74 protein-coding genes, 3 tRNA genes, 1 pseudogene and 1 riboswitch (1 of these 79 only partly in view) are annotated in these 86,941 nt (G+C 71.7%); of the genes and pseudogenes, 38 read left to right on the top strand and 40 right to left on the bottom strand.

The window, feature by feature from the left end; translation table 11 throughout:
* The 9 genes from HNQ01_RS02240 to trpE form a co-directional block, all read right to left on the bottom strand.
* A partial coding sequence (locus HNQ01_RS02240) for a GTP-binding protein (protein ID WP_217427379.1) occupies positions 1 to 116 on the bottom strand: 116 nt, incomplete at its 3' end.
* A gap of 54 nt (positions 117 to 170) precedes the next feature.
* Positions 171 to 245 (bottom strand) — tRNA-Thr (locus tag HNQ01_RS02235).
* 88 nt (positions 246 to 333) lie between these two features.
* Positions 334 to 407: transfer RNA gene (locus tag HNQ01_RS02230), tRNA-Gly, on the bottom strand.
* Between the two features lie 55 nt (positions 408 to 462).
* Positions 463 to 548, bottom strand: a tRNA-Tyr gene (locus HNQ01_RS02225).
* Positions 549 to 565: 17 nt separating this feature from the next.
* Positions 566 to 1,348 carry a uracil-DNA glycosylase gene (locus HNQ01_RS02220; RefSeq protein WP_173803663.1) on the bottom strand — a complete coding sequence of 261 codons (783 nt, stop codon included), beginning with the start codon at positions 1,346 to 1,348 and terminating at the stop codon, positions 566 to 568.
* A complete protein-coding gene (gene trpC / locus HNQ01_RS02215) occupies positions 1,345 to 2,151 on the bottom strand; it encodes an indole-3-glycerol phosphate synthase TrpC (protein ID WP_173803662.1) in 807 nt (268 codons plus the stop codon). The genes HNQ01_RS02220 and trpC overlap by 4 nt, the downstream gene beginning before the upstream one ends.
* 3 nt (positions 2,152 to 2,154) lie before the next feature.
* On the bottom strand, positions 2,155 to 3,186 hold the full coding sequence (gene trpD, locus HNQ01_RS02210) for an anthranilate phosphoribosyltransferase (RefSeq protein ID WP_173803661.1): 1,032 nt from the start codon (positions 3,184 to 3,186) through the stop codon (positions 2,155 to 2,157).
* 26 nt (positions 3,187 to 3,212) lie between these two features.
* Entirely contained in the window at positions 3,213 to 3,785 is a 573-nt protein-coding gene (locus HNQ01_RS02205; protein WP_173803660.1) for an anthranilate synthase component II, read from the bottom strand.
* Between the two features lie 18 nt (positions 3,786 to 3,803).
* On the bottom strand, positions 3,804 to 5,291 hold the full coding sequence (gene trpE / locus HNQ01_RS02200; RefSeq protein ID WP_173803659.1) for an anthranilate synthase component I: 1,488 nt from the start codon (positions 5,289 to 5,291) through the stop codon (positions 3,804 to 3,806).
* A 421-nt stretch (positions 5,292 to 5,712) separates the two neighbouring features.
* Here trpE and HNQ01_RS02195 point away from each other — a divergent pair, with 421 nt between their 5' ends.
* Positions 5,713 to 6,993 carry a metallophosphoesterase gene (locus HNQ01_RS02195; protein ID WP_173803658.1) on the top strand — a complete coding sequence of 427 codons (1,281 nt, stop codon included), beginning with the start codon at positions 5,713 to 5,715 and terminating at the stop codon, positions 6,991 to 6,993.
* 90 nt (positions 6,994 to 7,083) lie between these two features.
* Here the strand turns inward: HNQ01_RS02195 and gph are convergent, their stop codons facing one another.
* Entirely contained in the window at positions 7,084 to 7,743 is a 660-nt protein-coding gene (gene gph / locus HNQ01_RS02190; protein WP_173803657.1) for a phosphoglycolate phosphatase, read from the bottom strand.
* A gap of 270 nt (positions 7,744 to 8,013) precedes the next feature.
* Here gph and HNQ01_RS02185 point away from each other — a divergent pair, with 270 nt between their 5' ends.
* From HNQ01_RS02185 to HNQ01_RS02145, 9 genes are all read left to right on the top strand, one after another.
* Positions 8,014 to 10,536 carry a DEAD/DEAH box helicase family protein gene (locus HNQ01_RS02185; protein ID WP_173803656.1) on the top strand — a complete coding sequence of 841 codons (2,523 nt, stop codon included), beginning with the start codon at positions 8,014 to 8,016 and terminating at the stop codon, positions 10,534 to 10,536.
* A gap of 20 nt (positions 10,537 to 10,556) precedes the next feature.
* Positions 10,557 to 11,795: a restriction endonuclease subunit S gene (locus HNQ01_RS02180; RefSeq protein ID WP_173803655.1), complete on the top strand. Its 1,239-nt coding sequence runs from the start codon at positions 10,557 to 10,559 to the stop codon at positions 11,793 to 11,795.
* Between the two features lie 43 nt (positions 11,796 to 11,838).
* On the top strand, positions 11,839 to 12,144 hold the full coding sequence (locus HNQ01_RS02175; protein WP_173803654.1) for a nucleotidyltransferase family protein: 306 nt from the start codon (positions 11,839 to 11,841) through the stop codon (positions 12,142 to 12,144).
* 22 nt (positions 12,145 to 12,166) lie between these two features.
* Positions 12,167 to 12,475 carry a HepT-like ribonuclease domain-containing protein gene (locus HNQ01_RS02170; protein WP_286180397.1) on the top strand — a complete coding sequence of 103 codons (309 nt, stop codon included), beginning with the start codon at positions 12,167 to 12,169 and terminating at the stop codon, positions 12,473 to 12,475.
* A gap of 16 nt (positions 12,476 to 12,491) precedes the next feature.
* A complete protein-coding gene (locus tag HNQ01_RS02165) occupies positions 12,492 to 14,465 on the top strand; it encodes a class I SAM-dependent DNA methyltransferase (protein WP_173803652.1) in 1,974 nt (657 codons plus the stop codon).
* A 330-nt stretch (positions 14,466 to 14,795) separates the two neighbouring features.
* Entirely contained in the window at positions 14,796 to 16,379 is a 1,584-nt protein-coding gene (locus tag HNQ01_RS02160) for a hypothetical protein (protein ID WP_173803651.1), read from the top strand.
* 45 nt (positions 16,380 to 16,424) lie between these two features.
* Entirely contained in the window at positions 16,425 to 18,113 is a 1,689-nt protein-coding gene (locus tag HNQ01_RS02155; RefSeq protein WP_173803650.1) for an NAD(P)/FAD-dependent oxidoreductase, read from the top strand.
* Positions 18,110 to 19,456: a type I glutamate--ammonia ligase gene (locus HNQ01_RS02150; RefSeq protein WP_173803649.1), complete on the top strand. Its 1,347-nt coding sequence runs from the start codon at positions 18,110 to 18,112 to the stop codon at positions 19,454 to 19,456. The genes HNQ01_RS02155 and HNQ01_RS02150 overlap by 4 nt, the downstream gene beginning before the upstream one ends.
* Positions 19,457 to 19,618: 162 nt before the next feature.
* Entirely contained in the window at positions 19,619 to 20,428 is an 810-nt protein-coding gene (locus tag HNQ01_RS02145; RefSeq protein WP_173803648.1) for a DUF481 domain-containing protein, read from the top strand.
* Here the strand turns inward: HNQ01_RS02145 and pncB are convergent.
* The gene (gene pncB, locus HNQ01_RS02140; protein ID WP_173803647.1) at positions 20,412 to 21,623 is read right to left on the bottom strand and encodes a nicotinate phosphoribosyltransferase; all 1,212 of its coding nucleotides are present in this window, start codon (positions 21,621 to 21,623) and stop codon (positions 20,412 to 20,414) included. The genes HNQ01_RS02145 and pncB overlap by 17 nt on opposite strands.
* Complete coding sequence (locus HNQ01_RS02135; protein WP_173803646.1) at positions 21,620 to 22,459, bottom strand: cysteine hydrolase family protein; 840 nt, start codon at positions 22,457 to 22,459, stop codon at positions 21,620 to 21,622. Before HNQ01_RS02135 ends, pncB begins: the two co-directional genes overlap by 4 nt.
* Positions 22,460 to 22,521: 62 nt before the next feature.
* Between HNQ01_RS02135 and HNQ01_RS02130 the strand changes: the two genes are divergently transcribed.
* Positions 22,522 to 23,241 carry an NUDIX hydrolase gene (locus HNQ01_RS02130; protein ID WP_173803645.1) on the top strand — a complete coding sequence of 240 codons (720 nt, stop codon included), beginning with the start codon at positions 22,522 to 22,524 and terminating at the stop codon, positions 23,239 to 23,241.
* 25 nt (positions 23,242 to 23,266) lie between these two features.
* Here the strand turns inward: HNQ01_RS02130 and HNQ01_RS02125 are convergent, their stop codons facing one another.
* The 5 genes from HNQ01_RS02125 to HNQ01_RS02105 form a co-directional block, all read right to left on the bottom strand.
* Positions 23,267 to 24,469 carry a VWA domain-containing protein gene (locus HNQ01_RS02125; RefSeq protein ID WP_173803644.1) on the bottom strand — a complete coding sequence of 401 codons (1,203 nt, stop codon included), beginning with the start codon at positions 24,467 to 24,469 and terminating at the stop codon, positions 23,267 to 23,269.
* Complete coding sequence (locus tag HNQ01_RS02120) at positions 24,459 to 26,747, bottom strand: DUF5682 family protein (RefSeq protein ID WP_173803643.1); 2,289 nt, start codon at positions 26,745 to 26,747, stop codon at positions 24,459 to 24,461. Before HNQ01_RS02120 ends, HNQ01_RS02125 begins: the two co-directional genes overlap by 11 nt.
* Positions 26,748 to 26,749: 2 nt before the next feature.
* On the bottom strand, positions 26,750 to 27,868 hold the full coding sequence (locus HNQ01_RS02115; RefSeq protein WP_173803642.1) for an ATP-binding protein: 1,119 nt from the start codon (positions 27,866 to 27,868) through the stop codon (positions 26,750 to 26,752).
* 66 nt (positions 27,869 to 27,934) lie between these two features.
* Positions 27,935 to 29,623, bottom strand: coding sequence for a DUF5691 domain-containing protein (locus HNQ01_RS02110; protein ID WP_173803641.1), 1,689 nt, complete (start codon positions 29,621 to 29,623; stop codon positions 27,935 to 27,937).
* Positions 29,620 to 30,978: an SWIM zinc finger family protein gene (locus tag HNQ01_RS02105; protein ID WP_217427365.1), complete on the bottom strand. Its 1,359-nt coding sequence runs from the start codon at positions 30,976 to 30,978 to the stop codon at positions 29,620 to 29,622. The genes HNQ01_RS02110 and HNQ01_RS02105 overlap by 4 nt, the downstream gene beginning before the upstream one ends.
* Before the next feature lie 428 nt (positions 30,979 to 31,406).
* Here HNQ01_RS02105 and HNQ01_RS02100 point away from each other — a divergent pair, with 428 nt between their 5' ends.
* Positions 31,407 to 32,987, top strand: coding sequence for a hypothetical protein (locus HNQ01_RS02100; RefSeq protein WP_173803639.1), 1,581 nt, complete (start codon positions 31,407 to 31,409; stop codon positions 32,985 to 32,987).
* A gap of 244 nt (positions 32,988 to 33,231) precedes the next feature.
* On the opposite strand, the gene HNQ01_RS02095 is transcribed toward HNQ01_RS02100, so the two are convergent.
* On the bottom strand, positions 33,232 to 34,383 hold the full coding sequence (locus HNQ01_RS02095) for a CaiB/BaiF CoA transferase family protein (protein ID WP_286180396.1): 1,152 nt from the start codon (positions 34,381 to 34,383) through the stop codon (positions 33,232 to 33,234).
* Positions 34,384 to 34,594: 211 nt separating this feature from the next.
* On the opposite strand from HNQ01_RS02095, the gene HNQ01_RS02090 reads away from it, so the two are divergent.
* A complete protein-coding gene (locus tag HNQ01_RS02090) occupies positions 34,595 to 34,834 on the top strand; it encodes a hypothetical protein (RefSeq protein WP_173803638.1) in 240 nt (79 codons plus the stop codon).
* A 12-nt stretch (positions 34,835 to 34,846) separates the two neighbouring features.
* Here the strand turns inward: HNQ01_RS02090 and rpe are convergent, their stop codons facing one another.
* From rpe to HNQ01_RS02070, 4 genes are all read right to left on the bottom strand, one after another.
* Positions 34,847 to 35,536 (bottom strand): ribulose-phosphate 3-epimerase, encoded by a 690-nt coding sequence (gene rpe, locus HNQ01_RS02085; protein ID WP_173803637.1) that lies wholly within the window; start codon positions 35,534 to 35,536, stop codon positions 34,847 to 34,849.
* Positions 35,537 to 35,614: 78 nt separating this feature from the next.
* Entirely contained in the window at positions 35,615 to 36,370 is a 756-nt protein-coding gene (locus tag HNQ01_RS02080) for an SDR family oxidoreductase (protein WP_173803636.1), read from the bottom strand.
* Positions 36,367 to 36,789, bottom strand: coding sequence for a dihydroneopterin aldolase (locus HNQ01_RS02075; protein ID WP_173803635.1), 423 nt, complete (start codon positions 36,787 to 36,789; stop codon positions 36,367 to 36,369). The genes HNQ01_RS02080 and HNQ01_RS02075 overlap by 4 nt, the downstream gene beginning before the upstream one ends.
* A 59-nt stretch (positions 36,790 to 36,848) precedes the next feature.
* The gene (locus tag HNQ01_RS02070; RefSeq protein WP_173803634.1) at positions 36,849 to 37,067 is read right to left on the bottom strand and encodes a heavy-metal-associated domain-containing protein; all 219 of its coding nucleotides are present in this window, start codon (positions 37,065 to 37,067) and stop codon (positions 36,849 to 36,851) included.
* A gap of 141 nt (positions 37,068 to 37,208) precedes the next feature.
* Between HNQ01_RS02070 and apaG the strand changes: the two genes are divergently transcribed.
* The 3 genes from apaG (at position 37,209) to mltA (ending at position 41,185) form a co-directional block, all read left to right on the top strand.
* On the top strand, positions 37,209 to 37,583 hold the full coding sequence (gene apaG, locus HNQ01_RS02065) for a Co2+/Mg2+ efflux protein ApaG (protein WP_173803633.1): 375 nt from the start codon (positions 37,209 to 37,211) through the stop codon (positions 37,581 to 37,583).
* Entirely contained in the window at positions 37,580 to 39,670 is a 2,091-nt protein-coding gene (locus HNQ01_RS02060) for a site-specific recombinase (protein ID WP_286180395.1), read from the top strand. Before apaG ends, HNQ01_RS02060 begins: the two co-directional genes overlap by 4 nt.
* 207 nt (positions 39,671 to 39,877) lie before the next feature.
* Positions 39,878 to 41,185, top strand: coding sequence for a murein transglycosylase A (gene mltA, locus HNQ01_RS02055; protein WP_286180394.1), 1,308 nt, complete (start codon positions 39,878 to 39,880; stop codon positions 41,183 to 41,185).
* 21 nt (positions 41,186 to 41,206) lie between these two features.
* Here the strand turns inward: mltA and HNQ01_RS02050 are convergent, their stop codons facing one another.
* The 3 genes from HNQ01_RS02050 to HNQ01_RS02040 all read right to left on the bottom strand — a co-directional run bounded on the left by HNQ01_RS02050 (position 41,207) and on the right by HNQ01_RS02040 (position 44,195).
* The gene (locus HNQ01_RS02050; RefSeq protein ID WP_173803631.1) at positions 41,207 to 42,373 is read right to left on the bottom strand and encodes a GGDEF domain-containing protein; all 1,167 of its coding nucleotides are present in this window, start codon (positions 42,371 to 42,373) and stop codon (positions 41,207 to 41,209) included.
* Between the two features lie 86 nt (positions 42,374 to 42,459).
* The gene (locus tag HNQ01_RS22530) at positions 42,460 to 43,587 is read right to left on the bottom strand and encodes a GGDEF domain-containing protein (RefSeq protein WP_173803630.1); all 1,128 of its coding nucleotides are present in this window, start codon (positions 43,585 to 43,587) and stop codon (positions 42,460 to 42,462) included.
* 65 nt (positions 43,588 to 43,652) lie between these two features.
* Positions 43,653 to 44,195 carry an Lrp/AsnC family transcriptional regulator gene (locus HNQ01_RS02040; RefSeq protein ID WP_173803629.1) on the bottom strand — a complete coding sequence of 181 codons (543 nt, stop codon included), beginning with the start codon at positions 44,193 to 44,195 and terminating at the stop codon, positions 43,653 to 43,655.
* 152 nt (positions 44,196 to 44,347) lie between these two features.
* Here HNQ01_RS02040 and HNQ01_RS02035 point away from each other — a divergent pair, with 152 nt between their 5' ends.
* Complete coding sequence (locus HNQ01_RS02035) at positions 44,348 to 47,887, top strand: indolepyruvate ferredoxin oxidoreductase family protein (protein ID WP_173803628.1); 3,540 nt, start codon at positions 44,348 to 44,350, stop codon at positions 47,885 to 47,887.
* Positions 47,888 to 47,983: 96 nt separating this feature from the next.
* Entirely contained in the window at positions 47,984 to 49,357 is a 1,374-nt protein-coding gene (locus HNQ01_RS02030) for an esterase-like activity of phytase family protein (RefSeq protein ID WP_173803627.1), read from the top strand.
* Between the two features lie 13 nt (positions 49,358 to 49,370).
* Here the strand turns inward: HNQ01_RS02030 and HNQ01_RS02025 are convergent, their stop codons facing one another.
* The gene (locus HNQ01_RS02025) at positions 49,371 to 49,871 is read right to left on the bottom strand and encodes a 6,7-dimethyl-8-ribityllumazine synthase (RefSeq protein WP_173803626.1); all 501 of its coding nucleotides are present in this window, start codon (positions 49,869 to 49,871) and stop codon (positions 49,371 to 49,373) included.
* Positions 49,872 to 49,965: 94 nt separating this feature from the next.
* Positions 49,966 to 50,143, bottom strand: a riboswitch (FMN riboswitch).
* A gap of 152 nt (positions 50,144 to 50,295) precedes the next feature.
* Between HNQ01_RS02025 and HNQ01_RS02020 the strand changes: the two genes are divergently transcribed.
* Both HNQ01_RS02020 and queE read left to right on the top strand, forming a co-directional pair.
* Complete coding sequence (locus tag HNQ01_RS02020) at positions 50,296 to 51,411, top strand: 6-carboxytetrahydropterin synthase (RefSeq protein WP_173803625.1); 1,116 nt, start codon at positions 50,296 to 50,298, stop codon at positions 51,409 to 51,411.
* Entirely contained in the window at positions 51,411 to 52,046 is a 636-nt protein-coding gene (gene queE / locus HNQ01_RS02015) for a 7-carboxy-7-deazaguanine synthase (RefSeq protein WP_173803624.1), read from the top strand. Before HNQ01_RS02020 ends, queE begins: the two co-directional genes overlap by 1 nt.
* Positions 52,047 to 52,089: 43 nt before the next feature.
* On the opposite strand, the gene HNQ01_RS02010 is transcribed toward queE, so the two are convergent.
* Positions 52,090 to 52,311: a SlyX family protein gene (locus tag HNQ01_RS02010; protein WP_173803623.1), complete on the bottom strand. Its 222-nt coding sequence runs from the start codon at positions 52,309 to 52,311 to the stop codon at positions 52,090 to 52,092.
* A gap of 86 nt (positions 52,312 to 52,397) precedes the next feature.
* Between HNQ01_RS02010 and HNQ01_RS02005 the strand changes: the two genes are divergently transcribed.
* The 4 genes from HNQ01_RS02005 (at position 52,398) to HNQ01_RS01990 (ending at position 55,471) form a co-directional block, all read left to right on the top strand.
* Positions 52,398 to 53,993, top strand: coding sequence for a L,D-transpeptidase family protein (locus HNQ01_RS02005; RefSeq protein ID WP_173803622.1), 1,596 nt, complete (start codon positions 52,398 to 52,400; stop codon positions 53,991 to 53,993).
* Positions 53,994 to 53,995: 2 nt separating this feature from the next.
* On the top strand, positions 53,996 to 54,559 hold the full coding sequence (locus tag HNQ01_RS02000; protein ID WP_173803621.1) for a YcbK family protein: 564 nt from the start codon (positions 53,996 to 53,998) through the stop codon (positions 54,557 to 54,559).
* A 157-nt stretch (positions 54,560 to 54,716) separates the two neighbouring features.
* On the top strand, positions 54,717 to 54,917 hold the full coding sequence (locus HNQ01_RS01995; protein WP_173803620.1) for a hypothetical protein: 201 nt from the start codon (positions 54,717 to 54,719) through the stop codon (positions 54,915 to 54,917).
* 146 nt (positions 54,918 to 55,063) lie between these two features.
* Positions 55,064 to 55,471, top strand: coding sequence for a hypothetical protein (locus HNQ01_RS01990; protein ID WP_173803619.1), 408 nt, complete (start codon positions 55,064 to 55,066; stop codon positions 55,469 to 55,471).
* Positions 55,472 to 55,481: 10 nt separating this feature from the next.
* On the opposite strand, the gene HNQ01_RS01985 is transcribed toward HNQ01_RS01990, so the two are convergent.
* Complete coding sequence (locus HNQ01_RS01985) at positions 55,482 to 56,918, bottom strand: DUF4382 domain-containing protein (RefSeq protein WP_217427364.1); 1,437 nt, start codon at positions 56,916 to 56,918, stop codon at positions 55,482 to 55,484.
* Between the two features lie 345 nt (positions 56,919 to 57,263).
* On the opposite strand from HNQ01_RS01985, the gene yfiR reads away from it, so the two are divergent.
* The 3 genes from yfiR to yfiB are packed head-to-tail and all read left to right on the top strand — an operon-like array spanning position 57,264 to position 59,607.
* The gene (yfiR, locus tag HNQ01_RS01980; RefSeq protein WP_173803617.1) at positions 57,264 to 57,821 is read left to right on the top strand and encodes a regulatory sequestration protein YfiR; all 558 of its coding nucleotides are present in this window, start codon (positions 57,264 to 57,266) and stop codon (positions 57,819 to 57,821) included.
* A complete protein-coding gene (gene dgcN, locus HNQ01_RS01975) occupies positions 57,818 to 59,062 on the top strand; it encodes a diguanylate cyclase DgcN/YfiN (protein WP_173803616.1) in 1,245 nt (414 codons plus the stop codon). The genes yfiR and dgcN overlap by 4 nt, the downstream gene beginning before the upstream one ends.
* 23 nt (positions 59,063 to 59,085) lie before the next feature.
* Positions 59,086 to 59,607: an outer membrane lipoprotein YfiB gene (yfiB, locus tag HNQ01_RS01970; protein ID WP_173803615.1), complete on the top strand. Its 522-nt coding sequence runs from the start codon at positions 59,086 to 59,088 to the stop codon at positions 59,605 to 59,607.
* A 19-nt stretch (positions 59,608 to 59,626) separates the two neighbouring features.
* On the opposite strand, the gene HNQ01_RS01965 is transcribed toward yfiB, so the two are convergent.
* Positions 59,627 to 61,360 (bottom strand): FMN-binding glutamate synthase family protein, encoded by a 1,734-nt coding sequence (locus HNQ01_RS01965; protein WP_173803614.1) that lies wholly within the window; start codon positions 61,358 to 61,360, stop codon positions 59,627 to 59,629.
* 220 nt (positions 61,361 to 61,580) lie between these two features.
* On the opposite strand from HNQ01_RS01965, the gene HNQ01_RS01960 reads away from it, so the two are divergent.
* Positions 61,581 to 63,317, top strand: a complete 1,737-nt coding sequence (locus HNQ01_RS01960; RefSeq protein WP_217427363.1) for a methyl-accepting chemotaxis protein — start codon at positions 61,581 to 61,583, stop codon at positions 63,315 to 63,317.
* A gap of 133 nt (positions 63,318 to 63,450) precedes the next feature.
* On the top strand, positions 63,451 to 64,734 hold the full coding sequence (locus tag HNQ01_RS01955) for a DUF4397 domain-containing protein (RefSeq protein WP_173803612.1): 1,284 nt from the start codon (positions 63,451 to 63,453) through the stop codon (positions 64,732 to 64,734).
* A gap of 78 nt (positions 64,735 to 64,812) precedes the next feature.
* On the opposite strand, the gene gshB is transcribed toward HNQ01_RS01955, so the two are convergent.
* The 3 genes from gshB to HNQ01_RS01940 form a co-directional block, all read right to left on the bottom strand.
* Positions 64,813 to 65,775: a glutathione synthase gene (gene gshB / locus HNQ01_RS01950; protein ID WP_173803611.1), complete on the bottom strand. Its 963-nt coding sequence runs from the start codon at positions 65,773 to 65,775 to the stop codon at positions 64,813 to 64,815.
* Between the two features lie 78 nt (positions 65,776 to 65,853).
* On the bottom strand, positions 65,854 to 67,023 hold the full coding sequence (locus HNQ01_RS01945) for a benzoate/H(+) symporter BenE family transporter (protein WP_173803708.1): 1,170 nt from the start codon (positions 67,021 to 67,023) through the stop codon (positions 65,854 to 65,856).
* Between the two features lie 28 nt (positions 67,024 to 67,051).
* Positions 67,052 to 68,173: an aminoglycoside phosphotransferase family protein gene (locus tag HNQ01_RS01940; protein ID WP_353621623.1), complete on the bottom strand. Its 1,122-nt coding sequence runs from the start codon at positions 68,171 to 68,173 to the stop codon at positions 67,052 to 67,054.
* A gap of 135 nt (positions 68,174 to 68,308) precedes the next feature.
* On the opposite strand from HNQ01_RS01940, the gene HNQ01_RS01935 reads away from it, so the two are divergent.
* Genes HNQ01_RS01935 through rsmA form a run of 3 tightly spaced genes read left to right on the top strand, consistent with a single transcriptional unit; the run spans position 68,309 to position 73,073 of the window.
* On the top strand, positions 68,309 to 70,711 hold the full coding sequence (locus tag HNQ01_RS01935) for an LPS-assembly protein LptD (protein ID WP_353621622.1): 2,403 nt from the start codon (positions 68,309 to 68,311) through the stop codon (positions 70,709 to 70,711).
* A gap of 6 nt (positions 70,712 to 70,717) precedes the next feature.
* Positions 70,718 to 72,208: a peptidylprolyl isomerase gene (locus tag HNQ01_RS01930; protein ID WP_173803610.1), complete on the top strand. Its 1,491-nt coding sequence runs from the start codon at positions 70,718 to 70,720 to the stop codon at positions 72,206 to 72,208.
* Between the two features lie 52 nt (positions 72,209 to 72,260).
* Positions 72,261 to 73,073, top strand: coding sequence for a 16S rRNA (adenine(1518)-N(6)/adenine(1519)-N(6))-dimethyltransferase RsmA (rsmA, locus tag HNQ01_RS01925; RefSeq protein ID WP_173803609.1), 813 nt, complete (start codon positions 72,261 to 72,263; stop codon positions 73,071 to 73,073).
* Between the two features lie 86 nt (positions 73,074 to 73,159).
* Here rsmA and HNQ01_RS01920 read toward each other — a convergent pair whose 3' ends face one another.
* The 4 genes from HNQ01_RS01920 to HNQ01_RS01905 form a co-directional block, all read right to left on the bottom strand.
* Positions 73,160 to 73,345 (bottom strand): hypothetical protein, encoded by a 186-nt coding sequence (locus tag HNQ01_RS01920; protein ID WP_173803608.1) that lies wholly within the window; start codon positions 73,343 to 73,345, stop codon positions 73,160 to 73,162.
* A complete protein-coding gene (locus HNQ01_RS01915) occupies positions 73,324 to 73,872 on the bottom strand; it encodes a barstar family protein (RefSeq protein ID WP_434801477.1) in 549 nt (182 codons plus the stop codon). Before HNQ01_RS01915 ends, HNQ01_RS01920 begins: the two co-directional genes overlap by 22 nt.
* A complete protein-coding gene (locus HNQ01_RS01910) occupies positions 73,758 to 74,141 on the bottom strand; it encodes a guanyl-specific ribonuclease (protein ID WP_173803606.1) in 384 nt (127 codons plus the stop codon). The genes HNQ01_RS01915 and HNQ01_RS01910 overlap by 115 nt, the downstream gene beginning before the upstream one ends.
* Before the next feature lie 249 nt (positions 74,142 to 74,390).
* Positions 74,391 to 76,685 carry an NADP-dependent malic enzyme gene (locus HNQ01_RS01905; protein ID WP_173803605.1) on the bottom strand — a complete coding sequence of 765 codons (2,295 nt, stop codon included), beginning with the start codon at positions 76,683 to 76,685 and terminating at the stop codon, positions 74,391 to 74,393.
* Between the two features lie 293 nt (positions 76,686 to 76,978).
* Here HNQ01_RS01905 and HNQ01_RS01900 point away from each other — a divergent pair, with 293 nt between their 5' ends.
* From HNQ01_RS01900 to HNQ01_RS01875, 6 genes are read left to right on the top strand one after another with little or no spacing between them, the layout of a single operon-like run.
* Complete coding sequence (locus HNQ01_RS01900) at positions 76,979 to 79,072, top strand: two-component system sensor histidine kinase NtrB (RefSeq protein ID WP_286180390.1); 2,094 nt, start codon at positions 76,979 to 76,981, stop codon at positions 79,070 to 79,072.
* Positions 79,073 to 79,074: 2 nt separating this feature from the next.
* Positions 79,075 to 79,728, top strand: coding sequence for a response regulator transcription factor (locus HNQ01_RS01895; RefSeq protein ID WP_173803705.1), 654 nt, complete (start codon positions 79,075 to 79,077; stop codon positions 79,726 to 79,728).
* A 29-nt stretch (positions 79,729 to 79,757) separates the two neighbouring features.
* Positions 79,758 to 80,756, top strand: a complete 999-nt coding sequence (gene thiL, locus HNQ01_RS01890; RefSeq protein ID WP_173803604.1) for a thiamine-phosphate kinase — start codon at positions 79,758 to 79,760, stop codon at positions 80,754 to 80,756.
* Entirely contained in the window at positions 80,753 to 81,370 is a 618-nt protein-coding gene (locus HNQ01_RS01885) for a phosphatidylglycerophosphatase A family protein (RefSeq protein ID WP_173803603.1), read from the top strand. The genes thiL and HNQ01_RS01885 overlap by 4 nt, the downstream gene beginning before the upstream one ends.
* Before the next feature lie 5 nt (positions 81,371 to 81,375).
* Complete coding sequence (locus HNQ01_RS01880; RefSeq protein ID WP_217427362.1) at positions 81,376 to 81,870, top strand: CinA family protein; 495 nt, start codon at positions 81,376 to 81,378, stop codon at positions 81,868 to 81,870.
* Complete coding sequence (locus HNQ01_RS01875; protein ID WP_173803601.1) at positions 81,867 to 82,775, top strand: 2-hydroxyacid dehydrogenase; 909 nt, start codon at positions 81,867 to 81,869, stop codon at positions 82,773 to 82,775. Before HNQ01_RS01880 ends, HNQ01_RS01875 begins: the two co-directional genes overlap by 4 nt.
* Before the next feature lie 36 nt (positions 82,776 to 82,811).
* Here HNQ01_RS01875 and HNQ01_RS22285 read toward each other — a convergent pair.
* From HNQ01_RS22285 to HNQ01_RS01850, 4 genes and pseudogenes are all read right to left on the bottom strand, one after another.
* Positions 82,812 to 83,603, bottom strand: a pseudogene (locus HNQ01_RS22285) (putative bifunctional diguanylate cyclase/phosphodiesterase).
* A 12-nt stretch (positions 83,604 to 83,615) separates the two neighbouring features.
* Positions 83,616 to 85,256: a diguanylate cyclase domain-containing protein gene (locus HNQ01_RS01860; RefSeq protein WP_173803599.1), complete on the bottom strand. Its 1,641-nt coding sequence runs from the start codon at positions 85,254 to 85,256 to the stop codon at positions 83,616 to 83,618.
* A 92-nt stretch (positions 85,257 to 85,348) separates the two neighbouring features.
* Entirely contained in the window at positions 85,349 to 86,467 is a 1,119-nt protein-coding gene (gene holA, locus HNQ01_RS01855) for a DNA polymerase III subunit delta (protein ID WP_173803598.1), read from the bottom strand.
* A 15-nt stretch (positions 86,468 to 86,482) separates the two neighbouring features.
* Positions 86,483 to 86,941, bottom strand: the 3' portion of a protein-coding gene (locus HNQ01_RS01850) for an LPS-assembly lipoprotein LptE (RefSeq protein ID WP_353621621.1). 42 nt of this gene lie beyond the right edge of the window; the window shows 459 of its 501 coding nt (coding positions 43-501); the start codon falls outside the window, past its right edge — the gene reads right to left on this strand; its stop codon occupies positions 86,483 to 86,485.

The raw sequence follows: 86,941 nt of genomic DNA, 5'->3' as shown, positions 1-86,941 counted from the left end.
TTCTTCGACAGAACGGTCGTGATCGCTGCCGTCAGGGTGGTCTTGCCATGGTCCACGTGACCGATGGTGCCGACGTTGACGTGCGGCTTGGTCCGTTCGAACTTTTCCTTAGCCATGATTTCGCGCTCCTGAGTGCGTTCAATACGACGAGTAAGACAGGCGGTATCGGGTGGTGCCCATGGCGCGGATCGAACGCGCGACCTCTCCCTTACCAAGGGAGTGCTCTACCACTGAGCCACATGGGCATCGACACAGGCTTGAGCGCATCACGCGCAAGCCCGTGTCGACACGATCGACACAACACCAAAGATGATTCGCCGCGACAACGACACCTGGAGCGGGAAACGGGAATCGAACCCGTGTCATCAGCTTGGAAGGCTGAGGTTCTACCATTGAACTACTCCCGCCCTGCCATGCGGATTCACTTCGAAGACCGAAGCAACCGCCTAGACGCGTTTCGCTTGGTGGAGGAGGCTGGATTCGAACCAGCGTAGGCGTAAGCCAACAGATTTACAGTCTGCCCCCTTTAGCCACTCGGGCACCCCTCCTGGGCGAGACATAAACTTTAGCAAAGGCTCATCTGCGACGCAAGCGTTTTGGGCAATTTTTTTGTTGAAGTCGCTTCGAGAGCCCAGTTCACCGCTTCGACGCCCTGCCCTTGCAGCCAGGCATTCGCCGCCGAGAACGGCCGGCTGCCGACGAAGGGCACCGGCGGACGCCGGGCCGACAACGGTGACGGATGGTTCGAGGCGATGACGTGGGTGTGGGTCCCGACGGCCTCGATCACCGGCAGGCGGGCCTGCGCATGCGCGCCCCACAGCAGGAAGACCTTGGGCTGCGGCGCCGCGGCCACCCGCGCGACGATCGCGTCCGTCAGCGCCTGCCAGCCCAGCTTCGCATGGCTGGCCGGACGGTCGCGCTCGACGGTCAGGCTGGTGTTGAGCAGCAGCACGCCCGCCTCGACCCAGGCGGAGAGACTGCCCGAGTCCGGCGCCGCCAGCCCCAGGTCGGTCTGCAGCTCCTGACGGATGTTGCGCAGGCTGGGCGGGATCTTCACCCCTTCGGCGACCGAGAAGGCCAGGCCCTCGGCCTCGCCGGGGCCGTGGTACGGGTCCTGGCCGAGAATGACGACCTTCACCTGCTGCGGCGCCAGACCCTGCAGCGCGCGCAGCGGCCGCGCCGGATAGACCTCCGTGCCGGCCGCGACGCGCGCATCGACCGCCTCGCACAGCCCTTGCCCGGCCGCGCCGGCCAGGAAGCCCTCGACGAGGCGACTCCAGCCTTCGGGCAGGCCTTGGCGCAGCGCCTCGGCCAGCGGAACGCGCAGGCGGTTGTCGGGCAGCGTCATGCCGCGAACAGCGCCGCCAGCGCCGCGCCAGGGTCGTCGGCGCGCATGAAGGCCTCGCCGACCAGGAAGGCGTTGACATCGGCGCCGCGCATGCGCACCACGTCCGCCGGCCCCAGGATGCCGGACTCGGTCACCAGCAGCCGGTCGGCCGGCACCTCGCCCAGCAGGCCCAGCGTGGTATCCAGCGTCACCGAGAAGCTGCGCAGGTCGCGGTTGTTGATGCCCAGCAGCGGCGTCTTCAGCTTCAGCGCGCGGTGCAGCTCGGCGCGGTCATGCACCTCGACCAGCACGCTCATGCCGTGCGCGAGCGCCACCGCCTCCAGGTCGGCCATCTGCGCGTCGTCCAGGCAGGCGGCGATCAGCAGGATGCAGTCCGCGCCCATCGCGCGCGCCTCGTGCACCTGGTACTCGTCGACCATGAAGTCCTTGCGCAGCACCGGCAGCGCACAGGCGGCGCGCGCCTGCTGCAGGTACTCGGTGCGGCCCTGGAAGTACTGCACGTCGGTCAGCACGCTCAGGCAGGCGGCGCCGTGGCGGGCGTAGCTGGCGGCGATCTCGGCCGGGCGGAAGTCGGCGCGGATCACGCCCTTGCTCGGGCTGGCCTTCTTGATCTCGGCGATCACCGCGGGCTGGCCGGCGGCGACCTTGGCGCGCAGCGCGGCCTCGAAGCCGCGCAGGTCGGCGGCGCGCGCCTCGGCCTCGGCGCGGACGGCGGCCAGGGATTTCGCGGCGCGGGCCGCGGCCACCTCCTCGTGCTTGGTGACGACGATGCGGGCGAGGATGTCGGGGGTGTTCGGGTTCATGGTTCAGGCAGCCAGTTGCTGGGCGCGGGAGACGAACTGCGTCAGGCGCTCGGCGGCGCGGCCGCTGGCCAGCGCCTCGCGGGCACGCTCGACGCCCTCGGCCATCGTCGCGGCGACGTTGGCGGCGTAGAGCGCCACGCCGGCGTTGAGCATGACGATGTCGCGCGCCGGGCCGGGCTGGTTGTCCAGCACCGCGCGCAGCAGCTCGCGCGACTGCTCGGGCGTGTCGACCTTCAGCGCGCGGTTGCTCGCCATCGTCAGGCCGAAGTCCTCGGGGTGGATCTCGTACTCGCGGATCTCGCCGTCGCGCAGCTCGCCGACCAGGGTGCCGGCGCCCAGCGAGACCTCGTCCATGCCGTCGCGGCCGTAGACCACCAGCGCGTGCTCGGCGCCCAGGCGCTGCAGCGCGCGCACCTGGATGCCGACCAGATCGGGGTGGAAGACGCCCATCAGGATGTTGGGCGCGTCGGCCGGGTTGGTCAGCGGCCCGAGGATGTTGAAGATCGTGCGCACGCCCAGCTCGCGGCGCACCGGCGCCACGTTCTTCATCGCCGGATGGTGGTTGGGCGCGAACATGAAGCCGATGCCGGTGTCCTGGATGCACTGCGCCACCGCCTGCGGCGAGAGCGTCATCGGCACGCCCAGCGCCTCGAGCACGTCGGCGCTGCCGGACTTGCTGGAGACGCTGCGCCCGCCGTGCTTGCTCACCCGCGCGCCGGCCGCCGCGGCCACGAACATCGTGCAGGTCGAGATGTTGAAGGTGTGCGAGCCGTCGCCGCCGGTGCCGACGATGTCGACCAGATGGGTGCGGTCGGCGACGTTGACCTTGACCGAGCATTCGCGCATGACCTGCGCGGCGGCCGTGATCTCGCCGATGGTCTCCTTCTTGACCCGCAGGCCGGTCAGCAGTGCGGCGGTCATGGTCGGCGACATCTCGCCGGCCATGATGCGCCGCATCAGCGTGAGCATCTCGTCGTGGAAGATCTCGCGGTGCTCGATGACGCGGGTCAGGGCTTCGGTGTTGGTGATGGACATGGCGCGGCTCCTGGCTCGGTGGGCGGTCAGCGGTTGGGCGTGTTGAGGAAGTTGCGCAGCATCGCGTGGCCGTGCTCGCTCAGGATGGACTCGGGGTGGAACTGCACGCCCTCCAGCGCGACCTCGCGGTGGCGCACGCCCATGATCTCGCCGTCGCCGCTGGTGGCGGTAACGACCAGCTCGGGCGGCAGCGTGGCGCGCTCGATCGCCAGCGAGTGGTAGCGGATCACGCGGAACTGCGCAGGCAGGTCGGCGAACACGCCCTGCTGATCGGTGGTGATGGTGTCGGCCTTGCCGTGCATCTGCACCTGCGCGCGGATGATGTTGCCGCCCAGCGCGGCGCCGATGCTCTGGTGCCCCAGGCACACGCCCAGGATCGGCAGCCGGCCCTTGAAGTGCCGGATCGCCTCGATGCAGATGCCGGCCTCCGCCGGCGAGCACGGGCCCGGCGACAGCACCAGGCGATCGGGCTTCATCGCCTCGATGTCGGCCAGGGAAATCTCGTCGTTGCGGTGCACCCGCACGTCCTCGCCCAGCTCGGCGAAGTACTGCACGAGGTTGAAGGTGAACGAGTCGTAGTTGTCGATCATCAGCAGCATGGCGTTCTCCTTCGTTCCTCAGAAACCTTCCTCGACCAGCTCGGCGGCGCGGATCACCGCGCGCATCTTCACCTCGGTCTCCTTCCACTCCATCTCGGGCACCGAGTCGGCGACCACGCCGGCACCGGCCTGCACGTAGAGCGTCTGGTCCTTGATGACGCCGGTGCGGATGGCGATGGCCACGTCCATGTCGCCGGCGAAGCTGAGATACCCGACCGCGCCGCCGTAGATGCCGCGCTCGCTGATCTCGAGCTGGTCGATGATCTCCATCGCGTGGATCTTGGGCGCGCCCGAGAGCGTGCCGGCGGGAAAGCTCGCGCGCAGCACGTCCAGGCTGCTCATGCCGTCCTTCAGCACGCCCTCGACGTTGCTGACGATGTGCATGACGTGCGAGTAGCGCTCGATGCCGAAGGCCTCGGTCACCTTGACGGTGCCGGTCTTGGCGATGCGGCCGATGTCGTTGCGCGCCAGGTCGATCAGCATCAGGTGCTCGGCGCGCTCCTTGGCGTCGGCGAGCAGGTCGCGCTCGTTCTGCTGGTCCTGCTCGGGCGTGGCGCCGCGCGGCTTGGTGCCGGCGATCGGGCGGATGGTGACGATCTTCTCCGCCCGGCCCTCCACCGTGCGCGCCTCCTGGCGCACCAGGATCTCGGGCGAGGAGCCGACGATGTGGAAGTCGCCCATGTCGTAGTAGTACATGTAGGGCGACGGGTTGAGCGAGCGCAGCGCGCGGTAGAGCGACAGCGGGTTCTCGGTGTAGCGCTTCTTCAGGCGCTGGCCGATGACGATCTGCATGCAGTCGCCGGCGGCGATGTATTCCTTGGCCTTGAGCACCGCGGCCTCGAAGTCGGCCTTGGCGTACTCGCGCTCGACCGGGTGCGAGGCGCCGCGCTTCACCTGCGGGGCGCTGACGCTGTAGCGCAGCTGGTCGGCCAGCTGCGACAGGCGCTTCTGGGCGCTGAAGTAGGCCTCGGGCGTGCGCGGGTCGGCGTAGACGATCAGGTACAGGCGCCCGGAGAGGTTGTCGATGACGGCCAGCTCCTCGGTCTGCAGCAGCTGGATCTCGGGCGTACCGATGCCGCCGGGCAGGCGGGTGTCGGCGAGCTTCTTCTCGATGTAGCGCACCGTGTCGTAGCCGAAGTAGCCCGCCAGCCCGCCGCAGAAGCGCGGCAGCCCGGGGCGCAGCGCCACCTTGAAGCGCTTCTGGTAGGCCTCGACGAAGTCGAGCGGGTTGCCCTCGTGGCGCTCGACGACCTTGCCGTCGGTGACGACCTCGGTGACGCCGTTCGATGCCCGCAGCAGCGTGCGCGCCGGCAGGCCGATGAAGGAATAGCGCCCGAAGCGCTCGCCGCCGACGACGGACTCCAGCAGGAAGCTGTAGGGCTTGCCGCCGGCCAGCTTCAGGTACAGGGACAGCGGTGTCTCGAGGTCGGCCAAGGCCTCGGACACGAGCGGGATGCGGTTGTAGCCCTGTTCGGCCAGGCTCTTGAATTCGAGTTCGGTGATCACGTGTGGCTCCGGCGGGGCCCGCCGGCATGCTCGCGTGTCAGGAACCAGTGCAGGACGCGCGTGCGTGCCGCGGGCCTGGTTGATGTCGATTCGCTGGTCGGGGGGCGCAGGCCGCACCGGGGGCGCGGCAGCAAGGTGTCAGCGGATCTGCTGCGGCCGACCCGTCACCGGGCGTGGGAGAGGCGGCCGCCTCCAGGCATCGCGGTCAGCGACGCCAGGGCCAGGCTCCCCGGTCTTGCGACCCGGCGGCGCGGCCGATGCTGTGTTTGCGCGTGGTGAACATGGTGGGGCGCAGTGTAGCAGCGCCGCCGGATGCGGTCAGCCTTCGCACGACGGGTTCCTGCCACACGCAGGTCACCGGGCATTCACATCATTTCAAGCGAAGCCCATCTTTCGACACACGATCACCGGATCCACCCACATGACCTGCCCGAAACTGCAGCCGCTCTGGCTGGCCCCGCTCACGCTCGCCCTGGCCGCCTGCGTCGGCGGCAGCGACGTCCCGCTCACCGACACCGCCCCCGCCAGCGCGCCGACCGCCACCGCGACCTCCGTCGCGGTGATCGGCGACCTGCCCTATGGCACCTCGCCGACCGACACGGCCGAGTTCAATGCCGCCCCGGCCTTCCTGAAGTCCATCGTGGCCGACACCAGCGTCTCGGCCCTGCTGCACGGCGGCGACATCCACTCGGGCAAGGAGTACTGCACCGAAAGCTACGACCGCTCGGTCGCGGCGATGCTCGACGCGCTGACGGTGCCGGTCGTCTACACGCCGGGCGACAACGAATGGACCGACTGCCACAAGAAGAAGGAAGGCGGCGGCACCTGGAACGCCACCAGCGGCAAGGTCGACTACGTGCTCGACAGCAGCGGCCGCCAGGTCAGCTACCAGGGCGGTGATCCGGCCGCCAACCTGGCGCTGGTGCGCTCCGTCTTCTTCCCGACCGCCGGGCGCACGCTCGGCAAGGCGATGACGGTGCACAGCCAGGCCAGCGAGCACGATGCGGCCTACCCGGACGATGCGGCCTTCGTCGAGAACGTCTGGTGGCTGCAGTCGAACGTGCTGTTCGTGACGCTGAACGTGCCCGGAGGCTCGAACAGCGACAACGACATCTGGTACGGCGCACCGACGATGAGCAGCGCGCAGGCGCGCGAGGTCAGCACGCGCACCGCCGCCACGCTGCGCTGGATCGACACCGCTTTCAGCCAGGCGCGCAGCGCCGGGGCCGCGGGCGTGGTGATCCTGCTGCAGGCCGACATGTGGGACCCGGACAACGCCGACCTGGCCGCCGGCCGCGCCCACATCGCGCAGTACAAGCCCTTCGTCGACGCGATCGCCGCGCGCACCGCCTCGTTCGGCAAGCCGGTGCTGCTGCTCAACGGCGACTCGCACACCTTCCGCTCCGACAACCCGCTGGCCCCGGGCGCGGGCTGCGTCAAGGAGCCGGTGGCGGCCGACGGCAGCACCTCGGGCGGCACCGCCGGCCCGTGCACCGACGTGGCCGGCCAGAACGCCTACGGCAGCGATGCCTACCTGAACCAGCCCGGCGGCTACAGCGTGCCGAACTTCCACCGCGTCGTCTTCCACGGCAGCACGATGCCGATGGAATGGCTCAAGCTGACGATCGACCCGAACGCCAGCGCGCCGAACGGCGCCTATGCCTTCGGACCGTTCAGCTGGCAGCGCGTCATCGTCAAGTGACGGCGGGACGGCTCGGGTCTTCTCCAGCCCCGACTTGACGCCGAAGGCGAAGACGCGCGAACAGGGCGTCGCCCGCCCGTCTTCAGCCTGTCAGCCGATCTCGTCGATCCGGTCGAACCAGCCGTCGGCCGGCACCTCGCGCACCGGCTCGCCGTGGTTGTAGCCGTAGCTCAGCAGCACCACCGGGCAGCCGGCGCCGCGCGCGGCCTCGGCATCGTTGCGCGAGTCGCCGATCATCAGCGTGCGCGCCGGGTCGGTGCCCAGCGCGCGGCAGGTCTCGACCAACGGCATCGGATCGGGCTTCTTGCGCGCGAAGCTGTCGCCGCCGAACGTCAGCTCGAAGAAGCCGTCCAGCCCCTTGGCCGCCAGCAGCGGCCGGGCGAAGCCAAGCGGCTTGTTCGTCAGGCAGGCCAGCCGCAGGCCGGCAGCGCGCAGCCGCGTCAGGCCCTCGACCACGCCCGCATAGACATCGGAATGCTGGCCGTTGATCGCCAGGTAATGGCGCTGGTAGGCCGTCCAGGCGGCGTCGTAGAGCGCCGCGTCGCCGCCGACCTGCGCCAGCGTCGAGCGCAGCAGGTGCTCGCTGCCCTTGCCGACGGTGCGCTCGACGAAGGCGCGGTCCACGCCAGGCAGCGCCAGCTCCGCCAGCGTCAGGTTCAGCGCGACGACGAAGTCGCCCTGGGTGTCGACCATCGTGCCGTCGAGATCGACGATGGCGGCCTGGAGATCGGAGAACGGCGGCAGGGGCATGGCGGGGCGGGCGGATGCAGAGCAGGTTGAACGGTCAGCCCCGGATTGTCGGGCCTGGCGCCCTGCCCGCTCGTGGGTGCCCGCCTGCGCGGGCATGACGGGAGAGAGGTTGCGCCCGCCTGCCGTCACCCTCCCCCCCTTCCGTCACCCTCACGCGCCCTTCCATCACCCTCGCGCCCCATGCCGTCACCCTCGCGCAGGCGAGGGCCCACGCAGGACCCGCGGGCAGAGTGGAAAATCCGAGCCTCAGGGGAAAAGAAGGACTCGACGATGACGACACAGTCGAACGAGGCGGAAACACGCCTGTGGCTGATTGATCCGGTTCTGCGCAGCAAGGGCTACGACGAGCGCTGGAAGATGCGCCTGGAGACACCCGCTCCGGTCGAGCTGGCGACCGACGACCTGAAGGGCCGGCGCCGCTCCGGCAAGGGCCGCACCGACTATCTGCTGTGCATCCACCCGCCCGGCCTGCCCGAGCCGCTGCCGGTGGGCGTGATCGAGGCCAAGGACGAGCACGCCGACCCGCTCAAGGGCATGCAGCAGGCCAAGGGCTACTACGCCGGCACGGCGCAGCGCCACGCGGTGCGCTATCTGTTCTCGACCAACGGGCACCGCTATGCCGAGTTCGACCGGGTGACGCAGCAGCCGGGCGACGCGGTACGGCCGCTGAGCGAGTTCCCGACCCATGCCGAGCTGACGGCGCGCTATGTGCGCGACAGCGGCGTGGACCTGAGCCGGCCGGCGGCGGCGATGCTGTTCCAGGCCGACAGCCGCGCCTATGACCGGCCGCGCTACTACCAGAGCGCCGCCATCAGGGCGGTCTTCGAGAAGGTCTTGCGCTGCCAGCAGGAGGGGCAGCCGCCGCGCGCCTTGCTGAGCCTGGCGACCGGCGCGGGCAAGACGGTGATTGCGGCGAACCTGCTGTGGCGGCTGCACGAGGCGGGGCAGCTCGCCAAGCCGGCGCTGTTCCTGTGCGACCGCGACGAGCTGCGCGAGCAGGCGCTGGACAAGATCGGCCGGGCGTTTCCGGGCGGCAGCGTGCGCGCGGTGCGCCCCGAGGCGGGCGGGCTCAACGCGGCGCGCAACGCCCGCGTCCACATCGCCACCTACCAGACGCTGGGCATCGACGGCGAGCCGGGCGAGGACGGTGCGCCCGGCGCCGACAGCTTCCTGAGCCGGCACTACGGCGAGAACGCCTTTTCGGTCATCGTCATCGACGAGTGCCACCGCTCGGCCTGGGGGCGCTGGTCGGCGGTGCTTCAGCGCAATCCGCAGGCGATCCAGATCGGCCTGACCGCCACGCCGCGCCAGTTGCGTGCGCCGCGCCGGCACGGGCCGCTGGCGCCGGACATCGAGGCGGCGGCCGCCGAGGACGAGCGCATCAGCGCCAACAACATCGCCTACTTCGGCGAGCCGGTCTATGCCTACACGCTGATCCAGGCGCAGGAGGACGGCTATCTGGCCGCCTGCGAGATCGTGCGGCTGAAACCCTCGATCGACGGGCGCACCTTCACCCGCGAAGAGATCGAGACGCTCGGCGCCATCGACGCGCGCACCGGCGCGGCGATTCCGGCCGAGGAGCTGAAGCCCGCATACGGCGCGCGCCAGTTCGACGACGACCTGATCCTGCCCGAGCGCATCGAGGCGATGTGCGCCGACCTGTTCGCGCGGCTGTGCGCCAGCGGCGGGCCGGAGCAGAAGGTCATCATCTTCTGTACCCGCGACCTGCACGCCGACCGGGTGGCCCTGCAGATGCAGCGGCTGTACGTCGACTGGTGCGCGCAGCAGGGGCGCCGGCCCAAGGACAGCTATGCCTTCAAGTGCACCGCCAGCGGCGGCGCGGAGCTGCTCGGGCCGATGCGCAGCTCGGGCGAGCGCTGCTTCATCGCCTGCACGGTCGATCTGCTGGCGACCGGCGTGGACATCGAGCGGCTCAACGCGGTGGTGTTCTTCCGCTCGCTGGCCTCGGGCATCCTGTTCTATCAGATGGTCGGGCGCGGCACGCGGCTGGACGAGCCGACGCGCAAGTTCAAGTTCTGGCTCTACGACTACACCGGGGTCACGGATCTGTTCGGGACCGAGTTCCTGACGGTGGATCGCAACGGGCGCAAGACGCTGGGCGGGGACGGTGGCGGCGACGGCGGCGGCGGCCCGGCGGGCGGTGGCGCGGGCGATGTGGGCACGGGTGATGGCGATCGGCGGCCGCCGCCGGTGGTGCCGGAGCTGGTGACGGGCGAGGCGGTGGGGGTCGAACTGGTCGGGCGCTTCATCCTGCAGTCGCGCGAGGTGGACGGCGTGCGGCGCGACGTGGCGGTGCCGCTGGAGGAGTACCGGCGCGGCATGGTGGCGCGGGTGCTGGAGGAGGCGGCGACGCTGGCCGATTTCCGTGGGCTGTGGGTGGAGGCGAAGCGGCGCCGGGCGCTGGTGGAGCACCTGCTCGGGGCACACTACTCGCCCGAGGCGGTGCGCGAGCTGGTGCAGATGGACGACTTCGACACCTTCGACCTGTTCGCCCGCTACGGCTACGAGGCCCCGGCGCTGCGCCGACGCGAGCGCGCCGACGCCTTCCTGGCGCAGCAGTCGCCGTGGCTGGCGGCGCAGCCGGACAAGACCGCCATCGTCCTGCGCGGCTTCGCGCACCAGTTCGCCGCCGGCGGCACCGAGGCGCTGGAGTCGCCCGAGTTCTGGCGCGTGCCCGAGATCGCCCGCGCGGGCGGGCTCAAGGCGCTGGCGGGGCTGGGCAAGGGGGTGGAGGTGGTGAAGGACGTGAAGATGAGGTTGTTTCGCGCCTGATGAATTCAGAAAGGTTATCTGTGCAAGAGATCGTGCCGGTGATGCTGCCGCCAAACCTTCCCGAGCCGCCGCAGGGCTGGCGCTGGGCCAAACTGACCGATCTGGCGCGGCTGGAAAGCGGCCACACGCCGAGCCGGTCGCGGCCCGACTGGTGGGGCGGCGACATCTCGTGGGTGTCGCTGACCGAGATCCGGGCGCTGGACGGCACCTGGGTCAAATCGACGCAGATCAAGACCAACGAGGCCGGCATTGCCAACTCGTCGGCGCGCATCCTGCCGCGTGGCACGGTCTGCTTCTCGCGCACCGCCTCGGTCGGCTTCGTCACCATCATGGCCCGCCCGATGGCGACCAGCCAGGACTTTGCCAACTGGGTCTGCGGCGACGAACTCGACCCCGAGTTCCTGATGTACGCGCTGATCTGCTCTCGCCGCGAACTGCGCGCACTCGCCACCGGCGCGACGCACAAGACGATCTACATGCCGATGCTGGAATCCTTCCACCTGTGTCTGCCCGACCGGCCGACCCAGGTCGCCATCGTGCAGGCGCTGAAGGCACAGCTCGCCGCAGCGGAAGCGGCGCGGCAGGCGGCGCAGGCGCAGGTAGATCACGCTGATCTGCTGGAAACAGCATTGCGCCAAGAGGCTTTCCTGGCAGTGCTTGATGTGTGGCCGCGCGAGAGTGCCTTCGTCGAGGTCTGTGACCTCTCTGCGGGCGGCACACCGAGTCGCGGCAAAGCCGACTACTTTCGCGGAGACATTCCCTGGGTCAAGACGCTCGACCTGAATTTCGGGACCGTGACCCACACCGAGGAGTCCATCTCGGCAGAGGCCATGCGCTCCATGCGAGGCAACTTGCTGCCCGCCGGCACGGTCATGGTCGCCATGTATGGCGGAGCAGGGACCATCGGCAAATCGGGCGTCCTGGGAATCTCGGCATGCACCAACCAAGCCATCTGTGCCCTGCAACCGCACCCACATCTGCTGACCCCCGACTTTCTGCATGAATGGGTACGCTTCATCAGGCCGGAGTGGATGAAGTACAGCGGAGGCAATCGCAAGGATCCGAACATCAACAAGGGCGTGGTTGAAGCCATGACCCTGCCGCTGCCGCCCGTCTCCGAACAGATGGCGTTCTGTCAAACCTTGTCGGGCAAGCTCGCACAGGCTCGACTGATCAAAGAGCACGCACGCAGCCAGCTTGCAGAACTGAAGCAACTGCCGGCGCGGCTGCTGGCGCAGGCGTTCGATCTGGCGCCGTGAGCCGCCTTGTCCGAAGATGGCGCCTCGTCGAAGGAGACCCGACATGTCCACGCCCTCGCTGACCCATCTGTCTTCCGGTGATCTGGCCCCGATCTGCCGGCGCCACGGCATCCGGCGCCTGGCGGTGTTCGGTTCTCGCCTGAAAGGCACCGCCCGCCCCGACAGCGATCTGGATCTTCTCGTCGAATTCGAGCCCGACCGGGTGCCCGGCCTGCTCGGCCTGAGCGGCATCGAGCTGGAGCTGACCGAGATGCTGGGCGTCAAGGTCGATCTGCGCACGGCGCAGGAGCTGAGCCCCTATTTCCGCGACGAGGTCATCAACCAGGCGCAGGTGGCCTATGTCGCCTGAGGATCGCAACCGGCTGCGCCACATGATCGACGCCGCGCGCACCGCGCAACGGTTTCTCCTCGGCCGTCAGCGCAGCGACCTCGACACCGACGACATGCTGCGCTTTGCCGTCGTGCGCGCCATCGAGATCATCGGCGAGGCCGCATCGCGCATCACCCCGGAAGGCCGCGCCCGCATCGCCGGCATCCCCTGGCCGGCCATCATCAGCATGCGCAATCGCATGGTGCATGCCTACTTCGACATCGACCACGATGTGGTCTGGCAGACGGTGCAGACCGAGCTGAACCCACTGTTGTCGGTGCTGGAGCACGCGCTCCGGCAGACCGACTGATCCAAGACAACGATCCATGCCCCGCCCCAAGAAGACCGCCCCCGAGACCACCGCGCCCGCCGACGCCAAGCCGAGCCCCAGCGCCGGCACCCCGCCCAGCCTGTCGGGCACCATCCGAACGGTCTGCGACATCCTGCGCCGCTCCAACTGCACCAGCGCGCTGCAGTACGTGCCCGAGCTGACCTGGATCCTGTTCCTGCGCATCCTCGACGCCCAGGAAACCCTCGCCCGCGAGGAAGCCGAGGCCGGCGGCAACGATTTCACGCCCTCGCTGCACGCCCCGTTCCGCTGGCAGGACTGGGCCGCGCCCACGCCGCCCAACGCCGAATCCGTCGGGCAGACGCCCGAAGGCCAGCCCGTCGGCTGGAAGCGCAAGGCCCTGGGCGAGCAGCGCATCGGCGCGCTGATCGAGTTCGTCAACAAGGAACTGCTGCCCCACCTGCACCGCCTGGCCACCCTGCCCGACGGCCGCCCCAACCCGGACGCCACACCGAAGCAGCGCGTCATCGGCCGGCTGATGACGGCCGTGGAGCGCGTGCGCGTCGACACGGAAGGCGACTTCACCGACATCCTCGACCGGCTGCACGCCATCGACGTCAGCCAGCTCGACGACACCCACACCTTCACGCTGTCGCAGGTCTACGAGGATCTGCTGCTGAAGATGGGCGAGAAGAACTCCGACGGCGGCCAGTTCTTCACGCCGCGCGAGGTGGTGCGCGCCGTCGTGGCGACGCTGAACCCGACCTTCGGCGAGACGGTCTACGACCCGTGCTGCGGCACCGGCGGCTTCCTGGCCCAGTCCTTCGAGTGGATGAAGGCGCGCATGGGCGACGAAGCCCTGAGCACCGACCTGGAGCGCCTGCGCCACGAGACCTTCTTCGGGCGCGAAAAGGAAAACCTCGTCTTCCCGATCGCGCTGGCCAATCTGGTGCTGCACGGCATCGACCAGCCCAACCTCTGGCACGGCAACACCCTGGCCGACCTGCCGACCTACGCCGGCCTGTTCGAGCAGGCCCCGGCCACCTTCGACGTGATCCTGACCAACCCGCCCTTCGGCGGCAAGGAAAGCGCACGCGTCCAGAAGCGCTACAAGTCCAGCAGCGGCGCCACGCAGTTGTTGTTCCTGCGCCAGATCCTCGACGAGCTGTCGGCCCCCGCGCCCGAGGAGGGCTTTGCCGGCGGCCGCTGCGGCGTGGTGTTCGACGAGGGCCTGCTGTTCCGCACCAACGAAAGCGCCTTCGTCGAGACCAAGCGCCGGCTGCTGGACGAATGTGACCTGTGGTGCATCGTCAGCCTGCCGGGCGGCGTGTTCTCGACGGCCGGCGCGGGCGTGAAGACCAACCTGCTGTTCTTCACCAAGGGCCGACCGACCGAGCGCACCTGGTACTACGACCTCTCGCATGTCAAGGTCGGCAAGAAGACCCCGATGACGCTGGCCCACTTCGGCTGGGCCGACGACTTCACGCTGCTCGACGACGCGGCCCTGCCGGCCACGCTGGTCGAGGACTGGCACGAGCGCCACGCCGACCAGCCCTTCCCGAGCTTCGCCCGCCTGCTGGCCCGGCGCGGCCAGCCCGAGGCGGACAGCGACTACTCGTGGACGGTGGACATCGCCGCCCGCCGCGCCCAGGCCCTGGCCGACAAGGCGCCCCACGACGCCGAGACGGCCCGCTGGCGCGAGCAGGCGGTGACGCTGAAGACCCGGCTCGCCACGCTGAAGAAGACGCGGCCGGTGCCGCAGGCCGACATCGAGGCGTGTCAGCAGGCCATCCAGGCGGCGGAGAAAGCCGCCCGCGAGGCCGACACCCGCGCGGCGGCGATCGACGCGGCCGCCTTCGACCTCAAGGCGGTCAACCCGAACGCGCGCACCACCCAGGACACCCGCACCCCGGCCGAGATCCTCGACACCATCGAGCGCCACGGGCGAACGGTCGGCGAGGCCCTGGCCCGGCTGCGCGGACTGATGGATGCCAACAGCATTGCGGGCTGAACTGAGCCAGGCTACCCGGTTCAACATCGCCCAAGCCCCAGCCCCCACTCTGCCGCAACCCTCCCGTCGCCCTCGCGCAGGCGAGGGCCCACGCCGTGCACGGTCCTCGCCCGCCCACGCGCCCGGCCAGCGGACACACCCCCGAAACACCTCTTGCGGCCCGGTACCGTTTCAAACGTGCCGTGCCTTGCCGGCAGCGCGGCGCTCGGGCATCTTGGGGGCCTCACGACAGGCATTCATCAGGGCTGGAGCAGGCAGGGCGAATGGTGGCGTGATCTCACGAAGAACACGCACATGCAGCAGGTCGAGGCTCCTTGCGGGAGAAATGCCATGTCCACCAGCACGCCTTTCACGCCGGCCAGAGCGCTGATCTCCGTGTCGCTGCTGTCCGCCACGCTGATGACGGCCGGCTGCGGCGGCGGGGGCGACGAGGGCAGCGTCGCCGAATCCCAGGTGACCGAGGCGCCGCGCGCCGGCGCGCTGGCCGCCAGCACGCTGGCCGGACGCACCTGGCGCGCCGGACAGCTGCTCGAGAACGGCGGCACCGAGGTCGTCGCCTACAAGGCGGGCATGGCCGACGCCAGCGGCGCGGTGACCGCGGTCTTCGTGCAGAAGATCGGCTCGCGCTATCAGCTCCAGGCGGTGCGCGGCACGCCAGGCAGCGCCGGCACCCCGCCGGCATGGACCGCGCCGGCCGTCATCAGCGGCGCCGCCGATCCGGCGATGCATCCGGGCAACGGCACCTGGGACCTCGGGCTGTCGGTCGCGCCGGGCGGACGCGCCTACGCGACCTGGTTCGTGCGCCGCGCCTGCACCGCGACCACCTACATCGCCAGCCCCGTCGCGACCTGCAACTACCTCTACGGCGCCGCCTTCGACGGCAGCAACTGGGGCGTGCCCGAGCTGATCGCCGACTCGCCGCGCAACTGGGGCGCGCCGATCCCGCGCATCAACGACAGCGGCGACATCGCGGTGCTGCACGAGGGCTGGGTCGCGCCGGGCAGCACCATCGGCACCCAGCGGGTCGCGGTGGCCGCGCGGCTGCAGGGCCAGAGCAGCTTCGCGCGCAGCGTCTTCGCCGACTGGACGCTGCAGGCCGCCATCGGGCTCGGCGGCGATGTCGACCTGCAGCTCGACGCCGCGCGCAACCTGACCGTGGCCGGGCGCAACCTGCGCGCCGGCACCGGCGACATCGTCGCGCGGCGCGGCACGGTCGGCGGCAGCTTCCGGGCGCAGGAGGTGATCGACGCCGGCAGCGCCGACGCCAGCTTCCTGGGTCTGGCCGCCGGCCCGGGCGGGCGCAGCTTCGTGCAGTGGCGCCAGGCGCCGACCGGCTCCAGCGTGCCGGTGATCTGGGGCGCGGCCAGCGCCTCGGCCACCGGGACCTGGGCGGCACGCAACCTCGGCACCAGCGCCAGCGCCTATTCCGGCTGGCTGCAGGCCCCGGGCAGCGGTGCCTGGGCCGGCAGCGGCCTGTTCCACGCCACGACCTGCCAGCGCACGCCCTGGAGCGCGGCGACGCAGGCCTGGGGCGCCGCGCAGACCCTGCCCGCCGGCTGCGACGCCTGGCGCAGCAGCGCCACCCAGCGCGCGCAGGCCGCCGACGGCAAGCTGCTGTGGATGGCCAACGACGGCCGCTGGTCGAGCTACGACCTGGCGCTGAACCAGATCACCCGGCCGCTGGCCGCCCCGGGATCGACGAGCGCGGCCGACACGCTGTTCGGCTTCCCGATCTCGACGCTGACCAGCGGCCGGCTGTTCGGCTTCAACCTCGGCAACGCGACGCTGATGGTCTCGAGCAGCGGTGTCGGCGCGCTGGTCACCAGCGGCACGCTGGCCTCGCTGCCCAGCGCCGGCACGCCCGGCGGCGTCAACGGCGCGGTCTACAACCTGTGGGGCTGGTTCCTGAAATGAGCGCCGGATGACCGCGCCGGCCACGGGCCGCGCGACAATTCCGTCATGCTCCGAATCACCGAACTCCGCCTGCCGCTGGACCACGCCGAGGACGCGCTGCGCTCGGCCATCGTGGCGCGGCTTCAGCTCGCCGACGCGGCCGAGCTGATCGACTTCCACGTCTTCCGCCGCGGCTACGACGCGCGCAAGAAGACCGCCATCGTCCTGACCTACACGATCGACTGCACGCTGCGCGACGAGGCGGCGGTCTTCGCGCGCTTTCCGAAGGACCACCAGATCCGCCCGACGCCGGACACCGGCTACCGCTTCGTCGGCCACGCGCCGGCCGACTTCCACGCCGACGGCGGCGGCGAGGTGCATCGCCGCCCGCTGATCGTCGGCTTCGGGCCGTGCGGGCTGTTCGCGGCGCTGATCCTGGCGCAGATGGGCCTGAAGCCCATCGTGCTGGAGCGCGGCAAGGACGTGCGCCAGCGCACCAAGGACACCTGGGGCCTGTGGCGGCGCAGCGAGCTCAACCCCGAGTCGAACGTGCAGTTCGGCGAGGGCGGCGCCGGCACCTTCTCCGACGGCAAGCTCTACAGCCAGATCAGCGACCCGCGCCACCTCACCCGCAAGGTGCTGACCGAGTTCGTCAAGGCCGGCGCCCCGGAGGAGATCCTGTTCGTCAGCAAGCCGCACATCGGCACCTTCCGGCTGGTGAGCATGATCGAGAAGATGCGCGCCGACATCGTCGCGCTCGGCGGCGAGATCCGCTTCGAGCAGAAGGTGAGCGACCTGCTGCTGGAGCCGGACGCCGACGGCGTGCGCCATGTGCGCGGCGTGACGCTGGCCTCGGGCGAGCAGATCCGCACCGACCATGTCGTGCTGGCACTGGGCCACAGCGCGCGCGACACCTTCGCGATGCTGCACGAGCGCGGCGTCCACATGGAGGCCAAGCCCTTCTCGATCGGCTACCGCATCGAGCATCCGCAGGGCGTGATCGACCGCGCCCGCTTCGGCCCGAACGCCGGTAACCCGATCCTGGGCGCGGCCGACTACAAGCTGGTGCACCACGCCAAGAATGGCCGCTCGGTCTACAGCTTCTGCATGTGCCCGGGCGGCACGGTGGTGGCGGCCACCTCCGAGCCGAACCGGGTGGTGACCAACGGCATGAGCCAGTACTCGCGCAACGAGCGCAACGCCAACGCCGGCATCGTCGTCGGCCTGACCCCTGAGGACTACCGCCAGGACCGCGGCGGCAGCGGCCCGGTCAACCCGCTCGACGGCATCGCCTTCCAGCGCTTCTGGGAAAGCCGCGCCTTCGAGCTGGGCGAGGGCGACTACCGCGCGCCGGGCCAGCTGGTCGGCGACTTCATCAAGCGCCAGCGCAGCCGCACGCTCGGCGACGTCGAGCCGTCCTACAAGCCGGGCGTGCACCTGACGGATCTCGCGCAGAAGGACCGCGGCTCGCTGCCGGTCTACGCGCTGGACGCGATCCGGGAGGCGCTACCGGCCTTCGAGCGCCAGATCAAGGGCTTCTCGATGCCCGGCGCGATGCTGACCGGCGTGGAGACGCGCACCTCCTCGCCGCTGCGCATCACCCGCGGCCGCGACTACCAGAGCCTGAACGTGCGCGGCCTCTACCCGGCCGGCGAAGGCGCGGGCTATGCCGGCGGCATCATGTCGGCCGGCGTCGACGGCATCGAGGTGGCCGAGGCGCTGGGCGCGGACCTCCTGGGCGTCGCCCAGCCATGAACGCGCCGCACGCCCTGCCCGACGGCGCACGCAGCGTCGAGTGCGCGGTGGCCGACTTCACGTCGGTCGCGCGCGGAAAGATCGTCGCGCGCGCCGACTTCGACGCGATGGGCGGCTGCCGGCTGCCCTCGGTCGTGCTGGGCGTGACGCTGACCGGCGGCGAGCCGGACGCGGTCTTCGGCCCGATCCTGCCCGAGGACTACCGCGACCTGCATCTCGTGCCCGATCTGGCCAGCGCCGTGCCGGTGCCCGGCCGCAGCGACCGCGTCAGCGTGATCTGCGAGCCGGCCGGCGCGCTGCCGCGGCCCGGGCGCGCGGCGCTGGATGCCAGCGCGCTGTCGCCGCGCGCCGCGCTGCGCCGGGTGCTGGCGCGGCTGGCGGCGGCCGGGCTGCGCGCCACCGTGGCGCCGGAGCTGGAGTTCTTCCTCGTCGAGCGCACGCCCGACGGCGGCCTGCGCCCGGCCGGCGTGCCCGGGGGTGCAGGCGCACGCGAGCACGCGCTGGAGATCGCCTCGCTGGAGCGCACCGCGATGTTCGCGCCCTACTTCGACGCGCTGTTCGACGCCTGCGCGGCGCAGCGCATTCCGGTCACCGGCCACGGCCACGAGTCGGCGCCGGGCCAGTACGAGGTCAACTTCGCGCCAGGCGAGCCGCTGGCGATGGCCGACGCGGTCTGGCGCTTCAAGCGCCTGGCGCGCGAGACGGCGGTGCGCCACGGCTTCCTGGCCAGCTTCATCGCCAAGCCCTTCGCCGACCAGCCCGGCACCGGCATGCACTGGCATGCCAGCCTGCAGCATGCCCGCGGTCCGCACGCCGGCCTGAACGCCTTCGTCGACGAGCAGGGCCGCGACCGGCCGCAGCTGGCGCATTTCATCGGCGGACTGCAGGCGCATGCGCCGGCGGCGATGGCGCTGCTGGCGCCGTGGGCGCATTCCTTCGAGCGGCTGCGCCGCAGCGACGCCTCGCCGACCGACGCCCGCTGGGGCGACGACGACCGCGCGGTCGCCTTCCGGCTGCCGGCCTCCAGCCCGGCCAACCGCCGCATCGAGCACCGCCTGCCCGGCGGCGACGCCAGCCCCTACCTGACGCTGGCCTCGATGCTCGGCACCGGGCTGCTGGGCCTGCAGGGCGAACTGCCGCGCCAGGACCGCGGCCCGGCGCTGCCGCGCACGCCCCAGGACGCGCTCGACGCGCTGCACGCCAGCGCCGCGCTGCGCGATCTGCTCGGCGAGGTGCTGGTCGATCTCTTCGTCGCGCAGCGCCGCCACGAGCTGGACGAGCGCGCCGCGCTGACCGACCCGCACCGGGACTGGGACCTGCGCCATCTGACCGAGCAGGCCTGAGGTCCGCGCCGCGGGCTCGCCCGACGAGCCCCTGCCCGCGGCCGGGCTTCCCGGCAATCCTTGGCGCCGATCACGGCACAGGCTCAAAGGTGTGCAAAGGTTTCGGATTCGACAGACTTTTGCACTTCAGTTCGGCCCGCGGGCGGCGCAGCATCCGCGCCCATGAAGATGCCGTGCCCGCTCCCCGTTCCGTCGTGCCGCGCCCTGTGCCTGGCTGCCCTGATCGCGGCGACCTGGCCGGGCGCGGCGTCCGCCGCCGAGGCGGCTGCGCCCGCGCCCGCGTCGCCCGACTCGAAGTTCAACCTCTCGCTGCACTACGCCACCAACCGCACGACCAACTTCGCCGGCCGGCGCTGGGGCCTGCAAGGCGACTGGCTGCACCGCGCCGAGCACGACGAGTGGAGCGGCGAGTTCCGCACCCAGCGCGAGGCCATCGCGCTCAATGGCGGCGAATCGACGCTGCGGGTCGACGAGGTCGACACCTTCGTGAAGTGGCGCCGCGACCTGATGGCACTGGACGACCCGCCGCGCGAGGGCGCCTCGACCTACTACACCTACCTGTCGCCGCGGCTGCGGCGCAACCGCTTCGGCTACTTCTCGTCGTCGCAGGCGGTGCGCGCCGGTGCCGGACGCCGCTTCGAGCCGGTCCGCGACATGACGCTCAGCCTCGAGCTCGGCCCCGGCTACCGCCACGGCCGCGCGCAGAGCGGCGAGACGGTCGAGGAGGCGGTGCTGACGATGACCTCGCAGCTCGACTACCGCCTCAGCGACAGCGCGAACTTCCGGCTGATGCTGATGGGCGAGCGCTCCAGCCGCGAGAACTACCAGACCGCGGTGGCCACGCTGCGCAACCGCATCAGCCGGCACGTCTGGCTGAAGTACGAGCTCACCTACCGCAAGGCGCTGCCGATGGACACGCTGCAGCCGGTCGGCGAGACCCGCTTCGACGCCGGCATCAGCTGCCAGTTCTGACCCCGAACACCTGGCGCAGATAGGCCAGGAAGCCGGCGTCGTCGCACAGCGCCTTGCCCGGCGTGTCGCTGATCTTGGCCACCGGCTGGCCGTTGACCCGCACCAGCTTCATGACGATGTTCAGCGGCGTCGGGCCCAGGTCGTTGCTGAGCTGGGTGCCGATGCCGAAGCCGGTGCGCACCCGGTCGGCGAAGTGGCCGTGCAGCGCCAGCGCCTGCTCCACCGTCAGGCCGTCGGAGAACACCAGCCGGCGCGTGCCGGCGTCCAGCCCCAGCGCGGCGTAGTGCGCCAGCGCCTTCTCGCCCCAGACGACCGGATCGCCCGAGTCGTGGCGCAGCCCGTCGAAGAGCTTGGCGAAGTAGAGGTCGAAGTCGGCCAGGAAGGCGTCCATGCCGATGACGTCGGTCAGCGCGATGCCGAGGTCGCCGCGGTACTCCTGCACCCAGTCCTCCAGCGCCGCCTTCTGGAAGTCGCGCAGCCGCACGCCTAGGCCCTGGTAGGTCTGCAGGTACTCGTGTGCCATCGTGCCGATCGGCGTCAGGCCCAGCGTGCGCGCCAGGTGCACGTTGGAGGTGGCGCGGCACACGCCGGGCAGCCGCGCGGCCAGCGTCTCGAGCATCTCGCGCTGCCAGTCGGCCGAGAAGCGCCGGCGCAGGCCGAACTCGAACAGCTCGAAGGGAAATCGCCGCGCCGCGCCCGGGTCGGCGACCGCGCGCTGCAGCCGCTCGATCTTGGCCGCCAGCCGGCGCCGACCCTCCTCGCGCACCGCCGGGCGGTCGAGGCGGCGGAAATGCAGCTCGTTGACGATCGCCAGCACCGGGATCTCGAAGCCCATCACATGGACCTGCGGCCCGCGTGCCTCGATGCACAGCCGCTCGCCCTCGGTGCGCACCGAGATGAAGTCGCGCTGGAAGCGGAAGATGCGCAGGAAGTCGACGAAGTCCGGCCGGATGAAGCGCAGCCGGCCCAGCCAGTCCAGCTCGGCGGCGGTGAAGGACAGCGCGCACAGGTGGTCCAGCTCGGCCTCGACCTCGGCGCGCAGCTCGGCCAGCGGGAAGGCGGCCGCCTGCGGATTGCGGCAGACGAAGCGGTACTCGGCCTGCGTGGCCGGGTGGCGGTGCAGCAGCGCCTGCCACATCGTCAGCTTGTAGAGGTCGGTCTCCAGCAGGCTGGAGAGCACGGGGGCTCGCTTCATGGCAGCACCTCGGCGCAGGTGGCCAGCCGCAGGCCGCGGCGCGCCATGTCGGCGAAGAAGTCGGCCTGATGCGCCTCGAAGCCGGCGACCGGACTGATCGCGTCGGTCAGCAGCGTGATGCGCGCCAGCCGCTCGGGCGTGGCGTCGGGCAGATGGTCGACCAGATGCTCGACGGTGGCGCGCACGCAGTGGCTGCCGGCCTCGCCGGCGATCAGCAGCCGGCCCGGGCCGTCCAGCCGGGCGATCAGCGCGCGGTTCAGGCCGGTATCGGGATCGTCCGCATCGGGCACCTCGGCCTGCAGCGCGCTGTAGTGCTCGGTCCAGGGGTTCAGGCCCTTGAAGACGACATGGCTCGCGCGCTGGCGGCGCAGCTCCCAGTCGGCGCAGGCCTCGCGCACAGCCGCATGCAGCTGATGGCCCCAGGTGCCCAGCTCGCAGTGCACCGGCCAGACCATCAGCGTGTGGCGGCCCCGGGCCTCCAGCGCGTCGAGGTAGGCCAGCACCCGCGGCAGCGCCGCCGGGTCGCGCGGCTGGAACTGGCCGGCGCGCACCTGCGCGGCGGTGATCGACGTGAACGGCGCGACCTCCTGCCCCGGTGCGTGCGCCCACCAGAAGCCGGGATGCGCGATGTCGCGGCGGTGGTGGGTGTCGAGCGTCAGCGTGAGCGCGTCGATGCGGTCGGCCGCGCGGCGCAGCAGCTCGGCCACCCGGCGCAGGTCGGCGTCCGCGCCCGGCACCGGCAGGGCGGGCGTGCCCGACGCGCTGGCGGGCAGGTCGCAGAAGTCGTTCTGCGCATCGATCAGCAGGAGGTGCAAGGCAGGCAGGTTCGGCGTCATGGTGGACACGATAAGCCACTTAGTACAACATTGCAACTAAGTCGATTCCATCCCCACCTGCCATGCCCCCGCCGATCCCGCCCTCCCCGCCCCTTGAGGCCGCCGCTGCGCCCATCCTGTGCACCGTCGACGTGGTGCTGCTGACGCTCAATCCGCAGCTGCAGGTCGCGCTGCTGCCGCGCGACCGCGCGCCGCTGGCCGGTGCGCTCGCGCTTCCCGGCGGCTTCATCCATGCCGACGAGGACGCCGACCCGCGGGCCGCGGCCGCGCGCATGCTGCGCGCCAAGACCGGGCTGGACTGCCCCTATCTCGAGCAGCTCGCCACCTTCGGCGGGCCGGAGCGCGATCCGCGCGGCTGGTCGATCTCGGTGGCGCATGTGGCGCTGGTGCCGGCCGACCTGCTCGCGCGCGGCGCGGCCGGCCTGCGCTGGCATCCGGTCGACGCGCTGCCGGCGCTGGCCTTCGACCATGCACAGATCGTCGCGCAGGCGGTGGCGCGGGTGCGCTCGAAGAGCCAGTACTCGTCGCTGCCGGTGCATCTGTGCGGCGAGCGCTTCACGCTGCCGCAGCTGCAGGCGGTCTACGAGGCGCTGCTGGGCGAGCCGCTGAACAAGGTGAGCTTCCGGCGGCGCATGGAAGAGATGGACCTGCTCGAACCCATCGAGGGCGAGCGCACCGGCGGCGCGCACCGCCCGGCGCAGCTCTGGCGCCTGAAGGACCGCCGGCCCGGGGCGCTGACGCTGACCGACCGGCTGCTCGGCCCCGCCGTGCTCGCGCCATGAAGCCGGGGCGCGTGCCGCGGGCGTGTCAGGCCCGGCTCGTCACCAGCCCCTGCTGCGCCGCCCAGCCCGCCACGTCCTCGCGCCGGATCGCCGCGGCCATCAGGCCCGGGAAGGCATCGGGCGTGCAGGCGAACGACGGCACGCCCAGGCCGGCGAGCTTCGCGGCGATCTGGCGGTCGTAGCTCGGCGCGCCCTCGTCGCTGAGCGCCAGCAGCGCCACGCACTGCACGCCCGAGCCGACCAGCTCGGCGGCGCGCTGCAGCAGGCGCTGCTCGACGCCGCCTTCGATCAGGTCGGAGATCAGCACGAAGATGGTGTTGCGCGGATCGCGGATCAGGCCCTGGCAGTAGGCCACCGCCTGGCCGATGTCGGTGCCGCCGCCGAGCTGCACGCCGAACAGCAGCTCGACCGGATCGTCGAGCTGGTCGCTGAGGTCGACCACCTCGGTGTCGAACACCACCAGCTTCGTCGACACCGCCGGCAGCGAGGCCAGCACCGCGCCGAAGATGCTCGAATAGACCACGCTGGCGGCCATCGAGCCGCTCTGGTCGATGCACAGGATGACCTCGCGCTGCGGCCGGCGCGACTTGCGGCCGTGGCCGTGCAGCCGCTCCGGAATGACGGTGCGCAGCTCGGGCTGCCAGTGGCGCAGGTTGGCGCGGAGGGTGCGGTGCCAGTCGATCTCGCTGTGGCGCGGGCGGCGGTTGCGGGTGCTGCGGTCGAGCGCGCCGGTCACCGCCGAGCGCAGCGGCTCCTCCAGGCGCTTCATCAGTTCGTCCACCACCTGGCGCACCACGCGGCGCGCGGTCTCCTTGGTGCCAGCCGGAATCGCACGGGACAGCGACACCAGGCTGGCGACCAGGTGCACGTCGGGCTGCACCGCGTCGAGCATCTCGGGCTGCAGCAGCATCTCGTTCAGGCGCAGGCGCTGCAGCGCGTCCTTCTGCATCACCTGCACCACCGAGGCCGGAAAGTACTGGCGGATGTCGCCGAGCCAGCGCACCACCGTCGGCGCGCCGCGCCCCGAGCCGCCGACGCGGGCGCTGCCACCGCGGCCGGGGCCGTCGGCGTCGTAGAGCGCGGCCAGCGCGCGGTCCATCTCCAGCGCGCCGCCGCTCGGCTTGCCGCAGCTGGCGTCGGCCTCGTCGCCCAGCACCAGGCGCCAGCGCTGCTGCCGGTCCAGGCTCGGCGGGGGGGCGGACAGGGAGGTCTCGGCGTCAGCGGACATCGCGGGGGTTCTCCATCGAAGACACGGACTCGAGCGGCAGGCCGAGCAGCCGGTGCAGCAGCGGCAGCGCCTGCGCGACCCGCCCGACCTGCCACGGCGGCGGGGCGTCGGCGCGCACGGTGTCGGCCGGCGCCTCGGGCGGACGCGCGGCGCGCTCGGCGATCGAGCGGCGCTCGCTGCGGCTGAAATCGGCGAAGGTGCGGCGCACCAGCGGCAGCACCTGCTGGAAATGGTCGTCGCCCAGGCCGCTCAGCCAGCCGTCGACCAGCGCCCACAGCCGCGCGTCGTGCAGCAGCACCAGCGCATTGCGGTTCAGGAAGCCTTCCAACCAGGCCGCCGCCGCGCCCGGCTCGGTCGCGCGAGAGAGCTGCAGCGCCAGCGCGGTGCCGGCCGCCTCGGCATCCAGCGCACCGTCGTCGAGCAGCAGCCGCGTCGCCACGCCGCGCAGCAGCGGCGCGGCCGTCGCCGCACCGGCCAGCGCCGCCAGCGCACGGCGCCAGTCCTGCGTCTGCGCCTCGCCGTCGCGCCGTGCCACCGCCGCGTGCGCGGCCAGCAGCGGCTCGCGCAGCGCCTGCGCCGCGTCGGCGTCGAGCGCCGCGCAGCCCAGCGGCAGGCCGATCGCGGCGCGCTCGATCAGCCGGTCGAGCACCCGGCCGACCTGGCCCGTGTCGGTCTGGCGCACGTCGCCGTAGCGGAAGACCTGCGCCAGCGGCGGCAGCGCACGCAGCAGCTCGCCGACATCGCCGCTGACCGCCGCGAGCCGGTCGAGCGCCTGCGTCACCGCCGCGACCGCACCGGGCAGGTCGGCGCGCAGCACGTCGTCGACCTGCGCCGCCAGCACCGCCAGCCGCGTCTCGTCGCGCACCCGCTCGGCCACGCGCGCGCTGGCGGCGGCCTCGACCGTCGTGCCCCAGCGGCTGGCCTCGATCAGCGTGATCGCGTATTCGGGCTCCCAGCGCAGCCGCCAGTCCTCGTGGAAGCTGCCGCGCGCGCCGCGGCTGCCGCGCTCGGGCACGCCCCAGTCGAGGCCGAGCAGCCGCAGCCGGTGCAGCAGCCGGCTGCGCGCCAGATCGTTCGGTTCGCGCAGGTCGAGTTCGAGTCGGCGCTCGGCCGCCTCGGCCTTCAGGCGCAGGCGCTTCTGCTGCTGCTCGACATCGCGCTGCAGTGGCACCAGCGGCACGTCGGCCGGCACCGTGCCGAGCGCGTCGCCGACATGCAGCGCCGGCGCGATCAGCCCGAGCACCGCGTCGTCGCCCTGGCCGATGACGCTGCGCACCGCCTCGTCCAGCTCGGCCAGCCCCGGCGCGCCGTGGCCGCGCAGCGCCGCCAGCGTCTCGGCCAGCCGGATCGCCTCGATGACGTGGGCGCTGGAGCAGTCGATCTCGTGCGCGCGCAGCAGCGTCGCCACCTTGGCCAGCCAGCCGGCGGCGCGCGGGTGGCGCGCGACGTCGTGCTGCCAGAGGAAGTCGTACCAGCCGGGCGAGGCGACGCCCGCGCCATAGCCGCGGCGCGTCAGATGCCGGTGCGACCACGGCACCCAGGTCGCCTGCACCTTCAGCTTCGGCAGGCCCTTGAGCAGCGCCGCATCGGCCTTGACCGAGGACACGCCGTCCTGCAGCGCCGGCACATGCCAGGCGCCGCAGACCACCGCGATGCGCGCGAAGCCCTCCTTGCGCGCCGCGCGCAGGCTCTGGCGCATGTGGGCCTCGCGCTGCGCCTCGCGCGCGGGCAGCGGCGTCTCGGCGTCGGCGTGGCGGCGCAGCTCCGTCATCACCTCGGCGATGGCGGCGAAGATGTCGGCGTCCTCGCCGCGCTCCTCGATCCAGCGGTTCCACCAGCTTTCGCCGTCCGGATGGCCGTCGGCGCGGGCGAAGTCGTCGAAGGGGTCGCCATGGCGGGCCGGGGCCGGCGTGGCGGCGTCGTCGGCCCGGGCCGCCGCAGCCGCATCGGCGGCGTCCAGCGCCAGCGCGTGCGTGCGCGGCAGGTCGATGAAGCGCGCCGCCACGCCCGCGCCGGCCGCCCAGCGCAGCGCCTGCCACTCCGGCGAGAAGCGCGCGAAGGGGTAGAACACCGCCTGCTGCGGCGTCTCCACCGCATGGACCAGCAGCGCCACCGGCGGCACCAGCGCGGCGTCGTTCAGGTGCGGCAGCAGCCCATCGGCCTCCGGCGGCCCCTCGACCAGCACCGCGTCGGGCTGCCAGGCCGCGAAGGCGCGCACCAGGCTGCGTGCGCAGCCCGGGCCGTGGTGGCGGATGCCGAAATAGCGGACCTCGGCCATGGTCAGCCGTGCGCGCGGCAGGCGCGGTAGAGGTCCTTCCAGCCGTCGCGCTCCTTGACGACCGTCTCCAGGTATTCCTGCCAGACCACCGCGTCCTGCACCGGATCCTTGATGACCGCGCCCAGCAGCCCCGAGGCCAGATCGGCCGCGCCGACCACGCCGTCGCCGAAATGCCCGGCCAGCGCCATGCCGTTGCCCACCACCGAGATCGCCTCGGCGGTCGAGAGCGTGCCGCTCGGGCTCTTCAGGCGCGTCTTGCCGTCCTCGGTCTGGCCGTTGCGCAGCTCGCGGAAGATCTGCACCACGCGGCGCACCTCGCGCAGGGCCGGCGGCTCGGCCGGCAGGTCGAGCGCGCGGCCCATCTCGGTGACCCGCTTGACGACGATCGCCAGTTCCTCCTCCTCGCTGGCCGGCACCGGCAGGATCACGGTGTTGAAGCGGCGCTTGAGCGCGCTCGACAGCTCGTTGACGCCCTTGTCGCGGTTGTTCGCGGTGGCGATGACGCTGAAGCCGCGCACCGCCTGCACCTCGACGCCCAGTTCCGGCACCGGCAGCGTCTTCTCCGACAGCACGGTGATCAGCGTGTCCTGCACGTCGGCGGGAATGCGCGTCAGCTCCTCGATGCGGGCGATGCGGCCGCCGCGCATCGCGTTCATCAGCGGGCTGGGCACCAGCGCCTTCTCCGAGGGCCCGTGCGCCAGCAGCTCGGCGTAGTTCCAGCCGTAGCGCAGCTGCTCCTCGCCGGTGCCGGCGGTGCCCTGGATCAGCAGCGTCGAGTCGCCGCTGACCGCCGCGGCCAGATGCTCCGACACCCACGACTTCGCGGTGCCCGGCACGCCGTAGAGCAGCAGGCCGCGGTCGGTCGCCAGCGTCGCCACCGCGATCTCGATCAGCCGGCGCGCGCCGATGTACTTGGGCGTGACGACGAAGCCGTCATCGAGCGTGCCGCCCAGCAGGTAGGTCACGACCGCCTGCGGCGACAGGCGCCAGTTCTCGGGGCGCGGACGGCGGTCGGCGCGGGCCAGCGCGTCGAGTTCCTCGGCGTACTGCTGCTCGGCATGGCGGCGCAGCACGGTCGAGGCGGAGAGAGCGGCAGGAGCAGGGGCAGCGGTGTCGGTCATGTCAGGGCGATCCAGTGCGGGAGAAGCAAGGCGGGAAGCGGTACGGGAAGAGCGGTACGGAGAAGATCAGCAAGCGGGGGCCGCGGGCAGCGCCTCGAGGGCACGGCGCAGCGCGGCGATGCGCTGCAGCCGGGCGTGCAGCGTGGTGCGCTGCTGCTGCGCCCAGCTGACTGCGGCGTCGGTCGGGTTCACCGGCTCGGGCAGCGCCTCGACCCAGCCCGGCACATCGGCCGGCAGCCAGGCCAGCAGCGCCGGCGCGCGGCCGAGCCAGTCGTTGCAGCGCCGGTCGTCGAGCTGGCCGGCGCACAGCGCCGACCACTGCGCCTCCAGCACCGCGCCCAGCTCGGCCAGGAAAGCGGCGTCGAGCACCGACCCGGCCGGATCCGGCACGCCGGCCAGCGCCGCCTGCTCGCAGACCAGGACGATCTCGCCGGCCACCTCGACCGGATCGCCGGCCAGGCGCGCGCGCCACAGCGCGGTGCGCTGCGCGGGCGGCAGGCGCCGGCGCAGGGCGGCCTGTTCGCTGACCGACGCGCCACGGGCGTCGCGGCCAAGCACCGCCAGCAGCCATTCGACCTCGACCGGCGCCAGCGCCGCCGGGTCGTCCGGCAGCGCCTGCGCCGCCTCGAACCAGCCGCGCCGCAGCGCGTCCTTCCAGTCCGTGCCCTTGGCCCAGGCCATCAGATCGGCCGGCGTCAGGCCGGTGCGCGTGGTCCAGAAGCTCAGCGGCGTCAGCCGCACCAGCTGATAGAGCCACCAGCCGCGCTCGCCGAGCCCGTCATGGCGCGGGCGCTGCAGGTCCAGGCCGTGCGCCTTCCAGTCGGCGCCCTCGGCGGCCGGCGGCTCGATCGTCCAGCGCCGCTTCAGGCCCAGCCAGGCCGATTCGCTCTTCAGCAGCGCGTCCCACTGCGCCGCCAGCCAACCGGCCTGCGCGCTGTCCGGCAGGCGCTGCAGCAGCCGCGCGGCCACCGCGCGCACCTCGCCGCCGCGGTCGCGCTGCAGCAGGCGCATCAGCAGCGGCTCATCCGCCATCGACAGGCCGACCGCCAGCGCCTCGACCAGCTGGGCGCGCTCGGCCGCGGCGAGCTGGCCCAGCTCGGCCTCCAGCCGCGCGCGCGCCGCCGCCGGATCCTGCGTCCGCGCGTGGCGCAGGAAGGCGAGCCGGGCGGTCGGCGCGCCGTCGGTCCAGTCGGCCTCGGTCGGCTGCGCCGGCGCCTCGCCGAGCTGGCGCCAGCGCGGCTGCTGGCGGATCAGCCAGGCGCCGCGCTCGCCGATCACCGCGCCGACCGCCGCGCGCAGCGCGGGCTCGCGCTGCGCCAGCTCCAGCGCCTGCGGCAGCAGCGCCGCCGGCAGCCGCCAGCCGCGCTCGGCCAGCCGGCGCAGCATCGCGTGGCGCAGGCCGAGCGGCCAGTCGTCCTGCAGCAGCGTCTCGACCACCGCGCGGCTGCTCGGGTCCGCCAGCGCGGGGCGGCGCTCCGGGCGGGCGGGCGGCGCGTCCGCCTCGGCCGGCAGCGCCAGCCCGTCCGCGCCGATCCGGGCCGCCAGCGCCAGCACGCCGGCCGCGCGCAGCAGCACCGCCGCGTCCTCGTCCGGCGTGGCGGCCAGCGCCGCCATCAGCCTGTTCAGCGGCGCCGGTGCGGCCGACAGCGCGGCCCGCCAGCCCGGCGCGCGCTCGGTGCCGACCAGCGCCGCCGGCAGCAGCCGCTCCAGCGCGGCCGACACCGCCGCATCCGGCATCACACCCGTCGTGCTCATCGCCCCGCTCCTTCGCCGCGCCCGAGCTGCCAGGCGTCATCGCCCCACAGCGTCAGCAGCCGCAGCGCCTCGCCATTCCATTCGCCACTCGCCTGCACCGGCGCGCCGCCGCCGACCGCCAGCAGCGTCAGCACCTGATCGGCCGGCACCCGCAGCGGCAGCGCCCGGCCCTGCGGCCCGAGCAGGCAGAGCTGCTCGCCGTGCAGCCGCAGCACGCCCTGCAGCGCCAGCGGCCACAGCGGCAGCCACGGATGCGCGGCCATCGCGGCGGCCGCGCGGTCCAGCTCGGCGGTCCAGTCGCCCGCGTCGGGCGGCGGCGCGGCCTCGGCCGGGCCGCGCTGCTCGACCAGCGCCCGCAGCGGCGCCGCCGACGGGAAGAACACCAGCCGGCCCGCGCGCACCTGCCCGCTGACCCACGGCATGTCGAAGCCGGCGGTGCCGTGGCTGAAGTCGAGCAGCAGCGCGCGCCGGCCGCTGTCCAGGCCCTGCAGCCAGACGCGGCGCTCGACCAGCCGGCCCTCGCGCTCCTCGACGATCTGGCCGAGCACCGCCCAGCGGTCGTCGACCGCCTCGCCGCGCGCCAGCACCTCGTCGCGCTCCAGCGGCCAGCCGAGCGTGGCGCGCACATCGGCGCGCTCGGCCTCGCTCAGCGCGTCGCGCCGCGCCACCGCGTCGATCAGCAGCTGCAGCCGCCCCAGCCGCGCCAGCAGCCGGGCCGGGGCGTCGACCTCGGCGCCGGCGGCCTGCAGCCAGCCGGCCAGCGCGCCGGCCTGCGCATCGACCAGCCGCGCGCCCATCGTGCGCCACTCGGCCGCGCCGCCGGCCGGCGGCGTCGCCAGGCCCTGGCCCACCCGCTCGGCCAGCCAGCGCGACAGCTCCTGCAGGCCGGCCTCGATGCGCTGCCAGCGTTTCGCCTGCCGGGCGGTGGCGTCGGGGCTCGCGGCCGGCGGCGCGGCGTCCTCGCCGGCGGCCGCGGCGGCCTGGCGCTGCTCCTGCTTCTGGACGTCCTTCTGCGCCTGCTTCTCGGCGCGCTCGCGCCGGCCGTCCAGCCAGGCGCTGACCCACGCAGGCGGCGCGCCGGTGGTGCTGAAGCGCTGCGGCTCCTGTGCGCGCATCAGCAGCAGCGCCAGCCCGTGCTTGCACGGGAACTTGCGGCTCGGGCAACTGCACTTGAAGACCGGGCCGCTCAGGTCGACCTGGGTCTGATAGGGCTTCGAGCCGCTGCCCTGGCATTCGCCCCAGGCGGCCTGCGCGTCATGACCCAGCAGCGGCCACTTCGCCGGGGAAATCAGCCCGCGCGCCGCCTTGGCGGAGGCCTCGTCAGGCGCAAGGGCCAGCACGGCCTCGCGGGTCAACGCAGTCGATGGTTCGGTCAATCGGACTCCCGGCACCCAGGGTTGCTGAAGTGCCGGGCAGTCTACGCAACGAACTGCCGCGCCACACGTGAAAGATGGCGCGGGAAAGGGGCTGATTCGGTACTCCGGCGCGCAATCCGGGTCGAGACGGAACCGAACTGGACGTGAGTTCTTTCACGCGCGGAGTTGAAATGAAAAAACTATGCTTATCAGGCCTTGACGGCGTCACAAGTTGTGCCAGCAGTGCAGGCCTTGAGCCTGCTTTATGGGAGAGGAACCGTGAAATACAGAGAAAGACTTCAATCTTGGCGCGGACTGATTTTCCGTTGTCCACAAGTTGAGATACAGCATCTTGGTTGTTACGCCGGAAAGGCGTGATGTCGATATTACGTTGACCTCTTGATTTTAATTAAAACTGGCAGAAGAAAATGCAATCCGGATCTTACATCAACCTAACTCTCACCAAAGAAAGTTTTGATCGACTAATTAATTTGTATGTTGATTGGTCTATCGGAATAAACAACTTCAGCAAAAAACGCATCGATAGAATCAAAAAAGGCATCCCCAAAGACATTGAAAAAGAAAATGTTTTACAAGGCGGTGATTTCAGAACCTCTGGAATTGGCGCGCTAAGAACTCGGGTTAGCCAGGACGGTAATCGATGGGTTCTACATTGGGTTCATCAGGATAGAAGCAAAAATATTGATGAGCGCTGGCACAATGTTGTTCTTATTGACAGAATTGAACAAAGAACTCGATTGCAGCATCTAACTGCAAGAACAACAGAATCGGGATCTCCCGCACCATTTGCTGCCGCCCCAGCAATACTACCAATACTTGTATCAGAGTTCGAAGACATCCACCCCTCAGAAATACAACTAGAACACCCGACAGCCATAAACTCTCACGAAATAAAAGATTTTGTTAACCAGTATCTTAAAAAATCCATATCAATTCCAATTATTTTGGTATCAAAAGACCAAGAAACAGAGAAATATTTGGTAGATATTCAAAAAATTTATAAATCTTTAAGGGGAACAGCCCACGTATTTGTATTAAACGACTCCAAATCAAGCTGGATTTTACGAGACGAATTAATTTCAGCGGGGTTACCGGAGGATATCGCCTGCCACAATGGAGCAATACGCGTAATTTCTGCATCAGATGCAAAAATAACAAAGAAAAATATATTTGGGTATTCTCCGAGATTTATACAAAAATTCCCAAATAAAATCAGAGATCAAGTAATTGGTGGACTCATTGTCAGGAATGTCGCAGGCAATAAAGCATCCTCATCAACACTTTCCATTATTGAGCAAATTGACTTGGCTCAGTGGAAAGAGCAAGCAAATTCAGCACTAATTACTCCGACGACCTCCCCTGTTGACACAACAGAAGAAATAACCGCACTAAGGGGACGTATTCAAACACTCGAAGACGCGCTCAAAAAATCACAAGATATGCAGAATTATTTTTCTGAAGAGCACACAAAAATAAGCAATGACCTTTGTTCAAAAGAGGCTCGCATTGCAGAGCTAGAACAACAACAAGTGGATACCGCTTTTGACTTTGAGCTTCAGAGCGCAAAAGATGCACTTCGCTTGGCGGAGAATATTTTTAAGGAAAAAATAATTGTCTTAGATTCTGCAAAAAAATCTGTCGCCAATTGTCAGTTTAGACACCCAAATGATCTTTTTGGGGCCATATCTATATTGGCAAATTCATGTGGCGAGACTTCATTTAATATATCGAGCGTGATTGAATCAAATTACGGAAACAGAGTAAAATGGAAACCGAAAGAACACGACAAAACCATGGATACCTATGGCAGTCAGCGAAAACACCTAGATTATGAGGGCAAAATAAAAACATTTCAAAAACATATCACACTCGGCCACGGGCAATTTGAGGCAAAATGCATGCAAGTTTATTATGATGCCGCGCCTGGAGGCAAAATTCAAATCGCGCACTGCGGAAAACATTTAAGCACATTTAGTCGAGACACCTAACTCACAACCCCTAAACCACCCACCGCGCGGGTCCGCAGTGGGCGACCCAACAATCTGGCCCGCGCCGCAAAGCTTGATTTCGGCGCCTTGCCAGACAGCCTGCGCAGACATGGGGCAGGCGTGGATCCTCGCGTTCGCGAGGATGACGGGGAGGGGGGGAGGAAGTGCGATGGGGGTGGGCTGCGGCGGGGGATCGTTGACGCGACCCCCGCGGAGTTTCGCCCGCAGGGGATGAAACGACGGCTCAGCGCAGCGTCAGCGCCGGTGCCGTCAGGCGCTGCATGCCCTCGGCCAGCGTCACCGGCGTCCGCCCGAAGAGCGCCTCGTGCGCGCCGAGCACCGGCGTGACGCAGCAGTCCGCGCCCGCGAACCGCTCGGCCCACACCGCCAGCGGCCGGCTGGCGATCAGCGCCGCCAGCTCGTCGATCAGCGCCCGCGCGCCCTCGCTGCCCGGCGCTTCGCCCAGGCTCCAGTGCCGCGCCGCCCAGTCGTCGCGCCCGAGCACCGCGCACACGCCCTGCCAGAACTTCAGCTCCAGCGCGCCCACCGCCAGCCAGCCGCCGTCGGCGCAGCGGTAGAGGTTGTAGCAGGGCACGCCGCCGTTGAGCAGCGAGGCGCCGGCCTGCGGCGAACGGCCGTCGGCCAGCGCGTCGGTGCCGAGGATCACCTGGTGCTGGCGCACCGCGTCGGTCATCGACACGTCGACCCAGCGCCCCTGCCCCGTCCACTGCGCGCCCAGCACGGCGGCCAGCGTGCCGATCGCCGCGGTCTGCGCGCCGCCGAGCTGGTCGGCGATCTGCAGGTGGCTGAAGACCGGGCGGCCGTCATCGGGCGTGCGCGTCTGGTCGACCACGCCGGCCAGCGCCAGGTAGTTCAGGTCGTGCCCGGCCGCCAGCCGCAGCGGCCCGTCCTGGCCGTAGCCGCTGATGCTGGTCAGCACGATGGCCGGATTGATCGCCCGCAGCGCCTCGTAGCCCAGGCCGAGCCGTTCCATCACGCCGGGCCGGAAGCCCTCGACGACCGCATGCGCCTCGCGCACCAGCGCGCGCAAGTGGTCGAGCTGCTCGGGCTGCTTCAGGTCGAGCACCAGCCGGCGCTTGCCGTGATTGACGACGCGGTAGAAGTGCGAGACGCCGGCTTCACCCGGCCCCATGTACGCCGCGTCATCGCCCGGCAGGCCGGGGCGGCCGGGCAACGGCGGCTCGACCTTGAGCACCTGCGCGCCCAGATCGGCCAGGTGCCGGCACGCCATCGGGCCGGGCAGCAGCCGCGACAGGTCCAGCACGCGCAGCGGCGCCAGCACCGCCTGACGTGCGTCCGGCATCGGCCCGTCATGCGCCCGCACGGGTTCCGATTCGTTCCAGGCCAGGTTCCAGCAGCAGGAAGTTGAGGTCATGGATTGCAGCTTTCGGATGCGGCGGTCGATAAGCCTGGGCGGACGCTCCTGCCGTCTCGCGTGCGGTTCTCGCCAAAGAGCCCTGACGGGCGCATCGGTCGAGCCATGTCCCTTCATCCAGGGGATCGTGAAGACGGATCAGGGTTTCTACAGTGTGTGCACAGCAGCGTCGCAGAACGCCGCAGATGAAAAAATCCAGAGGTTCCCTGACATGGACACATCCCTGAGCAAGCGGCTGCCATGGCGCCTGCTGAGCGTGCTGACCGGCTCGCTGCTGGTGGCCGGCACGGCCGGCGCGATGACCGGCGCCCTCGATCTGCCGGTCCTCGGCCCGCTGTTCGTGCAGACCGAGCGCGTCGAGAGCACGCCGCTGGAGCGCGGCGCGCTGGCGGTCGGCGGCCTGATCGCGCTGATCTTCATCAGCCGGCGCCGGCATCCCGGCCGGCTCTGACCGCCCGGCGGCTCAGCGCGCCAGCTCGGCGCGCATCGCGTCGATGACCGCCTTGTAGTCGGGCGCGTTGAAGATCGCGCTGCCGGCCACGAAGGTGTCGGCGCCGGCGTCGGCGATGCGGCGGATGTTGTCGGTCTTGACGCCGCCGTCGATCTCCAGGCGGATGTCGCGGCCCGAGGCGTCGATGATGCGGCGCACCTTCTCGGCCTTCTTCAGCGTGCTGTCGATGAAGCTCTGGCCGCCGAAGCCGGGGTTGACGCTCATCAGCAGCACCACGTCGACCTTGTCGATCACCCACTCCAGCACATCGACCGGCATGTGCGGGTTGAAGACCAGGCCGGCCTGCACGCCTTCGGCCTTGATCAGCTGCAGCGTGCGGTCGACGTGCGTCGAGGCGTCCGGGTGGAAGGTGACGATGTCGGCACCGGCCTTGCAGAAGGCCTGGGCCAGCGCGTCGACCGGCTGCACCATCAGATGCACGTCGATCGGCGCCGGGGTTCCATCCGGTTTCACGGCGTGCTTCTTCAGCGCCTGGCAGACCATCGGGCCGAAGGTCAGGTTGGGCACGTAATGGTTGTCCATCACGTCGAAGTGGATCCAGTCGGCGCCGGCGGCCAGCACGTTCTTGACTTCCTCGCCCAGGCGGGCGAAGTCGGCCGACAGGATCGACGGGGCGATGCGGTAGGTGGGGGTGGAGCTCATGGCCCGGAATTCTAGGGGCCGGTAACACGGCAGTTTCAGGAATCTCCCGGGGGTCCCGCGCCACGCGCGCCAGCCGCCTCAGGCCGCCGGCTCCTTCCACTGGCGCAGGTGCTGGCCGGCATCGACGAAGATCGTCTGCGCGGTCACCCGGCGGGCGTCCAGCAGCCAGGCCACCGCATCGGCCACCTCGGCCGGATCGACCGCGCCCTGCAGCGGCGTGGCGCGCGCGGCGGCCTCGAAGGCGGCCCGGTCGGCCTCGGGCAGCGGCAGCGTCGGCCCCGGCGCGACCGCGTTGACCCGGAACGGCGCCAGCGCCAGCGCCAGGCGCTTCATCGCCGCATGCATCGCGCCCTTGGACAGGCAGTAGCTCAGGAACTGCTCGTGCAGGTTCTCGACGTTCTGGTCCAGCAGCAGCACCGCCTGGCCGCGCGGGCAGGCCCGCGCCAGCGCCAGCATCATCCGCACCGGCGTCTCGTAGTGGACCGCGTGGTGCATCTGCCAGCGCGTGCCGGTCACGCTGTCGCGGTCGTCGTTCTCGAAGGCGCTGGCGTTGTGGACCAGCGCGATCTCGGCGCCCTCGCCCACCGCCTCGCGCAGCCGCGCCAGCAGCGCCTCGAAGGAGGCCAGCGCCGCCTCCGGCTCGGCCAGATCGGCCACCCAGATGCCGGGCGAGGCCGCGCCGTGCAGTTCGTGCGCCAGCGCCTCGGCGCGTGCGGCGCCCTGGCGCGCATGCACCAGCACCGTCCAGCCGCGCGCGGCCAGCGTGCGCGAGATCACCTCGCCGACCCGCGCATGGCCGCCGGTGACCAGCGCCAGCCGCTGCGGCGCGCTCATGCCCGGACCCGGGCCCGCGCGCGCGCCGCCGCGTCGACCTTCATCAGCAGGTCGCGGTCGACATGGGTGAAGAAGCCGATGCTCTCGACGCCCTCGTAGCGCTCGGTCTTGCGGATGCGCACGTCGACGCTCTCGACATGCTCGCTCTCGAGCACCCGGCGCGCGATCTTCAGCGCCATCGACTCCTGCAGGATGTGGTGGCCCTCGGCGACCGTCGTGGTGATCGCGTCGAGCGCCTGCAGGTAGTCGTAGGGCATCTCGTAGCGGTCGAGATACAGGGCCGGATCGAAGAACAGGTTCACCCGCAGGTCGACGATCGTCTCCTGGGTGACGCCATGCTCGTCGGGCGCGCAGCCGATCTGGGCGCGCGCCCGATAGCCGTTGATCTCGAAATGCGGATTCGGGGTGCTGCTGGGCATGCCGTTTTCTATCACGCCCGGCAACTCCCCGCGCGACGCCGCAGCGTTCGGGGACAGCGTCAGGCCGGCAGCGCCGCCTCGAAGCCGGCGTCGTCGATCGCGGCCAGCAGCTGCTGCGGCGTGACCTGCGCGGCGTCGAAGCGCACGCTCGCCTCGCCGCGCTCGAGCGAGACCTCCGCGCGCTCGACGCCGGGCAGCGCCGACAGCACGCCGCTCACGCTGCGCACGCAGCCGCCGCAGCTCATGCCGGAAATCTTCAGGGTCAGTTCGGTGGACATCGCGATTCCTTTCGCCAGGATGAAGAGGCAGGTACCCCGCCAAGTATAAGAACCGGTTCCGTGCCCTGCACTGACAAGGGACGGAACGTGAGGAATGTCCTGAAACATCAGGACATTCCCCAGGCGTCTATGATGCCCCGCATGCCCAAGCCCCAGTTCACCTGCACCGTCACGCCCGCGTATCTGGCCGAGCAGTCCGATGCGGCCCAGGGAATCTATGCGTTCTCCTACACCGTCACCGTGGTCAACACCGGTGAGGTCCCCGGCCAGCTCATCGGCCGGCACTGGGTCATCGTCGATGGCGCCGGCCATGTCGAGGAGGTGCGCGGCCTGGGCGTCGTCGGCCACCAGCCGATGCTGCAGCCCGGCGAGCGCTTCGAGTACACCAGCTGGACGCGGCTGGCCACGCCGCGCGGACGCATGAAGGGCACCTATTTCTGCATGACCGACGAGGCCCGTCCCTTCGAGGTCGAGATCGCCGAATTCGAGCTGTCGCAGGCTCACGCGCTGCATTGAAGGGGCTGCTGCAGTCGATCCGTGGCGGCCTGAACCTGGGCCGGGCCGCCGACTGGGACCTCAGCGCGCTGCTGAACGCGGCCGACGCACGCGCGCCGCGACCCGAACGCCATCTGTGGCTGATCCGGCTGGCCGAATGGCTGCGCCGCCCGATCGGCCGCCAGGAGCCGCTCGACGGCACCGGCGCCGCAGCCGGCGAAGCCGGCGCGACGCCGGTGGCGGTGCGCCGGCTGCGGCTGATGCTCGACGTGCTCGAGCGCCATCCCGAGCACGCGCTCCGGGTGCGCGCCCAGCTGCGCTCGATCTTCGGCACGCTCGACGCGGCCACGCTGCTGGCGGACTTCGGCTTCTCGCCGCGCTCGGGCTTCGGCAGCGAGTTCTCCGAGCGGCTGCGCGCGCGGCTGCTGCCGGCCACGCCCGACACCGGCGACCTCGGCCAGCTCTTCCAGATGGTGCTGTCCGACCGCGGCGACGCCGGCTGGCTGGAGACGCTCGACGAGACGACGCTGCAGCGCCTGGGCGCGCTGCTGCTCGACGACACGCTGCGCGCGCAGTGGCACCGGGCGGCGGTCGATTCGGTGCAGATGCTCGCCAGCCAGATCCGCGCCGTCGGCCTGTCGGCGTCGATCCGCCCGCGGCTCGATCCGGCGCTGCTGGCCGACCGCCCCTTCTTCCAGCTCGCGCAATGTGCCGCGCAGCTCTCCGAGGTCGATGAGGCCGGCGACGCGCTGGCGCGCCGCCAGCAGATCCACTACCTGCGCGCGCTGCTGGCGACCTGCCGGCGCGCGATCGACAGCGTGCGCGACCACCTCGAGGAGCACGGTGTCTCGGTCGACATCGTCTTCCAGGTCGAGCAGCTGCACGAGCGCTGCGAGCGCATCGAGGCGCTGCTGAACTGCCTGATGTCGACGACGCCGGCGCGCGACTGGCAATGGCTGATGGCGCAGCTCGCGCGCGGCGTGCAGACGCGGCGCAGCCTGGGTGCGCTGTTCTCGCACCACTACTCGATGCTCGCGCGCAAGGTCGCCGAGCGCAGCGCCGCCACCGGCGAGCACTACATCACCCGCAACCGCGCCGAATGGCTGGACATGCTGCGCCGCGCCTGCGGCGGCGGCCTGGTGATCTCGGGCACGACGCTGCTGAAGTTCGCGATCGGCGCGATGGGGCTGTCGGCCTTCTGGGGCGGCTTCTGGGCCGGCATCAACTACGCGATCAGCTTCGTGCTGGTGCAGCTGCTGCACTGGACGGTGGCGACCAAGCAGCCGGCGATGACCGCGCCGGCGATGGCCGCCAAGCTCGAGCAGGTCGGCGGCAGCGACGCGGCGATCGAGGACTTCGTCGACGAGGTCGCGCACCTGCTGCGCACGCAGATCGCCGGCATCATCGGCAACGTCATGACGGTGGCGCCGGTCGTGCTGCTGCTGCAGCTGCTGGCCTGGCAGCTGCAGGGCGCGCCGCTGGTGTCGGCCGCCACCGCGCACCACGCGCTCGACAAGCTGGTGCTGCCCGGGCCGACGCTGGCCTACGCGGCCTTCACCGGCGTGCTGCTGTTCGCCTCCAGCCTGATCGCCGGCTGGGTCGAGAACGCCTTCGTCTTCCACCGGATCGACAGCGCGATCGCCTGGAACCCGGCCTTCGTGCGCTGGCTGGGCAGCTCGCGCGCGCAGCGCTGGGCGCGCTGGTGGCGCGCCAGCATCTCGGGGCTGGCGGCGAACATCTCGCTGGGCCTGATGCTGGGCATCGTGCCGGCGCTGGCCGCCTTCTTCGGGCTGCCGATCGAGGTGCGCCACGTCACGCTGTCGGCCGGCCAGATCGGCGCGGCGCTGGGCACGCTGGGCGTGCAGGCGCTGCACGAGCCGGTCTTCTGGTGGAGCGTCGCGGCCATTCCGCTGACCGGCATGCTCAACGTGCTGGTGAGCTTCCTGCTGGCCTTCCGGCTGGCGCTGCGCTCGCGCGGCCTGAAGGTGCGCGAGCGCAGCCGCCTGTACGCGGCGCTGCGCCGCCGGCTGCGCCAGGCCCCGGCCAGCTTCCTGTGGCCGACCGCGCGGCTCGAGCAGGACGCCGCCGCGCAGCCCGAGCACCGCTGAGGACCGACGAGGCCCGTCCGGACCGGCGTTTTCCGCCCACCCGGCCGACGGCGGTCGCGCTACAGTCGCGGCCGCGGCCGGTCGGGCGCTCAGTCCGGGCGCCTGTCGCTGCGGCGCTCGCCGCCGCGCCGGCCTGCGAACATCGTCCACCAGACGATGCCCACCAGCAGGGCCCCGGCCCCGAGAGCCTCCAGAATCACCAGCGTCATGTCGTTCCCGTCCTTCCGCCTGCCTTCGTCCCGCCGACTGCCGACCGCCGGCCTGCCGAGCCTGGCGACGGCACTGATTCTAGGCACGCTGGCCGGCTGCGGCAGCTCGCCGCCGGCTCCGGCGCCGCTGCCGCCGCTGGAGATCCCGCCGTCGGTGCAGACGCCGCCGCCGAGCTCGACCGATGCCGAGGTGCGCATGACGCCGCGCGGGCGCTGGGTGCGCGCCGAGTGGCGCGACCTGCCCGGCTGGGAGCAGGACACGCTGACACTGGCCTGGCCGGCGCTGCTGCGCAGCTGCGACAAGGTGCTGACCGCCGCCAACAGCGGCAACACCAGCGGCCGCGGCCTGGCCGCCGCCGCGGTGGCCACCGGCAACGTCAGCCTGAACCCGTACGCGGTCGCCTCGGCGTGGAACGCCACCTGCCGCGAGGTGCGCCGCCTCGGCGCCACGCCCGGCGAGGCGCAGGTGCGCCAGCTGCTGCAGCAGCGCCTGCAGCCCTGGCGCATCGAGACCGCCGAGGGCCGCACCGACGGCCTGCTGACCGGCTACTTCGAGCCGCTGCTCGAGGCCAGCCGGGTGCGCACCGAGCGCCACACCGTGCCGGTGCATGCCGCGCCGGCCGACCTCGGCACGCGCAAGCCCTGGTACACCCGCGCCGAGATCGACACGCTGCCGGCCGCTCAGACGGCGCTCAAGGGCCGCGAGATCGCCTGGCTGAGCGATCCGATGGACCTGCTGCTGGTGCAGATCCAGGGCTCCGGCCGGCTGACCTTCACCGATGCCGCAGGCCGGCGCAGCATGGTCCGGCTGGCCTTCGCCGGCCACAACGACCAGCCCTACCAGTCGGTCGGCCGCTGGCTGGTCGACCAGGGCGCGTTCACGCTCGAGCAGGCGAGCTGGCCGGCGATCCGCCAGTGGTCGCGCCAGAACCCGCAGCGGGTGCGCGAGATGCTGGCGGTCAACCCGCGCTATGTCTTCTTCCGCGAGGAGCCGCTGGCCGATCCGTCGATCGGCGCGCTGGGCGCGCAGGGCGTGCCGCTGACGCCGGGCCGCTCGATCGCGGTCGACAAGGACAGCATCCCGTACGGCACGCCGGTCTGGCTCGCCAGCACCGAGCCGCAGCCGTGGAGCGCGACGCCGCCGACGCCGCGGCCGATGCAGCGCCTGGTCGTCGCGCAGGACACCGGCAGCGCGATCACCGGCTCGGTGCGCGCCGACTACTTCTGGGGCTGGGGCGACGGCGCCGAGGACCGCGCCGGCCGCACCAAGCAGCCGCTGCGGCTGTGGGCGCTGTGGCCGAAGTGACAAAGTGAGCCCGGCGGCGGCTCACTCGAGCTCGGTGCGACCGCGCCCGGCCTCCTTGGCGCGGTACATCGCCTGATCGGCGCGCTCGATGACGGCCTCGATGTCATCGGGGCCGCGGCAGTCGCCGACGCCGGCCGAGAAGCTCAGCGCCAGCGTCGGCGCCACCCCGGGCAGCGGATGGCGCCCCAGGCGCTGGCGCAGCCGGTCGACGCAGGCACGCGCCGACATGCTGGCCGTCTCCGGCAGCAGCAGCAGGAACTCCTCGCCGCCCCAGCGCCCGACGATGTCGGTGCTGCCGCGCAGCTCCTCCTGCGCCAGCCGCGCGAAATGGCACAGCGCCCGGTCGCCGATCTGGTGGCCGTGCTCGTCGTTGATGCGCTTGAAGTGGTCGAGGTCGATCAGCACCACCGCCAGCGGCGCGGCGTCGACGCTGCGCCGCTCGAGCATCTCGCGCAGCGTGCGCCGGTTGGGCAGGCCGGTCAGCTCGTCGCGGGTGGCCATCTCGTGGATCCTGGCCAGCGCCTGGCGCAGCTCCTCGCGCTGGCCCGACAGCCGCGCGCGCATGCGGCCGAAGCGGATCGTCAGGATCGACACCGATCCCAGCGCCAGCGCCGCGATCGCGGCATGGACGATCTCGACCTCGGACGGATGCCGTTCCGGGTCGAGCCGGTTGCCCAGCACCATCACGGTGGCCAGCAGCAGCGCCGCCAGCAGCGCCATCGCCCGCGCCTGCCCGGGGCGCAGCACGAACATGCCGAAGGTGAGCACGACCATCAGCATCACGATCACCACGCCGCGCGCCGCGCCCATCACCGCATAGGCCCCGCAGACCTCGACGATCGCGCAGACCATCTGCGCCAGCGTCAGCGAGGGCTCGGGCGGATGCAGCGCCTCGTTCAGGCCGCTGCGGATCAGCAGCAGGAAGCCCCCGGCGGTCGACAGGCTGAAGGCCGTCAGCACGCCCGCCGCGCGTTCGTCGGCCAGGCCGAGCAGCACGGCGGCCTGCAGGATCAGCGCAAAGAGCAGGAACACGCCCAGCGACAGCAGCGTCTGCGACACCCGCACCCGCTGCTTGCCCGCCGGCCCGAGCACCCAGCGGGCGACGGTCCGGGTCAGCGGCCCGGACGGCGGAGCGGCGGCCGAGGATCCCGGGGGCGGTGACGGCGGAGGCAGGGACGGCGCGGACATGCCGGCCTATCGACGCGCGGCGCCCCGACTTGAAAAAGCCCAGGAGCGGCGCTCGGGAATGCGATCGGGACGCGGGCCCGAAAGGCTCAGGCCGGCTCGGAGCGGTCGCGCCCGGCGGCCTTGGCCCGGTAGAGCGCCCGGTCGGCGCGCTCGATCGCGCTGTCGATGTCGCCCTGGCCAAGGCACAGGCCGACGCCGGCCGAGAAGCTCACCTGCATGCCCGGCTCGATGCCGTCGAAGGGCTGCAGGCGCAGGCCCTCGCGCAGCCGCTCGACCGCCTGCAGCGCCTGCGCCGCGTCGGTGCCGGGCAGCAGCAGCAGGAATTCCTCGCCGCCCCAGCGCGCCAGCACGTCGGCGCCGCGCAGCTCGGCCTCGAGCCGGCGCGCGAAGCCGCGCAGCACCTCGTCTCCGGCGGCATGGCCGAGGCGGTCGTTGATCTGCTTGAAATGGTCGATGTCGAGCAGCGCCAGCGACAGCGGCGCCTTCAGCCGGGCGTGGCGCGCGGTCTCGGTCAGCAGCAGCTCGCCCATCGCGCGGCGGTTGGGCAGGCCGGTCAGATCATCGCGGGTGGCGATCTCGCTGAGCTGCTCGAGCGCACGGGCCAGCGCGGTGCGCTGGTCGCGCAGGCGCTGGCGCAGCCGCGCCAGCCGCATCGACAGCAGCGTCACGCCGGTCAGCACCAGCGCGGTCAGCGCCAGGTGCACCGCCTCGACGTCGGCACGGTAGCGGAAAGGGTCGGCCAGCGTCATCGCGTGCATGACCGCCGCCAGCAGCAGCAGCGCGACCGCCGCCAGCAGCACCGCCTGCCGGCGCCCCAGCGCGAACATCGAGAACATCACCACGACGACCAGCAGCGCCAGCACCGCGCCGCGTGCCGCGCCGGTGACCGCATAGACCCAGGTGACCAGCATCAGGCCGATCAGCGACTGCGGCAGCGTCAGCGAGGGCTCGCAGCCCCAGACGGCTGCCAGCGCGCGGTTGCGGCCGCTGCGCATCAGCGCATAGCCCGACAGCCCGGCCAGCAGCATCGCCAGCGCCGGCGGCTGCACGCGGGCCCGGTCGAGCAGCGCCCCCTCGCCGGCGCTGCCCAGCCACAGCAGCAGCGCCAGCGCCAGGTAGCCCGTCAGCCCGATCAGGCTCTGGGTGATGCGCCAGCGCTGCGGGCCGGGAGCACCGAGCAGCTGCTCGACAGCACGGTTCGAGAGGGAATTCACGAAAATATGGAAACATTGTGTTACCTTCGTGAATATTGAACGATTTGTGCCGCTCTGCCCATCCCTCAGTTCCGGCCACGCAAGTGCGTGAGCGGCCAGACCGATCCGGCCGACTTGACCTCGCCGAGCGAGAAGCTGGTGTGCATGTCCTTGACGTTCGGCAGCTTGAAGAGTGTGTCCCGGGCCCATCGCGAGTAAGCGTCCAGATCGGTGGTGACCACCTGCAGCTCGAAGGTGCCGGTGCCGCTGATGTAGTGGCACGCCACCACCTCGGGCAGCGCGCGGATGCCATCCTCGAGGGCCTGTGTTGCTGCGGCGTTGTTTCGTTCTGCGTCGATGCGAACGAATGCAAAGACGCCCAGGCCGATTCGCCTTCTGTCGATTTCCGCACGGTAGCCGGTGATGTAGCCCTCCTCCTCGAGCCGCTTCACCCGCCGCCAGGTGGGTGCGGCCGACAGGCCGATGCGGGTGGCCAGCTCGGCGTTCGAGAGCCGGCCGTCGCGCTGCAGCTCGCCCAGAATCGCGATGTCGTAGCGGTCCAGATCGATGCCCGCCGGCGTGCGGGTTATCCCTGAAATCGCGTTTTCCTGAAATTCTCTTTCGCTCATGATCTTTTCCGGGAATGACTGTTGCCCAGATTAGCGGATAGACGCCATCGAAAGAAAACACCTCTCGGCACGCCCCTCCTAGACTGGCGGCATCGGCGCCGACCGGACACCCGCTCCATGCGCGCCCCCATTCACGAGATGGAGACCGCCTGATGAACGCCCCGCTGCCCGACGCCGTGCGCCGCGCCCTCGAGCACATCACGCTCGACGACAAGTACACCCTGGACCGCGGCCGCGCCTTCATGAGCGGCGTGCAGGCGCTGGTGCGGCTGCCGATGCTGCAGCGGCAGCGCGACCGCGCCGCCGGCCTGGACACCGCCGGCTTCATCAGCGGCTACCGCGGCAGCCCGCTGGGCACCTACGACCAGTCGCTGTGGGCGGCGAAGAAGCATCTGGCCGAGCACCGCATCGTCTTCCAGCCCGGCGTCAACGAGGAGCTGGCCGCCACCGCGGTCTGGGGCACGCAGCAGCTCGACCTGTTCCCGCAGACGAAAAGGCACGACGGCGTCTTCGGCATCTGGTACGGCAAGGGTCCGGGCGTGGACCGCTGCATCGATGTCTTCAAGCACGCCAACATGGCCGGCACCGCGCGCCACGGCGGCGTGCTGGCCATCGCCGGCGACGACCACATCGCCAAGAGCAGCACCGCCGCGCACCAGAGCGACCATGTCTTCAAGGCCTGCGGCATGCCGGTGTTCTTCCCGAGCACGGTGCAGGAGATCCTCGACCACGGCCTGCACGCGATCGCGCTGAGCCGCTACGCCGGCGTCTGGTCCGGCATGAAGACGATCCAGGAGGTGGTGGAGTCGTCGTCGTCGGTCAGCGTCGATCCGGACCGGGTGGACATCGTGCTGCCCGAGGACTTCCTGATGCCGCCCGGCGGCCTGCACATCCGCTGGCCGGATGCGCCGCTGGAGCAGGAGGCACGGCTGATGGACCACAAGTGGTATGCCGCGCTGGCCTACATCCGCGCCAACCGGCTCAACCACAACGTCGTCGAGGGCCCGAACGACCGCTTCGGCCTGATCGCCAGCGGCAAGGCCTACAACGACCTGCGCCAGGCGCTGCACGACCTGGGCCTGGACGACGGCACCTGCCGCGCGCTGGGCGTGCGGGTGCACAAGGTCGGCGTGGTCTGGCCGCTGGAGGCGAGCATCACCCGCCGGTTCGCGCAGGGCCTGCAGGAGATCCTGGTCGTCGAGGAAAAGCGCCAGATGATCGAGTACCAGCTGAAGGAGGAGCTGTACAACTGGCGCGCCGACGTGCGCCCGAACGTGCTGGGCAAGTTCGACGAGCCCGACGGCGACCAGAGCGGCGGCGAATGGTCGATGCCCAACCCGAGCCAGAACTGGCTGCTGCGCGCCAAGGCCGACCTGACGCCGTCGATCATCGCCCGCGCGGTGGCCCGGCGCCTGAAGCGCCTGGGCGTGCCGGCCGACGTGGCCGCGCGCATGGACGAGCGGCTGCGCGTCATCGACGCGCGCGAGCAGGCGCTGGCCGCCCAGGCGAAGACGCCGGTGGGCGAGCGCACGCCGTGGTTCTGCTCGGGCTGTCCGCACAACACCAGCACCCGGGTGCCGGAGGGCTCGCGCGCGCTGGCGGGCATCGGCTGCCACTACATGGCGACCTGGATGGACCGCGACACCGTCACCTTCAGCCAGATGGGCGGCGAGGGCGTGGCCTGGGTCGGCCAGGCGCCCTTCACCACCGACGCGCATGTCTTCGCCAACCTCGGCGACGGCACCTACTTCCACAGCGGCCTGCTGGCGATCCGCCAGTCGATCGCCTCGGGCGTCAACATCACCTACAAGATCCTCTACAACGACGCGGTGGCGATGACCGGCGGCCAGCGCGTCGGCGAGCGCCCGGAAGGCCACTCGGTGCCGCAGATCATGCAGACGCTGGTGGCCGAGGGTGTCGCGAAGCTGGTCATCGTCACGGACGATCCGGCCAAGTACGCCGGCGTGGCGCTCTCGCCCGGCGTGACGGTCCACCACCGCGACGAGCTCGACGCGATCCAGCGCCAGTTCCGCGCGCTGAAAGGCACGACCGCGATCATCTACGACCAGACCTGCGCGACCGAGAAGCGCCGGCGCCGCAAGCGCGGCCTGATGGCCGATCCCGCCAAGCGCGTCGTCATCAACGAGGCGGTCTGCGAGGGCTGCGGCGACTGCTCGGTGCAGAGCAACTGCCTGAGCGTCGAGCCGGTCGAGACCGAGTTCGGCCGCAAGCGCCGCATCAACCAGAACTCCTGCAACAAGGACTTTTCCTGCGTGAAGGGCTTCTGCCCGAGCTTCGTCACCGTCGAGGGCGGGCAGCTCCGGACGCCGCAGCGCCAGAAGAAGGGCGACCTGGCCGCGCTGCCGCCGCTGCCCGAGCCGGCGCTGCCGGTGGCCGAGAGCGCCTGGGGCATCGTCGTGGCCGGCGTCGGCGGCACCGGCGTCATCACCATCGGCCAGATCCTGGGCATGGCCGCGCACCTGGAGGGCAAGGGCGTGGTGACGCAGGACGCCGCCGGCCTGGCGCAGAAGGGCGGCGCGACCTGGAGCCACATCCAGATCGCCAACCGGCCCGAGGCCATCTTCACCACCAAGGTCGACACCGCGCAGGCCGATCTGGTCATCGCCTGCGATCCGCTGGTGGCGGCGCAGCGCCCGACGCTGGCGACGATGCAGCCCGGGCGCACCTGGGTGGCGCTGAACCGCCACGGCACGCCGACCGCCAGCCTGGTGCGCAATCCCGACTGGCAGTTCCCGGAGGCCGGCTGCGACGGCGCGCTGGAGCGGGCGGTCGGCGCGCAGGGCCTGGGCGCCTTCGACGCCGAGCAGGCTGCCACCGAGCTGCTCGGCGACTCGATCTACGCCAACCCGCTGCTGCTCGGCTACGCCTGGCAGCACGGCCGCATCCCGCTGGGCCGCGCCGCGATCCTGCGCGCGATGGAACTCAACGGCGTGCAGGTCGCCGCCAACCAGGCCGCCTTCGAATGGGGCCGGCGCTGCGCCCATGATCCGTCGGGCGTGCGCAGCCTGTTCGCGGCGCAGAAGGTGATCCAGATCGTGCGCCGGCCCTCGCTCGACGAGACGATCGCCCGCCGCGCCGAGTTCCTCTCGGCCTACCAGAACGCCGCCTATGCCGAGCAGTACCGCGCCTTCGTCGCCCGGGTGCGCGAGGCCGAGGCGCCGCTCTCCAGCACCCGGCTGACCGAGGCGGTCGCGCAGGGCCTGTTCAAGCTGATGGCCTACAAGGACGAGTACGAGGTCGCGCGGCTGCACGCCGATGCCGCCTTCGCCGCGAAGATCGGCGAGATGTTCGAGGGCGAAGTCAAGCTGGTGCACCACTTCGCGCCGCCGATCCTGGGCCGCACCGACGTGCAGGGGCGACCGCTCAAGCAGGCCTTCGGGCCGTGGATGCACAAGGCGCTACCGTGGCTGGCGAAGCTGAAGTTCCTGCGCGGCACCGCCTTCGACCCCTTCGGCCGCACAGATGAGCGCCGCACCGAGCGGGCGCTGATCCAGCAGTACCGCGCCAGCGTCGAGGCGCTGCTGGCGCGGCTCTCGAAGGAGCGGCTGGACACCGCGGTCGAGATCGCCCGGCTGCCGCTGGAGATCCGCGGCTTCGGGCATGTGAAGGCGGCGAATCTGGAGAAGGTGCGGGCGAAGTGGGCCGCGCTCGAGGCCGGCGGCCGGGGCTGAGGCGCCGGCCGGCGTGACCGGTGTGCGCCGGTCACGCCCCTTTCACGCCCGCTGCCTAGCATCCGGCGCATTCCCACCGCCTCACCGGATGCGCCGATGTCCCTGCTGTCCCGCCTCGTCGCCCTCGCCTGCCTGGGCGCTGCCGCCCTGACCGCGCAGGCCCAGACCGAAGTGACCGCCGTGCTGGCCGGTCACGCACTGCTGCCGCACGACACCACGGTGGCCGCGCCGCGTGACGCCGGCGCCTTCTTCGCCACGGCCGGCAAGTTCACCGCGCCGAGCAGGCTGCGCACCGAGACGCTCGGCGCCATCCCCGCCAACACCTTCGTCGGCGACCCGAAACATCCGCGCGCGTCCGGCGGCGCGCTGCCGGTGCGCGGCCAGTCGGTGCAGGGCTTCTCGGCCATCGTCTCGCTGGGCGGCGACCGCTTCCTGGCGATGACCGACAACGGCTTCGGCAGCAGGATCAACTCGCAGGACGCGCTGCTGATGGTGCATCGCCTGAAGGTCGACTGGGCGACCGGCCGGGTGCAGCGCGAGCACACCACCTTCCTGCGCGATCCGCAGCGGCGCATTCCGTTCGCGATCCAGAACGAGGCCACCCGCGAGCGCTACCTGACCGGCGCCGACCTCGACATCGAGTCGCTGCAGCAGGTCGGCGACGAGTGGTGGATCGGCGACGAGTTCGGCCCCTACGTGATCCGCTTCGACGCGCAGGGCCGCGCGCTCGGCCTGATCGAGACGCAGGTCGGCGACAGGACCTACCGCAGCCCGGACCACTACCTGCAGGGCCGCCTGCCGAACTACCCCGGCGAGGCCGGCGGCTGGGAGGTGCGCCGCTCGGGCGGCTTCGAGCCGATGGCGAAGTCGCCGGACGGCCGCACGCTCTACCCGATGTTCGAGTGGCCGCTGTGGGACGCCGCCGCGAAGGCGCAGGAAAGCCACGAGGGCCGCCCGTACACGCGCATCCTCGAACTCGACGTCGCCAGCCGGCGCTACACCGGCCGGCAGTGGAAATACCGCTTCGAGGCGGCCGGCAACGTCGCGGCCGACTTCCAGCTGCTCGACGCCACGACCGGCCTGGTGATCGAGCGCGACGACGCGACCGAGGGCGCCGGCCCGGGCTGCCCGGACGAGCCGCGCACCGACTGCTTCACCCGGCCGGCGAAGTTCAAGCGCATCTACAAGATCGACCTGGCCCAGGCGGACGCCGACGGCTTCGTGAAGAAGATCGCCTTCATCGACCTGACGAAGATCGCCAACCCGAAGCGCCTGGCCCATGCCGGCCCGAACGAGGACGTGTTCGTGCTGCCGCACCTGGGGCCGGAAGGGCTGGCGCGGGTCGACGCGCGCCACATCGTCGTCGTCAACGACAACAACTTCCCGTTCTCGTCGGGCCGCCGCCTGGGCAAGCCGGACGACAACGAGCTGACGCTGCTCGACATCGGCGCGCTGGTCGACGCGAAGTAAGGCGGGCCGAGCCTCAGCGCGCCGTCAGCGTCGACACCCGCTGGTGCAGCGCGACCGTCTGCAGCGTGGCGCGCGCGGCCTCCTGGCCCTTGATGACGAAATGCGCGGTGAACCACTCGCGGTGGGTGGCGTGCTCGTGGAACTGGTGCGGGGTCAGCACCGCCGAGAGCACCGGCACGCCGCTGTCGAGCTGCACGCGCATCAGGCCGTCGATCACCGCGGTGGCGACGAAGTCGTGGCGGTAGACGCCGCCGTCGACCACCAGGCCGAAGGCGACGATGGCGTCGTAGTGGCCGGACTCGGCCAGGCGGCGCGCCAGCAGCGGGATCTCGAAGGCGCCGGGCACGTCGAAGTGCTCGACCGCCTCGGCGGCGACGCCGCTGCGCCCCAGCTCGGCGACGAAGGCGTCGCGCGCCTGGTGGACGATGTCGGTGTGCCAGGAGGCGCTGATGGCCGCGACGCGGCGCACGCCAGCGGCGGAGGAAGAAGCAAGAGAAGCAGTGGACTGATTCATGGTGAGCGAAACGGGCTCGAGGCCCGGGACACGGAGGCCAGAATCAGGGCGCAGGAACGCGCAGGCGCCCTCGCGGTCACGCGGCGGCGCCGAGCGCGGTTCTCTTTCATCCGGACTGTGACCGTCGGCTCCGGAGTCGCACCGGATCTGCTGACCCCGGCAACCAGGACGGCTGCCGGGCGCTCGCGGGCTCGACGGCCGGCCCGCCCCCGAAGGAGCGCGCCGGCCGGCTGACCGCCGGTGGGGACTTCCACCCCGCCCTGAGAACGCAGGTGCCGCGCTCGTGTCGGCTTCTGCAGGCTTCTTGCAGATTCAGATCACGGAACGGCACCGGGAGGCGAGTGTAGCCGCGCCAGTGCGCCCCGGCTGTCGCCAAGGTCACCCCGGACGGCGACAATCACGCCCTGCATTGCCGTCCCGCCCCATGTCCCCACGCTCCTTCCATTCCGCCTCGGCCGGCTTCGAGGCCGCGCTGCATGTCGATCTGCTGCCCGAGGGCCACCGCTCGCGCCGGCTGCACGGCCACAGCTTCTTCGCCGCGGTGCGCGCCGAGCTGCCCGCGGGCTGGGCGCCCTTCGCCGGCGGCGAGGTCGCCGAGCTGCAGCGCCGCATGGAGGCCTGCTGCGCGCCGCTCGACTACGCGCTGCTCAACGAGGTCGAGGGCCTGGGCGCGCCGACCGACGAGAACATCGCGCGCTGGATCCGCCGCCGCCTCGAGGGCGAGTTCGGCGTGCCCGGCATCGAGCAGGTCGGCGTGCAGAGCACCGCGCACACCGGCGTCGACCTCGACCGCGCCGGCCACGCCCACCTGTGGCGGCGCTACCGCTTCCAGGCCGCGCACCGCCTGCCCAACGTGCCCGCCGGCCACAAGTGCGGCCGCATGCACGGCCACGGCTTCGAGGTGATCCTGCATGCCGACCAGGACATCGGCGAAAGCGACCTCGGCCTCGACTACGACCGCATCGACGACATCTGGGCGCCGCTGCACTTCGAGCTGAACTACCAGTGCCTGAACGAGATCGAGGGCCTGGAGAACCCGACCAGCGAGGTGATCTCGGCCTGGCTGTGGCGGCGCCTCAAGCCCCTGCTGCCCGAGCTGTCCTGGGTCACGGTCTACGAGACGGGCTCGTGCGGGGCCAACTTCGACGGCCAGAACTACCGCATCTGGAAGGAGATGACCTTCGACAGCGCGATCCGGCTCAAGCACGCGCCCGAGGGCAGCCCGCTGCGCGGCATCCACGGCCACACCTGGGCGCTGCGGCTGCACCTGAACGCGCCGCTGGACGCGGTGATGGGCTGGACGGTCGACTTCGGCGACGTCAAGACGCTGTTCGATCCGGTCTTCAAGGCCATCGACCACCGCCCGCTGTTCGAGAACGAGGCCATCGACGACGGCGACGCGCTCTCGCTGGCGCGCTGGGTGCTGGCGCAGGGGCGCGCGGTGCTGCCGCAGCTCGACCGCATCGATGTCTACGAGACCCGCGGCAATGGCGCCATCGTGCTGGCCAGCGCGCGCGCCGACGAACTGGTGCCCGTCTGATGAGCTACGCCGTCAAGGAAATCTTCTACACGCTGCAGGGCGAGGGCGCACAGGCCGGCCGCGCGGCGGTGTTCTGCCGCTTCGCCGGCTGCAACCTCTGGAGCGGACGCGAGAGCGACCGCGCCACGGCCGTCTGCACCTTCTGCGACACCGACTTCGTCGGCACCGACGGCCAGAACGGCGGCAAGTTCGCCAGCGCCGATGCGCTGGCCGACGCGGTGGCGGCGCGCTGGCCGGCAGGCGCCGGCGGACGGCCCTACGTGGTGTGCACCGGCGGCGAGCCGCTGCTGCAGCTCGACGACGAGCTGGTCGAGGCCTTTCACGCCCGCGGCTTCGAGGTCGCGGTCGAGACCAACGGCACGCAGCCCGCACCCGCGGGCCTGGACTGGATCTGCGTCAGCCCCAAGGCCGACGCGCCGCTGCTGCTGACCGCGGGCGACGAGCTGAAGCTCGTCTACCCGCAGCCGCTGGCCCGGCCCGAGCGCTTCGAGCATCTGGCCTTCGACCACTTCTTCCTGCAGCCGATGGACGGCCCGGACCGGCGAGACCACACCCGCGCCGCGACCGACTACTGCATGGCCCACCCGCAATGGCGCCTGGGCGTGCAGATGCACAAGATCGTCGGCATCGAATGAGGCGCGGGGAGCGGGGCGCGGGCCGTGACGGCTCGCCTCCGCTTCACCAGTGCGGCGGGATCTCGTCGCGCGGGTCACGCGCACCGGCTCCGCCCGAGGCGGCGGCAGCCTCGCCGAGCTGGCGGTTCAGCCGCGCCACCTCGCGCACCAGCAGGTCGATCTGCTGCTGCTGGCGCGCGACGACGCCGTTGAGGTGGTCGAGCAGGTCGTCGGCATAGCTGGCCTTGATCTCCAGCTCGGTCAGGCGGGCGTCGGGGGTCGTCATCGCGCGATTGGACCCGATCCCGACCCGCTTGCGCCAGCGCAAGCCCCTTCATCCCCGGCGAAGACGCGGCGGTCCATCATCAGGGGATGACTTCGCCCCTCCTTTCCCGAAGCCTGCGCCGGCGCGCGCTGCTGCAGGCGGGCGCCGCCTGCCTGGCGCTGCCCGCCTGGCCACCGGCCGCAGCGCAGGATCCCGAAGCCGCGGACAGCGCACCGCGCTGGATCGATGCCGACGGACAGGCCCGGCCGGCCGCCCGCACCGCGCTGGCGCTCCTGGCCGCGGCCGGCGACGACGGGCTCGATCCGCTGGACTACGACGCCGACCGGCTCGCCGCGCGGCTGCCGGCCGGCGCGTCACGCCCGGACGATCCGGCCGCCTTCGAGGCCGCGCTGACCCGCGCGATGCGCCGGCTGCTCGACGACCTGCACCACGGCCGCGTCGATCCGCGCAGCATCCACAGCGACTTCACGCCGCCGCCGCGCGGCGCGTTCGACGCGGGCGCACGGCTAGACGCCGCACTGGCGGCTGGCGACCTTGCCCGCGCGGTGCGCGAGGCCGCGCCGACGCTGCAGCCCTACCGCGCGCTGCGGGCCGCGCTGGCGCGCTGGCGCCGGCTCGCCGCCGATCCGGCCGCGTGGCGCGAGACGCTGCCGCCGCTGCCGGGCCGCTCTCTGGCGCCGGGCGGGCGCTGGGCGGGCGTGCCGCTGCTCGAGCGGCGGCTGCGCGCCAGCGGCGATCTGGCCGGCCCGCGCCCGGCCGGGTCCGCGCCGGTGCTCGACGCCACGCTGACCGAGGCGCTGCGCGCCTTCCAGCGCCGCCACGGCATGACGCCCGACGGCGTGCTGGGCCGCACCACGCTGGCGCAGCTGCAGGTGCCGCCGGCCGCGCGGGTGCGCCAGATCGAGCTGACGATGGAGCGGCTGCGCTGGACGCCGCTGCGCCAGGCGCCGCGCATCGTCATCGTCAACCTGCCCGAGTTCGTGCTGCGCGCCTGCGAGGTCGACGCCGACGGCGAGATCCATGTGCGCCACGAGATGCGCGTCATCGTCGGGCAGGCGCTGGACCACCGCACGCCGCTGTTCGACGAGGACATGCGCTCGATCGAGTTCAGCCCGTACTGGAACGTGCCGCCGTCGATCGCACGCGGCGAGCTGGTGCCGCGGCTGCGGCGCGATCCGGGCTTCTGGAGCCGCGAGGGCTTCGAGTTCGTCGACGGCGAGGGCCGCGCGATCGAGGCGCTCTCGGCCGACCGGCTCGACGCGGTGCTCGAGGGCCGACTGCGGCTGCGCCAGCGCCCGGGTCCGCGCAACGCGCTGGGCGACATCAAGTTCGTCTTCCCGAACCGCGACGCGATCTACCTGCACCACACGCCCTCGACCGGCCTGTTCGCGCGCGACCGCCGCGACCTCAGCCACGGCTGCATCCGCGTCGAGCAGCCCGAGGTGCTCGCCGGCTTCGTGCTGAAGAACCAGCCCGGCTGGGACGAGACGCGCATCCGCGCGGCGATGCAGGCCGGCAGCTCGAAGACGATCCGTCTGGCCGAGCCGGTGCCGGTGCTGCTGGCCTACGGCACCGCGCTGGTGCGCGACGGCCGCACCGCCTTCTTCGACGATCTCTACGGCCTGGACCGCGTGCTCGACGCGGCGCTGCGCCGCCGCTCCGACAGCCTCCGGAGGACCTGACGATGACCGCTCCGCCCTGCCCCGTGCGCCGCCGCCTGCTCCACGGCCTGCCGCAGGCCCTGGCCCTGGCCTCGGCCGCCGCGCTGCCGACCGCAGTCCGGGCCGCGCCCGACGAGGACCGCCGCCTGAAGCTGCACCACACCCACACCGGCGAAGTGCTCGAGATCACCTATGCCGAGGCCGGCCGCTGGCTCGATCCGGCGCTGCGCCGGATCGACCTCTTCCTGCGCGACCACTACAGCGGCGCGGTCGGCCGCATCGATCCCGCCGTGCTCGACCAGATCCATGCGGTGCAGCGCCAGCTCGGCCACCGGGGCGCGGTCATGATCGTGTCCGGCTACCGCTCGCCCGACACCAACGAGTTCCTGCGCAGCCACCGGGGCGGCGGCGTCGCCCGGCACAGCCTGCACATGGACGGCCGCGCGATCGACCTGCGGCTGCAGGGCGTGGCACTGGCCGAACTGCACCAGGCGGCGCTGTCGCTGGAGGCCGGCGGCGTCGGCCTCTACAGCGCCGACGACTTCGTCCACCTCGACACCGGCCGGCGGCGCCGCTGGGGTGCCTGAGCCCGATTCCGACACCCTCGTGAACATCGGCAAAGAAACGTGAAGATCTGGAAAATCGTCAACGTTTGCCACAGGGTCATCGTTGAATCGGCGAGCCGGCGCAGGACCGATCTCCGCAAGACACCGGCTCGGGAATCACATGGACACTGTCTCGACCATGAAGAAGCTGCTCGCCGCCCTGATCGCCTCCCTGTTCGCCGCTGGTGCCTTCGCCGCCGATGCTCCGGCCGCGGATCCGGCTGCTCCGGCTGCTGCCACCGCTCCGGCCGCCAAGCCGATGCACAAGAAGAAGCACCATCACCACAAGGCCAAGAAGGCTGCCGCTGCCGAAGCGCCGGCCGCTGCCGCGTCGAAGTGATGTCGCGAGGTGCGCAGGCTTCGTGCCGCGCGCCGATGCGATGATGTGATGACCGGTGGCCTCGGCAACCGGTACCCTGTGGGCCCCTGTCGGGGCCCTTGTGCTTCTGGGCGCCCCGGCCCATCGCCTCACCGTCCAGCCGAACCATGATCGACGACCTGCCGGCCCGCTGCGGGCTCTCCTTCCCCTCCTGCCGCCCGGCGCGGCCGTCGGCGCGACTCGCGCTGACGGCCCTGTCGGTGCTGGCGACGCTGGCCGGCTGCAGCCCGGCGCCGAAGCCGGTGGCGCGCCAGCGCGTCGATGTCGAGGTCGGGGCCGACGGCCGCTGCCGCAGCGCCGGTCGCGAGCTCGACTGCGCGCATGCCGCGGCCACGCTCGCCGATGGCCGCAGCGCCGACACGCTGGGCATCGTGCTGAAGATCGCCCCGCAGGCGCCGGTCGCCAGCGTCGAGGCGCTGCAGACCGGCCTGCAGCGCGCCGGCGTGCGCCATGTGCAGTTCGGCGATCCGTCGACGCAGCGCCTGGCCTCCGCACCGGGCGGCGGTCTCGACTGACGCGGCCGCCTCAGCGCCGGCGCCCCGCCACCGAGCGGCGGGTGGTGCCGCTGCAGCCCGGCACCTCGATCGTCTTCGCGGTGAAGGTGGTGTCGGCCAGGGTGCCGGTGGCGCGCACGCTGGCCCCGGCCACCAGGCAGCTCGCGCTGCCGGCGCGCCAGACCGCGCCGCTCGGGTCGACCGTGTAGGTGCCGGCCGCCACCGCACGGGCGGCGCTGGAGGCGGCCACGGTCGCGGTGAAGGTGCCGTCGCCGGCCACCGTGCCGACGGTGCCCGCCAGCGTCGCGAGGGTCGCGGCCGTGCTGTCGGAGCCGTGGCGCGCCCGCTCGGTGGCCGACGAGGCGCCCTCGACGTCGATCATCGACGCGCTCACGCTCGACGACGAGCCACTGCCCGAGAGCTTGCCGCGGAAGTTGACCGTGGCCCCCGCGACCAGATCGGCCGCCGTGCCGTGCGCATAGCGGGCCGAGGCCAGATCGAGCACCAGCGTGGCGCTCGAGGGCAGGAAGCTGGCCTCGGTCAGCGCGAGCGTCAGCGTCGTGCCCGACAGCGACACCACCGTGCCGGTGCCGCGCACCACCACCGTCGTCGCGGTGCTGGCCGACGAGGCGGCCTCGACCTGCACCAGCGTGGCGGTCACCGTGACCGGATCGTCGGTGGTCGCGCCCGGCGTGACCGTGCCCTTGACCCGCACCGTGGCACCGGCGGCGATCTCGGCCAGCGTCATCGTCGCGCCGGTCGAGGCGTTGGTGATGACCGCATCGCTGGCCAGCGTCACCACGACGCTGCCCAGGCGGGCATCGGTGATCGTCAGCGTGCCGGCCGTGGCATCGACTGCGCTGACCGTGCCGTGCACCCGGCCCTGCTGGCGCACGAACTTGCCGAAGGCGCTGCTGGTCGAGGGCACCTTCACGTCCGGCGTGACCAGCCCGGTGGTGGCGCTGTAGCTGAAGTGCTGCAGGTCGAAGTCGAGCACCAGCTGCGCCGCGGTCGCGGTGTCGAGCGTGACGCCGCGCACCGTCCAGTCGTAGGTGTCGCCGCTGGCGGCGAACTTGGCCTCGGTGGTGCTCGCGCCGTCGAGCGAGACCAGCTGCACCGCGTTCGAGAGCGTCACCTTCACCCCGGTCCACACGCCCACCGGCACGGTGGCGCTCGACACCAGTTCGCCCACCGACGCCAGCGAGGCCAGGTCGACCACGACCGGCTCGGCCGAGGCGTCGAGCAGCACCGCCTCGGTGCCGTCGGCGGCGGTGGCGACGATGCGCTGGATCGACACCCAGACCTTGGCGTAGTCGCTCGTCAGGTTGTCGGTGATGTAGGTCTGCAGCGTGACCGAGGCGGCTGCGGCCGTCGGTGTGGAAGAGGCCATGGTGGCGCTGGTGTCGCCCCCGCCACCGCAGGCGGCCAGCGCGGCCGCCAGCACGGCCGAGCCCAGGCCGAGGGACATCCTGCGCGGCAGGCGATGACGGACAGTCGGAACAGTTCGGAACATGTCGGATTCTCCGGAAGTGAGCAATAAATGGGAAAACATCCCATTTGCCGAATATCCAGATGCTGCCGCGGTACGGATGGGTTCGGCGCGGCGGACTTCACGCCTCGCAACGGCTTGACACAACTTTTCAGATCCGGTCGAACATCTCGACCTAGGATCCTGGGGGTACCGCGTGATTTTCTTCACGGCACAAAGTCGCCCAGGCGGAATTCATGCGAACTCAAGCAGGGTGTCTTAACGTGGCCCCTGACCGAGAATCCGCCGCGTTCCAGAGAACGATCCATGCCTTGACCGCCGGCCGTGTCCATCCGCTCCGCCCCCTTTCGCCAGCGCAGCTCCAGCCTTCTGATGCTGGCTGCGCTGCTGCTGCCGCAGGCGGATCCGGTGCGGGCGCAGGTGGCGACGCCCCCGCTGGCGGTGGTCGATGCGGTGGCCGGCATCATCGGCCACACCCGCTGGCCCGGCGCGGCGCGGCCGGTGCAGCTGTGCGTCAGCAGCACCAGCCTGCATGCCGCCGACCTGCTGAAGCTGCACGAGGAGGTGCCCGCCGGCCGGATGCAGCCGGTGCGGGCGCTGGCGGCCGGGGCCGAGCTGCCCGGCAACTGCGACGTGATCTACCTCGGCGCGGGAGCGGCGGCCGAGGCGGCGCTGCCTCGGCTGGCGGGCCTGCCGGTGGTGACGATCGGCGAGGGAGCGGCCTTCTGCTCGCGCGGGGGCATGTTCTGCCTGGTGCCGCGCGGCAGCACGCCGGGGCTGCGCCTCGAGCTCAATCTGGACATCGTCTCGCGCAGCGGCCTGAAGGTTCATCCGCAGGTGCTGCGCCTGGGCCAGCCGCGCGGCGAAGGGGGCATGCCATGACGGCGCGACCGACCCTGGCGCGGGTGCTGCGGCGCGGTCACTGGCAGGTCGCGTCGGTGACGCTGCTGCTGTTCGGCCTGCTGCTGGGCCTGATCGGCCATGCGGTGCTGGGCTCGATGCAGGCACGCCATCTGGAGCTGCTGGCACGAGCCACCGGCTACTCGATCGAGGCGGCGGTCATGTTCCGCGACCTCGACGCGATCCGGGAGGTGCTGCAGCCGATCCAGCGGCGCGAGAAGCTCGGCCTGCTGCGGGTGGTGCTGCCAGACGGCCAGGTGCTGGTCGAGCTGCGCCCGCCGGCGCCCACCGGGCTGGCCGCGCTGCAGGCCGGCATCGGCCAGACGCTGATGCACGACCATGCCAGCGCCCCGGTGCTCGACGGCAACGGCCGGCGCATCGGCGAGGTGCAGCTCAGCGGCGAGGGCAGCGACTTCATCGAGCTGCTGCTCTGGGGGCTGGGCGCGGGTCTGCTGTGCGTGACCGCGACGCTGGGCGTGGCCTCGCTGATGACGCGCCGGCTCGAGCGCTCGATCGTCGAGCCGATCGACCGGCTGGCGGCGCTGACGCGCTCGATCCGCTGCGAGCGCGCCTTCGACCGGCGCGCGCCGGCCGCGCCGATCGCCGAGCTGCATGCGCTGGGCGAGGACTTCAACGCGATGCTGGCCGAGATCGACGTGCATCACCGCCATCTGCAGCAGGACCGCGACAGCCTGTCGCAGCGCGCCTGGCATGACGCGCTGACCGGGCTGGCCAACCGGGCGAGCTTCCAGCAGCGCCTCGAGCAGGCGCTGCTGGCCTCGCAGCAGCACGGCCAGCCCTTCGGCGTGCTCTACCTCGATGCCGATGGCTTCAAGGCCGTCAACGACACCGCCGGCCATGCCGCCGGCGACCGGCTGCTGGTGCAGATGGCCGAGCGGCTGCGTGCGGTGGTGCGCGAGGGCGACGTCGTCGCCCGGCTCGGCGGCGACGAGTTCGCGGTGCTGCTGCAGCCGCTGCGCCAGGTCGACGACGCGCGCCGCATCGCGCGCGAGATCGGCCGGATCATGCAGGTGCCCTTCGATCTCGGCGAGTCGGGCTGCTTCCGCTGCGGCCTGAGCGCGGGCATCGCGACCTTCCCGCAGGACGGCGACACGATTCCGGCGTTGCTCGACACCGCCGACCGCGCGATGTATCGCGCCAAGCAGGCCGGACGGCAGCATCGCCGGCCCCTGCGCGGCAGCCCCGAGGGCGCCGCGACCTGACCTGCTCCCCTGGAGAAAAGAAGATGTTCTCGCTCCCCCTGCCCGCCCGGACCTCGCGACGGCGGATGATGACCCTGGGCCTGACGCTGGCGGCGCTGGCCAGCGGCTGCGCGACGCCCCCGCCACCGCCAGCCCCGAAGTTCAGCCCGGAACAGGTGCGCACGATGCGCGACCTCGGCTTCGTCGAGACCGACGAGGGCTGGACGCTGAGCATGGGCAGCCGCGTGCTGTTCGGCTTCGGCGCCGACCGGCTCGGCGCCGGCGAGACCGAGACCGTGGCGCGGCTGACGGAGTCGCTGGTGAAGGTCGGCCTGACGCGGGTGCGCATCGAGGGCCATACCGACAGCGTCGGCGACGCCGCGGTCAACCAGCGCCTGTCGCTGCGCCGCGCCGAGGTGGTGGCGCGCGAGATGGAATCGCGCGGCTTCCCGGCCGCCGGCCTGCAGGCGCGCGGCCTGGGCGCGACCCGCCCGATCGCCGACAACGCCACCGAGGCCGGCCGGACGCAGAACCGCCGCGTCGCGGTGATCGTGCTGAGCGACTGAAGGCCGGCCGCAGCGCGGCTCAGCGGCCGGCGCTCTCCGCGACCGGGTGCAGCGGCACGACCCGGCGCGGCAGCGCGCCGACCGGCCGGTGCGGCGCGGCACCTTCGGTCTCGACCGGCTGGAAGCTGTCGGCGCGCGCGATCGGCCAGTAGACCCGGTAGACGTTGTGCGGCCAGTCGCCCTCGCCGCGGGCAGCGGCCAGCAGCTCGCCCGGCTCGAGGAAGCAGAGCTGGTTGCGCAGCAGCCGCACCTGGTCGTTGGCGACGCGGCGCACGATGTGCGCGGCCGTGATCTCGCCCGGATGGTGCAGGCCGGCGGCCTGCACCAGCTCCTGCAGCGCGTGCAGCGTGTTGCGGTGGTAGCGCGCCACCCGCTCGATCTTGTCGGGCACCACCAGCGCCTGCTGGCGCTGCGGATCCTGGGTGGCCACGCCGGTGGGGCAGGCGCCGGTGTGGCAGTGCTGGGCCTGGATGCAGCCCAGCGCGAACATGAAGCCGCGCGCCGAGTTGCACCAGTCCGCGCCCAGCGCCATCGCGCGGGCGATGTCGAAGGCGCTGACGATCTTGCCCGAGGCGCCCAGCCGGATGCGGTCGCGCAGGTTCAGGCCGACCAGCGTGTTGTGCACCAGCAGCAGCCCCTCCTGCAGCGGCGCGCCGACATGGTCGGAGAACTCCAGCGGCGCCGCGCCGGTGCCGCCCTCGGCGCCGTCGACGACGATGAAGTCCGGCGTCAGGCCCGTCTCCAGCATGGCCTTGCAGATCGCGAACCATTCCCAGGGATGGCCGATGCAGAGCTTGAAGCCGACCGGCTTGCCGCCCGAGAGCCGGCGCAGCCGCGACAGGAAGAGCAGCAGCTCGACCGGCGTGCCGAACTCGGTGTGCGCCGCCGGCGACACGCAGTCCTCGCCCGCGGCCACGCCGCGGGTCTCGGCGATCTCCGGCGTGACCTTCGGGCCGGGCAGCACGCCGCCGTGGCCGGGCTTGGCGCCCTGCGACAGCTTGATCTCGATGAGCCTGACCTGCGGCGAGGTGGCGTTGGCGACGAACTTCTCCTCGCTGAAGCGGCCCTGCGCGTCGCGGCAGCCGAAGTAGCCCGAGCCGATCTCCCAGACCAGGTCGCCACCGTGGCTGCGGTGGTAGGCGCTGATCGAGCCCTCGCCGGTGTCGTGCATGAAGCCGCCCTTCTTCGCGCCGCCGTTGAGCGCGAGGATGGCGTTGGCGCTGAGCGCGCCGAAGCTCATCGCCGAGATGTTGAAGACGCTGGCGCTGTAGGGCTGCAGGCAGTTCGGGCCGCCGATCAGCACCCGGAAGTCGTGCGAGTCCAGCGTCGTCGGCGCCAGCGAGTGGTTGATCCACTCGTGGCCCTCGGCATGCACGTCGACCTGCGTGCCGAAGGGGCGCTTGTCCGGATCGCCCTTGGCGCGCTGGTAGACCAGCGAGCGCTGCTGGCGCGAGAAGGGCGCGGCCTCGTTGTCGCTCTCGATGAAGTACTGGCGGATCTCCGGCCGGATGAACTCGAGCCAGTAGCGCATGTGGCCCAGCACCGGGTAGTTGCGCAGCACCGAGCGCTGGGTCTGGCGCAGGTCGCGCACCCCCAGCAGCGTGCCGGCGCCGCCGACCAGCAGCAGCCACGGTCCGGCGCCATGGGCCAGCCACCAGGCCAGCGCACCGGCCAGCACCATCAGCACGCAGACCGCCAGCGTCAGGTAGCGCACCGGGACGAGACGATCGATCTTGATCAGCCAGGACAGCATGGCAGGGGCTCCTTGCTCGGGGCTCGCACAGAGTGGCGATGCTCGACCTCCCCCCGAAGGGAGGAAAGGCGGAATTGCGCCGCAGCGACCCGGCTGTTGTGCTCCTCGCTCGCTCCAGTCGGAGCCCACTTCAGCCGACTTGCTGCGGAAGCGCGAAACGGTCTGCCTCCGCCGCACCCGTCACGCGCCTCACCGCTCTCTCCACACGAAGAAGACCACGATGAAGAAGAACTCCCTGAACCGGCGCCTGTGGCTGCCCACCGTCCTGGCCGCCGTGGTCATCGGCATCGTCGCCGTCTCGGTCAGCGTGCGCACCCGGGGCCAGATCGAGCAGGGCCGGCAGGTCGAGCAGCAGCTGGACTCGCACCTCGACCGCGCCGCGCAATGGGCCGCGCTGACCGAGGCCAACGCCGCACGCGCGCTGACGGTGCTGGCCAGCACCGACACCGCGCTGGGCGGCAGGATCAAGGCCGAGATGGAGGCCACCTCGGCGCGCATCACCGAGATCCAGAAGGGCATCGAGGAGAGCGCGCAGCGCCCGGACGAGAAGGCCGCGCTGGACAAGGTGGCCGAGACCCGCAAGGTCTATGTGGACCTGCGCAAGCAGCTCGCCGCTGCCCAGGCCGGCGGCGAGGCGATCGACGAGACCCGCATGCGCGGCCTGCGCGACCGGCTCCAGGACTACATGAACGCGCAGCAGGCCTTCGTGCAGACGCAGAAGGCCCAGGTCGAGCAGTTCTCGGGCGAGGTCGCCCGCTCGCGCATGACCACGGTGCAGATCGTCACCGGCATGATGCTCGGCCTGGTCGCGCTGCTGCTGGTGTCGACCTGGCGCATGTCGCGCTCGATCCTGCAGCCGATCCGCGAGGCCATCGACACCACCGAGCGCATCGCCGGCGGAGACCTGACGGCGCGCATCGACACCAGCCGCGGCGACGAGCTCGGCGACCTGATGCGCGGCCTCGAGCGCATGACCGCCTCGCTGCGCCAGCTCGTCGGCGAGGTGCGCGGCAGCGCCGGCACCCTGAAGACCGCCAGCACCGAGATCGCCGCCGGCAACCTCGACCTGTCGCAGCGCACCGAGCAGACGGCCAGCAACCTGCAGGACACCGCCGGCTCGATGGGCGAGCTGACGCAGACGGTGCACCAGAGCGTCGAGGCCGCCGAGGAGGCCAACCGCCTGGCCGGCTCGGCCGCCACCGCCGCCGAGCGCGGCGGCCAGGTCGTCAGCCAGGTGGTCAGCAACATGCAGGAGATCTCCTCGTCGAGCCGGCGCATCGGCGACATCATCGGCGTGATCGACGGCATCGCCTTCCAGACCAACATCCTGGCGCTGAACGCCGCGGTGGAAGCCGCCCGCGCCGGCGAGCAGGGCCGCGGCTTCGCGGTGGTGGCCAGCGAGGTGCGCAACCTCGCGCAGCGCTCGGCCGCGGCGGCGCGCGAGATCAAGACGCTGATCCAGGCCTCGACCGGCACCGTCGAGCAGGGCGCTCGGCTGGTCGAGGAGGCCGGACAGGCGATGGACGAGCTGGTCGGCTCGGTGCAGCGCGTCTCCGAGATGATCGGCCGCATCACCGCCTCGGCCGCCGAGCAGAACAGCGGCATCCAGCACGTCAACCACGCCATCAGCCACCTCGACGAGATGACGCAGCGCAACGCGGCGCTGGTCGAGGAAAGCGCGGCCGCCGCCGACGGCCTGCGCGAGGAGGCCGAGCGCCTGGACGCGGCGGTGCAGCGCTTCCGCATCGACGCGACGGCCGCCGTCACGCCCGCGGCGTCCGCCCGCCCGCGCAGCGCTCCGCCCCGCTCAGCCCCCCCGGCCCCGGCACCCCGCCCTGCTCCGGCTCCGGTGGCCACGGCACCCGCCCCGCGACCGGCGGCACGACCGGCTCCCGCGCCGGCCCCGGTGGCCGCGAGCCACGACAGCGGTTCGGTCGACAGCTGGGAAAGCTTCTGAACGGTCGCCCGCCCCTGATCGCGGCAGGGATCTTCTTCACGATCCGGCGACCGGGTCGACACGCTCGGCAATCAAGGCTTGAAAGGGCACAGGTCCACTCGGGGCATTCCCGACTCCGGACCCCTGCCCTGACATGACCTCGCTGCGCTGGCTCCACGCCCTGCTGCTGTCCGCCGCCGTCGCCCTGATCGGCGGCTGCGGCGGCTCCTCCTCCGACGACGACGCCACTGTGCGCGTCATCAATGCCAGCACGAACTACGGTGCGCTCGACCTCTACGTCGACGACGAGCTGCGCAGCTCGGCCATCGCCTACGGCCAGACCAGCGGCTACATCGGCTTCGAGGACGGCAGCCACACGACGACACTGACGCGCACCGGCTCGACCACCGCTCTCAGCAGCGTCTCGCGCTCGCTCAGCAGCGACCACGGCACCACCGTCATCGCCTACCAGGCCGACGGCAGCCTGAAGACCGCACAGCTCAGCGACAGCGAGAGCGCGCCGTCGTCCGGCCGGGCCAAGCTGCTGGTGTTCAACGCCTCGCCGGATGCCGGCAGCGTCGACGTCTACATCAGCGGCAGCAGCGACACGCTGGACAGCGCCACGCTGGTGGCCTCCGCCGTCAGCGCCGGCAGCAGCAGCGGCAGCTACACCACCGTCGGCAGCGGCACCTACCGGCTGCGCATCGCCGCGGCCGGCAGCACCACCGACCTGCGTCTGGACGCGGGCAGCATGACGCTCGACAGCCAGGGCGTCTACGCGCTGGTGGTCACGCCGACCAGCGGCGGCGTGCTGGTCAACAGCCTGCTGGTGCGCCAGGGCGGCACGATCACCGCGCTCGACACCGATCTGGCACGGGTGCGCCTGGTCTCGGCCGTCGCCAGCAGCGGCACGGTCGGCGCCGCCTTCAACGGCAGCACGCTGGCCACCTCGGTCACGTCGCCTGCCATCGGCAGCTACGCGCTGGTCAAGGCCGGCAGCGCCACGCCGACGATCACCGTCAACGGCGCGAGTCTGTCGACCTCGGCGATCACGCTGGCGGCCGGCAGCGACTCGACGCTGATGGTCTGGGGCCCGGCCGCCAGCGCCAGCCTGAGCGTGATCAGCGACGACAACCGCCTGCCCACCAGCAGCACCAGCGCGAAGATCCGCCTGATCCACGGCGCCTCGACCGACAGCAACCCGCTGACGCTGACGACGAACTACTCCGCCGTCGCCGAGAACATCGCGCTCGGCCAGGCCTCGGGCTACACCAGCGTGACGGCCGGATCGAGCTCGTCGATCGAGGTCACCGACACCACGCTGTCGACCGCGCTGTACAGCCTCGGCGACGTGACGCTGTCGGCCAAGGGCGTCTACACCGTCTTCATGCTGCCCAGCGGCAGCAGCGTGACCGGCGCGCTGCGCAAGGAACGCTGAGCCTCCTCTCTCGAGACCCCTGCCCATGCGGGCCTTGCGGGCCGCATCCCTCGTCCGGGGTGCGGCCCTTTTTTTCGTTCAGGCCTCGCGGTCGCGCAGCGCCGCCTCCAGCGCGTCGACGAACATCGCCGCCACGTCGAAGCCGGTCTGCTGGGTGATCTCCTGGAAGCAGGTCGGGCTGGTGACGTTGATCTCGGTGACGCATTCGCCGATCACGTCGAGCCCCACCAGCAGCAGGCCGCGCGCGGCCAGGATCGGGCCCAGGTGCTCGGCCAGCTCGCGGTCGCGGCGCGACAGCGGCTGCGCCACGCCTCGCCCGCCGGCGGCCAGATTGCCGCGCACCTCGCCGCCCTGAGGAATGCGTGCCAGCGCGAAGGGCACCGGCATGCCGCCGATCAGCAGGATGCGCTTGTCGCCCTGCGCGATCTCCGGCAGGAAGCGCTGCACCATGATGGTGGTGGCGCCGTCGTCGGTCAGCGTCTCGATGATCGAGCCCAGGTTCATGCCGTCCGGACCGACCCGGAAGATGCCCATGCCGCCCATGCCGTCGAGCGGCTTGAGGATGATGTCCCGGTGCTCGGCGTGGAAGGCGCGGATCGCCTCGGGCTGGCGGGTCACCAGCGTCGGGCCGATCAGCTCGGGAAACTCCAGGATGGCGAGCTTCTCGGGGTGGTCGCGCAGCGCGGACGGCCGGTTGAAGACGCGCGCGCCCTCGCGCTCGGCCTGCTGCAGCAGGTGGGTGGCGTAGATGTACTCGGCGTCGAAGGGCGGATCCTTGCGCATCAGCACCGCGCCGGTCTCGGCCAGGACGCATTCGCCTTCGGCCAGCACCTCGAACCAGTCGGCCTGCTCGCGCCCGGTCAGCGCCAGCGTGCGCGCACGCCGGGCGACGACGCGGTGGCCGCGCGTCCACACCAGGTCGCTCGGCTCGCAGACGATCAGGCGGTGGCCGCGCCGGGCGGCCTCGCGCATCATCGCGAAGGTCGAGTCCTTGTGGGTCTTGAACGTTTCGATCGGGTCGGCAACGAAGAGCAGGTCCATGGTCGTGCGTGCGGGCAGGCTGGCGGGAGGGAATCCGGCGCAGTGTTGCACAGCCCGCGCGGCCCTGCCGCGACGGGCTCAGCCCGCGCGCAGCCGCATCACCGCCACGCACAGCGTGCCGGCGACCACGCCCCAGAAGGCCGAGCCGATGCCCGCCATCGACAGGCCGCTGAGCGTGACCAGGAAGGTCACCAGCGCCGGCTCGCGCCAGGTGAGATCGCCCATCGCCGCGGCCAGCCCCCCGCCGATCGTGCCCAGCAGCGCGAAGCCCGCCACCGCCAGCACCATCGCCTTCGGGAAGGCGCCCAGCAGCCCGGCCACCGCGCCGGCCGCCAGCCCCACAGCCAGATAGAAGATCCCGGCCATCACGGACGACGGCCAGCGCCGCGCCGGATCCTCGTGCGCCTCGCGGCTCATGCAGATCGACGCGGTGATCGCCGCCAAGTTGAGCGCGTAGCCGCCGAAGGGCGCCAGCAGCAGCGTGGCCACGCCGGTGGTGGCGATGACCGGCGAGACCGGCGTGTCGTAGCCGGCGGCCTTCTGCGCCGCCACGCCGGGCAGGTTCTGCGAGGCCATCGTCACGACGAAGAGCGGCAGCGCGACGCTGAACAGGCCGCGCCAGGTGAATTCCGGCGCCATCCAGACGGGGGCGCCCAGGCGCCAGTCGACCGTCTCCAGGTGCATGCGCCCGGTGCCGGCCGCCACCACGAGGCCCGTCAGCAGCACGCCCGGCACCGCATAGCGCGGCCACAGCCGCCGCCCGAGCAGGTAGGCCAGGAACATCGTGCCGACCAGCAGCGGATCGCCATGCATCGCCGCGAAGGCGTCGAGCGCGAAGCGCGCCAGCACGCCGCCCAGCAGCCCGGCGGCCAGCGGCTGCGGAATGCGGTCCATCACCCGCGCGAACAGGCCGGTGGCGCCCGACAGCGCGATCAGCAGCGCCGAGACCACGAAGCCGCCGATCGCCTCGGGCAGCGTGACGCCGGCGGCGGCGCTGACCAGCATCGCCGCGCCGGGCGTCGACCAGGCGGTCAGCACCGGGCGGCGGTACCAGACGCTCAGACCCAGGCTGGTCAGGCCGGTGCCGATGCAGGTGGCCCAGATCCAGGACGTGACCTGCGCCGCATCGGCGCCGAGCGCCTGCGCGGCCTGGAAGACGACGACGATGGAGCTGGTCACGCCGACCAGCATCGCCACGAAGCCGGCGACGACCGCCGACACGGAGAGATCGCGGCCGAAGGCCGTCAGGCGGTTCACTGCGGCGTCCGGGCGGGCATCAGAAGGTGTAGCCGTCCTCGGCCTTGACGTCGCCGAGCTGCTCCAGCAGGCGCGCCAGCGGCGTCAGCACCGAGTAGCGCATCGCCACGTGGTGCGCATAGCGCCAGACCAGCGGCAGGTCCTTCAGGTAGCCGTCCTTGCCGTCGCGGTGGGACAGGCGCGCGAAGATGCCCAGCACCTTCAGGTGGCGCTGCAGGCCCATCCACTCGAGGTCGCGCCAGAACAGGCCGAAGTCCTCCTGCACCGGCACGCCGGCCTTGCGGGCACGCTCCCAGTAGCGGGCAGCCCAGTCGATCTGGATCGCCTCGTCCCACTCGATGTAGGCGTCGCGCAGCAGCGAGACCACGTCATAGGTCACCGGGCCCCAGACCGCGTCCTGGAAGTCGAGGATGCCGGGCCGGGTCGCGTCGCCATCGACGTTCACCATCAGGTTGCGGCTGTGGAAGTCGCGGTGCACCAGCACGGCCGGCTGGGCCTCGCAGGTCTTCAGGATCAGCTCGAAGCACTTCTCCAGCTGCTCCGCCTGCTTGGCGTCCAGCGTCACGCCGCAGTGGCGCGCGACGTACCACTCGGGGAAGAGGTCGAGCTCGCGGCGCAGCAGCGCGCGGTCGTAGGCCGGCACCTGCGCCTGCGCGTCGATCTTCTGCAGCCCGATCAGCGCGTCGAGCGCGCCGCGGTACAGCGTGTCGGCCGCCTTCAGGCCCTCGCGGGTGGAGAAGTCCTGCGCCTGCAGCTCGGCCAGCAGCGTGCGCGCGCCCAGGTCGGTCAGCAGCAGGAAGCCCTGCGCCTCGTCCCAGGCCAGCACCTCGGGCGCGTTCAGCCCGGCCGTGCCCAGCAGGCCGGCGACCTGCACGAAGGGGCGGCAGTCCTCGTGGCTGGGCGGCGCGTCCATGATGACCAGGCTGCGGCCGGAGCCGTCGGCCGCATCGACGCGGAAATAGCGGCGGAAGCTCGCGTCGGCGCTGGCCGGGCGCACGCTGGCGGCGTCCAGGCCATGCGCGGCGGCCTGCACGGCCAGCCACTGCGCGAAGGCCGCGCGGCGCGCGTCATCGCTCCAGGCGATCTCGGTGGAGGAAGACGACGGAGCGGACGAGGTGGGCTGGGAATCGGCGGTGGTCACGGGCGGAACGGGGCTGCGTGAAATAATCGGCTGATTCTAGCGAGCCGCCCCGGCGGCCCCCTGCCGCCGTCTGCCGTGCCGTTGCCGACCGAAAACGCCCTGCCCTGCCGCCGCCTGCCCGGCGCGCTCCGCCCCGTGACCCGTGCCTGCCTGCTGCTGCTGGCGCTCAGCGGTGCGGCCGCCGGCGCGCATGCGCAGGCCGGCGCACCGGCCGCGTGCCGCCCCGGCGCGCCGGCCTGGGTGCGCGAGGGCGGCGGCCTGCAGCTGCCGTGGACCGGCGAGGCCGGCGGCGCGGACGCCGAGCAGGTGCAGGTCGAGGCCGACCGGCTCAGCGGCCAGACCGGCCGCTCGCTGCTGGCCGAGGGCCGCGCGACGCTGCGCCGCGGCGTGCTGTCGCTGCAGGCCGACCGCATCGAGTACCTGCAGGACGACGACCGGGTGCGCGCCAGCGGCTCGGTGCGCCTGGACCGCGACGACGGCCACTTTCTCGGCACCGAGCTGGACCTGCAGACCGAGCACCAGGAAGGCTATTTCCTGTCGCCGCGCTTCTACCTCGGCCGCACGCAGGCCGGCGGCCGCGCCGAGCGGGTCGACTTCATCGGCCGCAACCGCATGGTGGTGCGCGCCGCCGCCTACAGCAGCTGCGATCTGGTCGACGGCGAGACGCCGGCCTGGGTGCTGACGACGCGGCGGGTGCGCCTGGACTTCGACGCCAACGAGGGCGTGGCCGAAGGCGCGGTGCTGCGCTTCCAGGGCGTGCCGATCCTGGCGCTGCCGGTGATGAGCTTCCCGGTCACCGACGCGCGCAAGTCCGGCTGGCTGCCGCCGATGATCAGCACCTCCAGCAACAGCGGCCTGGGCCTGTCGGCGCCGTACTACTGGAACATCGCGCCCGACCAGGACATGACGCTCACGCCGACGCTGATGAGCAAGCGCGGCGCGGCGCTCGAGACCGAATACCGCTACCTGCAGCCCGGCTGGAGCGGCGAGGCCAACCTGTTCGCGCTGCCCAAGGACCTGCAGACCGGCCAGGCACGCTGGGCGCTCCGTTCGGCCCAGCGCGGCAGCCTCGACCTCGCCGGCGGCCTGCGCTACGACTGGAGCGTGCTGCGGGCGTCCGACGGCGACTACTGGAAGGACGGCCTGCGCGGCGCCGAATCGCTGACGCCGCGGCTGCTGTCGAGCAGCGGCCGCCTCGGGCAGACCCGGCTGCTGCGCACCGGCGGCTGGCTCGGCGACGTCGAGCAGCGCTTCTACGCCCGCGTGCAGCAGTGGCAGCTGCTGCAGGACAGCGCCTCGGGCACGCGCATCGCCACGCCCTACCAGCGCGCGCCGCAGGTCGGCGTGCAGTGGAGCGATCACGGCGGCGCGCTGCAGTGGTCGCTGCAGACCGAAGCCAACCGCTTCACCAACGTCGACACGACGCAGATCCAGGGCAGCCGCGCCCACCTGCTCGGCCAGGTCGCGCTGCCGCTGGGCGACGCCGGCTGGCGGGTCACGCCGAAGCTGAGCCTCAACAGCGCCAGCTACCAGACCGACACGCCGATGAGCGACGGCCGGCGCCACGCCAGCCGCACGATTCCCGGCTTCAGCCTCGACAGCGCCTGGACGCTGGAGCGCGAGACCGCGGGCTTCGGCCGCGCGCTGGTGCAGACGCTCGAGCCGCGGCTGCTCTACGCGATCACGCCGTGGCGCGACCAGTCGGCGCTGCCCAACTTCGACAGCGCCGCGCTCGACTTCAACGCCACGACGGTGTTCTCGGACAACGTCTTCTCCGGCGTCGACCGCGTCTCGGACGCCAACCAGGTCACCGCCGGCCTGACCACGCGCTACCTCGACCGCAGCAGCGGCGCCGAGCTGGCGCGCTTCGGCATCGCGCAGCGCTACCTGCTGCGCGACCAGCGCATCACCGCCGACGGCGTGCCGCTGTCGAGCCGCTTCTCCGACGTGCTGCTGCAGGCCTCGGTCGGCCTGGTGCCGTCGTGGACCTTCGACACCTCGCTGCAGTTCAACACCGACACCGACCGCCTCGTGCGCACCATCACCAGCGTGCGCTGGGCGCCGGAGCCGCTGCATTCGATCTACCTCAGCCACCGCCTCAAGCGCGGCGCCAGCGAGCAGCTGGCGCTGGCCTGGCAGTGGCCGCTGTCGGACCTGGCCAGCCCGCTGGCCCGGCTGATGGGCGGCAGCGCCGCGGCGGCCGCCGCCCGCCCGTCCGCCTCGCCGACCGGCGAGTGCCGCGGCCGGCTCTACGGCGTCGGCGGCCTCGACTACAGCCTGCAGGACCGCCGCATGAGCAGCGCCATCCTCGGCCTCGAGTACGACGCCGGCTGCTGGATCGGCCGCTTCGCGGCGCGACGCCAGTCCACCAGCGCGCAGAACGCCTCGACGCAGCTGATGCTGCAGATCGAGTTCGTCGGCCTGTCCCGCCTGAGCGCCGGCAGCAACCCGCTGTCGCTGTTGAAGGACAATATTCCCGGTTACCAGATGCTGCGCGACCCGCGCGGCACTGCCGCCGACAACCCCGGTGCCCCCTGACCCGCCATGTCCGAGACGACGTTCCCGCCTTCCGAACCGTGCCGCGCGACGGCCTCGCCGTGGCAGCGCGGCCTCGGCGCGCTGCTGGCGCTGGCCCTGCTGAGCAGCGCCGGACCGGGCGCCGCGGCCACCCGCAAGCCGGCGCGCACGCCCGCGCCGAAGACCGCCCCGGCCACGCCGGCCGCACCCGCGCCGGCCGCGGCCGTGCCCGCCGCCGCGGCCGCCTCGGCCCCCGCCGCGCCGGCCGCGACCGAGCCGGCCGCGCCCGCCGGCCGGCGCAGCGGCGACTACATCGTCGCGGTGGTCAACCGCGAGCTGGTCACCAACAGCGAGGTGCAGCAGCGCGTCCAGCGCATCGAGAAGGACGCTGCGCGCGGCAACGCGCGCCTGCCCGACCGCGACACGCTGCAGCGCGAGGTGCTCGACCAGCTGATCGACGAGCGCGCCCAGCTCAGCCAGGCCCGCGAGAGCGGCACCCGCGTCGACGAGTCCGAGATCGACCGCGCGGTCGCCAACGTCGCGGCGCAGAACCAGCTCGGCGTGATGCAGCTGCGCGAGCGCCTGCGCAGCGAGGGGCTGGACTACGTGCGCTTCCGCGACATGCTGCGCGACCAGATCCTGCTCGAGCGGGTGCGCGAGCGCGAGGTGCAGAGCCGCATCCGCATCGGCGACGCCGAGATCGAGTCCTGGCTGGTCGAGCAGCGTGCGAAGAACGGCGCGGCCACCGAATACAACGTCGCGCAGATCCTGCTGTCGCTGCCGGAGAGCGCGCCGCCCGACGTGGTCGCGCAGAAGCGCCAGACCGCGGTGGCGATCCTGCAGCGCCTGCGCGCCGGCGAGGACTTCGCCACGCTGGTGCGCCAGTACTCCGACGCCGCGAAGGACAACGGCGGCGAGCTCGGCCTGCGCCGCGCCGACCGGCTGCCCGATCTCTTCGTCGAGGCGCTGGCGCCGCTGCGCCCCGGCGAGGTCGCGCCGCAGGTGCTGCGCTCGGGCGCCGGCCTGCACGTCCTGAAGCTGATCGAGCGCCGCGACGCCGCGCTGACCGTCACCCAGCAGCACGCCCGCCACATCCTGCTGCGCCCGAACGCCGGGCTGACGCAGGAGACCATCGTGCGCCGCATGAGCGGCTGGAAACGCCAGATCGAGGCCGGCACCGCCCGCTTCGACGAGCTCGCGCGCCAGTATTCCGAGGACGGCAGCGCGCCGCAGGGCGGCGACCTCGGCTGGGCCGGCCCCGGCCAGTTCGTGCCGGAGTTCGAGCAGGCGCTGTCGGCGCTGCGCCCGGGCAGCGTGTCCGATCCGGTGGTCTCGCGCTTCGGCGTGCACCTGATCCAGCTGCTCGAGCGCCGCGACGTGCGCCTGGACGTGCGCGAGCAGCGCGAGATGGCCCGCAGCGCGCTGCGCGAGCAGAAGACCGACGAGGCCTACGCCGAATGGGCCCGCGACGTGCGCGCGCGCGCCTACGTCGAGCTGCGCGATCCGCCCGGCCAGTGACGCCGCCCCGCCCCCAACCTGCCTGACGGCCCGCCCGCGCGGGCCCCCTACCTTGAAGCACATTCCCCGCAAGCGCTTCGGCCAGCATTTCCTGACCGACAGCAGCATCCTCGACGCGATCGTGCGCGCCATCGATCCGCGCCCCGACGAGATCCTGGTCGAGATCGGCCCCGGCATGGGCGCGATGACCGATCCGGTCGTCGAGCGCTGCGAGCGCCTGACCGTCATCGAGCTCGACCGCGACCTCGCCGCGCGGCTGCGCCGCCGCCCCGAGCTGAACGTGGTCGAGTCCGACGTGCTGAAGGTCGACTTCCGCGCGCTGGCCGAGTCGCTGGGCGCGGCCCCGGGCAGCGGCCGGCGGCTGCGCGTGATCGGCAACCTGCCCTACAACATCTCCAGCCCGATCCTGTTCCACCTGCAGGACGCGGTCGACCTGATCGAGGACCAGCACTTCATGCTGCAGAAGGAGGTGGTCGACCGCATGGCCGCCGCGCCCGGCAGCAAGGACTACGGCCGGCTGTCGGTGATGCTGCAGTGGCGCCAGGACGTCGAGTCGCTGATCGACGTGCCGCCGGAATGCTTCGATCCGCCGCCGCGGGTGGATTCGGCCGTGGTGCGGGTGGTGCCCAAGGCGGTGGCGCCGGCGCTGGACGCAGCGCTGCTGGGCGAACTGGTGACGGTCGCCTTCTCGCAGCGGCGCAAGGTGCTGCGCAACACGCTCGGCCGCTGGCTGGAAGGCCGCGAGGGCGTGCCCGCGTTCGACCTGCAGCGTCGCGCCGAGGAAGTGCCGGTGGCCGACTACGTCGCGCTGGCGCAGGCGCTGTCGCCGCGCAGCCCGTCGGTACCGACGGCACCGGCGGCCTGAGCCGAAATGAATCGGGCCCGCGCAAGGCGGGCCCGTGAGATCAGATCAGCTGCACCGGCATCCGGCCGGTGCGCCGGGCCCGTGGCTCATGCGGCCACGGCCAGCAGCCCCGACGTGTCGAAGGCGCTGCTCATCACCGGCATGTGCGGCGCGAAGGCCGGCGCGGCGTTCTTGCTCGGCTTAGGAGGCGGCTTGACCGGCTCCTGGGCGACTTCCGCCCGCTCCCATTGCCCGTTGTCCTGGGAGCGGGCTACTGAAAAGAATAGAAGCACCGGAAGGGAATCTTCCGCTCGGCCCAGAAGTCGGCCGCATCGCGGAAGACGTCGAGCAGCTGCTCGCGCGCCTCGCGATCGAATTTCGCGCTGTCGGGCAGCTGCTCGAGCACGACGACGAAGCCCGGCTGCGTGCCGGACTTGTTGACCAGGTCGGTCATGCAGTCATGCAGCGCGTCCAGGTTCTTGCCGAAGTGCGCCGGGAACAGGAAGGCCTTGGCGATCGTCTCCAGCACTTCCTGCTTGGTCGTCGTGCCGGAAAGATTGGCGTAGAGGAAGTGGTGACCCAGATCCTGGGCCGCCGACATGAGGTCGTCCACACGGAAGGCGCGGATCGCCTGCACGATGTTCGGACGCACGGTCTGCATAAGCATGGTGGATGGTCCCTTGGGGCTCTCGATCCTCGCGGAACTCATGGCGCGATGCGGCGGAAGCTCGCGTAATGGTCCTGCGTGTAGTAACAAACGTCCGGAGTCTTCGGCTCCCTGCCGCCGCACACGATGCGCCGCGCGCCCCGGTCGCGCGATCCCGGAGTCGGGACGGTGTATTCTCTGTAGTATCCTCGGGTCTCCCGCGGCAGCAGCCTCTCCCGGTTGGCGAAGACGACGCCATCCTTTTCGGGGTGGAGGAAGGGCCCGCCCGCCTGGATCTGCCGGTGAACGGTGACCGCCTCGTCGGGCAGGTCGTCCAGCCGGACCGGATTTGCGACGGCGTCGACGGACTGTCCTGCAGCGCGGGCCGAGGCGGGCAGGGATACCGCCAGCGCACCGACCGACACCGCGCCGGCGATGACCATCGCCTGGACCGCCGCAGCGACAAAACGCCCGCGGAGCCCCTGGCCAAGCCATGGAACCGCAGGTCGAGCCTGATCTGACACGGGTTTTCCTGAATCGTGGAGGGGCGATGGTAGCGAATCAGGGCCCCGATCTCAAGCTTTCTGCCTCAATTTTCAGCATGCCGACAGGGGCAAGCCCCCTGCGCGGGGGCGCAGGGGGCCTGACGTGTTGCCGGATCGATCAGTCCGCGCGCCCGGACCGACCGGATCTCAGCGCGAGGCGTTGGCGTCGGCGACCGTCAGCGCGGTCATGTTGACGATGCGGCGCACCGTGGCCGAGGGCGTCAGCACATGCACCGGCTTGGCCGCGCCGAGCAGCACCGGGCCGATGGCGATGCCGCCGCCGGCGGTCGTCTTCAGCAGGTTGTAGCTGATGTTGGCCGCGTCGATGTTGGGCAGCACCAGCAGGTTGGCCTCGCCGGAGAGCGTGCTGCGCGGCATCAGCTCGGCGCGGTAGGCCGGATCGAGCGCGGTGTCGCCGTGCATCTCGCCGTCGACATGCAGGTCGGGCGCGCGCTCGCGCAGCAGCGCCAGCGTCTCGCGCATCTTCACCGCCGAGGGCTGGTTGCTCGAGCCGAAGTTCGAGTGCGACAGCAGCGCGACCTTGGGCTGGATGCCGAAGCGGCGCATCTCCTCGGCCGCCAGCAGCGTGATCTCGCAGAGCTGCTCGGCGGTCGGGTCGTAGTTGACGTGCGTGTCGACCAGGAAGATCTGGCGGCCCGGCAGCACCAGGCCGTTCATGCACGCGTAGGTCTTGACGCCGGGACGGCGGCCGATCACCGGATCGATGTACTGCAGGTGGTAGGAGGTCGAGCTCCAGGTGCCGCAGATCATGCCGTCGACCTCGCCCTTGTGCAGCAGCATCGAGCCGACCAGCGTCATGCGCCGGCGCATCTCGATCTTCGCGAGCTGCTCGGTGACGCCGCGGCGGTCCATCATGCCGTGGTAGGTCTCCCAGAAGTCGCGGTAGCGCGGATCGTCGTCGATGTTGACGATCTCGTAGTCGCGGCCCTCCTCCAGGCGCAGGCCGAGCTTCTCGATGCGGGTGCGGATGACGCTGCGCCGACCGATCAGCACCGGGTAGGCCAGGCCCTCGTCGACGACGACCTGCACCGCGCGCAGCACGCGGCGGTCCTCGCCCTCGGCGTAGGCGACGCGGCGGGCCTTGGCGCGCTTGGCGATCGCGTAGATCGGCTTCATCACGGTGCCGGCGGCATAGACGAAGGCGCGCAGCTTCTCGACATAGGCGTCCATGTCGGCGATCGGACGCGAGGCCACGCCACACTCGGCCGCCGCGCGGGCCACCGCCGGCGCGATCTGCATCATCAGGCGCGGGTCGAAGGGCTTCGGGATCAGGTATTCAGGGCCGAAGCTCAGCGTCGCGCCGCCATAGGCGGCCGCGACGACGTCGTTCTGCTCGGCCTGCGCCAGCTCGGCGATCGCGTGCACCGCGGCGATCTCCATCTCGTCGGTGATGGTGGTCGCCCCGCAGTCCAGCGCGCCGCGGAAGATGTAGGGGAAGCACAGGACGTTGTTGACCTGGTTCGGATAGTCGGTGCGGCCGGTGGCCATGATGGCGTCGTCGCGCACCTCGCGGACCTGCTCCGGCATGATTTCCGGATTCGGGTTCGCCAGCGCGAAGATCAGCGGCCTGGCCGCCATCGAGGCCACCATGTCGGCCTTGAGCACGCCGCCGGCCGACAGGCCCAGGAAGATGTCGGCGCCGTTGATGGCCTCGCGCAGCGTGCGCAGCTCGGTCGCTTGCGCGAACTCGGCCTTGTCCGGGTCCATCAGCTCGGTGCGGCCCTCGTAGACCACGCCGGCCAGGTCGGTCACCCAGATGTTCTCGCGCGGCAGGCCCAGCTTCACCAGCAGGTTCAGGCAGGCCAGCGCCGCCGCGCCCGCACCCGAGGACACCAGCTTGACCTGCTTCAGGTCCTTGCCGACCACCTTCAGGCCGTTGAGCAGCGCCGCGCCGACGACGATCGCGGTGCCATGCTGGTCGTCGTGGAAGACCGGAATCCTCATGCGCTCGCGCAGCTTGCGCTCGACGTAGAAGCAGTCGGGGGCCTTGATGTCCTCCAGGTTGACGCCCCCGAAGGTCGGCTCCAGCGCCGCGATGATGTCGACCAGCTTGTCGAGGTCGTTCTCGGCGATCTCCAGGTCGAACACGTCGATGCCGGCGAACTTCTTGAACAGGACGCCCTTGCCTTCCATCACCGGCTTGGATGCCAGCGGGCCGATGTTGCCCAGGCCCAGCACCGCGGTGCCGTTGGTGACCACGGCCACCAGGTTGCCGCGGCTGGTGTAGCGGAAGGCGTTGGCCGGGTCGTCGACGATCTCCTCGCAGGCGGCGGCCACGCCGGGCGAGTAGGCCAGCGCGAGATCGCGCTGGTTGACCAGCGACTTCGTCGGGGCGATGGCGATCTTGCCGGGCGTCGGAAACTCGTGGTACTCGAGCGCGGCGCGGCGCAGTTCGGCTTGCTTCTGTTCGGAGGTTGTCATGTTCGTGTTCCGCAGGGAGAGAGTCGGGCGTCTCGGTTCGGGAGTGCGGACGGTCCGGCGCCTGGGAGGCTCCGGTCCGGGGCGGCTGGCGATTGTAGGAAGCGGCTCGTCGGCGTGCGCTGTCCTGTCAGACCGGCCGCCGCATGAAGCCATGCACGCAGCGCATACCCATGCGTCATGACCGCGCACGCCGGCGCTCCGGACCGGTCCGGCGATGATGCGCCACGCGCGCCGCGCGTCTCATCCGAGGAACTGCGTAGCGAGGCGCGGCCTGGCGCGGGAATACTGCGATCATGTCCGACATGCCGCCGCCCGACCCGCACTCGATGCTCTTCGGCCTGTCGCGCCGCTGGCGCGGCACGCCGCTGTGGGTGGCGCTGGTGGCGCTGGTGCTGGCGGTGCTGGCGGTGCTGCTGTGGATGACCTGGCAGCACGAGCAGTCGCAGGTCCAGGAGGCCACCGACGCGGCGGCGCAGACCGCCGCGGCCGACATGCGCCAGCGCCTGGGCGACGACATGCAGGCGCTGCAGCGCCTGATGTGGCAGACCGCCGAAGGTCCGGGCTGGCACCTGCAGGTCGAGGCGCTGCTGCGCACGACGCCCGAGATCATCCGCATCGAGCGACGCGACGCGCATTTCGCGGTGATCGACGCGATGCGCTCGCCGACCTATCCGCAGCAGTTCGCCACCATCCCGCGCAGCGCGATGTCGGTCGATGCCGAGATCGCCTGCACCACGGCGCGGCGCTTTTCCTCGCCGGCCTTCTCGCGCAGCTATTTCCTGCCCTCGGCCGGCGGCCTGGGCGTCGAGGTGGTCGACCTGTGCATCCCGCAGCCCGGCGAGGGCCGCTCCGACGGCACCCTCGTCGCGACGGTGGCGCTGCCCGACCTGCTGCACGCGGCGGTCGCGCCGGAGATCGTGCGCCGCCACGAGGTCATGCTGGTCGAGTCCGACGGCACGCGGCTGGCGCGCACCGGGGCGCGGCGCGGCGCCGGCGTCTTCGTCGCCGACCGGCTGGTGGACATTTCCGGCTTCACCGCGCTGCTGCGCCTGGACAGCCTGAGCGGCGTGCCGCCGCTGATCCCGAACCTGAGCGCGGCGCTGGTGGTGATGCTGTCGGCCGCGCTCGGCGGCGTGGTGGTGCTGCTGGTGTACGACGTGCGCCGGCGCGCGGCGGCCGAGCAGGCGCTGGCCGAGGCGCTGACCTTCCGCAAGGCGATGGAGGACTCGCTGGTGACCGGCCTGCGCGCGCGCTCGGCCGACGGTCGCATCACCTATGTCAACCCGGCCTTCTGCCGCATGGTGGGCTTCAGCGCCGAGGAGCTGCTCGGCACGACGGTGCCGCCGTACTGGCCGCCGGAAATGGTCGAGCTCTACGCCCGCCGCCAGGCCGAGCGCCAGGCCGGCGACACGCCGCCGCGCGAGGGCCACGAGACGCTGTTCATGCGCCGCGGCGGCGAGCGCTTCCCGGTGCTGATCTTCGAGGCGCCGCTGGTCGACGCGCGCGGCCGGCGCAGCGGCTGGATGAGCACGGTGCTCGACGTGAGCGCGCAGCGCCGCATCGAGGAGCTCTCGCGCCAGCAGCAGGACAAGCTGCAGGCCGCGGCCCGTCTGGCGACGATGGGCGAGATGGCCACGCTGCTCAGCCACGAGCTCAACCAGCCGCTGGCGGCGATCGCCAGCTACGCCACCGGCTCGCTGAACCTGATGCCCGCCGGCGAGCAGGATCCGCCGGCCGACCTCGAGACGCAGCTGATGATCCGCCAGGCGGTGGCGCGCATCGCCGAGCAGGCCGAGCGCGCCGGGCGCGTCATCCGCAGCGTGCACCAGTTCGTGCGCCGGCGCGAGCGGCTGCGCGAGAACGTGCGTGCGTCCGAGCTGCTCGAGGCGGTGCTGCCGCTGGTGCGGCTGGCGGCTCGGCGCAGCCACACCCGCATCGCGGTCGATGTGCCCGAGCCGCCGCCGCGCGTGTCGTGCGACCGCACGATGGTCGAGCAGGTGCTGCTGAACCTGGCGCGCAACGGCATCCAGGCGATGGAGGACGAGACGGTGGCCGCGGGCGATCGCGAGCTGCGCCTGGAAGTGCGCGCCCAGAGCGAGCGCTGGGTCGAGCTGCGCATCGTCGACCGCGGCCCCGGCATTCCCGAGCCGATCGCCCGCCAGCTCTTCACGCCCTTCTTCACCACCAAGCCCGAGGGCATGGGCATCGGCCTGGCGATGTGCCGCACGGTGGTGGAGCAGCACGGCGGCGCGCTCGACTTCGAGGCCGGACCCGATGGCCGCGGCACGGTGTTCCGGTTTACCCTTCCCGCCGCGGCTCCCGCGACGCCGCCCCTGCCGTCCTCGTCGTCGTCATCGCCGACCTCGCCGTCCCTGCCGCCCTCATGACCATGACCCACAGCGCCCGAGTCCAGCACCCCAGCGGCACCGTCTTCGTCGTCGACGACGAGGAGGTGGTGCGCGATGCCCTGTCGTGGCTGCTGCGCTCGCGCCGGCTGCTGCCGCGCGCCTACGCCTCGGCCGACGACTTCTGGGCCGCGGCCGAGCAGGGCGAGGTGCGCGCCGACTCGCCCGCCTGCCTGCTGCTGGACATGCGCATGCCGGGCATGAACGGCATGGCGCTGTTCGAGCGCCTGATCGAGGGCGGCTGGCTCGAGCTGATGCCGGTGATCTTCCTGACCGGGCATGCCGACGTGGCCACCGCGGTGATGGCGGTCAAGCGCGGCGCCTTCGACTTCGTCGAGAAGCCCTTCTCGGACAATGCGCTGGTCGACCGGGTGGTCGAGGCGCTAGCACGCAGCGGCGAGGCGCTGGCGCGCCGCCACGAGCGCGACGGTCTGCGCCGCCACCTTGCCGAGCTGACCGAGCGCGAGCAGGAGGTCATGCGCCTGGTCATCGCCGGCCGGGCCAACAAGCAGATCGCCGACGAGCTCGACATCAGCGTGCGCACCGTCGAGGTCCACCGCGCACGCGTCTTCGACAAGATGGACGTGAAGTCGGCGGTCGAGCTGGCCAACCTGCTGCGCGGCGCCGGCCTGGGCTGAGCAGGCCGACAAGCGGCGAGAATGCGGGCATGGCCCTCGGAGAATTCGACCTCATCGCCCGTCACTTCACCCGCCCGGTGCGGCGCAGCCCGCTGGGCGTCGGCGACGACTGCGCGCTGCTCGCGCCGGCGCCCGGCATGCAGCTCGCCGTCTCGAGCGACATGCTGGTGGAGGGGCGGCACTTCCTGTCCACCGTCGCGCCGGAGCGGCTCGGCCACAAGGCGCTGGCGGTCAACCTGTCGGACCTGGCGGCCTGCGGCGCGCGCCCGCTGGCCTGCACGCTGGCGCTGGCGCTGCCGCGCGTCGACGACGCCTGGCTGGCCGGCCTGGCCGCGGGGCTGCACGCGCTGGCCGACCGCCACGACATCGAGCTGGTCGGCGGCGACACCACCGCCGGGCCGCTGAACCTGTGCATCACCGTGTTCGGCGAGGTGCCGGCCGGCGACGCGCTGCTGCGCAGCGGCGCGCGCGCCGGCGACGACCTGTGGATCAGCCACCCGGCGGACCCGGACGAACCCGGCTGGCTCGGCGAGGCCCGGCTGATGCTCGAGGTCTTCCGCGGCACGCCGGGCGTGCGCACCGAGGGGCTCGACCTGGACCGGCTGCGCTTGGCGATGGAATGCCCGCAGCCGCGGGTGGCGCTCGGGCTGGCGCTGCGCGGCGTGGCGCGCAGCGCCATCGATGTCTCCGACGGCCTGCTGGGCGACCTCGGCCATGTGCTGCGCCGCTCCGGCGGCCTGGGCGCGCGCATCGAGGCGGCGGCGCTGCCGCGCAGCGCGGCGATCCTGCGCCAGCACGAGGCGCTGCAGCTCGAATGCCTGCTCGCCGGCGGCGACGACTACGAGCTGCTGTTCAGCGCCGACCCGGCCGACCGCGAGGCCCTGCCCGCGCTGGCGGCGCAGGCCGGCTGCGGCGTGACGCGCATCGGCACGATCGGCCCGGCCGGCTCGCCGGTCGAGGTCATCGGTGCCGACGGCCGCCCGCTGGCCACCGCCTGGGCCTCCTTCGACCATTTCCTGAGCCGATGAGCACCGCCTTTCCCACCGAGCCGACGGACGTCGGCGCCGACTCCGAGGCCGATGCCGGCGACGGGAGCGCCGCGACCGCGACGCCGCCACGACCGCGCATCGACCTGCGCTTCCTGCTGTCGCATCCGGCGCACTTCATCGCGCTGGGCGCCGGCAGCGGCCTGAGCCCGGTCGCGCCCGGCACCGCCGGCACGCTGTGGGCCTGGGGCGCGTTCGCGCTGCTGTCGCGCTGGCTCGACACCGCCGCCTGGGGCTGGACGCTGCTGATCGGACTGCCGCTGGGCTGGTGGGCCTGCACCGCCACCGCGCGGCGTGCGCGCTCGGACGATCCCGGCTTCATCGTCTGGGACGAGGTGCTGGCCTTCTGGCTGGTGCTGTGGGTGCTGATGCCGGCCACGCCGGTGATGCAGCTCATCGCCTTCGTGCTGTTCCGCTATTTCGATGCGGCCAAGCCCGGCCCGGTGCGCTGGGCCGACCGCCGCTTCAAGGGCGGCGGCTGGCGCGGCGGCTTCGGCATCCTGTTCGACGACCTGATCGCCGCCGGCTGCACGCTGTTCGTGATCGCCGCGGCGATCACCTTCGCACGGCTGCTGCACGGCCAGCTCGCGGGATGATGCACATGACCGATTCCTCTTCCTCCGCCCTGCCCCCGGACCTGGACGCGCTGGCGGCCGCACTGCACAGCCGCGGCTGGCGCCTGGCCAGCGCCGAGAGCTGCACCGGCGGCCTGATCGCCGCGGCCTGCACCGATCTGGCCGGCTCGAGCGACTGGTTCGAGCGCGGCTTCGTCACCTACAGCAACGCCGCCAAGACCGAGCTGCTGGGCGTGCCGGCCGCGCTGATCGAGGCGCACGGCGCGGTCAGCGAGCCGGTGGCGCGCGCGATGGCCGAGGGCGCGGCGCGCCACGCGCCGGTGCAGTGCACGCTGGCGGTCACCGGCATCGCCGGGCCCGGCGGCGGCAGCGCGGCCAAGCCGGTCGGCACGGTCTGGTTCGGCTGGACGCTGCCCGGACGCAGCTGGACCGAGATGCGCCGCTTCGACGGCGACCGTGCGGCCGTGCGCCGCCAGACCCGCGACCACGCGCTGACCGTGCTGCTGGACGCGCTGCGATGAGCGTCCTGCTGGCCTGCGACTTCGACGCCGCGGACTGGGCCGCCTGGCTGCCCGCGCTGCAGGCGGCGCTGCCGGGCGAGCGGCTGCTGCTGCCGCAGGACCTGGCCGCGCAGCCCGCGCTGCGCGAGGACATCGATGTGGCCATCGTCGCCAATCCGCCGCCGGGGCTGCTGGCCGGGCTGCCGCGGCTCGGGCTGATCCAGTCGCTGTGGGCCGGCGTCGACCGGCTGCTGGCCGACCCGACGCTGCCGGCCGAGGTGCCGCTGGCGCGCATGGTCGATCCGGCGATGAACGCCGCGATGGCCGAGACCGCGCTGTGGGCGGTGCTGACGCTGCACCGCCATTTCCATCTGTACGCCCGCCAGCAGCGCGCCGGCGTCTGGCAGGCGCTGCCGCAGCTGCGCGCCGACGAGATCAAGGTCGCCGTGCTCGGCCAGGGCCAGATGGGCGGCACGGTGATGCACGCGCTGCGCCAGCGCGGCTACCGCGCCGCCGGCTGGCGCCGGGGCGAGCCGCTCGCGCCGGTGCTGGCCGACTGCCGCATCGTCATCAACCTGCTGCCGCTGACCGCCGACACCCGCGGCCTGATCGACGCGGCCTTCCTGGCACGGCTGCCGGCACGCGCCAGCCTGGTCAACCTGGCGCGCGGCGCGCATCTGGTCGAGGCCGACCTGCTCGCGGCGCTCGACGCCGGGCAGATCGCGCATGCGGTGCTGGATGTCTTCCACCAGGAGCCGCTGCCGCCGGCGCACCGCTTCTGGCGCCATCCGGCGATCACGCTGCTGCCGCACGCGGCGGCGCAGACCGATCCGCGCAGTGCCGCGCGCATCGCCGCCGCGGGCATCCGCGCCTGGCGCGAGGGCCGCCCGGTGCCGAACCGGGTCGAGCGCAGCCGCGGCTACTGACCCCGGCCGACGGCGCCCGGCCCGGGCGCGCCGCCCTCAGAGCTGCTGGAAATCGGTGTCGAGGCGCACGGTGCCGGTCTGCGGCGCCTGCCAGCGCTCGACCCACGGCAGCCAGTCCTCGACCGGCATCGGCCGGGCGATGCCGTAGCCCTGGGCCTCGTCGCAGCCCAGGTGCTCGAGCATCGCCATCAGCTTCTCGTTCTCGACGCCCTCGGCGACCACCGTCAGCCCCAGCGTGTGCGCCAGGCCGATGGTCGAGCGCACGATGCGCGCGTCGTCGAGGTCGCGCTCCATGCCGATGACGAAGCTGCGGTCGATCTTGAGCTCGTCGACCGGCAGCCGCTTCAGGTAGGCCAGCGAGGAATAGCCGGTGCCGAAGTCGTCGATCGACAGCCGCACGCCCAGCTCGCTCAGGCGCTGCAGCGTCTGCATCGCGCGGGCGGGATCGTCCATGATCGCGCTCTCGGTGATCTCCAGGCAGAGGCGGCCGGCGGGCACGTCATGCTGCGCCAGCAGGCCGGCGACCTAGTCGACCAGATCGACATCGAGCAGGTCACGGGTCGACAGGTTGATGCTGAGCCGCAGCGGCTGGCCCAGCTCGCTCCAGCGCGCCATCTCGCGCACGCCGTGCGACAGCATCCAGCGGGTGATCTCGCGGATGAAGCCGGTCTGCTCGGCGAAGGGGATGAACTGCATCGGCGGCACGATGCCGCGCACCGGGTCGATCCAGCGCACCAGCGCCTCCGCGCCGATCACCCGCCCGCCATCGAGCTCGATCTTCGGCTGCAGGTACAGGCACAGCGCGTCGTTCTCGACCGCGGCGCGCAGCTCGCTGAGCAGCTACAGCGAGCCGCTGCTGCGGCTGTCCATCGACGGCTCGTAGACCAGCACGCCGGCCAGGCGCCGCTTGGCCGCGTACATCGCGACCTCGACCTGCCCGAGCAGGGCCTCGGCCTGCGTCGCGTGCGCCGGCGCCAGCGCGATGCCCATGCCGCCCGAGCAGTCGACCAGCTGGCCGTCGATGCGCAGCGGCGCCTGCAGCGCCTGCAGCACCGCCTGCGCGACCTCGCGCGCATGCTCGACGCCGGCGCGCGGCAGCAGCAGCCCGAACTCGTCGCCGCCGAGCCGCGCCAGCAGCGCGCCGGCCTGGCGTGCCGTCGGCTCGAGCCGGCTGGCGACCTTGCGCAGCATCAGGTCGCCGAAGGGGTGGCCGAGCGCGTCGTTGACATGCTTGAAGCGGTCCAGGTCGAGCATCAGCACCGCCAGCGGCCGGGCCGCGTCGCACAGCGCCAGCTGCGCGCCCAGGCGGTCGACGAACTGCGCGCGGTTGGGCAGGCCGGTCAGCGGATCCCAGTAGGCGAGCCGGCCGATGCGGTGCTCGCGCTGCTGCACCGCCTGGCGCATCGCCTCGAAGGAGCGTGCCAGGCGCTGCAGGTCCGGCGGCGTGCGGGCCGGATCGGGCTGGGCGACCGGTTCGGCCAGCTCGCCGGCGCCGAGCCGCTCGGCCGCCTGGCGCAGCGCCAGGATCGGCGCGCTGAAGCGCCGCGCCAGCGCCATGCTGCCCAGCGCCAGCAGCACCAGCGCGACCGCCGCGAGCTCGATCTGCTGATGCTGCAGCTCGCGGAAGGGCTGCAGCGCCGGCGCGACCGCTCGCGCCAGCACCAGATGCAGGTGCCCGTGCTGGCCCGGCGCCGAGCCGACCTGCAGGTCGATGCGGAAGTCGCAGGCCTGCCAGTCCTCGCCGTCCTGCTGCAGCATCAGGTCGCAGCGCAGCCCGCCATGCTCGTGCGAGGGCGGCAGCATCCGGGCCTGCAGCGTGCCCGCCAGCATCCGCGCGCCGGCCGGCCGGTCGACCGTCAGCACCGAGCGCAGTCCGGTGATCGCGCCGAGCTGGGCCAGCAGCGTCTGGTCGATCTCGAACCCCAGCAGCACCCAGCCGACCCGGCGCGGCACCTGGATCGGCACCGCGACGATCTGCAGCGGCCGCTCCTGCACGCCCACCAGACCGGGCACATGCATCTCGGCATCGGCGCCGGCCGGCACCCGCGGCGCCTCGTGCTGGAGCTCGCGCGCCTCGACCAGCAGCGGCGCCAGCGTGCGCATGTCGATGCCGGTGGCGGCCAGCGGCCGCCAGTCGGTGTCGACCACCAGCGCCAGCGCCGCATGGAGGCGCTGGCCGTGCTCGCGCAGCGCGCTCTCCATCGCCGCCAGATCGCCGCCGGCGACCGCGGAGCGGAAGCCGTTGTCGCTGGCCAGCAGCCGCGCCCCCTCGGCCAGCCGCCCCGAGCGCTGCGCCAGCAGCTGCTCGAAGACGCGGCGGCCGGTCAGCAGCTCGGCCTCGATCGAGCGGGTCGCGCTGCGGTCGATCGCGCCATGCGTCAGCCACAGGCCGACGGCCTGCCAGAGCAGGACCATGCCGACAAAGGGCAACGCGATGTAGAGCGCCAGCGAGCGCGGACGGCGACGGAACAGCTTGGGCACGGCAGCGCAACGGTTTGCGGATGCGGAAGAACGCCCGAGCATCGCCCAGCCCGGCCGGCCACGGCCGATGGAAAACCGCGCCGAAGCGAGCGCTATTGGCGTGCGGCCGGCGGTCGTGCCGCCGCAGCCAGGGCCGGCACCCCGGACTTCGGCGCGACCGCGGCCAGCGTCATCAGCACCAGCTGCTGCAGCGCCGCCCATGGATCGTCCGGCCAGCGCGGATCGCGCAGCCCCTTGACGATCCCGTCGCAGGCGTGGGCCGCATCGACCAGCGTGGCCAGCGTCGCGCTGTCCAGCCGCGGCAGCACCCGCTCGAAGAGCTTTTCCTTCAGACCCCAGACCCGCGCCTCGCGCAGCGCCATCGGCAGCGGCCGGCCCTGCTGCATCGCCGCGTGCACCCGCTGCAGGCCGCGCAGGTCGTCGGCCAGCGTCCAGTGCACCAGCACCGCCGCCTCGCCCTCGGCCTGCAGGCCGTCGAGCATGCGCAGCGCGCGCGCCGCGTCACCCGCCAGCACCGCCTCGCCGAGGCGGAAGACGTCGTAGCGCGCGACATCGAGCACCGCCGCCTCGATCTGCTCGCGCGCCAGCACCGCGGGCGCGCCGCGTGGATCGGCTGGCGCGTGCAGCAGCGCCAGCTTGGTGATCTCCTGGTGCGCCGCCAGCAGATTGCCCTCGACCCGGTCGGCGAAGAAGGCCAGCGCCTGCTGGCCCGCCTCGCCGTCCTCGACCCGCAGGCCGTGCTGCGCCAGGCGCTGCGCGATCCAGACCGGCAGCGCCCGGCGCTCGACCGGATCGACGCGCACCGCCAGCCCGGCGCCGTCGAGCGCGCCGAACCAGGCGCTGCCGAGCTGGGTGCGATCCAGGCGCGGCAGCATCACCAGCGTGACGTCGTCGGCGCCGAGCTGCTCGACATAGCGCTGCAGCGCCTCCGAGCCGTCCTTGCCCGGCTTGCCGGAGGGAATGCGGATCTCGATCAGCCGCCGCTCGGCGAACAGGCTCAGCGCGCCGGCGTCGCCCAGCAGGCCGGCCCAGTCGAAATGGCCGCCGGCGACGGTGTGCACCGTGCGCTCGCTGCAGCCGGCCGCACGCGCGGCGGCGCGCACCGCGTCGGCCGCCTCCTGCGCCAGCAGCGGCTCGTCGCCGTGGATGACATAGAGCGGGCGCAGGCCCTTGGCCAGCGCGGCGGCGAGCTGCTCGGCGCGGATCTGCATCGGCGGACTCGCGGCTCAGGCCGGTCCGAGCGCCGCCAGCCGGCGCAGCACCTGCATCGCCAGGTCGGCGTGCATCGAGCGGAACAGCAGCGCGGCCTCGTGCTGCTTGGCCAGCGCGCTGCTCTCGCTGTAGCTCATGTCGCGGCTCTGCACCAGCTCGGTCGGGGCGATCAGATCGCGACCGGCCGGGGTGCGCACCCGGAAGCGCAGCCGTGCGCGCAGCGTCATCTCAGAGATCTGCGAGTTGGCGGTGGTCGCGGCCACCACCTGCTCGCTGGCGTCCTGCAGCGACTCGACGATCAGGTCGGCCTCGGCCGGCGTCTCGGCCACCGTCACGCCCGGGCTGGCGCGCAGCTGGCGGCGCAGCTCGTCGGCCAGCGTCGAGTCCTCGGCGAAGCCCGACAGGAAGACGCGCTTCCAGGCCAGCTCCGGCGGGCGGCGCAGCTGGAAGCCGCAGCCCGCCAGCATTGCGGC

Origin of the sequence: Sphaerotilus uruguayifluvii, assembly GCF_013294065.1 — a bacterium.
Taxonomy (GTDB): domain Bacteria; phylum Pseudomonadota; class Gammaproteobacteria; order Burkholderiales; family Burkholderiaceae_C; genus Sphaerotilus; species Sphaerotilus uruguayifluvii.
The sequence above is the reverse complement of the archived record's forward strand: the minus strand, read 5'-3'. Positions and strand labels throughout refer to the sequence as shown.

Excerpts from the sequence above, each read along its gene's own strand:
- HNQ01_RS02220 (WP_173803663.1), bottom strand. The coding sequence starts at position 1,348 with ATGACGCTGCCCGACAACCGCCTGCGCGTTCCGCTGGCCGAGGCGCTG.
- trpC (WP_173803662.1), bottom strand. The coding sequence starts at position 2,151 with ATGAACCCGAACACCCCCGACATCCTCGCCCGCATCGTCGTCACCAAG.
- trpD (WP_173803661.1), bottom strand. The coding sequence starts at position 3,186 with ATGTCCATCACCAACACCGAAGCCCTGACCCGCGTCATCGAGCACCGC.
- HNQ01_RS02205 (WP_173803660.1), bottom strand. The coding sequence starts at position 3,785 with ATGCTGCTGATGATCGACAACTACGACTCGTTCACCTTCAACCTCGTG.
- HNQ01_RS02195 (WP_173803658.1), top strand. The coding sequence starts at position 5,713 with ATGACCTGCCCGAAACTGCAGCCGCTCTGGCTGGCCCCGCTCACGCTC.
- gph (WP_173803657.1), bottom strand. The coding sequence starts at position 7,743 with ATGCCCCTGCCGCCGTTCTCCGATCTCCAGGCCGCCATCGTCGATCTC.
- HNQ01_RS02185 (WP_173803656.1), top strand. The coding sequence starts at position 8,014 with ATGACGACACAGTCGAACGAGGCGGAAACACGCCTGTGGCTGATTGAT.
- HNQ01_RS02175 (WP_173803654.1), top strand. The coding sequence starts at position 11,839 with ATGTCCACGCCCTCGCTGACCCATCTGTCTTCCGGTGATCTGGCCCCG.
- HNQ01_RS02170 (WP_286180397.1), top strand. The coding sequence starts at position 12,167 with ATGATCGACGCCGCGCGCACCGCGCAACGGTTTCTCCTCGGCCGTCAG.
- HNQ01_RS02165 (WP_173803652.1), top strand. The coding sequence starts at position 12,492 with ATGCCCCGCCCCAAGAAGACCGCCCCCGAGACCACCGCGCCCGCCGAC.
- HNQ01_RS02160 (WP_173803651.1), top strand. The coding sequence starts at position 14,796 with ATGTCCACCAGCACGCCTTTCACGCCGGCCAGAGCGCTGATCTCCGTG.
- HNQ01_RS02155 (WP_173803650.1), top strand. The coding sequence starts at position 16,425 with ATGCTCCGAATCACCGAACTCCGCCTGCCGCTGGACCACGCCGAGGAC.
- HNQ01_RS02150 (WP_173803649.1), top strand. The coding sequence starts at position 18,110 with ATGAACGCGCCGCACGCCCTGCCCGACGGCGCACGCAGCGTCGAGTGC.
- HNQ01_RS02145 (WP_173803648.1), top strand. The coding sequence starts at position 19,619 with ATGAAGATGCCGTGCCCGCTCCCCGTTCCGTCGTGCCGCGCCCTGTGC.
- pncB (WP_173803647.1), bottom strand. The coding sequence starts at position 21,623 with ATGAAGCGAGCCCCCGTGCTCTCCAGCCTGCTGGAGACCGACCTCTAC.
- HNQ01_RS02135 (WP_173803646.1), bottom strand. The coding sequence starts at position 22,459 with ATGACGCCGAACCTGCCTGCCTTGCACCTCCTGCTGATCGATGCGCAG.
- HNQ01_RS02130 (WP_173803645.1), top strand. The coding sequence starts at position 22,522 with ATGCCCCCGCCGATCCCGCCCTCCCCGCCCCTTGAGGCCGCCGCTGCG.
- HNQ01_RS02125 (WP_173803644.1), bottom strand. The coding sequence starts at position 24,469 with ATGTCCGCTGACGCCGAGACCTCCCTGTCCGCCCCCCCGCCGAGCCTG.
- HNQ01_RS02120 (WP_173803643.1), bottom strand. The coding sequence starts at position 26,747 with ATGGCCGAGGTCCGCTATTTCGGCATCCGCCACCACGGCCCGGGCTGC.
- HNQ01_RS02115 (WP_173803642.1), bottom strand. The coding sequence starts at position 27,868 with ATGACCGACACCGCTGCCCCTGCTCCTGCCGCTCTCTCCGCCTCGACC.
- HNQ01_RS02110 (WP_173803641.1), bottom strand. The coding sequence starts at position 29,623 with ATGAGCACGACGGGTGTGATGCCGGATGCGGCGGTGTCGGCCGCGCTG.
- HNQ01_RS02100 (WP_173803639.1), top strand. The coding sequence starts at position 31,407 with ATGCAATCCGGATCTTACATCAACCTAACTCTCACCAAAGAAAGTTTT.
- HNQ01_RS02095 (WP_286180396.1), bottom strand. The coding sequence starts at position 34,383 with ATGACCTCAACTTCCTGCTGCTGGAACCTGGCCTGGAACGAATCGGAA.
- HNQ01_RS02090 (WP_173803638.1), top strand. The coding sequence starts at position 34,595 with ATGGACACATCCCTGAGCAAGCGGCTGCCATGGCGCCTGCTGAGCGTG.
- rpe (WP_173803637.1), bottom strand. The coding sequence starts at position 35,536 with ATGAGCTCCACCCCCACCTACCGCATCGCCCCGTCGATCCTGTCGGCC.
- HNQ01_RS02080 (WP_173803636.1), bottom strand. The coding sequence starts at position 36,370 with ATGAGCGCGCCGCAGCGGCTGGCGCTGGTCACCGGCGGCCATGCGCGG.
- HNQ01_RS02075 (WP_173803635.1), bottom strand. The coding sequence starts at position 36,789 with ATGCCCAGCAGCACCCCGAATCCGCATTTCGAGATCAACGGCTATCGG.
- HNQ01_RS02070 (WP_173803634.1), bottom strand. The coding sequence starts at position 37,067 with ATGTCCACCGAACTGACCCTGAAGATTTCCGGCATGAGCTGCGGCGGC.
- apaG (WP_173803633.1), top strand. The coding sequence starts at position 37,209 with ATGCCCAAGCCCCAGTTCACCTGCACCGTCACGCCCGCGTATCTGGCC.
- mltA (WP_286180394.1), top strand. The coding sequence starts at position 39,878 with ATGTCGTTCCCGTCCTTCCGCCTGCCTTCGTCCCGCCGACTGCCGACC.
- HNQ01_RS02050 (WP_173803631.1), bottom strand. The coding sequence starts at position 42,373 with ATGTCCGCGCCGTCCCTGCCTCCGCCGTCACCGCCCCCGGGATCCTCG.
- HNQ01_RS02040 (WP_173803629.1), bottom strand. The coding sequence starts at position 44,195 with ATGAGCGAAAGAGAATTTCAGGAAAACGCGATTTCAGGGATAACCCGC.
- HNQ01_RS02035 (WP_173803628.1), top strand. The coding sequence starts at position 44,348 with ATGAACGCCCCGCTGCCCGACGCCGTGCGCCGCGCCCTCGAGCACATC.
- HNQ01_RS02030 (WP_173803627.1), top strand. The coding sequence starts at position 47,984 with ATGTCCCTGCTGTCCCGCCTCGTCGCCCTCGCCTGCCTGGGCGCTGCC.
- HNQ01_RS02025 (WP_173803626.1), bottom strand. The coding sequence starts at position 49,871 with ATGAATCAGTCCACTGCTTCTCTTGCTTCTTCCTCCGCCGCTGGCGTG.
- HNQ01_RS02020 (WP_173803625.1), top strand. The coding sequence starts at position 50,296 with ATGTCCCCACGCTCCTTCCATTCCGCCTCGGCCGGCTTCGAGGCCGCG.
- queE (WP_173803624.1), top strand. The coding sequence starts at position 51,411 with ATGAGCTACGCCGTCAAGGAAATCTTCTACACGCTGCAGGGCGAGGGC.
- HNQ01_RS02010 (WP_173803623.1), bottom strand. The coding sequence starts at position 52,311 with ATGACGACCCCCGACGCCCGCCTGACCGAGCTGGAGATCAAGGCCAGC.
- HNQ01_RS02005 (WP_173803622.1), top strand. The coding sequence starts at position 52,398 with ATGACTTCGCCCCTCCTTTCCCGAAGCCTGCGCCGGCGCGCGCTGCTG.
- HNQ01_RS02000 (WP_173803621.1), top strand. The coding sequence starts at position 53,996 with ATGACCGCTCCGCCCTGCCCCGTGCGCCGCCGCCTGCTCCACGGCCTG.
- HNQ01_RS01995 (WP_173803620.1), top strand. The coding sequence starts at position 54,717 with ATGAAGAAGCTGCTCGCCGCCCTGATCGCCTCCCTGTTCGCCGCTGGT.
- HNQ01_RS01990 (WP_173803619.1), top strand. The coding sequence starts at position 55,064 with ATGATCGACGACCTGCCGGCCCGCTGCGGGCTCTCCTTCCCCTCCTGC.
- HNQ01_RS01985 (WP_217427364.1), bottom strand. The coding sequence starts at position 56,918 with ATGTCCCTCGGCCTGGGCTCGGCCGTGCTGGCGGCCGCGCTGGCCGCC.
- dgcN (WP_173803616.1), top strand. The coding sequence starts at position 57,818 with ATGACGGCGCGACCGACCCTGGCGCGGGTGCTGCGGCGCGGTCACTGG.
- yfiB (WP_173803615.1), top strand. The coding sequence starts at position 59,086 with ATGTTCTCGCTCCCCCTGCCCGCCCGGACCTCGCGACGGCGGATGATG.
- HNQ01_RS01965 (WP_173803614.1), bottom strand. The coding sequence starts at position 61,360 with ATGCTGTCCTGGCTGATCAAGATCGATCGTCTCGTCCCGGTGCGCTAC.
- HNQ01_RS01960 (WP_217427363.1), top strand. The coding sequence starts at position 61,581 with ATGAAGAAGAACTCCCTGAACCGGCGCCTGTGGCTGCCCACCGTCCTG.
- HNQ01_RS01955 (WP_173803612.1), top strand. The coding sequence starts at position 63,451 with ATGACCTCGCTGCGCTGGCTCCACGCCCTGCTGCTGTCCGCCGCCGTC.
- gshB (WP_173803611.1), bottom strand. The coding sequence starts at position 65,775 with ATGGACCTGCTCTTCGTTGCCGACCCGATCGAAACGTTCAAGACCCAC.
- HNQ01_RS01930 (WP_173803610.1), top strand. The coding sequence starts at position 70,718 with ATGTCCGAGACGACGTTCCCGCCTTCCGAACCGTGCCGCGCGACGGCC.
- HNQ01_RS01910 (WP_173803606.1), bottom strand. The coding sequence starts at position 74,141 with ATGGTCATCGCCGGCGCGGTGTCGGTCGGTGCGCTGGCGGTATCCCTG.
- HNQ01_RS01905 (WP_173803605.1), bottom strand. The coding sequence starts at position 76,685 with ATGACAACCTCCGAACAGAAGCAAGCCGAACTGCGCCGCGCCGCGCTC.
- HNQ01_RS01900 (WP_286180390.1), top strand. The coding sequence starts at position 76,979 with ATGTCCGACATGCCGCCGCCCGACCCGCACTCGATGCTCTTCGGCCTG.
- HNQ01_RS01895 (WP_173803705.1), top strand. The coding sequence starts at position 79,075 with ATGACCCACAGCGCCCGAGTCCAGCACCCCAGCGGCACCGTCTTCGTC.
- thiL (WP_173803604.1), top strand. The coding sequence starts at position 79,758 with ATGGCCCTCGGAGAATTCGACCTCATCGCCCGTCACTTCACCCGCCCG.
- HNQ01_RS01885 (WP_173803603.1), top strand. The coding sequence starts at position 80,753 with ATGAGCACCGCCTTTCCCACCGAGCCGACGGACGTCGGCGCCGACTCC.
- HNQ01_RS01880 (WP_217427362.1), top strand. The coding sequence starts at position 81,376 with ATGACCGATTCCTCTTCCTCCGCCCTGCCCCCGGACCTGGACGCGCTG.
- HNQ01_RS01875 (WP_173803601.1), top strand. The coding sequence starts at position 81,867 with ATGAGCGTCCTGCTGGCCTGCGACTTCGACGCCGCGGACTGGGCCGCC.
- holA (WP_173803598.1), bottom strand. The coding sequence starts at position 86,467 with ATGCAGATCCGCGCCGAGCAGCTCGCCGCCGCGCTGGCCAAGGGCCTG.